This is a genomic window from Corynebacterium sp., assembly GCF_043426755.1.
Classification (GTDB): domain Bacteria; phylum Actinomycetota; class Actinomycetes; order Mycobacteriales; family Mycobacteriaceae; genus Corynebacterium.
The window spans coordinates 1-100,206 of record NZ_JBHWRP010000039.1 but is presented as its reverse complement, the minus strand read 5'-3'; the positions used below and the strand labels follow the sequence as shown (position 1 = coordinate 100,206).

The 100,206-nt window shown below is 59.9% G+C and carries 86 protein-coding genes, 1 pseudogene and 1 riboswitch; of the genes and pseudogenes, 62 read left to right on the top strand and 25 right to left on the bottom strand.

The features are described from left to right. A pseudogene (locus tag ACHFGA_RS03740) lies at positions 1–1,581 on the bottom strand (biotin/lipoyl-containing protein); the annotation flags it as partial. A gap of 138 nt (positions 1,582–1,719) precedes the next feature. On the opposite strand from ACHFGA_RS03740, the gene ACHFGA_RS03735 reads away from it, so the two are divergent. Then, positions 1,720–2,112: an oxidoreductase gene (locus tag ACHFGA_RS03735; RefSeq protein WP_394281082.1), complete on the top strand. Its 393-nt coding sequence runs from the start codon at positions 1,720–1,722 to the stop codon at positions 2,110–2,112. A 4-nt stretch (positions 2,113–2,116) separates the two neighbouring features. On the opposite strand, the gene ACHFGA_RS03730 is transcribed toward ACHFGA_RS03735, so the two are convergent. Continuing rightward, positions 2,117–3,586, bottom strand: coding sequence for a leucyl aminopeptidase (locus ACHFGA_RS03730; protein ID WP_394281081.1), 1,470 nt, complete (start codon positions 3,584–3,586; stop codon positions 2,117–2,119). A 94-nt stretch (positions 3,587–3,680) separates the two neighbouring features. Between ACHFGA_RS03730 and ACHFGA_RS03725 the strand changes: the two genes are divergently transcribed. After that, positions 3,681–4,784: a branched-chain amino acid aminotransferase gene (locus ACHFGA_RS03725; protein ID WP_394281080.1), complete on the top strand. Its 1,104-nt coding sequence runs from the start codon at positions 3,681–3,683 to the stop codon at positions 4,782–4,784. A gap of 78 nt (positions 4,785–4,862) precedes the next feature. Here ACHFGA_RS03725 and ACHFGA_RS03720 read toward each other — a convergent pair whose 3' ends face one another. Beyond that, complete coding sequence (locus ACHFGA_RS03720; RefSeq protein ID WP_394281079.1) at positions 4,863–5,867, bottom strand: nicotinate-nucleotide--dimethylbenzimidazole phosphoribosyltransferase; 1,005 nt, start codon at positions 5,865–5,867, stop codon at positions 4,863–4,865. Between the two features lie 51 nt (positions 5,868–5,918). Beyond that, a complete protein-coding gene (locus ACHFGA_RS03715) occupies positions 5,919–6,644 on the bottom strand; it encodes a DUF3043 domain-containing protein (protein ID WP_394281078.1) in 726 nt (241 codons plus the stop codon). Between the two features lie 174 nt (positions 6,645–6,818). On the opposite strand from ACHFGA_RS03715, the gene ACHFGA_RS03710 reads away from it, so the two are divergent. After that, entirely contained in the window at positions 6,819–7,163 is a 345-nt protein-coding gene (locus ACHFGA_RS03710) for an iron-sulfur cluster assembly accessory protein (protein WP_018580645.1), read from the top strand. A gap of 101 nt (positions 7,164–7,264) precedes the next feature. Further along, the gene (locus ACHFGA_RS03705; protein ID WP_394281077.1) at positions 7,265–7,966 is read left to right on the top strand and encodes a DUF1266 domain-containing protein; all 702 of its coding nucleotides are present in this window, start codon (positions 7,265–7,267) and stop codon (positions 7,964–7,966) included. Here the strand turns inward: ACHFGA_RS03705 and asnB are convergent. Continuing rightward, on the bottom strand, positions 7,963–9,891 hold the full coding sequence (asnB, locus tag ACHFGA_RS03700) for an asparagine synthase (glutamine-hydrolyzing) (RefSeq protein WP_394281076.1): 1,929 nt from the start codon (positions 9,889–9,891) through the stop codon (positions 7,963–7,965). The two genes, ACHFGA_RS03705 and asnB, sit on opposite strands and share 4 nt — an antisense overlap. Before the next feature lie 528 nt (positions 9,892–10,419). Here asnB and ACHFGA_RS03695 point away from each other — a divergent pair. From ACHFGA_RS03695 to ACHFGA_RS03670, 6 genes are all read left to right on the top strand, one after another. Then, the gene (locus ACHFGA_RS03695; protein ID WP_394281075.1) at positions 10,420–11,514 is read left to right on the top strand and encodes a cytochrome c oxidase subunit II; all 1,095 of its coding nucleotides are present in this window, start codon (positions 10,420–10,422) and stop codon (positions 11,512–11,514) included. A gap of 20 nt (positions 11,515–11,534) precedes the next feature. Further along, positions 11,535–11,966 (top strand): cytochrome c oxidase subunit 4, encoded by a 432-nt coding sequence (locus ACHFGA_RS03690; protein WP_394281074.1) that lies wholly within the window; start codon positions 11,535–11,537, stop codon positions 11,964–11,966. 470 nt (positions 11,967–12,436) lie between these two features. Continuing rightward, complete coding sequence (locus ACHFGA_RS03685; protein WP_018580640.1) at positions 12,437–13,057, top strand: heme-copper oxidase subunit III; 621 nt, start codon at positions 12,437–12,439, stop codon at positions 13,055–13,057. A 48-nt stretch (positions 13,058–13,105) separates the two neighbouring features. Next, positions 13,106–13,954 (top strand): c-type cytochrome, encoded by an 849-nt coding sequence (locus ACHFGA_RS03680; protein WP_394281073.1) that lies wholly within the window; start codon positions 13,106–13,108, stop codon positions 13,952–13,954. Then, positions 13,951–15,174, top strand: a complete 1,224-nt coding sequence (locus ACHFGA_RS03675; protein ID WP_018580638.1) for a ubiquinol-cytochrome c reductase iron-sulfur subunit — start codon at positions 13,951–13,953, stop codon at positions 15,172–15,174. Before ACHFGA_RS03680 ends, ACHFGA_RS03675 begins: the two co-directional genes overlap by 4 nt. Beyond that, the gene (locus tag ACHFGA_RS03670) at positions 15,174–16,793 is read left to right on the top strand and encodes a cytochrome bc complex cytochrome b subunit (protein WP_394281072.1); all 1,620 of its coding nucleotides are present in this window, start codon (positions 15,174–15,176) and stop codon (positions 16,791–16,793) included. The genes ACHFGA_RS03675 and ACHFGA_RS03670 overlap by 1 nt, the downstream gene beginning before the upstream one ends. A 124-nt stretch (positions 16,794–16,917) precedes the next feature. Here ACHFGA_RS03670 and ACHFGA_RS03665 read toward each other — a convergent pair whose 3' ends face one another. The 3 genes from ACHFGA_RS03665 to ACHFGA_RS03655 are packed head-to-tail and all read right to left on the bottom strand — an operon-like array spanning position 16,918 to position 20,784. Beyond that, positions 16,918–17,868, bottom strand: coding sequence for a LacI family DNA-binding transcriptional regulator (locus tag ACHFGA_RS03665; protein ID WP_394281071.1), 951 nt, complete (start codon positions 17,866–17,868; stop codon positions 16,918–16,920). A 46-nt stretch (positions 17,869–17,914) separates the two neighbouring features. After that, positions 17,915–19,405: a DASS family sodium-coupled anion symporter gene (locus ACHFGA_RS03660; protein ID WP_394281070.1), complete on the bottom strand. Its 1,491-nt coding sequence runs from the start codon at positions 19,403–19,405 to the stop codon at positions 17,915–17,917. A 20-nt stretch (positions 19,406–19,425) separates the two neighbouring features. Then, positions 19,426–20,784 (bottom strand): adenylosuccinate lyase family protein, encoded by a 1,359-nt coding sequence (locus ACHFGA_RS03655; RefSeq protein WP_394281069.1) that lies wholly within the window; start codon positions 20,782–20,784, stop codon positions 19,426–19,428. 537 nt (positions 20,785–21,321) lie between these two features. Then, positions 21,322–21,500: riboswitch (cyclic di-AMP (ydaO/yuaA leader) on the top strand. Positions 21,501–21,510: 10 nt separating this feature from the next. Here ACHFGA_RS03655 and ACHFGA_RS03650 point away from each other — a divergent pair. The 9 genes from ACHFGA_RS03650 (at position 21,511) to ACHFGA_RS03610 (ending at position 30,007) form a co-directional block, all read left to right on the top strand. Further along, the gene (locus tag ACHFGA_RS03650; RefSeq protein WP_394281068.1) at positions 21,511–22,254 is read left to right on the top strand and encodes an NlpC/P60 family protein; all 744 of its coding nucleotides are present in this window, start codon (positions 21,511–21,513) and stop codon (positions 22,252–22,254) included. A gap of 308 nt (positions 22,255–22,562) precedes the next feature. Next, on the top strand, positions 22,563–23,609 hold the full coding sequence (locus ACHFGA_RS03645) for an NlpC/P60 family protein (protein WP_394281067.1): 1,047 nt from the start codon (positions 22,563–22,565) through the stop codon (positions 23,607–23,609). 12 nt (positions 23,610–23,621) lie between these two features. Next, a complete protein-coding gene (locus tag ACHFGA_RS03640; protein WP_394281066.1) occupies positions 23,622–24,737 on the top strand; it encodes a glycosyltransferase family 4 protein in 1,116 nt (371 codons plus the stop codon). Between the two features lie 43 nt (positions 24,738–24,780). Further along, positions 24,781–25,752, top strand: coding sequence for an ROK family protein (locus tag ACHFGA_RS03635; protein WP_394281065.1), 972 nt, complete (start codon positions 24,781–24,783; stop codon positions 25,750–25,752). A gap of 11 nt (positions 25,753–25,763) precedes the next feature. Continuing rightward, positions 25,764–26,498: a lysophospholipid acyltransferase family protein gene (locus ACHFGA_RS03630; protein WP_394281064.1), complete on the top strand. Its 735-nt coding sequence runs from the start codon at positions 25,764–25,766 to the stop codon at positions 26,496–26,498. A gap of 138 nt (positions 26,499–26,636) precedes the next feature. Next, the gene (locus tag ACHFGA_RS03625) at positions 26,637–27,788 is read left to right on the top strand and encodes an acyltransferase family protein (RefSeq protein ID WP_394281063.1); all 1,152 of its coding nucleotides are present in this window, start codon (positions 26,637–26,639) and stop codon (positions 27,786–27,788) included. Positions 27,789–27,809: 21 nt separating this feature from the next. Continuing rightward, the gene (locus ACHFGA_RS03620) at positions 27,810–28,004 is read left to right on the top strand and encodes a hypothetical protein (RefSeq protein ID WP_394281062.1); all 195 of its coding nucleotides are present in this window, start codon (positions 27,810–27,812) and stop codon (positions 28,002–28,004) included. A gap of 36 nt (positions 28,005–28,040) precedes the next feature. Continuing rightward, on the top strand, positions 28,041–28,553 hold the full coding sequence (locus tag ACHFGA_RS03615; RefSeq protein WP_394281088.1) for a polyadenylate-specific 3'-exoribonuclease AS: 513 nt from the start codon (positions 28,041–28,043) through the stop codon (positions 28,551–28,553). A 65-nt stretch (positions 28,554–28,618) separates the two neighbouring features. Next, positions 28,619–30,007, top strand: a complete 1,389-nt coding sequence (locus tag ACHFGA_RS03610; protein WP_394281061.1) for a class II 3-deoxy-7-phosphoheptulonate synthase — start codon at positions 28,619–28,621, stop codon at positions 30,005–30,007. A gap of 43 nt (positions 30,008–30,050) precedes the next feature. Here ACHFGA_RS03610 and pknB read toward each other — a convergent pair whose 3' ends face one another. Further along, positions 30,051–32,306: a Stk1 family PASTA domain-containing Ser/Thr kinase gene (gene pknB / locus ACHFGA_RS03605; protein ID WP_394281060.1), complete on the bottom strand. Its 2,256-nt coding sequence runs from the start codon at positions 32,304–32,306 to the stop codon at positions 30,051–30,053. A gap of 80 nt (positions 32,307–32,386) precedes the next feature. Here pknB and ACHFGA_RS03600 point away from each other — a divergent pair, with 80 nt between their 5' ends. Further along, positions 32,387–32,746 (top strand): Rv2175c family DNA-binding protein, encoded by a 360-nt coding sequence (locus ACHFGA_RS03600; RefSeq protein WP_394281059.1) that lies wholly within the window; start codon positions 32,387–32,389, stop codon positions 32,744–32,746. On the opposite strand, the gene ACHFGA_RS03595 is transcribed toward ACHFGA_RS03600, so the two are convergent. Genes ACHFGA_RS03595 through ACHFGA_RS03585 form a run of 3 tightly spaced genes read right to left on the bottom strand, consistent with a single transcriptional unit; the run spans position 32,718 to position 35,959 of the window. After that, on the bottom strand, positions 32,718–34,229 hold the full coding sequence (locus tag ACHFGA_RS03595; protein WP_394281058.1) for an alpha-(1->6)-mannopyranosyltransferase A: 1,512 nt from the start codon (positions 34,227–34,229) through the stop codon (positions 32,718–32,720). The two genes, ACHFGA_RS03600 and ACHFGA_RS03595, sit on opposite strands and share 29 nt — an antisense overlap. A 2-nt stretch (positions 34,230–34,231) precedes the next feature. Continuing rightward, positions 34,232–35,335: a polyprenyl synthetase family protein gene (locus ACHFGA_RS03590; protein WP_394281057.1), complete on the bottom strand. Its 1,104-nt coding sequence runs from the start codon at positions 35,333–35,335 to the stop codon at positions 34,232–34,234. 57 nt (positions 35,336–35,392) lie between these two features. Then, on the bottom strand, positions 35,393–35,959 hold the full coding sequence (locus tag ACHFGA_RS03585; RefSeq protein WP_394281056.1) for a GNAT family N-acetyltransferase: 567 nt from the start codon (positions 35,957–35,959) through the stop codon (positions 35,393–35,395). A gap of 171 nt (positions 35,960–36,130) precedes the next feature. Here ACHFGA_RS03585 and ACHFGA_RS03580 point away from each other — a divergent pair, with 171 nt between their 5' ends. The 23 genes from ACHFGA_RS03580 (at position 36,131) to ACHFGA_RS03470 (ending at position 63,471) form a co-directional block, all read left to right on the top strand. Beyond that, positions 36,131–36,580: an SAV_6107 family HEPN domain-containing protein gene (locus ACHFGA_RS03580; RefSeq protein WP_394281055.1), complete on the top strand. Its 450-nt coding sequence runs from the start codon at positions 36,131–36,133 to the stop codon at positions 36,578–36,580. A 149-nt stretch (positions 36,581–36,729) separates the two neighbouring features. Beyond that, complete coding sequence (locus tag ACHFGA_RS03575) at positions 36,730–37,128, top strand: DUF3040 domain-containing protein (protein WP_394281054.1); 399 nt, start codon at positions 36,730–36,732, stop codon at positions 37,126–37,128. Positions 37,129–37,693: 565 nt separating this feature from the next. After that, positions 37,694–38,128, top strand: coding sequence for a division/cell wall cluster transcriptional repressor MraZ (gene mraZ / locus ACHFGA_RS03570; RefSeq protein ID WP_018580617.1), 435 nt, complete (start codon positions 37,694–37,696; stop codon positions 38,126–38,128). Positions 38,129–38,296: 168 nt separating this feature from the next. Continuing rightward, positions 38,297–39,292, top strand: coding sequence for a 16S rRNA (cytosine(1402)-N(4))-methyltransferase RsmH (rsmH, locus tag ACHFGA_RS03565; protein WP_394281087.1), 996 nt, complete (start codon positions 38,297–38,299; stop codon positions 39,290–39,292). Between the two features lie 13 nt (positions 39,293–39,305). Next, positions 39,306–40,130, top strand: a complete 825-nt coding sequence (locus ACHFGA_RS03560; RefSeq protein ID WP_394281053.1) for a hypothetical protein — start codon at positions 39,306–39,308, stop codon at positions 40,128–40,130. Between the two features lie 94 nt (positions 40,131–40,224). After that, positions 40,225–42,159 (top strand): peptidoglycan D,D-transpeptidase FtsI family protein, encoded by a 1,935-nt coding sequence (locus ACHFGA_RS03555; protein WP_394281052.1) that lies wholly within the window; start codon positions 40,225–40,227, stop codon positions 42,157–42,159. A 21-nt stretch (positions 42,160–42,180) separates the two neighbouring features. Next, the gene (locus ACHFGA_RS03550; protein ID WP_394281051.1) at positions 42,181–43,725 is read left to right on the top strand and encodes a UDP-N-acetylmuramoyl-L-alanyl-D-glutamate--2,6-diaminopimelate ligase; all 1,545 of its coding nucleotides are present in this window, start codon (positions 42,181–42,183) and stop codon (positions 43,723–43,725) included. Positions 43,726–43,781: 56 nt separating this feature from the next. Continuing rightward, positions 43,782–45,344: a UDP-N-acetylmuramoyl-tripeptide--D-alanyl-D-alanine ligase gene (gene murF / locus ACHFGA_RS03545; protein WP_394281050.1), complete on the top strand. Its 1,563-nt coding sequence runs from the start codon at positions 43,782–43,784 to the stop codon at positions 45,342–45,344. A gap of 6 nt (positions 45,345–45,350) precedes the next feature. After that, positions 45,351–46,457, top strand: a complete 1,107-nt coding sequence (mraY, locus tag ACHFGA_RS03540) for a phospho-N-acetylmuramoyl-pentapeptide-transferase (RefSeq protein WP_394281049.1) — start codon at positions 45,351–45,353, stop codon at positions 46,455–46,457. Next, entirely contained in the window at positions 46,458–47,879 is a 1,422-nt protein-coding gene (gene murD, locus ACHFGA_RS03535) for a UDP-N-acetylmuramoyl-L-alanine--D-glutamate ligase (RefSeq protein WP_394281048.1), read from the top strand. A gap of 2 nt (positions 47,880–47,881) precedes the next feature. Continuing rightward, positions 47,882–49,345: an FtsW/RodA/SpoVE family cell cycle protein gene (locus tag ACHFGA_RS03530; RefSeq protein WP_394281047.1), complete on the top strand. Its 1,464-nt coding sequence runs from the start codon at positions 47,882–47,884 to the stop codon at positions 49,343–49,345. A 19-nt stretch (positions 49,346–49,364) separates the two neighbouring features. After that, positions 49,365–50,438: an undecaprenyldiphospho-muramoylpentapeptide beta-N-acetylglucosaminyltransferase gene (gene murG / locus ACHFGA_RS03525; RefSeq protein WP_394281046.1), complete on the top strand. Its 1,074-nt coding sequence runs from the start codon at positions 49,365–49,367 to the stop codon at positions 50,436–50,438. Positions 50,439–50,521: 83 nt separating this feature from the next. Then, entirely contained in the window at positions 50,522–51,928 is a 1,407-nt protein-coding gene (murC, locus tag ACHFGA_RS03520; protein ID WP_394281086.1) for a UDP-N-acetylmuramate--L-alanine ligase, read from the top strand. 10 nt (positions 51,929–51,938) lie between these two features. Further along, positions 51,939–52,628 carry a cell division protein FtsQ/DivIB gene (locus ACHFGA_RS03515; RefSeq protein ID WP_394281045.1) on the top strand — a complete coding sequence of 230 codons (690 nt, stop codon included), beginning with the start codon at positions 51,939–51,941 and terminating at the stop codon, positions 52,626–52,628. Positions 52,629–52,793: 165 nt separating this feature from the next. After that, positions 52,794–54,032: a cell division protein FtsZ gene (gene ftsZ / locus ACHFGA_RS03510; protein WP_394281044.1), complete on the top strand. Its 1,239-nt coding sequence runs from the start codon at positions 52,794–52,796 to the stop codon at positions 54,030–54,032. A 48-nt stretch (positions 54,033–54,080) separates the two neighbouring features. Further along, positions 54,081–54,812 (top strand): peptidoglycan editing factor PgeF, encoded by a 732-nt coding sequence (pgeF, locus tag ACHFGA_RS03505; RefSeq protein ID WP_394281043.1) that lies wholly within the window; start codon positions 54,081–54,083, stop codon positions 54,810–54,812. Next, positions 54,813–55,535, top strand: a complete 723-nt coding sequence (locus tag ACHFGA_RS03500; RefSeq protein WP_394281042.1) for a YggS family pyridoxal phosphate-dependent enzyme — start codon at positions 54,813–54,815, stop codon at positions 55,533–55,535. A 72-nt stretch (positions 55,536–55,607) separates the two neighbouring features. Then, positions 55,608–56,093, top strand: a complete 486-nt coding sequence (locus tag ACHFGA_RS03495; protein ID WP_394281041.1) for a cell division protein SepF — start codon at positions 55,608–55,610, stop codon at positions 56,091–56,093. A gap of 139 nt (positions 56,094–56,232) precedes the next feature. Further along, complete coding sequence (locus tag ACHFGA_RS03490) at positions 56,233–56,514, top strand: YggT family protein (protein WP_394281085.1); 282 nt, start codon at positions 56,233–56,235, stop codon at positions 56,512–56,514. Between the two features lie 207 nt (positions 56,515–56,721). Further along, positions 56,722–57,744 (top strand): DivIVA domain-containing protein, encoded by a 1,023-nt coding sequence (locus ACHFGA_RS03485; RefSeq protein WP_394281040.1) that lies wholly within the window; start codon positions 56,722–56,724, stop codon positions 57,742–57,744. A 302-nt stretch (positions 57,745–58,046) separates the two neighbouring features. Continuing rightward, a complete protein-coding gene (gene ileS, locus ACHFGA_RS03480) occupies positions 58,047–61,235 on the top strand; it encodes an isoleucine--tRNA ligase (protein ID WP_394281039.1) in 3,189 nt (1,062 codons plus the stop codon). Beyond that, positions 61,235–62,065, top strand: a complete 831-nt coding sequence (locus tag ACHFGA_RS03475; RefSeq protein ID WP_394281038.1) for a DMT family transporter — start codon at positions 61,235–61,237, stop codon at positions 62,063–62,065. The genes ileS and ACHFGA_RS03475 overlap by 1 nt, the downstream gene beginning before the upstream one ends. A 17-nt stretch (positions 62,066–62,082) precedes the next feature. Further along, entirely contained in the window at positions 62,083–63,471 is a 1,389-nt protein-coding gene (locus ACHFGA_RS03470) for a DNA polymerase IV (RefSeq protein WP_394281037.1), read from the top strand. Positions 63,472–63,500: 29 nt separating this feature from the next. Here ACHFGA_RS03470 and ACHFGA_RS03465 read toward each other — a convergent pair whose 3' ends face one another. Then, entirely contained in the window at positions 63,501–64,448 is a 948-nt protein-coding gene (locus tag ACHFGA_RS03465) for an asparaginase (protein WP_394281036.1), read from the bottom strand. Between the two features lie 85 nt (positions 64,449–64,533). On the opposite strand from ACHFGA_RS03465, the gene ACHFGA_RS03460 reads away from it, so the two are divergent. Continuing rightward, positions 64,534–65,205, top strand: coding sequence for a hypothetical protein (locus tag ACHFGA_RS03460; protein WP_394281035.1), 672 nt, complete (start codon positions 64,534–64,536; stop codon positions 65,203–65,205). Here the strand turns inward: ACHFGA_RS03460 and ACHFGA_RS03455 are convergent, their stop codons facing one another. Continuing rightward, positions 65,206–66,900 carry an ABC-F family ATP-binding cassette domain-containing protein gene (locus ACHFGA_RS03455; protein ID WP_394281034.1) on the bottom strand — a complete coding sequence of 565 codons (1,695 nt, stop codon included), beginning with the start codon at positions 66,898–66,900 and terminating at the stop codon, positions 65,206–65,208. It lies immediately after the preceding gene. Positions 66,901–66,960: 60 nt separating this feature from the next. Continuing rightward, on the bottom strand, positions 66,961–67,899 hold the full coding sequence (locus tag ACHFGA_RS03450; RefSeq protein ID WP_394281033.1) for a DUF6263 family protein: 939 nt from the start codon (positions 67,897–67,899) through the stop codon (positions 66,961–66,963). 55 nt (positions 67,900–67,954) lie between these two features. On the opposite strand from ACHFGA_RS03450, the gene lspA reads away from it, so the two are divergent. Genes lspA through ACHFGA_RS03435 form a run of 3 tightly spaced genes read left to right on the top strand, consistent with a single transcriptional unit; the run spans position 67,955 to position 69,986 of the window. Beyond that, positions 67,955–68,497: a signal peptidase II gene (lspA, locus tag ACHFGA_RS03445; protein WP_394281032.1), complete on the top strand. Its 543-nt coding sequence runs from the start codon at positions 67,955–67,957 to the stop codon at positions 68,495–68,497. Positions 68,498–68,541: 44 nt separating this feature from the next. Continuing rightward, positions 68,542–69,420 (top strand): RluA family pseudouridine synthase, encoded by an 879-nt coding sequence (locus ACHFGA_RS03440; protein WP_394281084.1) that lies wholly within the window; start codon positions 68,542–68,544, stop codon positions 69,418–69,420. Between the two features lie 26 nt (positions 69,421–69,446). After that, a complete protein-coding gene (locus ACHFGA_RS03435) occupies positions 69,447–69,986 on the top strand; it encodes a hypothetical protein (protein ID WP_394281031.1) in 540 nt (179 codons plus the stop codon). On the opposite strand, the gene rarD is transcribed toward ACHFGA_RS03435, so the two are convergent. Then, positions 69,970–70,842, bottom strand: a complete 873-nt coding sequence (rarD, locus tag ACHFGA_RS03430; RefSeq protein WP_394281083.1) for an EamA family transporter RarD — start codon at positions 70,840–70,842, stop codon at positions 69,970–69,972. The two genes, ACHFGA_RS03435 and rarD, sit on opposite strands and share 17 nt — an antisense overlap. Before the next feature lie 47 nt (positions 70,843–70,889). Between rarD and ACHFGA_RS03425 the strand changes: the two genes are divergently transcribed. The 4 genes from ACHFGA_RS03425 (at position 70,890) to ACHFGA_RS03410 (ending at position 78,493) form a co-directional block, all read left to right on the top strand. Next, entirely contained in the window at positions 70,890–72,203 is a 1,314-nt protein-coding gene (locus tag ACHFGA_RS03425; protein ID WP_394281030.1) for a hypothetical protein, read from the top strand. A gap of 22 nt (positions 72,204–72,225) precedes the next feature. Further along, positions 72,226–75,786 (top strand): DNA polymerase III subunit alpha, encoded by a 3,561-nt coding sequence (gene dnaE, locus ACHFGA_RS03420; protein WP_394281029.1) that lies wholly within the window; start codon positions 72,226–72,228, stop codon positions 75,784–75,786. Between the two features lie 150 nt (positions 75,787–75,936). Then, positions 75,937–77,145, top strand: coding sequence for a cobalamin-independent methionine synthase II family protein (locus tag ACHFGA_RS03415; RefSeq protein WP_394281028.1), 1,209 nt, complete (start codon positions 75,937–75,939; stop codon positions 77,143–77,145). A 139-nt stretch (positions 77,146–77,284) separates the two neighbouring features. Continuing rightward, the gene (locus tag ACHFGA_RS03410; protein ID WP_394281027.1) at positions 77,285–78,493 is read left to right on the top strand and encodes a cobalamin-independent methionine synthase II family protein; all 1,209 of its coding nucleotides are present in this window, start codon (positions 77,285–77,287) and stop codon (positions 78,491–78,493) included. A gap of 84 nt (positions 78,494–78,577) precedes the next feature. Here ACHFGA_RS03410 and ACHFGA_RS03405 read toward each other — a convergent pair whose 3' ends face one another. Together ACHFGA_RS03405 and ACHFGA_RS03400 are read right to left on the bottom strand one after the other, a co-directional pair. Beyond that, a complete protein-coding gene (locus tag ACHFGA_RS03405; protein WP_394281026.1) occupies positions 78,578–79,012 on the bottom strand; it encodes a hypothetical protein in 435 nt (144 codons plus the stop codon). A 150-nt stretch (positions 79,013–79,162) separates the two neighbouring features. Beyond that, on the bottom strand, positions 79,163–81,064 hold the full coding sequence (locus ACHFGA_RS03400) for a choice-of-anchor I family protein (RefSeq protein WP_394281025.1): 1,902 nt from the start codon (positions 81,062–81,064) through the stop codon (positions 79,163–79,165). Positions 81,065–81,212: 148 nt separating this feature from the next. Between ACHFGA_RS03400 and ilvA the strand changes: the two genes are divergently transcribed. Continuing rightward, entirely contained in the window at positions 81,213–82,484 is a 1,272-nt protein-coding gene (gene ilvA, locus ACHFGA_RS03395; protein ID WP_394281024.1) for a threonine ammonia-lyase IlvA, read from the top strand. On the opposite strand, the gene treZ is transcribed toward ilvA, so the two are convergent. After that, positions 82,481–84,220, bottom strand: a complete 1,740-nt coding sequence (gene treZ / locus ACHFGA_RS03390; protein WP_394281023.1) for a malto-oligosyltrehalose trehalohydrolase — start codon at positions 84,218–84,220, stop codon at positions 82,481–82,483. The two genes, ilvA and treZ, sit on opposite strands and share 4 nt — an antisense overlap. Before the next feature lie 30 nt (positions 84,221–84,250). Between treZ and ACHFGA_RS03385 the strand changes: the two genes are divergently transcribed. From ACHFGA_RS03385 to ACHFGA_RS03375, 3 genes are read left to right on the top strand one after another with little or no spacing between them, the layout of a single operon-like run. Beyond that, positions 84,251–84,901 (top strand): IMPACT family protein, encoded by a 651-nt coding sequence (locus ACHFGA_RS03385; protein ID WP_394281022.1) that lies wholly within the window; start codon positions 84,251–84,253, stop codon positions 84,899–84,901. A 5-nt stretch (positions 84,902–84,906) separates the two neighbouring features. Next, a complete protein-coding gene (locus tag ACHFGA_RS03380; protein ID WP_394281021.1) occupies positions 84,907–85,140 on the top strand; it encodes a hypothetical protein in 234 nt (77 codons plus the stop codon). Positions 85,141–85,143: 3 nt separating this feature from the next. Further along, complete coding sequence (locus tag ACHFGA_RS03375) at positions 85,144–85,527, top strand: RNA-binding S4 domain-containing protein (RefSeq protein ID WP_394281020.1); 384 nt, start codon at positions 85,144–85,146, stop codon at positions 85,525–85,527. Here the strand turns inward: ACHFGA_RS03375 and ACHFGA_RS03370 are convergent. The 5 genes from ACHFGA_RS03370 to glgX all read right to left on the bottom strand — a co-directional run bounded on the left by ACHFGA_RS03370 (position 85,524) and on the right by glgX (position 93,523). Next, entirely contained in the window at positions 85,524–86,537 is a 1,014-nt protein-coding gene (locus ACHFGA_RS03370; protein ID WP_394281019.1) for a GTP pyrophosphokinase family protein, read from the bottom strand. The genes ACHFGA_RS03375 and ACHFGA_RS03370 overlap by 4 nt on opposite strands. A 6-nt stretch (positions 86,538–86,543) precedes the next feature. Further along, positions 86,544–89,072 carry a malto-oligosyltrehalose synthase gene (gene treY / locus ACHFGA_RS03365; RefSeq protein ID WP_394281018.1) on the bottom strand — a complete coding sequence of 843 codons (2,529 nt, stop codon included), beginning with the start codon at positions 89,070–89,072 and terminating at the stop codon, positions 86,544–86,546. A 70-nt stretch (positions 89,073–89,142) separates the two neighbouring features. After that, entirely contained in the window at positions 89,143–89,697 is a 555-nt protein-coding gene (locus ACHFGA_RS03360) for a hypothetical protein (protein ID WP_394281017.1), read from the bottom strand. 87 nt (positions 89,698–89,784) lie between these two features. Next, the gene (locus ACHFGA_RS03355) at positions 89,785–91,155 is read right to left on the bottom strand and encodes an exonuclease domain-containing protein (RefSeq protein WP_394281016.1); all 1,371 of its coding nucleotides are present in this window, start codon (positions 91,153–91,155) and stop codon (positions 89,785–89,787) included. An 85-nt stretch (positions 91,156–91,240) separates the two neighbouring features. Next, positions 91,241–93,523 carry a glycogen debranching protein GlgX gene (gene glgX / locus ACHFGA_RS03350; protein WP_394281015.1) on the bottom strand — a complete coding sequence of 761 codons (2,283 nt, stop codon included), beginning with the start codon at positions 93,521–93,523 and terminating at the stop codon, positions 91,241–91,243. A 353-nt stretch (positions 93,524–93,876) separates the two neighbouring features. On the opposite strand from glgX, the gene ACHFGA_RS03345 reads away from it, so the two are divergent. Together ACHFGA_RS03345 and ACHFGA_RS03340 are read left to right on the top strand one after the other, a co-directional pair. Beyond that, complete coding sequence (locus ACHFGA_RS03345; protein ID WP_394281014.1) at positions 93,877–94,575, top strand: hypothetical protein; 699 nt, start codon at positions 93,877–93,879, stop codon at positions 94,573–94,575. A gap of 75 nt (positions 94,576–94,650) precedes the next feature. Next, positions 94,651–95,157 carry a hypothetical protein gene (locus ACHFGA_RS03340; RefSeq protein ID WP_394281013.1) on the top strand — a complete coding sequence of 169 codons (507 nt, stop codon included), beginning with the start codon at positions 94,651–94,653 and terminating at the stop codon, positions 95,155–95,157. Here the strand turns inward: ACHFGA_RS03340 and ACHFGA_RS03335 are convergent. After that, positions 95,135–96,166 carry a YbjN domain-containing protein gene (locus ACHFGA_RS03335; RefSeq protein WP_394281012.1) on the bottom strand — a complete coding sequence of 344 codons (1,032 nt, stop codon included), beginning with the start codon at positions 96,164–96,166 and terminating at the stop codon, positions 95,135–95,137. The two genes, ACHFGA_RS03340 and ACHFGA_RS03335, sit on opposite strands and share 23 nt — an antisense overlap. 92 nt (positions 96,167–96,258) lie before the next feature. On the opposite strand from ACHFGA_RS03335, the gene hisD reads away from it, so the two are divergent. The 5 genes from hisD to ACHFGA_RS03310 all read left to right on the top strand — a co-directional run. After that, positions 96,259–97,569, top strand: coding sequence for a histidinol dehydrogenase (hisD, locus tag ACHFGA_RS03330; RefSeq protein WP_394281011.1), 1,311 nt, complete (start codon positions 96,259–96,261; stop codon positions 97,567–97,569). After that, positions 97,569–98,666, top strand: a complete 1,098-nt coding sequence (locus ACHFGA_RS03325; protein ID WP_394281010.1) for a histidinol-phosphate transaminase — start codon at positions 97,569–97,571, stop codon at positions 98,664–98,666. The genes hisD and ACHFGA_RS03325 overlap by 1 nt, the downstream gene beginning before the upstream one ends. Before the next feature lie 2 nt (positions 98,667–98,668). After that, a complete protein-coding gene (gene hisB, locus ACHFGA_RS03320; RefSeq protein ID WP_394281009.1) occupies positions 98,669–99,271 on the top strand; it encodes an imidazoleglycerol-phosphate dehydratase HisB in 603 nt (200 codons plus the stop codon). After that, the gene (locus ACHFGA_RS03315) at positions 99,272–99,478 is read left to right on the top strand and encodes a hypothetical protein (RefSeq protein WP_018580567.1); all 207 of its coding nucleotides are present in this window, start codon (positions 99,272–99,274) and stop codon (positions 99,476–99,478) included. Positions 99,479–99,574: 96 nt separating this feature from the next. Further along, a partial coding sequence (locus tag ACHFGA_RS03310) for an MFS transporter (protein WP_394281008.1) occupies positions 99,575–100,206 on the top strand: 632 nt, incomplete at its 3' end.

Sequence of the window (100,206 nt, the reverse complement as noted above, 5' to 3'; positions counted from 1 at the left end):
GAACGCTGGCTTGACCTTCTTGCGTAGGTCAGCAACGCGAGTGACGTCGACTTCCTGGACGTGGGTGAGCTGGGCCGTGGTCTGCAGCGACTCCACCATCTTGGTCGCGGTGATCTCGCGGATGCGGTTGACCTTCTAAATGATGCCGATGAGCTCTGCCTTCTCCGGATCCACGGACTTGGTGGACCAGTTGGAGCGTGCGCCCTTCGGTGCAGCCTTCTGCTCAGACTTCGGAGCGTCTGCGGATTCTGCAGCTGCAGAATCGCCCTTGGCCGCAGCCAGAACATCCTGCTTGCGGATGCGGCCACCGACACCGGTGCCCTCGACGGAGTTCAGGTCTACGCCATGCTTGTCAGCCAGCTTGCGGACCAGCGGGGTGACATAAGGAACGTTGCCGGAGTTGTTGACCTTCTCAGAGGAAGCAGCCTGCTTTGGCTCCTCCTTCTTCTCAGCCTTCTTGTCGGACGCGTCAGCGTCCTCTTCCTTGGCAGGTGCCTCAGCCTTTTCTTCGGCCTTCTCCTTCTTGTTGGACTTGTCCTTCTTTTCGTCCTTTTCGTCCTTTTGATCGGACGCGCCAGCGTCCGCCGCGTCTGCGTCACCGATGCGTGCGATGACTTCGCCAACTTCGACGGTGTCGTCTTCCTCGGCGAGGATTTCTACGAGGGTGCCTGCGACTGGGGAGGGGATTTCGGTGTCAACCTTGTCGGTGGAGACCTCAAGCAGTGGCTCGTCAACCTCGACTTCGTCGCCGACTTCCTTCAGCCACGTGGTGATGGTGCCCTCGGTGACGGATTCGCCAAGTTCTGGCATCTCAACATCAGTTGCAGAACCGGAACCGCCGGACTTCTTTGGCTCGTGCTTGGCAGCCTCGTCGACGGTGTCGTTCTCGTCCTTGGACTCGGCTTCCTCAATGGCTTCCTCGGAAGGAACGTCGCGGTCCTCTTCCTTCTCGTCCTTTTGATCGGACGCGCCAGCGTCCGCGTCGCCGATGCGGGCGATGACTTCGCCAACCTCGACGGTGTCGTCTTCCTCGGCGAGGATTTCTACGAGGGTGCCTGCGACTGGGGATGGGATTTCGGTGTCGACCTTGTCGGTGGAGACCTCAAGCAGTGGCTCGTCAACCTCGACTTCGTCGCCGACTTCCTTCAGCCAGGTGGTGATGGTGCCCTCGGTGACGGATTCGCCGAGTTCAGGCATCTCAACATCGGTAGCGGAACCGGAGCCGCCCGACTTCTTCTTAGGCTCCTCGTCCTTCTTTTCTTCGGACTCTTCGGACTCGTCAGCATCGTCAGAAGCATCTTCCTCCGCAGCCTTGTCATCCTTGCCGGAGTCGGCGTCTTCGCCCTCTTCGCCAACAATTGCGATGACCTCGCCGACCTCGACGGTGTCATCTTCTTCTGCCTTGATTTCCAACAGCACGCCCGCGACAGGGGACGGAATCTCGGTGTCGACCTTGTCGGTAGAGACCTCGAGCAAAGGTTCGTCGACCTCGACCGTATCGCCGACTTCCTTCAGCCACGTGGTGATTGTGCCTTCGGTGACGGATTCGCCCAGCTCGGGCATCTCAACAGAGTGCGCCATGTTTTGAGTCTCCTCGAAAATTAGTTAAACGGAAGCTTTATGTGTCCAGCGTACCTGTTGGCAAAACTTTGTGGGCATAAACCGGGGATAGTTGGGGCGGATTAAAACTACCCCCATACCTAAGTATGATGGTTAACTGTGTTTAACCTTTTCGGACGAAAAAAGAACTCGTCACCCCTGCGCCCACCCCGTGCCCCGGGCGAAACAATCCGCCCCGAGGACAGTAGGTACCTCGCCGAGTGGGTTAAGGGCCGCGGCTTCGTCGAGGGCTTCATTGAACCAGAAACTGTGGTTAACGAAATGTCCATCGTGCTTGTCGACGAAAACGGTGACCACACCAGGCGGCGCATCGGTGGGCCCAAAGGTATCGACGCCGTAGCGAAACTGTTAAACATTCCGATCTATGACGTGGAAGAAACCGGCTACCCGGACCGGATGCGCCGCAAAATGGAGCAAGAACGTATCTTGCGCAAGCGTGCAGAACAGCGGGAACGCCGCGCAAAATTCGAGCGCGGCGAAAATCCAAACTAACTAGCTACACAAGGCTGCGCAGCACGTTGACGACGGAACGCACACCGTAACCGGTAGCGCGCTTTGGCGTGTAGCCGTGCGCGCTGCCACCGTTGAATGCTGGGCCAGCAATGTCAACGTGGGCCCACTCGATGCCCTCGCCGACGAAGGCCTCAATGTAGCGGCCAGCTACCAACATCCCCGCGAAACGAGAGTTGTGGGAGTTGCGCACGTCCGCGATCGGGGACTTCAGGTCTTCCGCAGTCTCCTCAGGAAGTGGCATCGCCCATGCTGGCTCGCCGGCGTCACGAGCAGTCTGAGCCACGCGGTCGCGGAATTCATCAGAGCCCATCACACCTGCAGTGCGCGCGCCCAAAGCCACCAGCTGGGCGCCGGTGAGGGTAGATGCTTCGATCAGGAAGTCCGGCTTTTCTTCGGAAGCGCGTGCCAGGGCATCGGCAAGCACAACACGGCCCTCCGCATCGGTGTTGATGATCTCGGAAGTCTTTCCACCGTAGTGGGTGATCACATCACCTGGGCGGGTGGCCCCACCGGAAGGCATGTTCTCTGCCATGGACAACCACGTGTCCACTTGTACCGGAAGATCCAGGCGTGCCGCTGCGATCGTGGCCCCCAGCATCATGGCGGAGCCACCCATATCGGAGATCATGTCTTCCATCTTCGAGCCCGGCTTCAGCGAGATGCCGCCGGTATCAAAGGTGATGCCCTTTCCGACGAGCGCGACCTTCTTCTTCGCACGGCGTGGCGCCCAAGACAGGTGTACAAGGCGTGGCGGGCGGACAGAGCCCTTGCCCACAGCGATCAAGCCGCCGAAGCCGCCCTTCTCCAGAGCCTTCTCATCCAAGACATCGACCTTCAGCCCGGCTTCCTTGCCGACGGACTGAACCAGTTCGGCGTAGACCTCAGGGTAGAGGTGGTTGGCAGGCGTGTTCACTAGGTCGCGGGCCAGATTCACCGACTCGCACACGATCTGTGCAGCCACGAACTCGTCCTTGGCCGACTTCTCAGCCACCACCGTGATGGTGACCGGCTTGTCATCCTTGGCCTTCTTATCCTTCTTGCTATCAACAGACTTAAAGCCGCCGTAGGAGTAACCGCCCAGCAGCAGGCCCTCGACGATGGGAGTCACACCGAACTCGGTGGAAATGACAGCCTCGCGAACGCCCTTGAGGGAACGGCCAAGAACGCCAGCACCGCGGCGCACGGCGTCGTCGTCAAGCTCCTCTGCATCTCCCAGACCGAAAGCAATCACCAGTTGATCGTCGTGAAGCACGCGCGTGACTTCGCCGTGCTTACCGGTAGCGCCGACGCGCTCCAGCGCCTCAAGCAGGCCTTTCGGAACCAACGCGGTAACCGGTACCTCTAAAGTATCGCCCTTGGTGACGGGGATGAGGAGGGCCTCCGGCTTCTTCGGTGCCTTCGTGGCGAACCCGAGGGTAAGGGTGGTTCCGGTGACAGGGAGAGTAAAGCTCATGGAAAATCCTTTCTTTTTCGCTTCAGACGGAAAAACTCGTCGTACCTACGAGCATATCGACAACCGCTGAACAGGCGCGAGTATGTTGGAGGGCATGACGTCTCTTGAATTTAAGGTCACGAAGACCGACAATCCCACGACCGGCAAGGAACTCGAAGAGATCCTTGCGAACCCGCAATTCGGTAAAAAATTCACCGATCACATGATCACCATCGACTGGACCGAGGAGAAGGGCTGGCATGACGCCCAGCTGCGTCCTTATGAATCCATCCCGATGGATCCGGCGACCACCGTGTTCCACTACGGTCAGGCCATCTTCGAAGGGCTGAAGGCCTACCGGCAGCCGGACGGAACCATCGCCACCTTCCGCCCTGAATCAAACGCGGAGCGCATGCAGGATTCCGCGCGCCGGATGGCTATGCCGGAGCTGCCCACCGAGGTCTTCCTAGAAGCGCTGCGTTTGCTTGTCGACGCCGACCAGGCCTGGGTGCCCGCAGCCGGGGGAGAGGCCAGCCTCTACCTGCGCCCCTTCATGATCTCCACGGAGGTTTCCCTTGGAGTAGCGCCAGCGGATTCCTACCGTTTCTTCGTCATCGCATCGCCGTCGGGGGCTTATTTCAAGGGCGGGCTGAAGCCGGTCAGCGTGTGGCTGTCGGAGGACTACACCCGCGCCGCCCCAGGTGGTACCGGTGCCGCGAAGTTTGCCGGCAACTATGCTGCCTCCCTGCTGGCGCAGGCACAGGCGGAGGAGAAGGGCTGCGACCAAGTGGTGTGGCTCGACGGTATCGAGCATAACTACATCGAAGAGATGGGCGGCATGAATCTCATGTTCGTCTACGGCTCCGGCGATGACGCCAAGGTAGTCACCCCGGCTTTGTCGGGCTCTCTGCTCCCAGGCATCACCCGCGACTCTTTGCTGCAGGTGGCACGTGACTTGGGTTACGAGACGGAGGAGCGCCGCATCCACAAGCAGGAATGGGCTGACGATGCCCGCTCCGGCGCGATGAGCGAAGCCATGGCCTGCGGTACCGCAGCAGTGATCACTCCGGTCGGCCGCGTCCTGAGCAACCACGGCGAATTCCAGGTAAATAACAATGAGCCTGGAGAAATCACCATGGCGATGCGCGAGCGACTGACCGGCATTCAGCACGGTGAAATCGAGGACACCCACGGTTGGGTGTACCCGCTGGTCAAATAGCACGCTTTCCGACGACCCCCCGAGGACACCCCCTCAAGAGACTTTCACACCAACCCCGCGGCCACCCATACCGCGGGGTTAGTCGTCGTGCACGCCTAGTTCGTCAGAGATGAGTTGAGCAGCCGAGTTCAGCAGGGGCAGCGCAGCGAGTGCGCCCGCACCTTGACCCGTCGACATATCTAACGCGATCAGGGGAGTCAGGTCGAGGGCCTGCAGGCTGATCAGGTGGCACGGTTCAGGGGAGAGTTGGCCAGCGATGAGCCAGTCCTTGCTTCCTGGGGCCATCCGTTCTGCCACGTATGCGGCAACGGCGGGGTACGCGCCGTCGATAAGCACTGGTGTGCGTCGGACCGCTGCCTGCGCAATCAACCCGACGAGGGCGACGAAGCACGGCGCGGAGATAGCAGTGAGAACGGCGGGGAGATCATCGCGGAACGCACGGACCCGGAACATGGCATCTCGGATCACAGCGACCTTGGTTTTCCACGCTTCGTCGTTAATGCCGGAACCTGGGCCGACTGCGACGACCGGCTCGGTGCGTGTAAGCGCCCCAAAGACGGCGGCGGCGACGGTGGTATTGCCCACCCCAAGGTCAGCCGGGATGAGCAAATCTGCGCCAGCATCAAGTTCCTGATCAGCTAGGCGCATGCCGATCTCGATTGCGCGCTGGAACTGCTCCGATGTCATCGCATCTTCCACATCAATCGCGCCACTAGAGCGAGTCACCCGCTCTTCACCCCATGCTTCACGATCAAGGGAGATATCGACCAGCCGGACCGCCGCACCAGCCGCGCGCGCCATCGTGTGGACCGGCCCACCGCCGGCTTGAATCTCCTCGGCCTGGGCCACAGAAGCTTCCTGCGGGTAGGCGGAAATACCTCGCGCGGCAATACCGTGGTCGCCTGCAACCACGATGGTGCGGGCCTGCTCGAAAGGGGAGGGGCTGTCATTGCCCTGGCATGCGGCAATCCAGGCCGCTGCGTCGCGCAGGCGCCCAAAGGATGCGCCGCGGGGAGTGGACGCAACAGCGGTAGAGACCTGGGACCGAATGGCCTCATTAGGGCTGGTGACAGCGTCAAACACCTGAGCTCACTCTCCAAAACGTGGTGGGGTTGATTGAACTACCATACAAGCTTAGACGGTCGCGCCGATTTCAACCTGAGGCTTCGGTGTACGCCACTTCCGCGGCTGGGATGCGCGCGAGTAGGCGTACATGCCGGTGCCGAACCCAATGTTCGTCGCGTTCGGGAACTTCTCCCGCGTGGCCTTGTTCGCAGACTTGCCGATGTAGAGGCCTTCACCAAACAGCGCCAGAATCAGCAGCATCGAACCGCCAGTGACAAAGACCGACAGGGCAGGGAACCAAGAGCTTAACACCATTACGATCAGCAGCGTGATCATCAACGGCATCGCCCAGTTGGTGAAGAAACGGCGTGAGTCCACCCAGTCTCGGATATAACGGCGTTCTTCGCCGCGGTCGCGTTCCAGCAAGAACCGCTCATCGCCCTCGTTCATGCGGCGCTGGATCTCGCGGTTCTGTTCCCGGTTCTCTTCGCGATTCTTCTTCTTATATTCGCGCCACTCTTCCTTCGTCATGGACTTCTTCAGTTCCTTATGACGCTGCGCGGCCTCCGCCGAGCTGAGCGCGTTAGGGTCGCGAACTACGCCGCGGGCAATTTCCTGATCGCGGCGCTTCGGCGTGGGCTTACCCTTCGGCGGGGTGTAGCCCTTTGGCAGGGGACGCTCGTCGCTTGTCGACGATGTTACCTCCGCCGAATTGTCTGGTTTTTCCGAGTCGCCCAAGCCCATCGCGGTGCTACCGGATCTCGAGTCATCTGATTTCTGCCAGGGAAGTTTCACGTCTTCTAGGCTACAAGGCGGGCGTGAATTTCGGGAATACGGGTCGTATCATAGGCGTTATGCTCGGTAAGGCCCTACCGCTTCTTCTCGAAGGGGTGTACTGTGTACTGCAAACATGGGGTTTAACCCGGGCCAGACCGACTTAAACCAAGGTTTATTTTTAAGGAGACCATAATGACCGCACCTACCTCCTCCACCGGTGTCATCCTCAGTGACGAAGCTGCTGCGAAGGCAAAAGCCCTGCTTGACCAGGAAGGTCGTGACGATCTCTCCCTCCGCATCGCTGTCCAGCCTGGTGGCTGCGCTGGCCTGCGCTACCAGCTCTACTTCGATGACCGCGAGCTGGATGGCGATAAGGAAGACTTCGTCGGCGGCGTCCGCCTGGTGGTCGATAAGATGAGCGTTCCTTACCTCGCCGGTGCAACCATCGATTTCTCGGACACCATTGAGGCACAGGGCTTTACCATCGATAACCCAAACGCTGGTGGCTCCTGCGCTTGCGGAGACTCCTTCAACTAAAGCCACCATTTTCTAATATCCCGCCCACGGTTTCCCATAGTGGAGACGTGAGGCGGGATGTTTTCGTTCATGCCCACTTAAAGGCCTAGCAGAGAAAAGTTATGCAGCAGGTTTATGATTTTGCCCGCGAGCGCGGGATCAGCAATTTCGACGAGTTCATGGATATCGACACCACACGCATCCGCAGCTACCGCACCATCATGCCCGATAAGCTGCTCTACTCCGAGGTCTATGATCCCGCAGTTGGATTCGGCTTCGCCCTGAGTTTCCCGCAGGCTACTCAAAGTTTCACTCGCACCGTCGACGGCCCGGAGGATCTCACCGGGCTTTGGGGCAGGAAGCAACGCTCCCAGCTGACGGGATTGCTACGCGATTCCTGGGAAGTGCATAATGCGGAAGATTTTTACTCCGCCTTCGACCACATCTCATCTGGTGCAGACCCATCTGCCGCGGAGCTCGGCGAGAGGGCACAAGCCGGCGTCGACACGCTTCCCGACGGGCAATTATTACTGCCACCACGCGTACCGAACTCGCTAGTCGCGTGGGATCTGCGCCGCCTGGCCACTCTGGCCTACATCGGCTGCTCGCTTGAGTGGGTCAGCGTGGAACAAATGTCGAAAGTGTTGGCCGATATCGCGCGGTCTGCCCGCCGCGAATACGCGAACTGGCGCGAGTTCAATGAGGCCTACCACGTGGCGTTGGCCCTGCACTCGCAGGGCTCGCACGCCGCGTGGATGGACTTGCTCTACATGAACTACTTCGAGCGCGTGCCAGAATCGCCCTGGCTACGCCTCGAGTTTTAGAGGTCGACCGGGTAATCCTTGTGCTCGATCTGTGGGTCGATCCGCTTTTCGACGAAGATCCCGTGCCACACCATGAAGGCCAGGACAGTCCAGAGGCGACGGGAGTGATCGGAGACCCCATCTCGGTGTTCCTTGAGCATCTCCAAAACCTCAGGCTTGTTGAAGATGTCGTCAGTGCCGGACTCCTTAATGGTGTCCTGCGCCCAACCGAATAGTTCATCGCCGGCTAACCAGTGGCGCATTGGCACTGGGAAACCGAGCTTCTTGCGGTTCAGTACGTGTGCTGGGACGATCTGCTCAAGTGCTCGTCGTAAAGCGTACTTCGTTGTACCGTTGGCAATCTTGAGCTCATGCGGGATAGTCTGGGCGACCTCGAAGACCTCCTTGTCCAGGAACGGCACGCGCAGTTCGAGAGAGTTGGCCATATTGATCTTGTCGGCCTTGACCAGGATGTCGCCGCGCATCCATGTGAACAGATCCAGGTGCTGCATGCGCGCCACAGGATCCATGCCGGCGGCCTCCGAAGCGGCATAAATGGGAGCCGTGACCTCGCGGTGGTCCCACTCGCGCTTCGCCCACGGCAGCACGCGCTGCAGCTGCTCCCAATTGAAGTTGCGGGCATTACCGTAGTAGCGGGTTTCCATCTTCTGGCTACCGCGCTCCAGCAAGGACTTGCCCTTCATGCCGTCAGGCAAGATTCGCGAGAGTTGGCTCAGGCCCTTCCGCAGCGGATCTGGCACCTTATCGAAAGGCGCGAGCGACAGTGGCTCCTTATAAATGGTGTAGCCGCCGAAGAGTTCGTCGGCGCCTTCACCGGACAGCACTACCTTGACGTGCTTGCGGGCCTCTTGGGCTACGAAGAAGAGGGGGACCAGTGAAGGATCAGCGACGGGATCATCGAGGTACCACATAATCTTCGGGATCGCGTCCGCGTATTCTTCCGGCGAGACAATCTTGACGATGTGCTCCGCCCCGATCGCCTCAGCAGATTCCGCCGCGACGTCGACCTCTGAGTAACCTTCCCGCTCAAATCCGGTTGTGAAAGTAAGCAGGTTTGGGTTGTGTTTCTTCGCCAGCGCGGCGATGGCAGTCGAGTCAATGCCGCCGGAGAGGAATGAGCCCACGGTGACATCAGCGCGCATGTGCTTCTCGACGGAATCATCGAGTACTCGAGCAATCCGGTCAAAGAGTGCTTGCTCCGAACTCTTCGGGACCGGGGTGGTCTGGAACTGAGGCTTGAAGTAGCGCACAGCGTTCACTTCTTCGCCAGCCTTCAATGTCACGTGGCAGCCAGACTCCACGCGGCGAATCTCCTTGTTAAGAGATTCTGGCTCTGGAACATACTGCAGGTCGACATAGTGCTCGATTGCGCGCTTATCAAGGTCCAGGCCTAGACCGATCGCGTCAGCCATCTCGAGGATCGACTTCTTCTCAGAGGCAAAGACCGTGCCAGCCTCGGTAGTGGCGTAGTAGAGCGGCTTGATGCCAAACTGGTCACGAGCCGCGAACAAAGTCTGGGTCTCCGTATCCCAAATCAGGAAGGCGAACATGCCGCGCAGGTGGTTGACTACGTCCGCGCCCCAGTGGTGATAGCCCACGACGATGGTTTCAGAGTCGCCGGAGGTCTTGAATTCGTAGCCCGCCGCCTGGAGCTGAGCGCGCAATTCGACGAAGTTATAGATTTCGCCGTTGAACACCAAAGTATAACGCTCAGGTGCGTCTACGGGACCCCATTGGAGTGGTTGATGGGAGTGGGCCAGGTCGATGATTGCAAGGCGATTGAAGCCAAATACAACGGCATCATCGTGCCACGTACCCGCGCCATCAGGGCCGCGGTGGCGCATGCAGGGCAACCCCTGCTCGACGGCGTCGACAAAGTCGGCTGCGTTACCGCGACTGGTCAGCATTCCTAGTAGACCGCACATAGTGTAAAGATCGCTCCTATATATAAGGCATAGAACGGCGGGGAAGCGCCCCGAGTTCCAAGTTCACTAGAGCAGTCTACGCGCATACGGGAAGGGAAGAGGTTACGAAGGGGTCGCGTCCTCAAGACTTATGGAAATACCTTCCTCCGCGCCTCGAATCGGTGGTCGGACACTGAGCGGAAACGTTGGTGCGGGGGCACATAAACAGGTGGGATCCGCGAGACCAAAAATTACAGCTTCCCACTTCCACCTTTAGCTGGTCCCCAATTGGGGGCCAACTTTAGGTGTAGGAAAAAACTGCCGAATATGTCGCAGATCACGCGAGACGGCAGGTGGTGATCACGTTTGCGGGGGTAGAGGTGCCACTGCCTGTAGTTTGATGCCGACAGCATAATCCCCGTTCAGGTATCGAAAGTTTGATCTTTCCCGACGAATTAAAGGCGGGCGCTCAGTGAACTATTCTATGTATGTAGTAATACTCGAATGCTGTTCGAGACTTTTGTTGTGTGGACAGGAAGGCAGACACACGTGGAAATGCGAAACAATCGTGGCTTCGCGCGCAAGTTCGGCGCCGTCAGTGCAATCGCGCTCAGCGGTCTTGCGCTGGCGGGTTGTGATGTGGCGGCCCCGGACGCCATCACTAATCTTGTGAGAATGGGCTGGCCAGACCCCATCACCCCTGAGGGGCAAAGCATGTTTAACTTCTGGATCTGGGTTTGGGTGACCGCCTGGGTTATCGGCATCATTATGTGGAGCATCTTCCTCGTGTCGATTTTCCGCTGGAACCGCAAGCGCCGTGAGAAGCAGGGCGCGGGTGAATTCCCGAAGCAGCTGCAGTACAACATTCCACTCGAGCTGGTGCTGACTATCGCGCCAATCGTCATTGTGATGGTGCTGTTCTTCTTCACCGTCCAGACTCAGCAAAAGGTCATCGCGAAGGATAAGAACCCTGAGGTTATCGTCGATGTCACCGCGTTCCAGTGGAACTGGAAGTTTGGCTACGCGAACGTTGCTGGCGAGCTCTCCGGAACTGGCCAGGATTACGTCGGCACCGATGAGGAGCGTCAGGCGGCAGCGGACGAGACTCGATTCGATGCAGATGGTGTTGCTAACCCGAACCCAATCCACGGGCAGTCCAAGGGTGACCAGTCTTACCTGAACTTCAACCAGATCGAGACCATCGGTTCAACCGAGGAAGTTCCAGTTCTGGTTCTGCCGGTTGATACTCCGATTGAGTTCCGTCTGGCTTCGGGTGACGTTTCCCACGCGTTCTGGGTTCCAGAGTTCCTGTTCAAGCGTGACGCTTATGCCCACCCTGAGGTTAACCAGCAGGAGCGTAGCTTCCAGGTTGAGTCGATTGATGAGACCGGCGCATTCGTTGGTCGTTGTGCAGAGATGTGCGGTACCTACCACGCCATGATGAACTTTGAGTTGCGTGTTGTTGAGCGTGACCAGTTCAACCAGTACATGCAGTTCCGTCAGGACAACCCTGAGGCACCGAACTCCGAGGCACTGGCAGCGATCGGTGAGGCACCATATGCAACGTCGACCCACCCATTCGTTTCCGAGCGCGACGGTACTCGCGACGAGAATAACTACGTCGACAACAACGCGCGAGTTTAAGAAGGGCTAGGTAATTACAAATGGGACCATCAGCAAAACTTTTCTACGGCCTCGCGGCCTTCCTGGGTGTCATGGCTGTAATCTACGCCTTCGGCACCAGCTGGATCAGTGACGATGCCTACCTGTTCGGGTACGAATGGGCTGGCGGCGTGGCACTAATCCTCGCTACCGTGATGTCTCTGATGATCGGTGCATATCTTCACTTCACCGAGCGTCGTGCAGACGTCCTTCCTGAAGACTGGGAAGAAGCGGAGATCGAAGATGGCGCGGGCGTGCTGGGCTTCTTCGCCCCACACTCCATCTGGCCGCTGGCTATGGCAGGCTCGATCTTCTTCCTCGGCCTCGGTATTGCCTTCTGGCAACTATGGCTCGTCGTTTTCGGCGCAGTCTGCCTCATCTGGTCGACCACCATGCTGAACCTTCAGTTCTCCATTCCGAGGGAAAAGCACTAGGTCTTCACTCGCTACGAGTACTGTGGCCGTTGCCTTCTGCGGCCGCCGCCCCGGGCATCATCACTTGAATGTGATGGTGCCCGGTTTTTGCATGAATGGGGGTAATTCCGGGACTCGATCTTTAGATACCAAAGCTTCGGGGTCAACCGAAAGTAGGGATCCTGCGAGAATATACCCCCTCTTTTTGTTAAGTCAGTCACAGGCTGGAACCAAATCGCGCTTCAAAATCGTTGATTCCGCCGCTGGGAACGGAAAGTGTCCTGAGGTTGAAAAGTTGGCGCGCTAAAACTTAAACGGTTGACCAGCAATAACGGCACGTCGTATGAAAGCATCAAAAAGTTCCCGGAATCTTAAAAATATTTTCTACAACTTTCGTTGGCTCTAAAAGCGCAGGTACTTGGGGTGTTCACAGAATTCCTTCGGGGGTGAACAAGGTGACTTTAGGCGTGAAACCGGCCATACTTACATGCGTGACGAGCGCAATTTCTAATGACAATACGGCTGCGCAGCAACAGCGTGTGCCCGTGCTGAACCGACCAAACATGGTCAGCGTGGGTACCATCCTGTTCCTTGCGCAGGAATTGATGTTCTTCGCTGGGCTCTTCGCGATGTACTTCACATCGCGTGCGAACGGCATGGCGACAGGCGACTGGGCGGTTCAGACCGCAAATCTGAACGTGACTTACGGTTTGATTATCACCGTAATCCTGGTCACCTCCTCCATCACCTCGCAGTTCGGCGTCTTCGCAGCGGAAAGGGGTGACGTTTACGGACTGAGGAAGTGGTTCACCATCACGATCATTCTCGGCGTAATCTTCCTGGGCTTGGTTGCCTTCGAGTGGTACGAGATGATCCACCATGGTGTAACTGTCCAAAGCAGTGTCTACGGCTCGGTGTTCTACATCATCACCGGCTTCCACATGGCTCACGTGACTGCAGGCATCATCGCATTCATCGTCGTGATGCTTCGTGTGTCGAAGTCGAAGTTCACACCGGCACAGGCTACTGCCGCAATGGTGACCTCCTACTACTGGCACTTCGTCGACGTGATCTGGGTCGGCGTGTTCATCACCTTGTACCTAGTCCAGTAATGACCATTGGGTCTGAAAACGAATCAACACATAGTCGCTAAAGGGAAAATGATGGAAAAGAACCCGAAGAAGGTGCGCAACCGCAAGGTTCGTCGCACAGTCGCCGGTGCCGCGGCCCTGACCGTTGGCCTGACCGGCGCAGGCATCTTGGCCTCGGCTCTGACCCCTGACGCGCAGGTTGCGACGGCTCAGCGTGATGAGCAAGCATTGATCCAAGAGGGCAAGGACCTCTACGACGTTGCTTGCATCACCTGCCATGGCGCGAACCTGCAAGGTGTCAAGGACCGTGGCCCTTCGCTGATCGGCGTCGGCGAGGGTGCCGTGTACTTCCAGGTGCACTCCGGCCGCATGCCGATGATGTCGAACGATGCTCAGGCAGAGCGTAAGCAGCCTCGCTACACCGAGCAGCAGTCGCTCGCTCTTGCCGCATATGTCGCCGCTAACGGCGGTGGCCCAGAGCTGGTGTACAACGAAGACGGCACCCTCGCAATGGAGGAGTTGCGCGGTAAGAACTACAACGGACAGATTCAGTCTGAAGACGTCGCCCGCGGCGGCGAGCTGTTCCGTACCAACTGCGCGTCCTGCCACAACTTCACTGGCCGTGGCGGCGCTTTGTCCTCCGGTAAGTACGCGCCTGTGCTTGACCCTGCCAACGAGCAGGAGATCTACCAGGCTATGCTGACCGGCCCGCAGAACATGCCGAAGTTCTCTGATCGCCAGCTGACCGCTGACGAGAAGAAGGACATCATTGCCTTTGTGAAGTCCTCGAAGGAGACTCCAAGCCCTTCGGGATACGCACTCGGCGGCCTTGGACCTGTCTCTGAGGGTCTTGCTATGTGGATGATTGGCGTCACTTTGATCGGCGCCGCTGCTATGTGGATTGGATCGCGCTCATGAGTAACGACGTAAACAAGAATTACACCGACCGCGAGCTCGACGCGATGTCCAATGCTGAGCTGGCAACGCTCGGCACCGAGATGGATGACGTAACCATTGCGTACCGCAAGGAACGTTTCCCCATCGAAAACGACCCAGCGGAGAAGCGTGCAGCTGCCGGAATCAACATCTGGCTAGCAGTCTCGATCATCTCTGGTATCGCCTTCTTGGCTGTATACCTCTTCTGGCCGTGGGAGCCTAAGTTCCACGGTGACGAAGGCCTGGGCGTGTTCTCTCTGTACACTCCTCTTCTGGGTCTCACTTCCGGTTTGGCTCTTCTCGGCCTGGGTGTCGCAATTATCCAGTACGTGAAGAAGTTCATTCCTGAAGAGGTAGCAGTGCAGCGCCGCCATGACGGTTACTCGTCGGAAGTCGACCGCCGCACCACTACCGCTTTGCTGACCGACGCGTGGGAGACTTCCACGCTTGGTCGTCGCAACGTGATGAAGGGTCTCCTCGGCGGTGCCGGTCTCCTCGCAGGCCTGGTCATCATCGCCCCACTGGGTGGTGCGATCAAGGATCCATGGCGTCCACGCCACGAGATGAACTACAACGGCGACGGAACCCTGTGGACCTCTGGTTGGGATCTTCACGACCAGGGTGTCAAGCTGTACCTCGCACGTGACACCGGCGCGATTGCCGAGAAGCACGAAGGCGAGTCCGGTAGCCATTACTCCACAACTGGTGTTTCCCGTCTGGTCCGTGTTCGTCCGGAGGAGATCGCAGCCGCAGGTATGGAAACCGTATACCCACTGGCTGCAGAAGACGTCAACGATGGCGATCTCTACGATCCGTCCCGTGATGTCTACGAGAACCACATGCACTCCATCCACGGTCCTCGTAACTCTGTCATGCTGATCCGTCTGCGTTCCGACGATGCAGCAAAGGTCATCGAACGTGAAGGTCAAGAAGACTTCCACTACGGCGACTACTACGCGTACTCCAAGATCTGTACGCACATCGGTTGCCCGACCTCGCTGTACGAAGCACAGACCAACCGTATTCTTTGCCCGTGCCACCAGTCGCAGTTCGACGCACTGCAGCACGGCAAGCCAGTCTTCGGCCCAGCAGCGCGTGCACTTCCACAGCTGCCACTGGAGGTTGACGAAGACGGTTACCTCATCGCCCGTGGCAACTTCATCGAGCCACTCGGCCCTGCTTTCTGGGAGCGTAAGTCGTAATGAGCACTAAATTAGGAAAAGCCGCGAACGCTGTTGATTCGCGCACGACAATCGCGGGCTTTCTGCGCCCGCAGCTGAACAAGGTATTCCCGACTCACTGGTCGTTCATGCTTGGTGAGGTAGCTCTCTATAGCTTCATCATCTTGCTGCTAACGGGTATCTACCTGGCGCTGTTCTTTGATCCTTCGATTACGAAGATCATCTACGACGGCGCATACCTACCACTGAATGGCGTGGAAATGTCCCGCGCCTACGCAACGGCCCTTGACATCTCCTTCGAGGTGCGAGGCGGCCTCTTTGTCCGCCAGATGCACCACTGGGCAGCTCTGCTGTTCATGATGTCCATGGTGGCGCACATGATGCGTATCTTCTTCACCGGTGCGTTCCGTCGTCCACGTGAAGCTAACTGGATCATCGGTTGCACCCTGATCCTGCTGGGCATGGTCGAAGGCTTCATGGGTTACTCCCTGCCAGACGACCTGCTCTCCGGCGTTGGTCTGCGTATTATGTCTGCGATCATCCTGGCTGTCCCAATTCTGGGCACCTGGGTCCACTGGGCTATCTTCGGTGGCGACTTCCCGTCCGATCTGATGCTGGACCGTTTCTACATCCTGCACGTGCTGGTCCTGCCTGGTCTGATCCTGGCGCTAATCGCAGCTCACGTCCTGCTGGTCTGGTACCAGAAGCACACCCAGTTCCCGGGACCTGGCCGCACCGAAAACAATGTTGTGGGCATCCGAATCATGCCGGTCTTCGCAACGAAGGCTATCGGTATGGGTCTGATCGTGTTCGCTGTGCTGGCGGCAATGGCTGGTCTCACCACCATTAACGCGATCTGGAATATCGGGCCTTATAATCCGTCCCAGGTCTCTGCAGGTTCTCAGCCTGATATCTACATGCTGTGGACTGACGGTGCAGCGCGTGTGATGCCGGCATGGGAGCTCTACATCGGTAACTACACGATCCCAGGCGCATTCTGGGTGGTCGTCATGGCACTGATCATGGTGGTCCTCCTGTTCGCTTACCCATGGATCGAAAAGAAGACTACTGGTGACAACGCTCACCACAACCTGCTGCAGCGTCCACGTGACGTTCCAGTTCGCACCGGCATCGGTGTAATGGGTATCGTGTTCTTCCTGCTGCTAACTCTGTCCGGCGGTAACGACCTGTTTGCATACCACTTCCAGATCTCGCTGAATGCGATGACCTGGGTCGGCCGTATCGGTCTGATTGTGCTGCCTCCGATCGCGTACTTCCTGACCTACCGCATTTGTGTTGGCTTGCAGCGCTCCGACCGTGAGGTTTTGGAACACGGCATTGAGACCGGTGTCATCAAGAAGCTGCCTAACGGTGCCTTCGTCGAGATCCACCAGCCGCTGGCAACCGACGCTGAGGGTAACGCTATCCCGCTCGAGTACACGGGCGCTCGCGTTCCGAAGCAGATGAACCAGCTTGGTTACTCTGACTCCGAAACCTCTGGCATGTTCAAGGCTGATGATCCTGAGCTCATGGCTCGGCGCGCCCAGATCAAGCGCGAGAACCACCATGAGGAAATGGAAGCCCTGAGTCGCCTCAACGAGCAGAACCGCATCGAAGACGAGCAAAAGGGCCTTAACTAGCCCTCGCTAAAGAATAAGCGCTCACAAAAACCGCCCTGCCCTCACAATGAGGGGCAGGGCGGTCGTCTTATCTATATGCGGTAATTAAGATCGCCCTGGGGAGACCATGTATGTTGTCGAGAGATTATGAGAGAGATCCACGAGAGATGAGTGCTCCCGGGAGGAAAAGCCGCTCGGGCTCTCCTGTCCCATCCATGAGGCCGCGTAAAATCCGAACGGCTTCTGTGCCCATCATGGCGCGAGGAGGAGTGAAACAGGTAATGCCGGGACCGATCAGGGAGTACCACTCCGGATCATCATATGCAGCTACTCCAACGTCATCTGGGATTCTTAAACCTCGGTCTTTTAACTCTGCCGCGACGCCGGCCATAAGCCTAGGGGAGCCGACGATAAAAGAATCTGCGCCGTCGTCAAGTGCTTGTGCCGTTAGCTGACGTCCGGAGGCCGCGGTGTAGTTCCCGTAATGTAAACGTGCCTCTGGTGCGGATGCGAGAATGCCACGGGCGCGGGTCGATGTCGTCGATAAGCGAGCATCACCAAGCAGCGCATGAACACGCTGGTATCCAGATGAGACCGCCATCGCACTGAGGTCACGGAAGCCCGCGAAGTCATCACAAGCCACGAGCGCGGCGTTGTCTCCCAGCTCATCGCGCGTCAGTTGGACCGAAGGAATATCGTGGATGGTGCTGAGGCCTGGGACTGGTACATGGATGAGTCCGGCGACCCTTTGCGCGTCCAGAGTCGCTAAAGCGCGCTCTTGTTGCTCGGCATCCGGTGCAGCATAAACGAGTAAATGGTAATTAGCTTTAGCCAACTCAGCATGGATAACCTCCGTGGCCTCGGAATAGAACTCGTTGATAAGGTCCGGAAGAATCACTCCCACCAAGTTGGTGCGCTTACTACGCAAGGCTTGGCCATAGGGGTCGGGGCGATAGCCCAACTGCCGTGCTGCAGTTGTCACCTTTTCGCGTGTGGCCTTGGAGACGGAACCGCGCCCCGACAATGCGCGGGACGCGGTTCCGTATCCAACCCCGGCGACCTCAGCAACATCACGGAGGTTGGGGCGGTTGGTCATAGTGGTGGCTCCTCTGGCTCGATTGAAGTAGCCATTAATTGTAGTCTCACCAGATGCCGATGAGGCTCATCCAGGCTCCGCCTACGACAATCCAAATACTCAGTGACACCACTCCAGCGATTGCTGCTGTGCGCCACCACTCGCCGACGGTGATGTAGTTCAGTCCGAATAGTGTCGGTGACGCGCCGCCAGCGTACTGGGTTAGCGATGTGAACAGGTTCGACGTGTAAGCCAGCAGAAGGGCTGCCAGTAGCGGGGGAGCGCCAAGCGTGATTGCGGCACCAAGGAATGCGATATACATCGCGGAAATATGCGCCGTCGCCGAGGCGAAAAGATAGTGGCTGAAGAAGTAGATGAGAACCAATAGGACAAGCGCGGGTATCCAGTGCATGTCGCCCAGACCTGAAGCGATGAGCTCGGAGATCCAGTCAATAAAGCCATAGGCCGACAGGGCTGTTGCCATCATGTAGAGCACCGCAAACCAGACCATGGTGTCCCATGCGTCGTGCTCATGGGTGATGTCTGACCAGGTTAGTACTCCGGTAATGAGCAATACGATGACCCCGACGAATGCCGTGGTGGTCGCTGATATTCCAAAGACAAGGTCTCCGACGGTCCACAGCAGTAGCAATAAGACGAACGTGGCGCTGAGGACCTTCTCCCCGTACGTCAGTGGTCCGAAATTGTGTACCTCTCGGGCTGCCATTGCTTTGACTTCTGGCGTATCTTTCAGCTCCGGAGGATAGACCTTGTAGACCACCCACGGTACGACGATGAGAGCAACCACCCCCGGAACTATCGCTCCGAGCGCCCAGTTTGTCCAGGTTAATTCGACACCGACTTCGCCGGCGAGGGAAGCCATCAATGGGTTGCCAGCCATGGCTGTTAAAAACATGGCGCACGTGATCGCGTTGACTTGCCCAACGTTGAGGGCAAGAAAAGCTCCGGCGCGTCGCCGAGTAGGCCCCGGCTGGGAGTCGTAAGTTAGAGCGACAGAACGCATTACCGGGGCCATGATTCCACCCCCACGGGCTGTCGCAGAGGGGATAGCGGGGGCGAGGACCAGATCGGCTAGGGCGAGGCCGTAGGAGACGCCTAGCATTTTGCCACCGACCTTGGACACGAACCAGTAAGCTAAACGGCGGCCTAGGCCAGTTTTAATAAAACCGCGGGAGATGAGAAACGCCATGACGATTAACCAGATCGTCCCATTGGCAAAGCCCATTAGCGCATAAGGCTCGCCAGGCTCGCCGGCAGTCAGGGGTAGAAGGCCCGTGAGTACCCCAATGATCATGCCGATGATCGTCACCGCTCCCATAGGCATTGGCTTGAGGATGATGGCGACGATGGTGGCAACAAAGAGGCCAAACATGCGCCAGGCCTCTTCAGAGAGTTCTGCAGGATGCGGGGAGAACCACAGCGCGAGGAAGATAGCGGTCGGCACTCCGAACCCCACGAGGAGCTTTTTCCAATGGCTGGGCGCCGGTGCTGAGACCGTCGTCGGGGCATCATCTGCGTTGGTTATTGTGGTACTCATGAGCGATATTTCCTTAGCTGCTAGTTGCGGGAATCGTTCCAGCGACCGACTGCGGTCTCCACGATGCCGATGGCTTCGCCGACGTAGTCTGCTGGTTCGACAAACTTCTCTGGCAAGAGGTCTGCTACACCGTGCTGCTCGGCGATGATAGGCAGCTCCTCATGCAGAGTCGTTTGAGTCTCGCGGGCCTTAGTCGCCGCTTCGTACACAAGATCGTGTGCCTTTTCCCGGCCCATTGCTGGAGACAGTTGCATCATCTGCGCTTCCGCCATGATGAGGCCACCGTCAAAATTCAAGTTGGAGCGCATGCGTTCCGCATTGACCCGCATTCCCTCCGCGACGATGATCGCCTCATCGAGAGATGCTCCGGCGAGGTTGCCGAGAGTAGGAATGATGAGCCACTCACCCTGCCACTCACCTGCGGCGCGTTCATGACCGGACTCTTGCAGGCGCGGAAGTGAGGAAGCTAGCGCCCCGGCGACCGTGGCGATACCGATCATGAGCTCGGACGAAATTGGGTTGACTTTCTGGGGCATTGTTGAAGAGGCACCGCGGTGGGAGTTGTAAGGTTCAAATACTTCACCGACCTCTGTGCGCGAAAGATCGACGATGTTGCGTCCCAACTTTGCAACGGTTCCGCTTATCGACGAGCACATCCAGCCGTAGTCACCGAGTACGTCACGTTCGACGTGCCAGGGGACAACTGGGTCTGATAGTCCTAGGATGTCGGCCATGTCGCGGCGCACTTGAGGTGCTGACTTGCCCTGTGCAGCGTTGTTGCCACCGGCACCGAAGAGGGAGATGACCTTCACCCGCTCAAGCGCTTGGAAGAGACGTTCACGCTGACGTCGAACTTGTTCGAGATAGGTGGCCAGCGTGGCACCGAATGTCGTCGGGATAGCTTGCTGCGCGTGCGTGCGTCCCGGCATGACTGTGGTCTTGTGTTCTTCGGCACGCGCGGCAAGAGCGTCTCCGAAACGTAGGAGTTGCTCGTCGATAGCCTCAAGGGAGGCGCTCATCTGCAGGGCTAGACCAGTGTCCATGATGTCTTGGGTAGTGGCGCCATAATGGACGCGCCCGTTCGGGCCCTCTGGTAGATGGGCGGAGATCTGACGAACCAATCCGAGGATGGGATAGCCGACATTTTTCGCGTCGGCCCAGAGCTTCTCGCGGTCGATATTTTCCAACACGGCGGCTTCATTGATCGCGGAGGCGTCGTCCTCGGTGATGACACCGTTGCGGGCTTGCGCGCTAGCAAGGGCGCGTTCTGCTGCAAGCCATGATTCGATGGTGGCGTCCGAGGAGAAGATTTCAAGCTGGCGGGAGTTTCCTGCATACTGCCAAAGCTGTGAGAAGGGGGCCTTGTCGGTGGGGTACATGGTGATGACTCCTAGAGTAGAAAAACTAATGGATACGATTCCAACTTACAATTGGAATCGTATCCAACATGTGCAATGAAAGGAAGGGAGGGTGGGCAAGGTCACGATTGGCAAGCGGGAAGTGGTTTTGGGTCAGCTCGGGTAAGGTGCCCCGTTTCGTGTCTTGGTAATAGGGCGGTAAAAACTGACACCAATGGACGGTCCATCGGGCTCTGCAGCTTCGTTTGGGGCGCCCCAAAAGCTGTTACAACTGGCGCTTGTGGTCAACATCACATAAGCTGCTAAATTTGCGAAAGTTAATGAAAATGAGTTCGCGGAAAGGTGAGTTGGTCGGAAAGCGCGGTAGAATGCGCAGGTCGCAGGCTTGTGGCGGCGCTGTACTTGAAGAATTAAGTGAAGGGACGATCGTCAAAAAAGCAGTGTTTTCCGCAAAAAGAAAAATAACAAGAAGATAACGGGCGAGTCACTGGACAAAGTTTGTTGCAGTTTCGTAACCTTATCGAGACATTGCGACCAACCGGACGCAAAGTACGAACTGAACATATATTGCCGAATCCCGTTCGGGCACTAACGCCAAGGCGGGAGCCGGGGACCCAAATGATATCCCTGGGGTGAATTCCTTAGTAGGGCAGGCTCCATCCGGAGCTGCAAATAAGGAAAGGTGATTTCCTCACCGAACCCGTCAGCTAACTCGGTAGGCATTGCAGGAAGATATGGAGATTATTCGTGGCTAAGCACCGTCGCCAGGACAAGAACACTACACGCAAGGTCGCTGCAGTTTCCGCAGCGGTCATGGGCTCGACGCTCCTGGTACCAGCTACCGCGTCCGCAGCTGAGGTTACCGTCCCAGGTACCCCTGTTTCCGTCGACGTTCCAGGTATTGAGAACGTTCCAGGTATTGAGAACATCCCAGGCATCCAGCAGTGGATTCCTTCCATCCAGACCAACAACGCGTACTACGGTGATGTGCGTTCCGCCATCTCCCAGGTCCGTGCCATCCCTGGCGCAACCCAGATCCCAGGCTTCGCGGCCTTCCTGGATCAGATTGAGGCACAGCACGCACCTGCACCAGCTACCTACGCAGCTGCTGCAGCGGCTCCTGCGCCAGCACCAGTGGCTCAGCAGTCCACTGGTCAGAAGATCGTGGATATTGCACGTTCGAAGATCGGATCCCCATACGTATACGGCGCAGCTGGCCCCAACGCCTTCGACTGCTCCGGCTTCACCTCGTGGGTATACGCTCAGGCGGGCAAGAATATCCCACGCACCTCCGGCGCACAGGCAGCCGGCGGCCAGAAGATTCCTCTGGACCAGATCCAGCCAGGCGACATCGTTGTTTACTACAGCGGCGCATCCCACGTTGCTATCTACGCGGGCAACGGCGTAATGATCGACGCGCTGAACTCCGGCTCCCCAGTGGCGGAACGTCCACTGCACTACATGCCAATTCACTCGGTCGTCCGTTACTAAGAGATTTTTTAGGCTACATCCTTAGGGTGTAGCGACGATCTGACAAACACCCCTTTACCCATAGCGCAGCATCACAAATATGCGCGTGGTAAAGGGGTGTTTGCATTTTGGGGAGATCTAATCGTCGACATCCTGGCACGTTGCCGGGGATTTTCCGGTCGTCGTAGTTAAGTGTGAGGCGGAAGTGAATGCACCGCAAATTTCGCTTTGAAACACTTTGCTGAACACGTTTTAACCGCTATAGTTACTTGGGTTAGCATCTCGTTTCACTTAGTGAAAATTAAGTTTCTTTTGCAAGAGAGGATACTGTGGCCAAGCATCGCGCACGGAAGAATTCTCGTTTCACCTCCCTGGTTCCGCCACTTGCGGCAGCCGTTGTCGTAACCAACGTTGCACTGCCGTCGTCGTACGCCCAAGACGTTGACGGTTTGATCTCGCAGATGGAAGACGTCTCTACTGAGGCTGGCGCCAAAAACGAAGAGGTCAAGCAACTTGAGGAAGATATCAAGCGTGCGCAGGAGAGTTTGGATCGACTGAGTGTCGAAGCAGACGCGGCGAACGCGGCGGTGGCGTCTGCCACGGGAACTCGCAACGGCTTCCAAAATGACGTAGATGGTGTTGCGGTGTCGAAATACCGCAACGTCCAAAATGATCCGCTAATCACCACTTTGGAATCGGGTAACCCGCAGACAGTCATTGACCGCGCGGCCTACCTCGGAGCGATTTCCCGTAACACGGAGCGCACCTTGGCTCAGCTTCAGGACGCGAACCTGACGGCGGTACAAAAGGCGAATGCCGCTAATATCGCCGTGGCGGAGGCGGAGTTCTACCGCAACCAGTTGGACGCGAAGCTCCGACAGCTCGATGAGGAACGCCAGGAACTTGAGGCTCAGGTCCGCGAGATCGAGAACCAAGTGAACTCCTTGGAAGGTGCTGAGCGTGATCAGTGGCTGAATAAGAATGATCCGATCACGGAGCCGCTGCCTGATCTTGCATCCTTGGACGGTAATCCGGTAGCAGGCGGAGTGGTCGCCGCGGCGATGAGCAAGCTCGGTTCGCCGTACGGCTGGGGAGCCGCAGGGCCGAACCAGTTCGATTGCTCGGGACTGATGTACTGGTCCTACGCGCAGAATGGAAAGTCCATTCCGCGCACGTCGCAGGCCCAGCTGGCCGGTGGCCAGTCAGTGCCACTGTCCCAGCTCCAGCCGGGCGACATCATTGGCTACTACCCAGGCGTGACCCACGTTGGCATGTATATCGGCAATGGCCAGGTTGTGCATGCATCGGACTATGGCATTCCTGTCCAAGTTGTGCCATATGACTCGATGCCGATTCAGGGCGCTTCCCGCTACTAAGCTGCGGTAGCAATGACAACGCTGCTTGTTACGAATGACTACCCACCAACCGTTGGTGGGATTCAGTCGTACTTGCGCGACTTTCTTTCCACAGTGGACCCAGGCGAGATCATTATTTTCGCCTCCACCCAAGACGCTGAAGCGGCTGCCGAGTATGACGCCGCCAGCGACTACCGCACAGTGCGGTGGCCACGGTCGGTCATGCTGCCTACACCCGCTACAATTGCGCGGATGCAGGAGCTCATCCGCATTCACAATATTGAAACAGTGTGGTTCGGTGCCGCTGCCCCTTTGGCTCTGATGGGCGCCGCAGCGAAGCGTGCTGGTGCAACGCGAGTGATCGCCACAACGCATGGTCATGAGGTTGGGTGGTCGATGCTTCCTTTCGCACGCCAAGCGTTGACGCTCATTGGGCGGCATGCGGATATTGTCACCTATATTTCGCAGTACACGTTAAATCGATTCCGCAGCGCATTCGGTCCCTCACCGCGATATGTGCATCTACCCAGCGGGGTTAATACTGACTTTTTCCGACCGGCCACTAAGAACGAGATCGCCAAGACGCGGCAGAAATGGGAGCTTGGCGCTGGCCCTGTCATTGTGTGTGCATCGCGCCTCGTTCCTCGCAAGGGGCAGGATCAACTGATCCGGTGTATGCCACAGATTCTTGAGCGTTTCCCGGATGCCCACCTTGTGATCGTCGGTAAGGGCCGGTACCGCGCCACACTTGAAACTTTAGCCGCGGATGTAGCGCAAGCGGTCACGTTTACTGGGGCAGTTTCTTCCGAGGACATGCGTGACCTGGTCGCAGCTGCAGATATCTTTTCGATGCCGGCTCGCACGCGTGGAGGCGGCCTCGATGTGGAAGGCCTTGGCATCGTGTACCTGGAAGCCCAAGCGTGTGGCGTTCCCGTCATCGCCGGTAAGTCGGGGGGTGCGCCGGAGACGGTCACTCCTGAGACCGGGCTTGTCGTCGATGGCGCCGATACACGCGAGATTGCTTCAGCCATTGTGTCGCTTCTCGACGATCCACTGCGCCGGGAGCGTCTAGGCAAAGCAGGGCGAGCCCATGTGCTTGAGCATTGGACGTGGGACCTGATGGGGCAACGGTTGAACAGCCTGCTCTAATGCGGGTTGTTCATACTCTCAATCACTGAGCAAGATATTGTAGATGGTTATGGAATCCTCACCTCCTTCCAGCGACGTGCTCACAGTAGGTTTTGACATCGGGGGCACAAACACCCGCGCCGGCGTTGTCACGGCGTCGGGCGAAATTATTGACCACGCGTCGACACGCACCCCCGAAACGGCTGCTGAGATGGAAGAAGCCATCGTCGAGTTGACCGAAAGGCTGCGCGCCCGCCACGAGATTGCCGCCGTCGGCGTAGCGGCAGCAGGCTTTCTCGATACCGCCGGCGAGATCATCCGCTTCGCGCCGCACTTGCCGTGGCGCAACGATGCTCCAGTGCGTGCGATCCTGCAGGAGGCAATCGGCCTTCCGGTGAAACTCGAGCACGACGCGAACGCTGCGGCCTGGGGTGAATACCGTTTTGGTGCGGCCAAAGATGTTGAGACGTGGGTGCTGTTTGCAGTAGGGACTGGCATCGGCACCACGTTGATGCACCGCGGCGAGATCTATCGCGGCGCGTACGGCACAGCGCCGGAGTTCGGGCATATCACCGTGGTCCCCGGGGGCCGCGTGTGTTCCTGCGGTAAACAAGGATGCTTGGAGCGTTACGCATCGGGGACTGCTCTGATTGATACAGCGGTGCAGATTGCCACTCAAGGCTGTTACGAGTACACCACGCTGTACCGCCGCGTCGTCGGAAAGCGTGCAACAGGCGACGACATCATGAAGGCGGCCCGCAACGGGGATGCGCTTGGGCAAGCTACAGTGGACAATTTCGCCGAGTGGTTGGGCCAAGGTCTATCCATCGTGTCTGATGTCTTGGATCCAGAGCTCATTGTGCTTGGGGGAGGGGTCAGCGAGGACGCGGACATGTTTTTGCCGAAGGCGAAAGAACACTTAGCGTCGAATATTGTTGGGTCGGGCTTCCGGCCGCTGCCCCGGGTTGTCGTCGCTGAGATGGGGCCTGAGGCGGGTATGATCGGAGTGTCTGATCTCGCCCGTAACAGCCTGTGAGGAGCAGCCCTGTGCAAAACAAGTGGTACTGGTTCTATAAGCATATTCTTCTTGGACCATTGGCATGGGTGTGGAGCCGGCCGGACATCGAAGGGCTGGAGAATATCCCGAGTGAGGGCCCAGCGATCATCGCCTCCAATCACCAGTCAGTCTATGACTCGTTTGTTTTCCCGCTTGTGTGTAATCGACAGCTCACCTTCCCAGCGAAGGGTGAGTATTTTACCAGCCCTGGCTTGAAGGGACGGTTGCAAAAATGGTTCTTTACCTCCGTCGGTCAAGTCCCCGTCCACCGAGGTGAGGAAGGCGCGGGTGACAATATGCTGAAGGCTGCCCACGAGGTCCTCGATCGCGGCGATCTATTCGGGATTTATCCTGAGGGAACACGCGCACCAGACAAGCGCATTTACAAGGGGAAGACGGGCATGGCCCGTGTGGCCATGAGCTCCGGGGCTCCCGTCGTGCCTTTGGGCATGATCAATTCGGCGGATGCGAACCCGATCGGTTCGTACATCGTCAGGCCGGTCAAGGTGAAAATGCGTGTGGGTGAGGCGATTGACCCACACGAGTGGGCGCGCGCCAATGGTTATGATCCTGACTCTAACGATGTCATGCGCCCCTTTACTGACTATGTGATGGAAAAGCTGACCGAGCTTACTGGATTCGACTACGTCGATATCTACGCGGGTGACGTGAAAAAGTCACTTGAGGAAGGCAAGGGTTATCCGCCAGAGGCGCGCCGACACTAGCCCTTCGCTCCTAATCCTGCGCGTGGTGTGCAGAAAGTGTTTGGTTTCCGCAGGTGAAAGCGGTAGCATTACACATGTTTTCGACACAGCGCTCACAGCGCTAACAGGGGTAGAGCAGGATAGGCGGGAGGCAGAACCATGACCAAGCGTTTAGCGTGGCCAGACGTAGCCAAAGGTTTATCCATCATCGGCGTCGTTGTGCTGCACGTGGGAACGTTCGTCCCAGGAGCAAGAGATTCCCTCTTGTGGCAGGCCAATACTCACCTTGATCCCCTGCGTATGCCACTATTTTTTATGGTGAGCGGGCTCTTTTCCAGCAAGGTGTTGAACTTTAGTCTTGGCGAGTTGTTCCGCCGGAGGCTCTGGTTTTTTATTGTCCCCTATGTGGTGTGGACAGCCGTCGTGGTTTTGCTTGACCAGAGGAATCAGATCGCAGATCCTTCAGAAGCATTTGGTGTCCAAGATTATTTAGTATCGAGTTTAAAATCGATCATCACCGGAGGGAATTGGGCCTGGTTCCTGTACGCGCTGGTGCTGTTTAATCTTGCGCTGTGGGCGACGAAGAAACTCCCGTGGTGGGGCACAGTGCTTGTGGCGCTAAGTCCAATCTTGTTTATACACTTCAAAGATGTTCCCATTGTGTGGAGGTCCATCGTATATCTTCCGATGTTTATCATCGGAACGTATATGCGCCACCCAATCAAGCGCTTTGCGGCGACCGCCCTGACACCAACGCGGCTCATGTTTGCACTGGCAGGCTACTTGTCTTCGGCGACATTGGTGAAATCGTGGAAAAGCTTTCTCAATGCGCACGAATCAATTGCTCTTCGGGTACCTCTGCTGGGTGACTTCGACCAAGGTGCGTTGCAACTACTCGTTAACCAGCTGCACTACTTGCTAGTGCTTCCTGCTGGTGTGGTCGTTGCGGTTGCATTGTCTCGGATTCCTGGCTTGTCGCGTGGTTTCCAGTTCCTGGGGCGAAATACACTGCCGATCTACATTGGTCACCCAATTGCTTTGAAGCTTTTGATTGCTCTCCCGATTGCGGTATATGGCCTCCCGGTGGGAGTCGAGGACGCTGGATTCTGGCTGTCTACCCAGGTGTGGATAGTCTTTGGTCTTGTCGTGTGCGCAATCGGCGGAGTGGGCATGTGGCTGCTCGGCAAGATCCCTGGACTACGCTGGACCCTGTATCCGCCGAAGCTTCCGGAACCGGCGCGGACACGCATCGCCGAACCGTCTGCTCAGTCAATCGCCTACAGTGACAATGACCAGGCATGGCGGGCATAAGCAGAAGGGAATTAACGACGAATGGGTCGCTCCATTGTCATCAAGGTCATCATCGCAGCTGTTCTTTTCGTGGCGTATATCGTCGCGGCGGGACTCGGGGTGCCTAATACCATCACCGGCCCCGTCTTTTGCATCGCCATCGCCCTGGTTTTGTTCTTTCCGACGAAACGCCAGAACCCTGACACGGCAGATGATGTAGCCGACTCCACCCCTTAAAAGCACAAGACTAGAAATGTGAGTGTGCCTAACTCCATGAGGTACTTCTACGACACCGAGTTCATCGAAGATGGGCGCACGATCGAATTGGTCAGTATCGGGATTGTGGCCGAGGACGGACGCGAGTACTACGCCGTGTCGACGGATTTTGATTCATCAGCCGCAAACACCTGGGTTCGTGACAATGTCTTGGACAAGCTGCCCAGCCCGAACGACGAGGTCTGGAAATCACGAGAGACCATCCGCCACGAGGTATACGAATTCCTCACGGCTGATTCCAAGCGCCCAGAGTTGTGGGCGTGGGTCGGTGCCTATGATCACGTGGTGTTGGCCCAGCTGTGGGGTGATATGGCAGGTTTACCACGCAATCTTCCGCGGTACACGCACGAATTGAAGCAGTACTGGGAGATGGCGGGCAAGCCGCGTTTGCCCCAAACACCCGATGGTAATCATGACGCACTTATCGACGCACGGCATAACCTCCAGAAATTTAAGGTGTGTGAAAAGTCTTTGCCGCTAAATGGCAAAGGCAAAGCGCAGCGGGACTAGTTCCACAGAACTAGTTCATTGGGGGAAAGTGGGTTTTCGCTGGGTGTCGTGCTACAACTAAGAGTGTGAGTTGGACAATTGATATTCCAGAGACAATGCTGCCCGATCTTCCACCATTGCCCGGTGATCTCAACGAGCAATTCCAGGACGTGATCGCGCGCGACGCGAAGCAGCAGCCAACCTGGGACGTGCGGAAAGCCGAGAACGTGCGAAAGATTCTCGAGTCTGTCCCGCCGGTCGTGGTCGCACCCGAAATTCATAAGCTCAAGGCGCAGATGGCTGACGTTGCCAATGGCAAAGCCTTTTTGCTGCAGGGCGGGGACTGCGCTGAGACCTTTGAGTCCAACACCGAGCCACATGTCCGCGCCAACATAAAGACGCTGCTGCAGATGGCAGTTGTGCTCACCTACGGTGCGTCGATGCCGGTGGTGAAGCTGGCGCGTATTGCAGGCCAGTACGCCAAGCCACGCTCCTCAGACCTTGACGGAAATGGGCTGCCTAACTACCGAGGCGATATCGTCAACGGGGTGGAACCGACGCCAGAGGCTCGTCGTCACGATCCCTCTCGTATGGTGCGTGCGTACGCGAACTCGGGCGCGGCGATGAACTTGGTGCGCGCCCTGACGTTGTCAGGCACCGCGGACCTGTACAACTTGGACGAATGGAACCGCGAGTTCGTCGCTAACTCTGCTGCGGGTGCGCGCTATGAAGCGCTGTCTCGCGAGATTTCCCGCTCGCTCGCATTCATGGATGCTTGTGGAGTGAATGATACTCATCTGCGGACGTCGAATATTTATGCCTCTCATGAGGCACTGCTGGTCGATTATGAGCGTGCGATGCTGCGTTTGGCGGAGGACGAGAACGGCGAGACGAAGCTTTACGATCTCTCTGCGCACCAGCTGTGGATCGGCGAGCGGACCCGTGGCATCGAGGATTTCCACGTGAACTTTGCTGCCCTGATCGATAACCCAATCGGCCTCAAGATTGGCCCGTCGGTGACCCCGGATGAGGCAGTTGAGTACGCGGAGCGCCTCGACCCGAACCGTGAGCCAGGGCGTCTGACGATGGTTGCCCGTATGGGCCACGAGAACATTCGCGAGGTTCTGCCTGGCGTGATCAAGGCCGTGGAGGAATCTGGCCACAAGGTTGTTTGGCAGTCGGACCCAATGCACGGCAACACTTTCACCGCGTCGAATGGTTACAAGACCCGCCACTTCGACAAGGTGATTGACGAAGTACAGGGCTTCTTCGAGGTACACCGTGCACTAGGGACCCACCCAGGTGGCATTCACATTGAGCTGACCGGTGAGAACGTCACGGAATGCCTCGGTGGTGCCCAGGACATCACCGATGTTGATCTGCCAGGTCGCTACGAGTCGGCGTGTGATCCACGCCTGAATACCGAGCAAGCGCTGGAACTGTCCTTCCTCGTCGCCGAGATGCTGCGCTACTAGGCGGGACATGAGCCGGCCGCAGCCGGCTCAGCCTCCTCGGCTGCTACTTTTTCGAATCGACGCGCACTGTCGCCCCTGGTCGGACCGTGTCGCCAGGGGTGGTGCGTTGTTCGGTGATCACTTCGTCGTTATAGCGGCTACCGCGGTTGATCTTCAACCCGATATCGTCGGCAAGCCTGCGGGCATCCTCCACGCGCATGCCGACGAAGTCTGGCACTGTAATTTGGCCAGGCAATGTGATGATTATTTCAGCATCGTCTGGGTGGAGGTTGGTCCATGGTGCAGGATCGGTGGACAACACGCGGTTTGCGTTGTCGGCGCTCAGGGCGCTGTCACGTGTGGTGCGGTCGACAGTGATGCCTGCTGCTTCAATGGCGTCGGTGGCCTCGTCGAGAGTCCTGCCCACAATGTCAGGTACTGTCTTGGCGTTGGATAAGACCAGATCGACTGTGTTCCCGCGTTCCAGTTCAGTAGATTGTGGGGGATCGGTGGATACCACGTTGCCGCCGTAGATCTCCTGGTCGAAGGTTTGGCTGGTCTCTCCTACGTTGAGGCCGGCTTCTTTCAGCGCGGCGACTGCTTGTTCCTCGGGTAGTCCGCGTAGGTCAGGTACCCCGATTGGCTCCGGGCCCTTGGAAACGGCCACGGTGACGGTCGAGCCGATCGGCAGCGGAGTGCCCGGTGGCGGATTGGTTTCCGCGATGGAGCCGACTGGCGCGTCCGCCGAATAGACTGATTCACCGGTGGACACTTCGAAAGTGCGTCCCTCGGCGAGCGCCCGGTAATCTTCCACGCCCATGCCTGCCGGGACCTCAGGCACCGTGGGTTTTCCCTGCGAAATCAACACCGTCACAGAGTCGCCGGGTAGTAGTTTGTCGCCGCCTGGTGGTTCAGTTCCCACCGGTTGATCTTTTGGGACATCATCGTGGTACACAATCTCTGTCGCAGGTTCGAAGCCGGCCTCGCTCACCGCCGCGATAGCCTGCTCACGGTCCATGCCCAGCACCTGCGGGATCTCTCCATAGCGGCCAGATCCGAACCACCATGCGCCAATGGCGACGGCTGCGGTGAGAATCCCGATGATTACCAGCCGCATAATCAGTGAGATGGAAGAGCGGTTGCTTTCGGGCGCGGGTGGTTCGGGCTCCCGCTGCACCTCCGGTTCAGAGGAGGGGGCCGGCACCGGTGGAGGTGCCATCTGTCTCGTCTGAGGTCCCGGCTGGGGCATCGGCCGTGGCTCCGGTTCCGGTGCGACCACCGGTTGCACACGTGTCTCGTCGTATGATTCGTCTAACTGGGCGGGGATGACTCGGGTAGACCCTGCGTCTTCAGGCTCGCGATCGACGAGGTGATCGTCGCCCTCACCGTCAGCGCCGTCGGGATTCGTCCCAGGGCCCATGTTGGTCGGCACAGCGGCCGCGCGGTGTGCCGCAGAATTGGTGGGCACAGGCACGGTGTAGGCGGGCAGGTTGAGCTCGGCAGCAACGTCGTCAAGCGCGGCAAGGAATTCGCCGGCATCGTGGAACCGGTCGCCGGGCTGCCGGGCAGTAGCGGTGGCTACTAGCTCGTCGAAAAGCTTCGGTACGCCCTCGATACGGCTGGAAGGGGGCGGCACGTCGTCGTTAAGCCGCGCAAAAGCGTGGGCCAGCTGGGAGTCTCCCGAAAATGGCGTGGAGCCGGTCAGCAGTTCGAATAAGACGATGCCGGCGGAGTACACGTCGGAGGCTTGCGTGATTTCGTTGCCGTCGACCTGCTCGGGGGAGAGGTAGGCAACCGTGCCGACGATCTGATCGGTGGAATGCTTCGCGTCGCTGGCGGCGCGCACCAGTCCGAAGTCCGCGAGCTTGACCCGGTTGTCGGAGTTGATCAGGACATTATCCGGCTTGATATCGCGGTGCACCATCCCCTTGGCGTGAGCTACGGAGAGGCCGGTGAGCACCGCGCGCATCACTGCGGTGGCGGCGTGTGGCGGCATCGGCCCGCGCTCGGCGAGCAGTTCGCGCAGGGTGCCGCCGGTGATCAATTCCATGATCAAGAAGGCGTGTTCGCCGTGCACTGAGAAGTCGTACACATTGACCAAGTTGGGGTGCGTCAGTTGAGCCATGGCGCGCGCTTCGCGACGAAAGCGATCGAGGAACAAGGAATCGTCTACGTAACGTTCATCCATGACCTTCGCAGCGACTTCGCGCCCGAGCCGCTCGTCGACGCAGCGATACACCATAGACATGCCTCCGCGCGCGATCGGGTGATCGATGCGGTAGCGGTCCTCCAGGTAATCTCCAACTGCGAGCTGATTCATAAAAACAAGTATCCCTCAACTTGGGTGCTAAGTGGTATCCGACAGCCGCATTGGTCCGTCGTGGACGTAGAGTAGCCCATGTGAGTACCAACGTAGATGCATTACTTTCCGACGAGGAACTGCTGACCTTCCCACAGGTGGCCGACCAACTGGCTGTGCCCGTGACGAAGGTCCATGACCTAGTCCAGAATTCGAAGCTGGTGAAGTACCGCAAGGATGGGAAAAACTACGTTCCCGCGGCACTTTTCGACGAGTACGGCGAGCTGACCAAGTTTGTCTCAGGCGTGATCACCGTGCTGGCGGACAACAAGTTCACCGACGACGAAATCCTAGAGTACCTATTTACCGAAGATGAATCCTTGCCAGGCCGGCCCGTGGACGGTCTCCACGGGCACTTGGCCCGCGAGGTGATTAGGCGCGCGCAGGCGATGGCGTTTTAGCCTCGCTTGCGGCCTTGTCTGCTTCGCGGACATAGCGGCTACGAAGCGGGAAAATATACGCTGTGGCTAGCCAACCCAGGAAGATGGCGAAGCCGAGGAACCAGAGGTCATAAAACCTGTGATTTCCGCCTCCGGTGAAGGCTAGCGCCAGGACCACGGTGGCACCGACGGTGAGGCGCTGGAGCCACAGTGGTGGGCGGAATGTGCCCACCAGAGAGACTACGGAGGCGTAGTACCAGGGGAGTACCACCGCGTTCACGGTGAACGCCCACTGGTACGCAAGGGTGGTTCCCATGATTGCGCGCCGGTCATTCTGGCGGAAGAACCACCAGATCACGACTAGCCCGATCAGCATGACAATCGACCCCACGGTACGGGTGACGTCCAGGATGAGGTTATAGGGGAAACGCTCCACAAACAGTTGGACGAATGGGGTGACCACGTCAGCGATCAGCGTTGGCAGCGACAGCGGGTTGACCACCTTGGAGTTGCCGGAAATCTCGGCCAGCCAGCCCCAAGAGGAGCCTGAAGCCCAGGTGACCAGCCCCACCACCGCAAGCGTTTCGATAACACCGACGATGCCGGTGATCACGAATGCCAACACGCGCCGGCCCAGCGCGGCACGTTGGCCGGCGAAGTGGTGCATGGCCATCCACACAACAAACGGCAAAGCGATGGCGGCCGTCGCCTTCAGGGACACCGCTACCGCAATAAGGGCGACACCAGCAATGAAACGCCGCCTCAGTGCCAGTACCAGGCCGATAGTCACTAGCCCGACCATGGTTGATTCATTGTGCATACCTCCAACCATGTGCAACATCATCACGGGGTTAGCCACACCAAGCCACAACGCCAGCGCCGGGTCGCCGCCCAGGGCTCGAGCGATGTGGGGCACGCCCCAAGCAATCATCGCAAAACCGAGCAGCGAAATGACCTTGTACGTGATCAACCCAAGGGTCACATTGTCCCCAACCAGCGTGGTCACGCCCTCACCGATCCATAGGTGCAGCGGCCCGTAGGGGGTTGTCGTATTGCGCCAGTCATGCGAGACCTCGAGGAGGTAGGGGCCGGGATTGACGGCAGCACCTTCGTTGTAAGGGTCGAAGCCGTCGCGCAGCATGGCGCCTTGCATCAGGTAGGAGTACACATCGCGCGACAAGATCGGTGCCGCAAAGACAAGAGGCACCAGCCACAACCACATGGAGCGTTGCACGGTGGTGAACCGGTCGTCGTCACGCTCGTGCTTATCGACGATCACCCGCCGCCCAATCAGTGCCCACGCACACAGAAGGAGAATGATGCCCACGGTGAGGATGACTTCCATGATCCCTTTGCCGTGGCCAAAGGTGAGAAAGTCAAGGCCAAGTGCACTGACCACTCCGCCGCGGTTGCGGGTAGCGCCAGCACCGAAGGAGCCGATGGCGATCAGTAGAGTTCCGATAATCCCCAACGTGGCGGGGTTGATACGGCGCAGCCAGTTCATTACTACTTCCGCCGCTCTGTGGCCTTAATCGCGAGGTCGCGCATCGCGTCGTGGACCGGCTTTGGCACGTCTGCGTTGGTGAGGTGATCAAGCCCAGACTCGGTGAGCCGAGTAATCTGCTGCTCAATCTGCTCGACAGCACCGGTGTCTTGAATGATGCTGGACAGTTTGGCGATCTCAGATGGGTCCGTCGCGGTGCCCACACCGGCACGCAACGCGGCAGCGGCAGCGGGGTCGGCCTCGTCGGCACGCGATAAGGCCAAGGACAGCAGCACCGTGCGCTTGCCCTCCCGCAAGTCATCCCCGGCGGGCTTGCCGGTTACCGAAGGATCACCGAATACGCCGAGAAGATCATCACGTAGCTGGAATGCGATGCCGATGTCGCGCCCGTAACCGCGGAACGCGTCGATCGTCTCCGCCGGTGCCCCGGCCAGCGCCGCACCGAGGTGAAGGGGACGTTCGATGGTGTAGGCGGCCGTCTTAAAGCGGTTCACGGCATTAGCCAGCTCGGGGCTTTCATCGCCGGTAGCTTCCAGAGTGATGTCCAGCAGCTGTCCGCCGATGACCTCAGTACGCATCCCGCGCCACGGCTCTGCGGCCCGGTCCAGGGCTTCGTGGCTCAAACCGGAGTAACGCCACATGTCCTCCGCCCACACCAAGGCCAAATCGCCGACCAAGATTGCGGTGGACTGCCCGAAGTGCAGCGAACTGCCTGCCCACTGAGCATCCGAGTGGACCTTCTCCACAGCACGGTGGACGGTGGGATTGCCGCGCCGGGTGTTGGAGGAGTCAATGATGTCGTCGTGAATCAGGGCGCATGCTTGGATGAACTCAAGTGAGGACACGGCGCGCAACACGGCGTGAGGGTCTTCGGAGGTGTTTTCCAGACCACCGCCACCGACGAAGCCGGCCCAACCGTAGAGCGGGCGGACGCGCTTGCCGCCGCCGAGCACGAATTTGTGCAGGTGTTCCACAGCGCGAGTGACCGGGGTACCAATCTTGGCGATGTCTGCATCACGTTCGCTCAAAAACAGGCGGAGTTCCTCCGCGACGGCCGTGGGGACTTCATCGAGGGTGAGATTTCGGAAATCCTGAGTTGCGCTCACGCGAGACACTCCTGAAACGTTGTAGTGAAGTATTTTGCTCTAACACTACCTATCGGCTTATTGCTGTTGGGGAAGTGGCAAAGGGCGCGCCAAAATGGCAAAGGGCCGAGCATCGCCGTGATAGAAGAAATCGCGCAGCACATCTTCGAAATCGAAGGACCGATACAGGCCGAATGCCGCATTTTTCTCATCGGGAACCTCCGGCGTGGAGAGCATGGCGTAGGACGCAGGGGCGTTCCACAGGAGCTCGGTGAGCAGGGCACGTCCGATACCACGCACTTGGAGCTTAGGTGTGACGTGAATTTCGGCGACTTCAAAATAGTCGCGCAACATCGCTTCTTGCTCGGGCGTGGCTCCTCCGCGCTCGCGGAAGCCGCGCCGCAGTTGCTGATCCCACCAGCGGTCGGGGTGCCCAATGAACCCATAGGCCACCCCGACAACGTGCTCGTTGAGCATCGCGACGATCGCGGTAAAGCCTGGTTGGTAGATTTCGGAGCGCCAGACACGGATTCTGTCGTTGCGGATGCCTGGGGCGTAGCCCATGGCATCGATGTAGATGTCGACAAGGCGGGGAACCAGGATCGAAAACTCTGGACCGCTGAGACGGCGCAACGTAACACTCACATGTTCTATCGAACCATGTTGACGCGTTTTTCGCGTAAAAATCCTCCTGATCGACTGCTTGGCCTGCCGAAATGTCAAAAAATACGAACGTATGTTCTATTGTTTGGAACGTATGTCCGAGGCGCGTTCTAGGGTGAAACCACATTAAATAAAGGAAAGGAAATTTAGGACATGAACAGCGTTATCTCGGCTACCACCGGCTCGGTGATGGGGGCTCCGACGGCCCATGGTCGAAGCTTGAAGCGAGTCGACGGCTTCTTAGTCTCCGCTGAATCCCTCTTGGCGTCAGCTTCGGAGCATTTAGCAGGTGGAAAGGGCGACCTTGCCCTGGAGGATGCTTACCGGGCGGCATTGCGGGTGGCCGGCGCGGTCAACGCGGCATCGCCCATTATTGCGAAGCGGAAGCGCTTGCCGACGAGCGCCTGGGACAAATTGGCCCTGACAGGGGAAGGCGCGAAGGCGTGGGCTGGCCAATTTAGGCGTTACTCCGCATTGCGTGGACGCGTTGCGTCAGGGATTGTCACGCAGCCGCCTCGAGAGGACGTGGTCGCGTTACTGGATCTTGCGTATGCGTTTTACGACGAGACCGTGTTTGGCCCGGGTGGTTCTGCTGTAGCTTAACGGTGGGGATGTGGGGCTAGTGAGGAGTGAGGTGTGGGGTAGAGCGGCGCATGAGAGATTCCCCCTCTGGGAACAAAACAGATACGCTATACGTTGAGAAGTTAGAGAGTTCGAATCGGACTTTTAACACCACTACAGCGGGAGGAATCGTGGCCCTTTCAGAGCAGGAACAGCGCGCGCTCCGTGAGATAGAGCAGTCGCTACTGGCAGACGATCCTAAATTTGGCGCGCAAGTTTCAGGTAGCTCGTCGTTTGGGGGTGGAACTGGCACCGGCAAAATTACACTGCGTGGTGTCTCCCTTGTCGTCGTGGGGCTCGTACTTCTCGTTGCCGGTGTCGCATTGGCGCAGGTGAATCTGTGGCTCATCGCGCTGAGCGTGTTGGGCTTTATCGTTATGTTTGGTGCTGGTGTGTGGATTCTGCGCACCCCGAACGATGATGAGCCTGCCGTGCGACGTTCATCTGGCAAGGTGAAGGCCCCGCGTAAAGATGGCGTCAGTTCTCGTATGGAGGAAAACTTCCGTCGCCGTTTCGAAGATAACCAGTAGTCAATTCTTTTCCGGCCTTCTTTGGCCGTAGCGGAATCCCCGTACCTCACTATCTGATGAGGTGCGGGGATTTTTCATGCCTTCGTCGTGCTGTGTACTACCTGGCGCTCCGACCACCCCCTACGCGGGGGTGGCTGGCCGGCCTTGGGGCGCGTCCCACAGTGAGTCAGCGATTAGCCAAAATTCGCGCGATTGCGCGCCTCCCACTTCGCCCCACCCGAGCGCCCCACTTCGCCCCACCTTCGATCCACTTCGCTAAAACCGCAGGTCGTGCGGAGGTCTAGTGGTGCCCAAAAGGTCGGTGAAGGTGTTCTTAAAACGGTTCATTGGTGCCTGTGGGGCGATTGTGACATGCTTTTTGGGGCCGCCACGGGAAAGCCTGCCACTTTAATTTCTTGCCGTTTACCTGCAATAATCGTGCCTAGAAAAAGAATTTCCCGGCCCAATGTGGCCAATGTGGGGCAAAGTGGGTTAAAGTGGGGCCTATCGGCGATCAAGTGGGTAACCACGCGGTAGCTGAAGAAGATTCACACCGGAGTAGTCGAACGAAGGAAGGTGACCCTGGTTGTTTCTGGGCACCTACACTCCCAAGCTCGATGACAAAGGCAGGTTGACCCTTCCGGCCAAGTTCCGCGAGGAGCTGGCAGATGGGTTGATGGTGACGAAGGGGCAAGACCACTCCTTAGCGGTCTATCCCCGGGAAGCATTTGCGGCTCGCGCACGCAAGGCAGCAGCTGTTTCCCGCACGAACCCGAAGGCACGTGCGTTCATTCGTAACCTCGCAGCGAGCGCGGATGAGCAAACTCCCGATGGGTCCGGGCGCATCACCTTGTCGCCGGCGCACCGTGAATACGCAAACCTGTCTAAGGAATGCGTTGTGATCGGTTCGGTGGATTTTCTAGAGATCTGGGATGCGCAGTCCTGGGCTCAATATCAAGAAGAGACGGAAGCTGCGTTTGCCGCAGCGGATGAGGACGACATTCTTTCCGGGCTGCTCTAGCAGTAGCCATCGACGGAGAGCGTGTACGGACTCTGCCCGAAGCGTGAGTCTTTCTGGTGTACTTCCCCGACATCAGAGTGACCGCTTCGGGTAGGGCCCTATACGTTCCCCGTAATGAGTTCAATACCGGCTGTTATTTCCGAAGGGGGTGTTTAGGCCGTGAATCAGATGGATTTCGATATCAATGCTAACCACGGCCATGTCCCCGTCATGCGTGATCGCATGGCCGAACTTCTCGCCCCCGCAGTCGAAGCTTTCGACGACAATGCTGTGATCGTTGATGGCACGTTGGGTGCCGGCGGGCACGCCGAGCACTTCCTCACTGTCTTTCCTCGCGTTCGAGTCATCGGGGTGGACCGCGATCCAGAAGCTTTGCGCGATGCATCGGACCGGCTAGCTAGGTTCGGGGACCGCTTTACGACGATTCAAGCGCGCTTCGATGAAATTGACGAAGCACTCGAAAGTGAAGCTGGTGAAATCTTCGCCACGGCCCGTGACCACGGTGTGGCAGGGGCCCTTTTTGATCTAGGAGTCTCTTCCATGCAGCTGGATCAGGAGGAACGCGGTTTCGCCTACTCGGTGGACGCACCCCTAGACATGCGCATGGACCCGACCACCGGGATCACCGCCGCGGAGATCCTCAACACCTACAACCACGGTGACTTGGCACGCGTTTTAAAGACCTACGGGGATGAGCGCTTCGCCGGCAAGATCGCATCTGCCGTGCTTAAAGAGCGTGAACAAGAGCCTTTTAGTCGCTCGGGGCGCCTCGTCGATCTGTTGTACCGCGTTATTCCGGCGGCGACTCGTCGCACTGGTGGTCACCCGGCGAAGCGCACATTCCAGGCGCTGCGGGTAGAGGTCAATGGCGAACTCGACGCGGTTCGCAACGTCATTCCCTTGATCACTGATTCCCTTGGTGTCGGTGGGCGAGTGGTGTTCATGAGCTATCAGTCGCTGGAAGACAAGATCGTCAAGCAAGCCTTCGCGGATCTGACCGCATCAAAGACCCCACCGGGGTTACCGGTGGACCTACCCGGAACTGAGCCACGATTCCGTGCCGTGACCAACGGTTCCGAAAAGGCAACCAAGGCAGAAATCGACGAGAACCCCCGTGCCGCCCCGGTCCGGGTCAGAGCAATCGAAAAACTAGCAGAGAATTAAGGACTGAAGGGACATGACCATGGGAGCCAGCCGAGACCTGACTGCCGGTTACGACACCGGGGCGAGCGCTACGCTGTTGGATGAGACCACCAGTACCGAGCCAATTTATGCCGACACCACCCGTGACGACACCGCACGGGCGGCGGGGCGATCGTCGGCACGCACCACTGTTCCTCATTCTCCCACGGGATACCGTCCGCGCGTGGCCCCCCACGTCCCCCGCACAAAGCCGGGGCGGTTGGGATCGAAGCAAGTTGTTTCTGTCCGCGGGCGCCGCGTCAATGAGCAACCGGCAGAGGCCAAAAACCGGTTTACGGCAGTCTCGCTCATCGTCTTGCCGCTGCTTGTCTTGGGTGTTGTAGGAGCCATGCTGTTCTCCGCGCTGTCCACCCAGCAAACGTTTGCGATTCAGCAACTTCAGGGTAACGAGACGCAGCTGAACAATGAGATTGAGACCTTGAACCGCGATCTGGAGAATCTGCAGTCCACAGCTGAGGTGGCTCGCCGCGCCAGCGAGGCGGGCATGGTCGTTCCTGTCACACCGGGAATTGTCGATGTAGAAAACGACGGCAGTCTCTCAGAGCGTCGTCCGGCTGATGCAGCAACGCAATCTATCATTGACGTGAACGGTGCTCCGGTCCGGCCAGGACGAGCTTCGAGTGACCCGGACGCCACCGCAGACGTATCAGATTCCCTTGAAGCCCGCCCCCAAAACAGTCAACCAGCACCTATCGACCGCCCTGATCAACAACGCAATGAGGCTCCAGCACCTGCGCCTGCTCCGGCACCAGAGCCGGCCGGGGTGCCATATGCTCCGAATGTGCCGGCACAGTTCTAGTCAGCCGGGTGTTCGTCGACAAGCGATCAGTAGGGGATGGGTACAAGCCAGACAACAAAGCAAAAGTAGGAAAGTAAGCAGGTGACAGACGGCCGTGACTAAGAAGACTTCGCGCGCCACGCGCGCACAAGCACCTGTCGCCAAGCAAAAGACCATCACCAACAACCGACTAAGCATTATCCTTATCGCGTTTGTGGCGGTGGCGGCCGTGCTGATTGCTCGCCTCGCATGGGTTCAGGTGGTCTGGGGGCCTGAACTTTCTGCAGCTGCAGAACAACAGCGCGCCCGCGTCTACGTCGATCCTGCTCGCCGCGGCACCATCACAGACCGCGAGGGCAATGAGCTGGCCTACACGATGCAAGCGCGTTCTCTGACAGTTTCCCCGATCCGCCTCCGCGATGAGATCACGGACCAGGAGCGCACCGCGCTGGAAATCGAAGAGTTGAGCGAGGCAGAAATTCAGGCCCAACTGCCGGCTAAGGTGGAAGACCGCCTGCGCACAATGGCCAATGAGATTCCAAAGATGATCGACGAGGCAGGCGAAACCGGTTCCGATAACGCTGAAGATGTTGATGCGAAAGAGATCTTGGACAAGCTCAAGGCCGATACGCACTATGAGGTGTTGGTCCGCAACGTGGATCCGGATGTTGCCGATGAGATCGCCGGAACCTTCCACGGCGTGGCCGCGGACCACCAGGATATTCGCCAGTACCCCAATGGTGCGATCGCCGAAAATATCGTCGGAAAGGTCTCCATGGACGGCCAAGGCCAGTTCGGCTTGGAGGCTTCCGGCGACGCACTGCTGACGGGCAATAATGGTCGACGAACGGAGGACGTATCGACGGATGGCCAGTCCATCCCGGGCACGCTTCGCGACGAAGTCCCCTCCATCGACGGCAGTGACGTAACGCTGACGGTCGATCTACATCTACAGACGTACGTGCAGCAGCTGTTAGAGCAAGCCAAGGCAAACTCTGGAGCTAAGTCAGCTGAAGCTGTGGTGCTCGATGCTGCCACCGGCGATGTTCTTGCCATGGCCAACACTGGAACCATTGACCCGAATGGTGATCTGGACAAGCAGCTGGAGCAGGGCCGTGACTTCGAAAATGAGTCCATTTCACACCCCTATGAGCCTGGCTCTGTCGCCAAGATCATTACCGCGGCGGCCGCCCTCGAAGAAGGCGTGACCACTCCGGACGAGGTACACCAGGTACCGGGGTCCATCGAAATGGCCGGGATCACCGTGTCTGATGCGTGGGAACACGGCGTTGTGCCGTACACCACCTCCGGCATCTTCGGTAAGTCCTCCAACGTGGGCACCCTGATGATCGCCGAGCGGCTGGGCGAGGAAAAGTTTGCAGAGTACCTCGACCGCTTTGGTGTGGGTCAAACGACTGGTGTTGAGCTGCCTAACGAGTCTTCGGGCCTGTACCCGCCGCTGGAGCAGTGGTCGGGTGGTACATTTGCGAACCTGCCTATTGGGCAAGGCATGAGCTGGACCACCCTGCAGATGGCCAGTATCTACCAAACGTTGGCCAACGGTGGCGAGCGCATTGAGCCGCGCATCATCGAATCTGTCAGGGATGCTCAGGGCAATCCCGTGGAACAGGAAGAGCCGGCCCGCACCCAAGTGGTCAGCCCGGAAACGGCGCGCACCACCGTCGATATGTTCCAGTCCGTATTCCAGGAAGATCCCACTGGGCTGAACTCTGGCACGGCACAGGGGCAGGGTATCGAGGGCTACCAGCTGTCGGGTAAGACCGGCACTGCGCAAAAGGTCGACCCGGATACTGGCGCCTACTCGCAGTCCCAGTTCTGGATCACGTTCGCGGGCATTGCGCCTGCCGACGATCCCCGCTTCGTCGTTGCGGTCATGATCGACGAGCCACAACGTGGACCCATGGAGGGCGGTGCTGGCGGCCAGTCCGCGGCGCCAGTTTTCCGTGAGATCGCCAACTGGCTGATTAACCGGGATAATATTCCACCTAACCCACCGGCTGAAGAGCCAATCATCTTGCAGACGCAATAAGCAGTAAGGAGACCACCCACAATGACAACCCCTGCACACAACGCGCCGTCGCTTGATGAGCTGGCACGCATCGCCTCGGCTCACGTGCACAATGCGCCGGCTCAGCCTGAGCAGCTAACTTTCGAGGCGATCAGCCTAAACTCCGCGGATGTTGAACACGGCGGAATTTTTGCAGCCCTGCCCGGTACCCGTGTCCACGGCGCCACCTTCGCGGGCGAGACCCCAGCTGCAGCAATCCTGACCGATGCGGCAGGTGTGAAGATCCTGCAGGAGGCAGGCGATCGTCGTCCCGTGCTTGTCGTAGACGAGATCCGCGCGGTCCTCGGCACGGTCGCGGCGGAAATCTACGGCCACCCCTCTGCAGACCTGACCGTCCTTGGCGTGACCGGTACTTCCGGAAAGACAACCACCACCTACCTGCTCGAAGCGGGACTGATGGCCGCGGGCCACACGGTAGGCATCATCGGCACCACCGGTACACGGATCGACGGTCGCGAGGTGGCGACGAAGCTGACGACCCCTGAGGCCCCCACGCTCCAAGCGCTGTTTGCGCGGATGCGCGACGAAGGGGTGACGCACGTTGTTATGGAGGTGTCCTCGCACGCTCTGAGCTTGGGCCGCGTCGACGGCACTACCTTCGCTGTGGCGGGCTTTACTAACTTGAGCCAGGATCACCTCGATTTCCATCCGACGATGGAAGATTACTTCCTGACCAAGGCACGCTTCTTCGATCCTGAGTCTGCCGTCCATGCGCAGCGCGCAGTGATCTGTGTTGATGATGCCTGGGGTGAACGCATGGCAGGGCTGGCCTTCAACCCAACCACCGTGGGGACCCGTGGCCAGGACGGTCTGAATGTCTCCGCTACACGCACGCAGCTGGATGCCTCCGGCGCCCAAACGATTGAGATCGATGTTGACGGCACCCGTTACACCACAACGCTGTCCCTCCCCGGCGATTTCAACGTGGCAAACGCAGCGTTGGCAACGGCGATGGCTGCCAACGCCGGTGTCAATGTCCCCGATTTCCTCACCGGGGTAGAGTCTGCGGGCGTACCGGGGCGCATGGAGCGTATCGACGAGGGACAAGACTTTGTCGTGGTCGTCGACTATGCCCACAAACCGGCGGCTGTCGCGGCTGTGTTGGACACGATGCGCGGTCAGGTTGATGGACGCGTGGGCGTGATTGTCGGAGCAGGCGGAGACAGGGATGCGTCGAAACGCCCCATCATGGGTGCGGAAGGGGTTAAGGGGGCAGATTTGGTCATCGTCACGGATGACAACCCGCGGTCGGAAGACCCAGCCACGATCCGCGCTGCCGTGATGGAGGGCGCTCGCGCAGAGTCTGAGACACAAGCCAAGGCCGGCCGTGACGTCGAGCTGCGTGAGGTGGGGCAACGCTCCGAAGCAATCGACCAACTCATTCAGTGGGCTCAGCCGGGCGATGCTGTCATCGTGACGGGCAAGGGCCACGAGGTTGGGCAGATTGTCGGTGATGAAGTGCATCACTTTGACGATCGGGAAGAAGTACGCCGTGCCTTGTCCCAATTCCGGGGCAGGACAGATTAGCTTTTGAAACAGAGACACAATTCCAGTGGCAGGCCACGAAAGAAAGGTAGCTGGGAATGATTCCACTTAGCCTGAACCAGATCGCCGAGATCACCGATGGTCGCGTTGCTGATGCCTCAGAAGGCCATGCTGCAGGACTCGAAGAGTCATCTCTGGTCACCGGGTTCGTGGAGTTCGATTCGCGGAAGGTCACCTCGGGTGGCCTGTTCGTGGCGTTGCCGGGCGCCAACGTGGACGGCCACGATTTCGCCGACACCGCGATGGAGAAGGGGGCCGCCGGCGTGCTTGCTGCCCGCGAGGTAGGTGTACCCGCCGTCGTCGTTCCGCCCGTTGAACGCCGCGCAGACGACAATTCCGACCTCGCTGCTAATGACCCCGATGGTTCAGCCGCGGCAGTCGTCGAAGGGATGAGTAAGCTTGCGCGCCACGTCGCACACGAGCTGGTGAACAATGGAACGCTGACAATTACCGGCGTGACTGGGTCAGCGGGCAAAACGTCGACGAAAGATTTGATCGCCGCTGTCCTCTCTCAGGCTGGTGAGACTGTCGCTCCTCCAGGATCTTTCAACAATGAGATTGGCCACCCCTACACGGTGTTGCGCTGTTCAGAGCGCACCAGTTTTCTCGTCGCTGAGATGTCTGCGCGCGGCATTGGGCACATTGCGCACTTAGCGACGATCGCTCCGCCACGTATTGGGGTGGTCCTCAACGTCGGTACTGCCCACCTTGGTGAGTTTGGCTCCCGAGAAAATATCGCCCAGGCGAAGGGAGAGCTGGTCGAGGCGCTGCCCTCCGCCGCCGATGGTGGCGTGGCCGTGTTGAATGCCGACGATCCCTTTGTCGCTGCGATGGCATCGCGCACCACCGCCCGAGTTGTGCGTTATTCGGCAGCGACGCCCGTAGCGGCGGACGCTGAGTACTACGCCACCAATATTGAACTAGATGACGTGGCGCGGGCCTCCTTCGACATGCACACGCCGGGCAATCCACCGCAGCGTGTCCGCCTCGGGGTGTTCGGTATGCACCAGGTGTCCAACGCGCTGGCTGCCGCAGCAGTGGGCATTGAGTCCGGTATGGATGCAGCAGACGTGGCCGCGGCGCTATCGTCGGCACGCTCTGCCTCTGCTAACCGCATGGACCTGCAAACGCGTGCGGACGGCGTGACCATCATCAACGATGCGTACAACGCCAACCCTGAATCCATGCGTGCGGGCATCGCCGCCCTCGGGTTTACAGCCGCGGCGCGTCCGGGCGCTCGTTCGATCGCTGTATTGGGCGAGATGGGGGAGCTGGGAAATGACTCTGTCGGGGAGCACAAAGCGCTTGCCGACGAGCTGGCACGCTACCGGGTGACCAACCTAGTGGCTGTGGGCGAGAACCCCGCGACGCAGGCGCTGGCGACTGCTGCTGCAGGTCAGGGAGTGCGCGTGAAGCTGGTGCGCGATGTAGATGAAGCAACCGCAGCCGTTAAAGGTATCATTTCCACGGCGCCGCCAGGAGAAGCGAACTGGCACGCGCGTGAAGACAAAGACGTTATTTTGGTCAAGGCCTCAAACGCATTGGGGCTTTGGCGAGTAGCGGAGACGCTACTGGAGAATGAGATAAGGAACTCGAGGTAGGCCATCGTGACACAGATTATTATCGCGGGGATTGTCAGCTTCCTGGTGGCCATTTTCACCACCCCTGTACTGATCAAAATGTTCTCGCGCCAGGGCATGGGCCAAGAAATCCGTGAAGACGGGCCGAAGTCCCATGCGCATAAGCGCGGCACGCCCACCATGGGTGGCGTTGCGATCTTGTTGGCGATCACCGTTGCCTACCTGGTTGCGGGAGCGTGGTCCATGACCACGGGCCGGGGTGGATACACCGCGTCCGGTTGGTTGGTGCTGGGCCTTACGCTGGCGCTTGGGGGAGTGGGTTTTGCCGACGACTTCATCAAGCTCTACATGGGGCGCAACTTGGGGCTGAACAAGACAGCCAAGTTGGTCTCTCAGCTCGTCATCGCGATCGCTTTCGGTCTGCTGGTTCTGCTGTTTCCGAATGCCGAAGGAATCACCCCGGGTTCGACCATGCTGTCGTTCGTCCGCGATATCGATACCGTCGACCTAGCTGTGGGCGGTGGGATCATCGGCACGATTTGCTTCCTTGTCTTTATGTACATCTTGATCGCCGCGTGGTCGAACGCGGTGAACCTGACCGACGGCCTCGACGGGCTGGCAGCGGGCAGCACCACTTTGGTGATGGGCGCCTACACCCTGATTACCTGGTGGCAGTTCCGTAACTCGTGCGCGGTTGCTGCCGAACCTGGCTGCTATAACGTGCGTGACCCGCTAGACCTTGCCGTGCTAGCCGCCGCCGGCATGGGCGCGTGCGCAGGCTTCCTGTGGTGGAATGCCTCCCCGGCGAAGATTTTCATGGGTGATACCGGCTCCCTGGCCCTTGGCGGCCTCGTGGCAGGACTGTCCGTGGCCAGCCACACGCACCTGCTGATGGTCATCATCGGCGCTCTCTTCGTGATTGAAGCCGCATCCGTGGTGATCCAAGTGATCTCCTTCCGCTCTACAGGAAAGCGCGTGTTCCGCATGGCGCCCTTCCACCACCACTTCGAGGCTGGAGGCTGGGCCGAAACCACGGTTGTTATTCGATTCTGGCTGATCACTGGCATCGCCGTGACTTTGGGTATCTCGATCTTCTACACCGAATGGCTCACTAGCTCAGGAGTTGGTTTGTAAATGTCTGTTGCGCGTCCAGACTTCCTCAACGGCCGAGTACTCGTCGCGGGTGCCGGCGTCTCTGGTCTGGGTGCAGCGCGCCTGCTGTGCGGACTAGAGGTAGACACCGTCGTCGCCGACGACAATGAGATCAATCGCCAGAACATCACCACTGTCACAGACGCGCATGCGGTGACGGTGGCAGAAGCGTTGGTGCGTCTCGACGAATACAGCTTGGTGGTCACCTCCCCGGGCTGGCGTCCTGACTCCCCATTGCTCGTCGCCGCTGCCGAGGCAGGCCTGGGCGTGATTGGTGACGTGGAGTTGTGTTTCCGCCTCGACCGCGCCGAGGTCTTCGGACCGCCGCGGACCTGGCTGGTGGTGACAGGCACCAACGGCAAAACAACGACTACGGGCATGCTCGCGGCCATGATGAGTAACGCCGGCCGCCACACCGGTTTGCGGGCAACCGCGTGCGGCAATATCGGGGTCGCCGTCGCCGATGCGCTCACCGACCCAGAACGGATTGATATTTTGGTCGCTGAGCTCTCGAGTTTCCAGCTGCACTGGTCCGAACAGCTCATTCCCGATGGTGGCGTTCTACTCAATCTTGCCGATGACCATATTGACTGGCACGGCTCCTTTGACGACTACGCCACAGCAAAAGCCAAGGTGCTCAAGGCGCCAGTAGCAGTTGCGGGGCGTGACGACGATCGCGTGCGCGAGTTTGCTGAGCGCACAGGGCGTGATGACATCATCGGTTTCACACTGCACCAACCGGAGGACAACCAGTACGGAGTCTCCGACGGCTACTTGGTGGAATCCTGGCAGGGCGCGCAAACCCGGCTCGCACCTGCAACGGGCATTGAACCCGCCGGCGCAGCCGGGCTCTACGATGCCCTCGCCGCAGCGGCTATAGCCCGCAGCTTTGGGGCCACCGCGGAGGACGTGGCAGATGCCCTTAGAAATTTCCAGGTGGATGGGCACCGTGGTGCCACGGTGCACAGCGCCGGTGGCGTCAGCTGGATCGACAATTCAAAAGCCACCAACCCGCACGCGGCGCACTCTGCGCTCGATGGTGCGGGAACCGTCGTGTGGATCGCCGGCGGGCAACTCAAAGGCGCGTCCGTTGACGCTTTGATCACGGCCCACGCCGATCAGTTCCGCGCCGTCGCGGTGCTGGGCGTCGACCGCGACGAGATCGCCCAGACGGTGCGCAACGTGGCCCCCGATGTCCCAATTTTTGTCACTGATTCGACCGACCCAGAACAGGCCATGAATGACGTGGTGAAATTCGCCGCGCAGCACGCGCACGCCGGCGATAGCGTCATGCTTGCCCCTGCGGCAGCAAGCCTTGATATGTACACCGGCATGGCACAGCGCGGCGATATGTTCGCCGCAGCCGCTCGCACGCACGCCAACATTCCGCAGGAGAGGGGATAGCCGTGACCACAACCCGCGAACATTCAACTAAGCCAACCCCACGCCGTTCCAGGCCCGGCCGACTCATTGACCGCGCCTCTGAATGGATGTCCAGCCAGCCCTTGATCGATTACAAAATGATCCGCACCATCGTGCTGGTCCTGGCCGGCCTGGGCGTGGTGATGGTGATGAGCTCCTCGATGACCTGGTCGGTCGTCGACGATGAAACCGTGTGGGTGCAACCAGTCAAGCAGGCTGTGATGGTTGTTGTCGGCCTCATTGTGTTTTACCTTGCGCTACGTATCTCACCTGACCGGGTGCGGCGCTGGTCGCCCTGGCTGATGCTGCTTTCAGTCATCCTGCTCATACTTGTGCTTACCCCGCTGGGGACGGGGCGTGAGTCGGTTGGCTCGCAATCCTGGATCGCCTTGCCTGGTTTCCAGCTGCAGCCCTCCGAGTTCGCCAAGGTCACTATCGCCATTTGGGGCGCCAGCCTGTTGGCCAACAAGGATCCACGCACGGATAACTGGAAGAACAGTTTCGTTCCCTTCGGTTTCGTCGCTGCGATTTGCGCCGTACTGATTGTCCTCCAAGGTGACGTGGGCATGGCAGTATCCTTTGCCATCGTCGTCGGCTTCGTCCTGATCTTCGCGGGCATTAACTGGCTCTGGGTCGGTGTGGTTGCCGCATTCGGTGCAGCACTCATGCTCCTAGTTCTGCTTGCTGGAGGCTTTCGTTCCAACCGCTTCCATGTCTTCTTTGACGCGCTGTTCGGGCGTTTCGACGATACCCGAGGCACAGCGTTTCAGTCCTACCAGGGTTTTCTCTCGCTTGCCGACGGCTCCCTCTTCGGCGTGGGGCTCGGCCAGTCGCGCGCGAAATGGTTCTACCTCCCAGAAGCGAAAAATGACTTCATCTTCGCCGTCATCGGTGAGGAGCTCGGCCTGTGGGGCGGCGCGCTTGTGATCCTCTTGTTCTTGGGTCTGGGCTTTTTCGGCCTGCGCGCCGCGCGCCGGGCAAGTAACCAATACCAGGCGTTGCTCGCAGCAAGCCTGACCGCAGGTGTGGTCTCTCAGGCATTCATCAATATCGGTTACGTGGTGGGGCTGCTGCCAGTTACTGGTATTCAGCTACCAATGATTTCCGCTGGCGGTACTTCCGCAGTGATCACGTTGGGCTCCATGGGGCTGCTCGCCTCGGTGGCACGCCACGAACCACCCGCTGTCTCCGCGATGCAGAATCACGGGCGTCCGGTCTTTGACCGTATCTTTGGAATTTCGGAGCCTGCGGCACCTGGGCAGCACACGGACTCTTCAGAGGAACCGCGCCGTAGAACCCGTTCTCAGTATGGCCAGCCGGTGACGGCACGTCGTCGTGAAGCGCCAGCTCGCGCACGCACGGCTGCGCCGGAAAGGACACGCCGGGCACGAAGCGCAACCAGCGTCGATAAGCGTGTTGCTCCGGAGCACCCGCGTGGTCCTCGATAATAAAGGAATGAATACAAGCATGGGAACAACTCCTACAGTCGTGTTGGCCGGTGGCGGAACCGCCGGGCATATTGAACCCGCGCTGGCTGTCGGCGAGGTGCTTCGCGACGAGCACGGCGTCACCGTTGTTGCGCTGGGAACGCTGAAAGGGCTGGAATCGTCGATCATTCCGGCGCGTGGTTTTGACCTGCGTCTGATTGATCCGGTGCCGGTGCCACGCAAGCAGCCACTGAAGCTGCTTGGGCTGCCGTGGAAGGTTGCCAAGTCCGTGGGCCAGGCCCGCAAGGTGCTCAAGGAGACGGGTGCGAACATCGTCTTCGGCACTGGCGGTTATGTGGCAGCCTCTGCGTACCTGGCGGCGGCGTCATTGCGCCTGCCGTTTTTCGTGCTGGAGACTAATGCTCTTGCGGGAATGGCGAACAAGCTGGGTGTGCGCCTCGGCGGCACTGGTTTCAACGCTGTGGAAGGCTCGGGGATGGATGGCGAGGTCATCGGGATTCCCGTGCGCCCGACCGTCGGCGCGGACGAAGACGGGGAGAAGGCCCGCCGCGGCCACGCCACGTGGAACCTGGATCCGGAGAAGAAGACCGTCCTGGTCACCGGTGGGTCACAGGGTGCAGTGAGCCTGAACAATGCGATGGTGGATGCAGTACCCGCGCTGGTGGAAGCCGGCTACCAGGTGCTCCACGCCTACGGGCAGAAAAACGATGCCCCGGCAGCCCACGACAACTATGTGGCGGTGCCGTATATCAAGGACATGGCGGCTGCACTGGCGGTCGCGGACATCGTGGTCTGTCGTTCCGGTGCCATGACGGTGGCGGAGAACTCGGCGGCGGGCCTGCCTGCGATTTATGTGCCTTTGCCCCACGGCAACGGCGAGCAGGGGCTGAATTCTGCGCACCTGGTCAAGGCCGGGGCGGCGCGCACAATCCGTGATGAGGACTTGGAAGGCACAACGCTTGCCGACGAAGTCATCGCCATCCTGGACAACCCGACTACTTATGAGACGATGCGTTCGGCACTGCGTGACAGCGGCGCCGGCGATGTGGCTGGTACTTTAGCTGAGAAGCTTGTCGCAGCTGCCAAACACTAGATAGGAGACTTACTGCCGTGACCCAAGTTCAAGAGGCAATCGATCTGTCCCGCGTCCACTTGATCGGGATTGGCGGATCCGGCATGTCGGGTGTGGCACGAATTCTGTTGGACCGCGGCAGTGTTGTCACCGGGTCCGATGTGAAAGATTCCCGCCCCGTCCGCGCCCTGTCCACCCAGGGTGCGACAATTGCCGTTGGGCATGCTGCTGACAACTTGGAGCTAGCGGGTGACCTGCCCACAGTGGTGGTGACCAGCTTCGCCGCTATTCCGAAAGACAATCCTGAGTTGGTTCGCGCGGTGGAGGAGAATATCCCGGTGATTCGCCGCTCCGACCTGCTTGCGGAGCTGATGAAGGGCTACACCCAAGTTTTGTTCGCAGGCACCCACGGCAAGACATCGACCACGTCGATGGCGGTCGTGGCTTTGCAGGCGGCGGGGGAGAACCCCTCCTTTGCCATTGGCGGGCAGCTCAATCGTGCCGGCACGAATGCTCACCACGGGACCGGTGATGCGTTTGTCGCGGAGGCTGACGAGTCCGACGCCTCGCTGCTGCGCTACCAGCCGGACGTTGCGGTGATCACCAATATTGAGCCTGATCACCTTGATTACTTCGGGACCAGGGAGGCCTACTTCCAGGTTTTTGATGAGTTCGCCGATCGCGTGACCCCCAGTGGCCATCTTGTGGTTTGTCTTGACGACGACCACGCCGCCGCCTGCGGTAAGCGCGCCATGGAGCGTGATATCGCGGTGCTGGGCTATGGCACCCGCTCGGCTGTGGAGGCACACCCAGAGATCACGCCAGGTGTCATCGTCGAAGACGAAATTGTCACCGGCGGTTCCACCGAGGTCACCGTCACCCTCGACGCGGGTGAGAGCGGCCAGGTCGAGCTGGAGTATTCACTGGCCATTCCGGGGCGCCACATGGTGCTCAATTCTGCCGCTGCACTGTTGGCCGGCACCCTGACTGGTGCTGATCCGCTGCGCCTGGCGAAGGGGCTGAGCGAGTTTACGGGTGTGCGCCGCCGATTCGAGTACCACGGAGAGGTCACGGGTGGGCCTTTCGTCGGCACGCGCGTGTACGACGACTATGCGCACCATCCCACGGAGGTCAATGCTGTCCTGACCGCGGCCCGCGAAAAGGTGGTGGCGGAGGGCAACGGCGCACGCGTCGTCGTGTGCTTCCAACCGCACCTGTACTCGCGGACCCAGGAGTTTGCCTTCGAGTTCGCGGAGGCACTGTCGCTTGCCGACGCCGCGGTGGTGCTGGACATCTTCGGTGCCCGCGAGGCGCCGGTGGAGGGGGTGGACTCGCGCATCATCACCGAGCGGATGACCAATGAGGTTGTGTACGAAAAGAACTTCTCCGCTGCCCCGGACACGGTGAAGGAACTGACCCAAGCGGGCGATATCGTCTTGACGATGGGTGCGGGTTCGGTCACGATGCTTGCCAGCGAGATCCTCACGGCCATGTCTGAAGCTGCCAAGTAGGGCGGGAAGAGTGACTACTGCCTTAAACACTGACGAAAGGCCGAACCGCAGACCGCTATGGATCGGACTGGCTACCGTGGTGCTCGTCGCGATCATCGCTGCCATCGTGGTCTTGGCCACTCCGCTTTTTTCGGTGCGCAACTACAACGTGGAGGGCAATTCCCACATCGCGCCTGAGCAGGTCATTGAGGCAGCGGGAGTGCCTGAGGGGTCCAACTTGGCGCGTGCCGACGTTGGATCCGCCGCACAGGGCGTGGCCGGTTTGCCGTGGGTGAAGTCGGTGACTGTGACGCGGGGCTGGCCCTCATCCCTAAATATCAGCATCACCGAGCACGAAGCCGTCGCATACGTCGAAGAAGGCGACGGCGTGCACCTGATCAACGCTGAAGGTGCTGCGTTTGCGATCGATCAGCCACCGGCGGAGGCCCTTGAGATCGTGGGCGATGCGCGTGACGACGAGGCGGCTCGGAAAAACGCAGTGGATATTGCGGCATCCATTCCCGAAGAACTTCGCCTAGAAGTCGAAGCGATCAACGCAAAAGATCCGTACAACTTTGAGCTGGAGCTCAATGATGATCGTCTGGTGGTGTGGGGCGCCGCTGAACACAACCACGATAAGTCACTTGCGCTGGACACTGTCCTGAAACGCGAAGGCCAGCGCTTTGATATTTCTAACCCGAGCCAAGTGGCCGTCAGCTAGCGCGAGTGTCGGCAAAACCCCAGGCCATAACCCTAAAGTAAAGGTTGAGGGTGCCGACACGCCGCGAAAATCAACCACCTTTTCGGCCTGATTTAACCCATGATGGATAGCAAGCACTTGAAGCGAACATATTCCCCATGATTAATTGAAAGGCGAGCCTCACCCATGACCTCTCCTAACAACTACCTCGCCATGATCCGCGTCGTCGGTGTCGGCGGCGGTGGCGTCAACGCGGTCAACCGCATGATCGAAGAAGGCCTGAAGGGCGTCGAATTCGTCGCCATCAACACGGATAGTCAGGCCCTGCTGTTTACTGATGCAGACACAAAGCTCGACATCGGCCGCGAAGCTACCCGTGGTCTTGGCGCCGGCGCGAATCCCGAGGTAGGTCGCACCTCTGCCGACGACCATAAGAGCGAGATCGAAGAGTCCCTCAAGGGCTCCGACATGGTCTTCGTCACCGCTGGCGAGGGTGGCGGCACCGGCACGGGTGCCGCCCCGGTTGTTGCCGGCATTGCTAAGAAGATGGGCGCGCTCACGATCGGCGTGGTGACTCGCCCATTCTCCTTCGAAGGCAAGCGACGCACCCGCCAGGCACTCGAGGGTATTGAGCGACTCAAGGAAGTCTGCGACACCGTCATCGTTATCCCGAATGACCGTCTGCTGCAGCTTGCCGACGGCGACCTGTCCATGATGGAAGCCTTCCGCGCAGCCGACGAAGTGCTCTACAACGGTGTGCAGGGCATTACCAACCTGATCACCATCCCGGGCATGATCAACGTTGACTTCGCCGACGTGCGTTCTGTCATGGCTGATGCAGGCTCCGCACTGATGGGTGTCGGTTCCGCCAACGGCGACGACCGCGTCATGGATGCCACCCTGCAGGCGATCAACTCGCCACTCCTGGAATCCTCCATGGAGGGTGCGAAGGGCGTGCTGATTTCTGTAGCCGGTGGCTCAGACCTTGGCTTGATGGAAGTCAACAACGCGGCTTCCGTGGTGGAGGAGAAGGCAGACGACGATGCCAACATCATCTTCGGTACGATCATCGACGACAACCTGGGCGACGAGGTTCGCGTGACCATCATCGCCACCGGCTTCGATGAGAAGGCCAATGCTCTCCCACAGGATTCGGAGCAGCCACAGGAGCAGCAGCCAGAGCAGGCACCCGTGTCGGAGGACGCCACCCCAGCACCCGCTGCTCGTGGCTCCCTGTTCGAGGATCGTGAGCGTGACGACGAGCGCAGCGGAGATAGCTATGCCGCCCGTCACCGCTATGAACCACAGCGTTCAGAGCCGCAGCGTTCGGAACCTCGCCGCACCGGCCTGTTTACTTCCAACGATGATCGTCGTGACAACCGCGACGACGATGATGACTTGGATGTGCCAAGTTTCATGCGCTAGGTTCTGCGCTTCGTCGCGCCACAGCGCGACTGCGCTAACCTATGGAGTATGTCGCAGCTAGAAGATCGCCCCGTCCGCTTCGTGTTCACCTCACGAGCTGGCGGGGTTTCGCAATCCCCCTATGCCTCTTTCAACCTGGGCGGCCACGTCGGCGACCGCCCCGAAGACGTCGCCCAGAACCGGTCCCGCCTCGCGGAGATTATCGGTGTTGATACGGGTAATTTCGTGTGGATGGAACAGCTCCACACCAATAATGTGGCCTTCGTCGATAATCCGCAATCTGCACCCGTTGAGGCCACCGATGCCGTGGTGACCACCACTCCGGGGCTCGCTCTGGGCGTACTGGTTGCCGACTGTGTTCCGGTCTTGCTCGCTGACCACACCAACGGCGTGATTGCGGCGGCACATGCAGGACGGATGGGTGCGCGCAACGGAATCATCCCGGCAACGGTGAAAGAGATGCTTGCCCGCGGTGCGCAGCCCCAGTCAATCCAGGTCCTACTTGGGCCTGCTGCGTCCGGTGAGTCCTACGAGGTGCCGGAGGAGATGGCAGCAGATGTGGAAAAGCATCTGCCTGGGTCGCGCACGAAAACGAAGAAGGGGACTCCGAGTCTAGACGTGCGCGCTGGCCTGGTTCGCCAGCTGATGAGCCTGGGGATTACCAATATCGATGCCGATCCCCGGGACACGATTACTGACGAAGACTTTTTCTCCTACCGCCGCGAGGGGACAACCGGGCGTCAAGCGGGCATTGTGTGGTTGACAGGAAAGGATGCATAAATGAGCCGTCGTGAAGAACTGGAGCACAATCTCAACCAGGTGCGTGAACAGATCTGGGCCGCCGAGCAGGCTGCGGGCCGTGAGAAAGGGTCTGTGTCGCTGCTGCCGGTCTCCAAATTCCATTCCGTGGAGGATATTCGGATCTTAGGCGAGCTTGGTGTCACCCTGGTGGGGGAAAACCGCGAGCAAGAGGCGCGTGGGAAGGCCGAAGAATTGGCGGGCGAATCGTCGACAAGTGGTATTGCCATCGCAATGATCGGCCAAATCCAGACCAAGAAGGCGAACGCGGTAGCGCGCTGGGCAGCCGAGGTACACTCCGTTGACACTCCGCGGCTGGCCGCGGGGCTCGATCGGGGAGTGGGACTTGCAATTGAACGCGGGGATCGTCCGGAAGGCCAGCTGCCGTGCCTGGTGCAGGTATCGATGGACAACGATCCCACACGTGGCGGTGTCGCCCTTGATGATGTCGACGCTCTTGCGGCCCAGGTCGAGGAAGCCGAGAACCTGACCTTCGGAGGAATCATGGTGGTGCCGCCACTCGAATCTGACGCGGAGGCGGTGTTTACGCAGGCCCGCGAGCTTGCTGATCGTCTCGGTGAGTCGGTGGGGCGCAGGCTTGTGTTGTCTGCTGGCATGAGTGGAGATTTTGAGCAGGCGATCGCGTGCGGAACGGATACCGTGCGTGTCGGAACCGCGGTGTTTGGCCAAAGACCCTTAGTGTAAATACACAAGAAGAACACCAGTGTTATTTGTTGAACCCGCCAGGTCAGCACGTCAGAATGAGGAGTACAACACATGTCTTTTGTGAAGAACGCCAAGGAATTTTTCGGCTTCGCGCCATACACCCCGGAAGAGGACGCCTACTACGACGAGCCACGCTACGGCGATGATGGCTCCTCCGCGTACTCGCCAGCACCAGCACCTGCACCGGAGCGCACCTACTCTTACGATCGCCCAGAGCGTGTGGAGCGTATCTCCACTCGCGAGCCACGTACTTATACGCCGGCGACCGTCGTCGTCACGCCTCGTTCTTATAACGACGCGAAGGATATCGGTGAGCCATTTCGCGACGGCGACGCAGTGGTGATGGACCTGACCGAGCTGGATCGCAAGTCCGTCACCCGCATGATCGACTTCGCCGCAGGCCTATGCTTCGGTCTGCGCGGCCAGATGCACAACCTGGCAAAGTACGCCGACACCGACCGCTACGTCTTCGCGATCGTGCCAGAGAACGCACAGATTTCGACCAGCGAGCTCGAGCGAGCAGCGGATCTTCGCTAGCGTTTGGGCGTGTGACCTGGCGGTCGCGCGAGAGACACCCCACCGTAGTTAGGCTTTGTCCGGGCTTTCCGACGAAGGCCCACGCGGCTGGGGTGTTAGTCGTTTAATGAGGAAATAGGTAGGGTAGAACACCGTGAGCATGCTCGGAGCCATTCTGTACGCCTTGGTGCGTCTATATACGTTGATCGTGATTGTGCGACTGATCATTGAGATGATCCAGTCCTTCTCGCGACAGTTCGATCCCCCACGGTGGTTCATGGTGGTCGCGGAATTCTTCTTCGTGGTCACCGATCCACCGATCAAGGCGTTGAGGCGCATCATTCCACCAATCCGCATGGGTGGGGTAGCCCTCGACGTGAGCGTGATTGTGCTGTTCCTCGTCCTGATGATTCTCAGTGTGGTCATTGTCGCCATCTTTTAATCCACCTAAGCCGGGGGTGATTCGGTGGAAAATCGGGCATAAATGGAGAGAAATATAGCCCTCCGGTAAAGATTGAGGGTGGTAGTTTCGCCATGAAGGACTATTCTTGACTAGAGTAGTAAAGCGTAACGAACATAAATTAACTACAATGCAATAAAATACCCACACTTTCGGTGGGTGCTTAGATTTGACTCGAAGGGAACGCTAATGCCGCTGACACCAGCAGACGTGCACAATGTCGCTTTCAGCAAGCCACCAATTGGCAAGCGCGGTTACAACGAGGACGAGGTTGACCAGTTCTTGGACTTGGTCGAAGAGGCCTTGGCTCAACTGCAGGATGAAAACGACGACCTGCGTGCCCGCGTTGAGGAACTGGACGGCCAAGCGAGGTCTGGCGGTGCCGCCGCCCCTGCAGCGCAGGCTGGTTCCACGGCGAATGACAACAAGGTCGACGAAAGGGCTCTACGCGAGCAAATCGAAGGCGACCTACGCGCGGAGTACGAGGCCAAGCTAAAGAAGGCACAGGATGCCCAAAACAAGGCGGAAACTGATGCCAAGAAGGCCCGCGTAGCTGCCGATCAGGCACGCCAGGACGCTGAGGCTGCAAATAAGCGCGCATCCGAAAGGCCTTCCGAACCCGAGAAGCAGGAACAACCAGTCGCCGCTGCCGCATCAAACGAGGCAACGGCTTCCGCCGATACCCACCTGCAGGCCGCAAAGGTCCTGGGCATGGCCCAGGAGATGGCAGACCGCCTGACCTCTGAGGCTCAGGAAGAGTCCAAGTCCATGCTGGACGAGGCACGCCAGGCAGCGGATACCCAGCTAAGGGACGCGGAAGATCGTTCCAAGAAGCAGCTGGCTGATGCTGACAGGCAGGCAAAGACCCGCACTCAGGAAGCAGAGACCAAGGCAAATACCCTGATCTCTGATGCTGAGAAGAAGGCAGAACAAACCACCAACGACGCCAACTCCCGCGCCGAGGCGCAGATCCGCCAGGCGGAGGAGAAGGCTGCACAGCTGCAGGCAGACGCAGAGAAGAAGCACACTGAGATCATGGCGACGGTGAAGAGCCAGCAGGCCGCACTGGAAAACCGGATCTCCGAGCTGCGCACCTTCGAGCGCGAGTACCGCACTCGCCTGAAGACCTTGCTGCAGTCCCAGCTGGAGGAGCTGGAGAGCCGCGGCTCCTCGGCACCTAACGGTGACGCTGGCCAGTCAGACAACAACTAAACTCACGTTGGACCGCCCGTGACCCCGAAAGGGAGCCCGGGCGGTTTCTTCGTGTATAGTAAACCTCTGTCGAAGCACCGCACGAGCAGTGCCGAAGCGCGCGATGATCCGCTATCAACGGGGAGTGCTTCCGGAAGAACAGCCATACCAGCCCAGTAGAACCGGACGGGAATAGAAGGCACCGCAACCTTCTTCACCACAAACGAAGTGGGGCAACCTAGGTTGCTCAAGCAGGGTGGTACCGCGTGACCCGTGTCGCGTCCCTGCAGACATCATTGTTGTGTGTGAAGAAAGGACGATCGATGAATACTCCCGTCGGTGGCGTGTACCCCAAGGTCGATATGACCGGGGGAAGCAATAAATTTCCAGAAATGGAAGAGAAGGTACTCCAGTACTGGGGCGAGGACAACACCTTCCAAGCCTCCTTGGACAACCGCAAGGACAATGAGGAATTCGTCTTCTACGACGGCCCTCCTTTTGCCAACGGTCTGCCTCACTATGGCCACCTGCTGACGGGCTACGTCAAGGACATCATCCCGCGCTACCGCACGATGAAGGGCTACCACGTCCCACGCGTCTTCGGCTGGGATACTCACGGCCTGCCCGCCGAGCTGGAGGCAGAGAAGCAGCTGGGCATCAAGGACAAGGGCGAGATCGAAGACATGGGTCTGGCCAAGTTCAATGAATACTGCGCTAAGTCCGTGCTGGAGTACACCGAGGAGTGGAAAGAGTATGTGACCCGTCAGGCCCGCTGGGTCGACTTCGACAACGGCTATAAGACGATGGACCTGACCTACATGGAGTCTGTCATCTGGGCGTTCAAGGAACTCTACGATAAGGGCCTGATCTACCAGGGTTTCCGCGTCCTACCGTACTCGTGGGCAGAGCACACCCCACTGTCGAACCAGGAGACGCGTCTCGACGATTCCTACCGCGAACGCCAGGACCCCACCCTCACGGTGACCATGCCGTTCACGGGTGCTGAGGAAGGCACTGCAGGTGCGGACACGTGGGCCAAGAACGAGGAACTACACGAAGCGGCAGCGCTAGCGTGGACGACCACCCCGTGGACCCTGCCATCCAACCTGGCACTAGCGGTGCACCCAGAGGTGGAGTACTCCCTGGTGGAGGTCGCCGAAGATGGGGCAGAGGACTTCGTCGGCAAGCGATTCCTTCTTGCAACCGCACTGGTGGGCGCATATGCCAAGGAATTCGGCACTGACGCGCAGACCGTGGCAACCTTCCAGGGCTCCGAGCTGGAGGGCCTGCAGTACGCCCCAATCTTTGATCACTTCGCGGATCAGCCCAACGCTTTCAAGGTGATCCTGGCAGACTATGTCACCACTGAAGACGGTACTGGTGTGGTGCATCAGGCGCCTGCGTTCGGTGAGGACGATATGCTGACCTGCCAGAAGTACGGCATTGACCTTGTAATCCCGGTGGATATGGACGGCCAGTTCACCTCCCAGGTGCCAGAGTATGAGGGCCAGCTGGTGTTCGATGCGAACAAGAACATCATCCGCGACCTCAAAGACAAGGGGCGTGTGCTGCGCCACCAGACCATCGTGCACTCTTACCCACACTCCTGGCGCTCCGGCGAGCCGCTGATCTACATGGCGCTGCCATCTTGGTTCGTGAAGGTCACGGAGTTCCGCGACCGCATGGTCGAGCTCAACCACGAGCAAATCGAGTGGGTCCCCGAGCACGTGCGCGACGGTCAGTTCGGCAAGTGGCTGGAAAATGCGCGTGACTGGAATATCTCGCGTACCCGCTACTGGGGCAGCCCGATCCCGGTGTGGCAGTCGGACAACCCGGAGTACCCACGCACCGACGTGTACGGTTCCCTCGACGAGCTGGAGCGCGACTTCGGCGTGCGCCCGGAATCGCTGCACCGCCCATATATCGACGAGTTGACCCGCCCGAACCCGGACGACCCCACGGGCAAGTCCACCATGCGCCGCGTGCCCGACGTTCTGGACGTGTGGTTCGACTCTGGTTCGATGCCCTTTGCGCAGTTCCACTACCCGTTCGAGAACAAGGAGTGGTTCGACGAGCACCACCCGGCGGACTTCATCGTGGAGTACATCGGCCAGTCCCGCGGCTGGTTCTACCTACTGCACGTTTTGTCCACGGCACTGTTTGACCGCCCGGCGTTCAAGCAGGTTGTCGCCCATGGCATTGTGCTTGGCGACGATGGCCAGAAGATGAGTAAGTCCAAGGGCAACTACCCGAACGTCAATGAGGTCTTCGACCGTGACGGTTCTGATGCGATGCGCTGGTTCCTCATGTCCTCACCGATCCTGCGCGGCGGCAACCTGATCGTCACCGAGCAGGGCATCCGCGAAGGCGTGCGGCAGGCACTGCTACCGATCTGGAACGCGTACACCTTCCTGCAGCTCTACAGCTCGCAGGAAGCGGAGTTCTCCACTGACTCTGAGGACATCCTGGACCGCTACATCCTGGCGAAGCTGCATGACCTCGTCGTCGACGTGGATCAGGCACTGGAGACCACCGATATCTCCGGGGCATGCGATAAGGTACGCCTGTTCGCCGACGCGTTGACCAACTGGTATGTGCGCCGCTCCCGCGACCGGTTCTGGGCTGGTCAAGAGGAACACCCAGAGGCATTCAACACCTTGTACACCGTGTTACACGTGCTCACTCGCGTGGCGGCGCCGCTGCTGCCTTATGTCACCGAGGTGATCTACCGCGGGCTCACTGGTGAGCGTTCGGTGCACCTGGCTGACTACCCGGATGCGGGCAACATCCCGGCGGATGCGGATCTGGTCGCTGCGATGGACGCAACCCGCGCGGTGTGCTCGTCGGCAAGCTCCGTGCGCAAGGCCAACAAGCTGCGTAACCGCCTGCCGCTGCCGAAGTTGACGGTGGCCCTGCCCGAGGCAGAGACGCTGGCCGGTTACACGGGCATCATCCGTGACGAGGTCAACGTCAAGGATGTTGAGCTGACCAACGATGTTGATGCGGTCGGGTCTTTCGACGTGGTGGTCAACGCGAAGGTAGCCGGACCGTCGCTGGGCAAGGATGTCCAGCGCGCGATCAAGAACGTGAAAGCCGGCAACTACACCCGCGACGGTGAGAACGTGATCGTCGACGGCGATATCACCCTGACCCCGGAGATGTACACCGAGCGCCTCGTGGCGGAGAACCCAGAGTCCACTGCGGCGATCGACGGCACCGAGGGCCTCGTCGTCCTGGACATGACTGTGTCCGAGGAGCTGGAGGCTGAAGGCTGGGCAGCCGACGTCATCCGTGGCCTTCAGGACGCACGTAAGGCATCTGGCTTCGAGGTATCGGATCGCATTACGACGACGCTGTCGGTGCCTGCAGCGAAGGAGGAGTGGGCCAACCGCCACGCTGATCACATCGCGGCGGAGACCCTGTCCACCTCCTTCACCGTGACCACTGATGCAGTGTCCGATGGGCACGACATTGTGGACGGTGTCACCGCGACAGTGCAGAAGAAGGGCTAATGCGTGACCGTCTGACAGCCCCGGCGCTGATGGTTGTCTCAGGTACGTCGATGTACCTGGGCGCGGCCATCGCGGTGGGGCTCTTCGACATTTTTCCGCCCACGGTGGTGGCGTGGATGCGCATGAGTGCTGCGGCCTTGATCCTCCTGGTGATTAATCGCCCGCAAATTCGGGACTTCGTGGGCCCGGTCGGCCGTGCCGCCGCGATCTATGGCGTGGTGACCATGGCGATGAACATGACGTTCTACGAAGCCATCGCGCGCATCCCACTGGGTACCGCCGTCGCCATCGAGTTCTTAGGCCCGATCGCAGTGGCGGCGCTGGGCTCGCGCAGCCTGCGCGACTGGGTGGCGCTGCTGCTCGCGGGTTCCGGCGTTCTGGTGATTTCTGGTGCGACCTGGGCAACCGATGCCGTCGGCATCATCCTGGCCCTGGCCGCCGGGCTACTGTGGGCTGGCTATATCGTTGCTGGCTCCCGCATTGCCGGCGACGCCGCAACTTCGCGTGCCTCCACTGCCATTGGTTTTAGCTGGGCGGCGGTGATCGGTCTGCCACTTGTGGTGTTGCTGTGGCCCGCGGATGTCACGCAGCACCCCGGGGTCACCTTTGGTTTGGCAATTGGGCTGGGCCTGTTGTCGGCCGCGGTGCCTTATTCGATCGACCAGATCGTTCTGCGCAAGGTCGGTCGCGCGTACTTCGCCGTGCTGCAGGCGATCTTGCCGGTGGTCGCGGCGGTCATTGGTGCGGTCGCGTTGGCCCAGTGGCTCAGCCTCGCGGAGCTGATCGGCATGGCGTTGATTGTGGTCGCGGTTGCTTTAAGACGACCTTAGCTGGGTACCGTAGAGGTATGCGCCGCTGGGTTTTACACATCGACATGGACGCGTTTTATGCGTCCTGCGAACAGTTGACCCGCCCCACTCTCAAGGGCCGCCCAGTACTCGTCGCCGGGGTGTCGGGCAGGGGAGTCGTTGCCGGTGCCAGCTATGAAGCCCGCAAATACGGGGCCCGCTCCGCCATACCCACCCACCGCGCAGCTCGCCTCGTCGGCCCGCGCGTTGTCCTCGTCGCGCCACGGCGCGCGGTCTACTCCACTGCGTCGCGCCGAGTGTTCGAGGTATTAGGCAGGCACGTGGACGTGGTCGAGCAGCTCAGTATCGACGAGGCCTTCATGGAGCCACCCGAGCTTGTCGACGCCACCGTCGACCAAGTCCGCGACTGGGCGGAAAAAGTCCGCGCCGACATCAAGAACGAGACCGGCCTGCCAGCCTCCATCGGCGCCGGGTCCGGGAAGCAATACGCCAAGATCGCCTCTGAACTAGCAAAGCCCGACGGGATCTTTGTGCTTGACCCGGACCACGAGTTGGAAACTTTGCACGCCCTGCCCGCCAAAGAGCTGTGGGGCGTAGGCCCTGTCACCCAGGGCAAACTATCCACGATGGGGATAGAAACCATCGGCGACCTGGCCGATCTGAGCGAAAAGGAAGTAGAGATCGCACTCGGCGGGGCAGTGGGCCGCCAATTGTGGACCTTGGCGCGCGGCCACGACGACAGGCCTGTCACACCACGTGCCGAAGCCAAGCAGATCTCTGCCGAGCACACCTACCCGCACGACCTAACCACCCCGCCCGAGGTCGATGCCGCGATGACTCGTGCAGCCCAGGACGCCCACCGGCGCCTCTTGAAGGATGGCCGCGGCGCCCGCACCGTCAGCGTGAAGCTGCGCATGGCTGACTTTCGCATTGAGTCCCGCTCTGCCACGCTGCCCTATGCCACCGACGACGCCGAAACTCTGCTGGCCACCGCCTTCCGGCTGGTGCGCTACCCCGACGAAGTCGGCCCCATCAGGCTGGTCGGGGTGAGCTACTCCGGCCTGGAAGATGGGCTGCAGCACGTGCTCTTCCCCGAATTGGACCAGCAGATCGTCCGCCCGCAGCCCGTCGACACGGACTATGAAACAGGTGTCAGTGACCATGCCGCTGCCGGCACAGATTCCATCGAAGTGGACATCACCCCCGCCGACCAGCCCGGTCAATGGCGCGCCACCCAGGATGTCTACCACCCCGAGTATGGGCACGGCTGGGTGCAAGGCTCCGGTCTGGGCTGGGTCACCATCCGCTTTGAAACACGCGCGACCGGCCCTGGGCGGATCAAAACATTGCGTGTCGACGACCCCGACCTGAAGCACGCCGACCCCGTGGACTCGCTCGCCTGGGAGGATTGGGTACCTGCGGAGTAACCCCGGCAGAATTCTGCAGCTGCAGAAAATCAACCCAAGAGGGTAGCCGGATCCGCGTCCGCCGCCAGCGCAACGATGAGCGCCATGCGTGCTTGACCAGCACGAAGCCACCCGGCTGGCAGGGCACCGCGGGCGCCAAGTGTGTTTCCTCCACCGGCACCACCATAGGAAAACTGCACAGCACCCCGCGGCACCTGCGTCGTAATCACCACAGCAATCCCTGCCTCTAGCGCACGCGTGAGGGCCGCGCCCATGCCGTCCGAAACATTTCCAGACCCAAGCGCCTCGACGACGATCCCGTCTGGGCGCGTATCGACGATGGCATCAATCACTTTTCCACTCGCGCCGGGCCACGCGGCGGCCACCACCACATCCGTGCCCTCAAGGGGAGAGACGCCGATGGGGGAGGGGCGGCGCAGCGGCTCATCAGAAGTCAGAGCAAAAGCAATGTGGTCAGAGGTGTGCTGTTTCAGCAATCCGCGGGCAGGTAAGGCGCGGCCGTTGAAGAAGACGTGCACGCCAACGCCGGTAGGTGATGGCACATGGTCGATCGCGCCGCGCAGGTTGGCCGGCCCATCCGCGTCGGGATGGTCAGCGGATTCTTGGGCGCCGGTGAGAACGACAGGGCGATCGTCGTCAAGCATCAGGTCGAGCGCGATGGCGGTATCGGCCATGGAGTCGGTGCCATGGGTGATCACGACGCCGCGGCAGTGCTCGTCGGAAAGTGCGCGCTGGGCCTCGTCGGCAAGCGTGTCGATATCGCGCAAGCCCATGGCGGAAGAATCCAGCGAAGCCGTGTCGATGACGCGGGTTGGTACCTTGGTACCGCACGCCCTGATGAGGTCTGCGCCGGACAGCGTGGGGACGCGGGCGCCCTCCGCACTGACGGTAGAGGCGATGGTGCCACCAGTGGCGATGACGGCAACATAAGGATCAGGCATAGAAATAGCCTGCCACAGTGCGTCGCTCTTTGGCATAGAAGTTACGAAACGGTAACGTGGGAAGGCGTATTGACGCGTGCGGAGTCCCACCCCCGTAGCCCGAAACGCACAAGGAGAAATTGTGAAACTCAACAAGATCACTGCAATCATCGCCACCGTTGGCGTGGCCGTGACAATGGCATCGTGCTCGAACGATGAAGCAGCCAACGACGGGTCGACGAACTCGGAAACCACCGCGACCGCGGACGCCAACGAAGACACCGCAGCTCAGGAAAGCCCAGCTCCGGAACTGCCGACGGCGGCCGATCTCAATGAGGTGCTGGCACGAGCCACCGACCCAAACCTGCCGATGGAAGAGCGCGTAAACACCGTCCAGAGCGGTGAGACCGCGCCCGAGCTCTTCGACACGATGACGATTTCCAAGCAGGAATCCGGTGCTGACTTCCAGGTCGTCGATCCGGTTCTGCCTGGCTACTCCGCAAACTCGGTGCTGGCCACGGTTAATTTCACTCAGCCTGATCAGCCGACCCAGCTGGCAGAAAACGTTGAGTTCGTGTACGAAGACGGCAACTGGAAGCTGTCCCAGTCGTGGGCGTGCACCCTGATCACCAATACGGTGGCCCCGGAGCAGGTCCCAGCGATGTGCCAGGCCGGCGCACCGGCAGCACCCGAGGAGGCACCTGCGCCAGCAGAGGCCCCAGCACCGGAGGCGCCAGTCGAGGCTCCTGCGCCTGAGGCTCCAGCACCAGCGCCAGCACCGGCCGAAGCCCCAGCGGAAGCACCTGCGCAGTAATTACTGTTTGTCGCGCCACACCTCATCGGACCACAAGGTCTCCAACGTGAGGATCGTGGCGCGATCTTCTTTTTTCTCGATCCGCTGGCGCCAACGACGACGAATCCACCGATCGTGGCTGGTCATGATCACAGTACCTGGAAAGTCCAGCAGCGCTCGCTCCAATTCCTCCGCCAAGGCAAGGGAGAGGTGGTTGGTGGGCTCGTCGAGAAGCAGCAGATCCGGCGGGCAGGCCAAGATGATGCCCAGGGAGACGCGGCGGCGCTGCCCCAAGGAGAGGTCGGCGATCGGTTTGGTCACCTGCTCTTCTTTCATGAGCCCCATCTCCACCAGGGACGGCGTGCCGGCGGGAACGCGCGCCTCGAAAGCCTGCTGGGCGGTGATGGACAGGTCCTGCCAATCGTCATCCTGCTCTAAGCGGGCGACGGTTACTTCTTCGGGGATGCGCAGCTCGCCCTCGTAGTCGGTGAGGTGGACGTCGAGGATTTTCAACAAGGTGGACTTGCCGGAACCGTTCGGGCCTTCCACCAGTAACTGGTCGCCGGGCTGGACCTTGATGGTCAGTGGAGCCAGCCGGTCCTCCACGGCCAACTCCTTAGCAGCGACCGCCGGCTCGCCCAGGCTAGCTGCGGTGTGCTCTGGGATGCCGTGGAAACGCAGCGGCTCTGGTGGTTTGGGCAGCTGGTTGCGCTCCAAATCCTCCAGCCGGTTCTTTGCCCCACGGGTGCGGTTGCCCAAAGTTTTCGCGGCACGGTCGGCATAATACTTGGCGGCCATGCGGACCTCGGTCTTGTTCTCGTGGGAATGGAACACGTCCTCTTCGGTTTGCTCGGCTGCCTTTTCCAACCGGGCACGCTCCTGCTCCTGGGCGTTATAGTCGCTGATCCACCGGTTGCGGCGGGCCTCGCGCGCCTTCAAATAGTCAGAGAAAGAGCCGGTGAAACGGTTGCCCTGGCGGGTCTCCTCACCAAATCCACCCTCGGGTCCCAAGCCTGGATCCAGATCGACGATCCCATCGCAGGCGGTATCCAAGAAATAGCGATCATGGCTGGCCACCAGCACTGGCCCCTGGAAGGCCTCCAGTTCAGCGACCAGAAAGTCCACCGCCTCATCGTCTAGATGGTTGGTTGGCTCGTCCAACACCATGCCATCCACCGGGCGCAGCAAAAGGGTGGCCAGCGCAAAACGACGACGCTGCCCACCGCTCATCTCACCAAGAGGCGTTGCAAGATCCACGTTCGCCAGACCCAGCCCGGCCAGCACGGTGCTGACACGCGCATCCAGTTCCCATACCCCGGAGGACTCAGCACGTGCCAGGGCAAGGTCAAACTTCTCTGCCACCGAAGTGTCTTCGGGCGTGTCCACCATCGCCTGGGAAAGGTCAGTGATGGCCTGTTCGACGGCGCGCAGCTCTGCCACGGCATCGTCGATAAGCGCCTGCGCGGGCGCGGTAAAAGGCAGTTCGGTCTCTTGGGCGATGAAGCCGGTGACCGGGGGAGTGATGATCTGGCCAACGTCCGGCTCCAAGTCGCCGGAAATCAGCGACAAAAGTGTCGACTTGCCCGCGCCATTTTCTCCGATCAAGCCGGTGACGGAACCGGAGGGGGCGGCGAAAGAGATATCCGTGAGTACGCGGTGGCCCCCAGGATAAGAAAATGAGACTCCATCGATATTGAAGTGCAGCGATGCGACCATGGGGGGCCTCCTAGCAGAATGAACAATAACTACATCCATTCTACTCTGCGCCGCAACTGGCTATGACCAGTTCACCGTCTCGGTGTGGTCCTGCACGATACGGAAATCCTCGTCGGCGCCTGCGTAGACAATGCGCGTTGAGGCCGACACCGCTCCGTCGACGGGGAGGGCCTCGGTGCGGTCGACGGTGATGGAGCCCTCCGCGACGGTATCGGAACTTTCCACCGTCAAGGATTGTCCTGCCAAGTCCGGGGCGCTCTCGGCATCAAAATTCAGTGTTTCCTGCGCGGGGCGCTGGTCGACGATCACGTCCAACATCACCTGGTCGTCCTGAATATCGGTGACCGTATATGTTGTGGTGCGCAACATCGTCGAGCCACCTGTCACGCGCGATTCCACGGTCCAGGAACCGCCGACCCCGACGGCGTCGCTGGGGAAGATCACCGTGCTGGACAGGACGGACATCAGTGCCGACTCCACGGTGGCACGCGCATCCTCCGTGGCCTCTTCGGGCGCCAAGAGCTTTACCGTGCTGACCCGTCCGTCATCCGCTGCGCGCCACACGGACAAGAAACCGGTGGCAGATGCCAAGTCCGCGGAGACATCGTCGGCAACACGCAGCTCTACGCGCCGGGACGCATCGAGCTCACCTTCTCCGGCCGCCGGCGCTTCGAGCGTGCGCACCTCAAGCGGCAGGGTCAGCGAATCCGTCTCGGAGAGGGGCTGGGCGGCAGGATCCACCGCGTCGGAAGCGACCACGTTCTGGTCGAACCCGGTCTCGGTGGTCACGCTGCGTGTCGACGATTCCTCCTCCTCGCCCACGTCATTGTAGGAAAGCACCTGCGGATCCGTGCCCGGTTCAACAACTTCCACCCGTGCCACGTCCACGGGGAAGGCGGGAACCTCGGCGACGGGGTCGGGTTCCCCGGAGCAGGCCGCCAGTGTGGAGGCGAGCGCGACCGGAAGGAGGAGGGCGGGTGCTTTAAGACGAATACTCACACCAACAAACTACCTCACGGGGCAAACTAGCTTTTGGGTACTAAGGTAGTGAACAATGGTGCAAGTGGACAGGACATCTCAAAGAAAGAAGCGGGAGCGCAATTACGTTGGCCTGATGGTGGCGATCATCGTCGTCGTGGCCCTGATCGACCAAGCCGTGAAGCAGTTCATGCTGAACTGGCTGGAACCCGGCGAAGCCGTCGCCGTGATTGGTGACTGGTTCCGTTTCTACCTCCTGTTTAATCCCGGTGCCGCCTTTTCTATGGGGCAGGACTCTACCTGGCTGTTCACCACGATTCAGCTGGTGTTCGTCGTTGGCGCGTTGATCGCTGCGTTCTTTATCCGCCAGCCGTGGTACGCGGTGGGAATCGCGCTGATCGCCGGCGGCGCGCTGGGTAACTTGTGCGACAGGCTTTTCCGCGAACCAGGCTTCTGGTTCGGGCATGTCGTCGATTACATCTCTGTGGGCAACTTCGCCGTGTTCAACTTGGCGGATGCCTCGATCACGGTGGGGGTGGTCGTCTTCGTCATCGCCGTCTTCCTGGACGATTCAGAGAAAACGGACAAGCAGGAAGTTAAGGAAGATGATGCCCAGTGACGGGGGATTTCCGAAGCCTTCCAGTACCTGAGGGATTGGCCGGCATGCGCGTGGACGCGGCCCTGGCCAAGTTGTTCGGCATTTCGCGCACGGTCGCCGCTGAGCTGGCGACGACCGGGGAGGCGCTTGTCGACGGCCACACCGTCTCCAAATCTGATCGCCTTGTGGAAGGTGCTCGTCTTGAGGTCACCTTGCCTGAGCCCCAGGGCCCACCCATGCCGAAGGAAGAGTTAGTCCCGGGCCTGGACATCTTGTATTCGGACCGCGATGTGATTGCCGTGAACAAGCCCGTCGGCGTCGCCGCGCACCCGACGGTGGGGTGGGAGGGGCCCACGGTGGTCGGCGGTCTAGCGGCCGCAGGTTTTCGCATCTCTACCTCTGGCCCGCCGGAGCGCAAAGGTATCGTTCAGCGTCTTGACGTGGGCACCTCGGGCGTGATGGTGGTAGCCGCCAGCGAGCCGGGCTACTCCGTGTTGAAGCGGGCGTTCAAGGAACGCCAGGTGAAAAAGACCTACCACGCGATGGTGCAGGGGCTGCCAGATCCGCTCGTCGGCACGATCGACGCACCGATTGGGCGCCACCCTTCCGCCGGGTGGAAGTTCGCCGTGACATCTGATGGCAAGCAGGCCATCACCCACTACGAAGTCATCGAAGCGTTCCGGGAGTGCAGCCTGGTCGAGGTCTCGCTGGAAACAGGCCGGACGCACCAGATCCGCGTGCACATGTCCGCGCTGGGCCACCCGTGTTGCGGCGACCCGATGTACGGCTCCGACCCGAACCTGGGCAAGCGCCTGGGGCTTAACCGCCAGTGGTTGCACGCGGTGCGTCTCGGTTTTCACCACCCGCGTACGGGCAAGTGGATGGAAGTTGAATCCCCATACCCGGATGACCTCCAATCCGCCCTTGACGTGATGCGCGGATGACACGTTTCGACAAAGGCCGTGCCGTCGTGGCAGCCATAAGCATCGTGGTGTTGGTGGGCCTCGTCGTGATCCTCGGCATGCGCTCTGACCCACCGCCTCCGATCAACGGCGACAGCCTCGGCATGGAGCAAGGGGAGAGCTTCACGGACTACGCCGCGCGTGCCGACGAATCACTGAGCGCGCTTAACGACGAGAGCGCGCACCATTTCGCACTAGTCACCTTCACCGAACCTCTCGAAGCTGAGCCAGCTGGCGAAGTGACCGAGCCGGTCGGCCGAGTCAACGCCATGATGATCGCTGGAGTCCAGCTGCGCCCACTTCCAGAACCCGTCGATGGTGAGGACCGCTCTGATGTCTACGCGCGTGAACTAGATCGCGTGGCCGCAGCACTTGAGGATGTCCCCATGCCTGGGCCCATCGACACCCTGAACGCTGTCGTGGTGTGGGATCACCCAGAGATCCTCCGTGCGCTTGACGACGATCCTCAGGTGGCCGCCGTCGAGGCGCTTCCAGCAGACGCGCAGTGGGGCAGGTTCGGCGTCTCGCCGGTCATTGTGCCTGAGTAGCCGCTCGTCGCTGTCTGCCGAAACGCAGAATATCCCACAGGTAGATGGCCACCGCGACCCAAATGATGATGAAACCCACCCACCTAGACGTAGACAGGTGCTCCTGGGTGACGAAGAGAGCCCACAGCATCTGCATCGTCGGCGTAATGTACTGCAGCATTCCCAGCGTGGTCAGGTTCAAGTGCTTCGCGCCCGCACCGTAGAGCAGCAGCGGGATCGCCGTGACCAGGCCAGAGGTGACAAGCAGCAAAGCGTGGACTGGACCCTCGGACATGGCAGTACCACGCCCGGTGGCCTCCAGCCAGATCAGAAAACCTGCCGCCAGCGGAAACATCGCCAGCGTCTCTCCGGCAAGCGAGGCCTGCGCCGAGATCTTCACGCGCTTCTTCGCCAGGCCATATAGGCCGAACGTGACCGTCATCCCCAACGCCATAATCGGCGGCTGCGCCGAAAAGACAAGGAGCCAAATCACTCCCAGTGCCGCAATACCTACCGCAAAAACTTGCCACTTGCGCAGGCGCTCCTTCAAGAAGATCACACCCAGCAACACGGAAAACAGTGGGTTGATGAAGTAGCCCAGCGCGGCATCGGCCACGTTGCCAGAATTGACCGCCAAGACATAGATCCCCCAGTTCGCCGTGATCAATGCGCCTGACAAGGCGATCAATAACCACTGCCGCCCACCCGCCTGGCGCAGCTCACCCCAACGGCGCGTGATGGTGAGAACCACGACCATCAACACCGCGGTCCAGACCACGCGGTGGGCCAAAATCTCCACCGGCCCGGCAGGTTTGAGAAGCGGGAAGAAAGCGGGGAACAGGCCCCACGTTAAATAGGCGAACAGTCCATAGATCACAAGGTCGGACAATACCTGGTTTGCTCGCCCCGCTACGATGATTCGGTGTGAATGAGCAGATTCCTACCCTCCCTGTCTGGCTAGCCATCCATATCGGGCGCACCCCCTGGGCTGAGTCTTATCCCATCAACCGCGCCGGGATGAACAAGATGCTAACCTCCGTGGGCCTGGATATTACGCTGGAACACACCACCATCATCGAGGCAGAGATGGTGGAAGCCGCAGGCGAGGCCGCGACCGACCCCGCCGCCGCAACCTTGCTGATGGTGCAGGTCATCGCGGCCAACTCGGGCTCGTCTTTGCGCGGTGCGAAGCAGCGCCTGCGCTCGATCGCCACCCCGGAGGCGCAGGAGAAACTGCGTGAGATCGCCGCGACCGCCAATGAGGACGTCGCCGCCGCCTACACCTTGTTCCGCACCGGCTCGCGCAATAATTTCTCCCACATTGGCCCGGCTATGTTCACCCGCTACCTCGCGGCGGTCACTCCAGAGGCTTTCGTGTTGGACAGCCAGGTGGCCACCAACCTCAACCGCGCGGGCGTGGACATTGATCCCGTCGGCCCGTGGAACACGGCCAGCTACTCCCACTACATTGAGGTGCTCTACACCTGGGCAGGTCAGCACCATGACCCCGCCGATTTAGAGCTGGCGCTGCTCAATTGCCCCACCTCCGCCACAGAGATGGAGTTCTCCGGCGATACCGGACGCATGCTGGCCCACCTGCTCGGGGTGGAGCGGCCCGCGCCCACCACGTGGGGGATGCACCGGATGGATAAGAAGTTTGGCCGGCTGCGCACCGGAACCGTCACCGTCGTGTACGGGGAGAAGGGCAGTGGTGTGACGTCGCTGCTGCGCACCATCGCTTTGGGGAATTCGGCCCGCGGATTAAACGTGGACTTCATCACAGAGATGGATTCAGGCGATGCCTGGTCGCTCATGCTTGCTGGCGCGACCGGCATGAGTGTGGAGGAGCTCACCGACCGCGATAATGCCAGCCGCAACCGGATGGTCGTCGATAAGGCGCCGCAGCTTCCGGGCACCATCCGCATCCTGGCAGCGCCAGACCCAGAAACCCGCGCAGAAGTGATCATTGATGACCGCACATTTCCCACAGACCGTCGTCGTAAAGCACCTCCCGTGCCTGAACCCCGCCACGGCATCGCCTACCTGATGTCCTATCCCTTGCCGGATCTGGCTGAAGAGGCGGACATCGACGCGTTCCTGCGCCTGGAACGTCCTGACCTGCACCAAGGCGACCATAAACGTGCAGGCGAGATCGATTGTTATGACACGGTGAACAATCGCGGCATCGTGTTGGCCAACGCCCTGCACTGCGGACGAGTAGCCGACAAGGGGCGTTGACAGCTGGGCTACACTAGCCAGCATGGCCAAAAAATCCTCGTTTGTTCACCTGCACAATCACACCGAATTTTCCATGCTGGACGGCATGTGCAAGGTGGATATGCTTGCCGACGAGGTCGTGCGCCAAGGCATGCCCGCGGTAGGCATGACGGACCACGGCAACATGTTCGGCTCTGATGCCTTTTATAAGGCGATGACGAAGGCCGGCGTGAAACCGATCATCGGTATCGAGGCCTACATGGCCCCGGAGTCCCGCTTCAACAAGAAGCGCGTGACCTGGGGTACGCCTGACCAGAAGCGTGATGACGTCTCCGCATCCGGCGCCTACCTACACCAGACGATGGTCGCGGAAAATGTGACGGGCCTGCGTAACCTGTTCAAGCTTTCGTCGTTGGCATCCTACGAAGGCCAGCTGGGTAAGTGGCCGCGCATGGACTATGAGCTGATCGCCGAGCACGCCGACGGCATCATCGCCACCACCGGGTGCCCGTCGGGGGACGTGCAGACCCGCCTGCGCCTCGGCCAGTTCGACGAAGCACTCGAGGCCGCCGCGATGTGGCAGGACATCTACGGTAAGGACAATTACTTCTTGGAAGTGATGGACCACGGTTTGTCCATCGAGAAGCGCGTGCGCGATGATCTACTGCGTATCGGCAAGATGCTGGAACTTCCCGCACTGGCCACCAATGACTGCCACTACGTGCTGGAATCCCAGGCCCCTTCACACGAGGCGATGCTGTGCGTGCAGACCGGCAAGACGCTGCTGGACCCAGACCGTTTCAAGTTCGACGGCACCGGCTACTACATCAAGTCTGCCGAGCAGATGCGCGATCTTTTCGACGACGACATCCCCGATGCCTGCGACAACACGCTGTGGATCGCCGAGCGCGTCCAGCCTTACGACGAGATCTGGGAAGAGCACCCGCTGGACCGCATGCCGGTGGCGGATGTGCCCGAGGGCCACACCCCAACCACCTGGCTGACCGAGGAAGTCATGCGTGGCCTGGAGGACCGTTTCGACGGTGCGGAGGTGCCGCAGGAATATATTGACCGCGCGAAATATGAGATCGAGGTCATCGATGTCAAGGGTTACCCGTCCTACTTCCTGATCGTCGCGGAAATTATCAAGCACGCCCGCTCCATCGGCATTCGCGTGGGTCCGGGCCGTGGTTCGGCGGCTGGTTCCTTGGTGGCGTACGCCCTGACCATTACGAATATCGACCCGATGGAACACGGTCTGCTGTTTGAGAGGTTCTTGAACCCGGAGCGTCCATCCGCACCGGATATTGATATTGACTTTGACGATCGCCGCCGCGGCGAGATGATCACCTACGCCGCCGAGCGTTGGGGTGAGGACAAGATCGCCCAGGTGATCACTTTCGGCACCGTGAAGACGAAGCAGGCCATTAAGGACGCCGCCAAGGTGAACTTCGGCCAGCCTGGTTTCTCCATGGCTGACCGGATTAATGGCGCGCTGCCACCTGCTGTGATGGCGAAGGATATTCCTCTTTCAGGTATCACTGACCCGGAGCACGAGCGCTACGGCGAGGCCACCGAGGTCCGCACCATGATTGAGACCGACCCTGACGTGGCTAAGATCTACGAGACTGCCCGCGGCCTCGAAGGCGTGGTCCGCCAGGCAGGCGTGCACGCGTGTGCGGTGATTATGGCATCGGTGCCGTTGATGGATTGCATCCCGATGTGGAAGCGGCCTGCTGACGGCGCGATCATCACCGGCTGGGACTACCCAGCATGTGAGGATATCGGTCTGCTGAAGATGGACTTCCTGGGCCTGCGCAACCTGACCGTGTTGGGCGACGCGGTGGAGAACGTGAAGAAGAACCGCGGCGAAACCATTGATCTGGAAGCTTTGGACACCGATGACCCGGCTGTCTATGAGCTGCTCAGTCGCGGCGAGACCTTGGGCGTGTTCCAGCTGGACGGCGGCGGCATGCAGGAGCTGCTCAAGCGGATGAGGCCGACCGGCTTCAACGATATTGTGGCCTCCTTGGCCCTGTACCGCCCAGGCCCCATGGGTGTGAACGCACACTGGAACTATGCCGACCGCAAGAATGGCCGGCAGCAGATCACCCCTATTCACCCGGAACTTGAGGAACCGCTGCGTGAAATCCTAGATGAGACCTATGGCCTGATCGTGTACCAGGAGCAGATCATGGAGATCTCCCGCAAGGTGGCCAACTACACCGCCGGTGAAGCAGACGGTTTCCGTAAGGCCATGGGTAAGAAGAAGCCTGAGGTGCTCGCGGCGCAGTACGAGAAGTTCTGGTCCGGCATGCAGGATAACGGCTACTCCAAGGATGCGATGGACGCGCTGTGGGGAACGATCGAGCCCTTTGCTTCCTACGCGTTTAACAAGTCCCACGCCGCCGGCTACGCGCTGGTCTCCTACTGGACCGCCTACATGAAAGCGAACTACACCGCGGAGTACATGGCCGCCCTGCTCACCTCTGTGGGTGACAAGAAGGATAAGTCCGCCATCTATCTGTCGGACTGCCGCCACCTAGGCATCCGCGTGCTGCAGCCGGACATCAATGAGTCCGAAGAGGACTTCATGGCTGTCGGCAAGGACATCCGCTACGGCCTAGCCGCGGTGCGCAACGTGGGTAGGGAAGTGGTGGATTCCATCAAGGAGTCGCGCCGCACGAAGGGAGATTTCACCTCCTTTTCCGATTACCTGGACAAGATCGATCTGCTGCCGTGCAACAAGCGCATCACGGAATCGCTGATCAAGGCCGGCGCTTTCGACTCTTTGGGCCATGCGCGCAAGGGCTTGATGTTGGTCCAAGAAGATGCGGTGGACTCGGTCTTAACGACGAAGAAGGCCGCCGACAAGGGCCAATTCGATCTCTTTGCGGGCCTGGGCGGAGAATCCGATGAGGCCGTCAACGCTTTTGCCATTGAGGTGCCTGAGGACGAGTGGGACCGTAAGCACAAGCTGGCGCTCGAGCGGGAGATGCTGGGCATGTATGTCTCGGGCCACCCGCTGGATGGTTTCGAAGAAGCGATTGATGCCCAGACGGATACCCCGCTGACGCAGATCCTGTCCGGGGAGATGCGCCACGGCACCGAGGTGGTCATCGGCGGCATCATCTCTGCGGTGGACCGGCGTTTTTCCAAGAAGGACGGTTCCCCGTGGGCGATTGTGACCCTTGAGGATCACCACGGTGCCCAGGTGGAGGTGTTGCTGTTCAACAAGGTCTACTCGATGGTTGCCCCTCAGATCGTGGAGGACAATATCATCCTGGTGTCCGCGCACATCTCTATCCGTGATGAGCGCATGAGCATTTTCGGCGACGATGTGCGAATCCCTGAGCTCGGGCCCGGCAACGGTGCCGGCCTGCCGTTGCGCCTGACGATGCGCACGGAACAGTGCACGATGGACAACATTACGAAGCTGAAGAACGTGCTGGTCAACAATCCAGGTGAGTCTGATGTTTACCTCAACTTGGTCAACGGCGATGAGAGCCAGCTGCTTGTGCTGGGTGACCATTTGCGTGTCGAACGTTCCGGCAACCTGATGGGTGACCTGAAGGCGACCATGGGTGCCGGCATCCTGGGTTAGTACCTGGCGGCGCGGTCGCGTGAATTTAATTCCGCGATTCGCCGCGCCGCCAGGCCTGTCTGTGTATCTTCAAAAACACAGTCGTTGTAAATCCGGAGCCCCGGTCTGACTGACATATCGCATTGTCAACACACAGAAAGGGGCACTATTATGTCTCGGATTTTAACTACCCACGTCGGCTCGCTTCCGCGCACCAAGGAACTGCTGGAGGCCAACGCCAAGCGCGCACAGGGCGCCATTGCTCACGACGAGTACCTGCGCATCCTCCAGGAGTCCGCGAACCAGGTGGTGGCGAAGCAGCTGGAGTTGGGCATCGACATTGTCAACGAGGGCGAGTACGGCCACGCAGTCAAGGAAGAAATTAATTACGGGCCGTGGTGGAATTACATCTTCCCCCGCTTGACCGGCCTAGAGAACATCGACCGTGAACGTCTCGACGCGGCTATTGCGAAACAGCCAACAGACAAGGTTGTCCTCAGCGAGTTCATGGAGCGCCGCGACTTCCAGAAGTTCGCCGATGTCTATGCCACCACAAGCGCCGGCGAGTCCACCCACAACGAAGAAACCGGGAGCGACAAATTCCCAGCCATCACGGGTGAGATCATCTACGTGGGCCAGGAGGAGGTCGCGCGCGATGTGGCATTGCTGCGCAACGCGTTGCAGGCAAATAACTCCACCAACCGTGGCTTCATGGCTGCCGTGTCTCCCGGCTCTGCTGTCCGTTTGACCAATGAGTACTACGACGATCAAGACGCGGCAGTCTTAGCAGCTGCTCCGGCCATGCGCGAAGAGTACAAGGCCATCACGGATGCCGGTTTTAGCGTCCAGATCGATGCCCCGGACTTGGCTGAGTCCTGGGACCAGATCAACCCGGAGCCAAGCCTGCAGGGCTACCAGGACTTCCTGAAAATTCGCGTCGACGCGATCAACAAGGCCATCGAAGGCCTGCCGAAAGAACAGACCGTGTTGCACGTGTGCTGGGGCTCCTGGCATGGTCCGCACTCCACGGACATTCCTTTCGCAGACATCATTGATGTGCTGATGGAAGCCAAGGTGGGCGCAATGTCGTTCGAATCCGCAGGCCCAAGCCATGCCCATGAGTGGCGCGTGTGGGAAAACCGCCAGCTGCCGGAAGGCTACAAGCTCTACCCAGGCGTGATTTCTCACAACGTGAACGCCATTGAGAATCCGCGGCTCGTGGCCGACCGGATCCGCACGTTCGCAGACCTGGTGGGCCCAGAGAACGTGGTGGCATCGGCAGATTGCGGTCTGGGCGGCCGCATTCACCGCGACCTCGCGTGGGCGAAGTTGGACGCACTGGTGAAAGGCGCTGAGATCGCTTCGAAGGAACTGTTTTAGTCGATCTGAATGTAAATGAACCGCATGGTACGGACGTTCCTTTGGTGTGCATTAAGATGGTGCTTCATATGCCTGTAAACCCGGAGCCCTGGTTTGGCTGACTATTTTGTACACCGCAATTTTTGGAGACTGAAAACATATGTCAGTGAACAAGATTCGTACCACGCACGTAGGCTCCCTGCCGCGTACCCCGGAGCTGCTGGAGGCGAACCAGCGCCGCGCTGAAGGAAATATCGAGGACGCAGAGTTCTTCGAGATCCTGCAGAAGGCTGCCGATGACGTCGTGAAGCGCCAGGTGGACCTGGGCATCGACATCGTCAACGAGGGCGAGTACGGCCACATCACCTCCGGTGCCGTGGACTACGGCGCTTGGTGGAACTACTCCTTCTCCCGCCTGGGTGGCCTCACCATGACGGATGAGGACCGCTGGGCGGCGCAGGAAGTGAAGCGTTCCACCCCGGGCAACATTCAGTTGACCAGCTTCTCTGATCGTCGTGATCGCCAGATTTTCGCCGAGGCATACAATGACCCGGATTCCGGTATCTTCACCGGCCGCGCGAAGGTGGGCAACCCGAAGTTCACCGGCGAGGTCACCTACATCGGCCAGGACGACATCGACGCCGACGTGAAGTTCCTCCGCGAGGCTATGAATAAGGCTGGTGCGAAGGATGGCTTCGTCGCAGCTCTCTCCCCAGGTTCGGCAGCGCGCCTGAAGAACGAGTTCTACGATTCCGAGGCTGAGCTGGTTCAGGCGTGTGCCGATGCGATGTCGCACGAGTACAAGGCCATCACCGATGCCGGCCTGACCGTTCAGCTGGACGCGCCTGATCTGGCTGAGTCTTGGGACCAGATCAACCCAGAGCCATCCATCGAGGATTACCGCGATTGGCTGCGCATCCGCGTTGACGCGATCAACTCTGCCATCAAGGATCTTCCGAAGGAGCAGGTCCGCCTGCACATCTGCTGGGGTTCCTGGCACGGCCCGCACACTACGGACGTGGAGTTCGCGGACATCATCGATGAAATCCTGCGTGCCGATGTCGGCGGCTACTCCTTCGAGGGCGCTTCCCCTCGTCACGGCCACGAGTGGCGCGTGTGGGAAAACGGGAAGCTGCCTGAGGGCAAGCTGATCTACCCGGGCGTTATCTCTCACTCCACGAATGCTGTTGAGCACCCACGTCTGGTCGCCGACCGCATCATCCAGTTCGCTGAGGCCGCTGGCCCAGAAAACGTGGTCGCTTCGACCGACTGTGGTCTGGGCGGTCGCCTGCACCACCAGATCGCGTGGGCGAAGCTGGAGTCCCTGGTGAAGGGCGCTGAGATCGCGTCGAAGGAACTCTTCGGCTAAACGGCTGTCGCTTATCGACGAAAGACCAGCGCCGCTCCCATCCACTAAAAAGTGGGGGAGCGGCGCCGGTGTCTTTGTGGTGCTTTACATGAAGTTCTGCAGGATTGGCACGATGATAAGCGCTGCCTGAGTGACCGCAGTAAGAATACCGATGATGAGCCCGAGCCACTCGAATGCTTCCTCAGCCTTCGGCGAAAGCTCATTCCAGTTCACCAGGGTGCTCGACAGATTTTGCGACGAGGTCTTCTCTGGATCGTTGCTGGAGTGCGGGAAGCCGGTGCCATCTTTGTTATCGGAGGAACCGGAGGAGCCACCCTTGTCGCCCTCATCGGAGGAACCGGACGAGTCGGAAGAGTCGTCGTTGTCCTTAGGCTTTTCCGGGGTCTGGTCTGGCTCCGCCGGCTGTTCGATGCCAGGGTTAGCACCTGGGTTGTCTTGAGTTTCGGCCTGAACGGGGGCGATACCGGCAAGAATGACTGCACCTGCTGTTGCCAGTGCGAGAGAGATACGACGGTTCACTGGGGGAACTCCTCTGTAGATGATGTGTTGAAGAACGAAAACGCCAGCGACAGTGTACCCCACCGCATTGCTGCTGGTGAAGGGGCCGCTGGAGCAGCCCAGTCTTATCCGGGCTCTCCTTGTCCTGTTGGCTCCAAGGAATCATACCCTTTACATGGGAAGTTTGGGCAAGTATGGGCGTACTTTATTCATTAGATCGGCGGTCAGGCCTGGGTTCATCGCGACGACCCCACCCACGGCAGCCAGAATGCCCAGGATTGCTGCGATCGCGGTGAGTGCTCCGGCGGAGGAACCACCGGTGCTGCTACCACTGCTTGGCGCAGCAGGGGTAGGGCTGGTCGGCTGGAGAAGATCGTCTACCTGGAAGATGGTCGTAGTTCCCGAAACTTCATTGCCGACCACCAGCAGGTTCTCGCCGTTGGGTGAGTCAGCAGCCGGGATGAACTTGAGACCCTCAGGGCCCAAGTCGCCAGCCTTCGGCAGATTCGCTGCAATCGCAGCGGGGTCCTTCTTGTAATCCTCCATGGAGATGCCGAAATCGCGATTGTTGATGTAGGTCACGTAGCGCGACTCAGCCGGGGCTGTGACGTCATAGACGATGACACCACCAACGCGTTCAAAACCGATGAAGGCATAAGTACGGTCGCCGATCTGGCCGAGTGCCAGGCCCTCTGGCTCGGGGCCCTTATCGTCGGAACGGCCCTCGAAGTCGGACTCAGAGTGGTTCGAGTTGAAGAACTCTGGGTGGACTTCTGCGGTGATCTGTTCGAAATCGGCACCAGAGTCGAAGACAAGGTCACCTTCGGCGGTGAAGATGGAGAAGTTGCGGCCACCATAGGCATAGACCTCGTCGTAGCAGGTGCCCTCGTCGTTAAGCCCGAAAGCGGTGGTGATCTTCAGGCGGCCGGCGCCCTCGTCGGACTGGAGGAACTTGATCTCCTCGGCGGTCATTCCGTGGAAACCTTCGCACAGGCCGGGCAGGCCCTCGTCGGGATCGCCCAGGTCCTTCAGGCGGACTTCCTCGGAGTAGGCGTCCCAGTCGCGGGCGTCGCCCTCGTTAGCGGTCACGATATACGTGGTACCGCCGGCTTCGTAGGCGCCGATTGCATCCGGCTGGCGAATGCCCTTCACCGGCCAGGTGCCGATCTTGATTTCGCCGTTTTTACCGTCAAGATCACGATCAGACGGGTCGAACGGGATGTCCCCGCGGTCGACGTAGCCCAGCGGCCAGACCTTTTCCACGGTGGCAGAAGCAATGTCGACCACAGCGATGGCGTTATTTTCCTGCAGAGAGACATAAGCCTTGCCGCCTACCTGTGCGATGTATTCCGGTTCCAGATTCTGCGCATCGGAGGTGGAAGCACCTACCTGGCCATACACGTGGACACCGTCGGGAAGCTCGCCCTCGAAAGCATCGAAGCCGGCGGTGCGCACATCGGCCTGCGTGGAGGCGGTCACATCGTCGTTCAGCGCGACAACCGAGACGGATCCCTCTGGGTCGACGGAGTAATCCTCTGCGGGCTCGCCTTCGTTGGCGACCAGCGCGTACGCGCCGTCGTCAGTGATCAGGACCATGTCTGGCAGGGAACCTACCTGCACAAAGCCGAGGGACTCGAGGTTCTCAGCGCCTGCGTCAAAGAACATCAGCTGGCCCGCGTCTGTCTTATTTGCCGGTTCGACGGTGGCCACCGCTAGCCCGTCGGCACGCACGGACACGGAATTGATGGTCGTGTCCGCACCGCCCGAAAGCGCGCTAATCTTAGTCGGGTTGGTGGGATCTGAAGCGTCGAGAACATCAATCTGGCCAGACTGCGCGTTGACCACCAGAAGGCGCTGAGATGCCGCGTGGTAGTCCACGATCTCAGCGGCGGACTGGTCGAAGACCCCGGAGTCATACGCGCCGATAGGAGCAAGAGCGACACGTGCGTCCGCTGCGGAATGGCTCCATGGCGTATCGACGATTGCAGCCTGCGCCTCAACAGCCAGGGAGAAAGTTAGCGCGGTGGTTGCTGCGATCGTGATACCGCGGCGGAAGAACGAAGACTGGGGCATGGGTGCCAAACCTTTCAAAGTCACAGGAAACTCACAGTGCTTCATTTCTAAACCAACAGAATGATGGTGGGGTGACGTAGACGTGAACTTCGCGTGAATCGGTAGGGAGAGCAAGTTGAAGAAACGCGGGGGTCTACACTAAGAAGCCATGAGCTTCGAACCGGTACACGCATCCGATATTCAGGTAGCCCAGGCAAATATCTCTGCCGTCATTGCTCCCACACCGCTGCAGTATTGCCCGCGCCTGTCGGACAAGCACGGCGTGGAGGTCTACCTCAAGCGCGAGGACCTTCAGGACGTGCGTTCGTACAAGATTCGCGGTGCGTACTACGGAATGTCGCAGCTATCGCCGGAGGAGCGTGACGCAGGTGTTGTCGCAGCGTCGGCAGGCAACCACGCCCAGGGCGTCGCCTACGCGTGCCGGACGATGGGGATTGAAGGTCGGATCTTCGTTCCCAGCACCACCCCGAAGCAGAAGCGGGACCGCATCCAGATCCACGGCGGCGACATGGTGGAGCTGGTGGTCACCGGCGCGAACTTCGACGAGGCCGCGGAGGCTGCTCGTCGTGACGCGGGGGAGCGCAGCGCAACCATCATCGAGCCTTTCGACTCGCGCGATACCGTCATCGGCCAGGGAACGGTGGCCGCGGAAATCGTCACGCAGCTGACCTCTCTGGGCAAGTCGATGGACACGATCATGGTGCCCGTGGGTGGCGCAGGCCTGCTGTCAGGTGTAACAAGTTACCTGGCGGACATGTCGCCACGCACTGCGATCGTGGGCGTGGAACCGGCCGGCGCGCCGTCGCTGCAGGCGGCCATCGCTAACAAAGGGCCTATCACCTTAAAGGACGTAGACAGTTTCGTTGACGGCGCGTCCGTCAAACGCACCGGGGATCTGAACTACCAGATCGTCGAGGAGAACCAGGGGCGCATCCACCTGCTGTCCGTTGACGAGGGCGCAGTGTCCACAGAAATGTTGGACCTCTACCAAAACGAAGGCCTGATCGCGGAGCCAGCCGGCGCTCTTTCGGTGGCGGGCCTGACCGAAATGTCGCTGACACCGGGTTCGGTGGTGGTGTGCATCATCTCTGGCGGCAACAATGATGTGCTGCGCTACGCAGAGATCATGGAACGCTCCCTGGTCCATCGCGGCCTGAAGCACTACTTCCTGGTCAACTTCCCGCAGGAACCCGGCCAGCTGCGCCGCTTCCTCACCGATGTCTTGGGGCCTGACGACGATATCGCGCTTTTTGAGTACCTGAAGAAAAATAACCGCGAAACCGGGGCGGCCCTAGTCGGCATCGAGCTAGCCGCGGCCCGCGACTTGGGCCCGCTGCTCAAACGCATGGATGAATCCGGCATGGACTGCGAACGCCTCATGCCGGGCACACCTGCCTACGAGTACATCGTGGGCAATTAACGACGAATAATTGCGAACTCCCACCCGCCAAGGTGGGTCTCGTCTTCACGCACATCTGGGCTGGTGAAGCTGTAGATCAGCTCGCCGCCCACCGGGGCAACCGCCGGTTCATCACCCAGGTTGACGGCTAGGACCACATCGTCATAGCCCATGGTCAACCATGTCTGGCCATGATCGACCTGCAACTCGCGCAGGTCAGAGCGGCTGAGCCCCAGCTCGCGGCGCAGCGCCAACAAACGCGTATAAGCAGCATGGATTGCTTGCTGCTCCGCCGCGAAATCCCAGTCCAGCTTCGCGGACTCGAAGGTTTCTTCCGCCGCCGGATCGGGCACCTCAGAAGAATCCCAGCCCGAGCGCGCAAACTCGCGGAAGCGGCCCTCGCGGGTCAGGCGGTTCAACTCGTCGTTGGTGTGGGAGCAGAAGAAGGGGAAGGGAGTCGTTGCGCCGAACTCCTCGCCCATAAACAGCATCGGGGTGAACGGGGAGAAGAAAATCACCGCGGCCTTGAGTACCTGCTGGTTGGCAGTGAGGTTCTGCGAAGGGCGATCGCCCTGGGCCCGGTTACCGGTCTGGTCATGCGTGGTGGTGTAGGTGACCAGGTGTGCGGGTGATGTCGTCGACAAGTCAATCGCGCGACCATGGGTGCGCCCACGGAACCCGGACCAGGAATTGCGGAAGCGGAACCCGTGCCGCAGGGTATCGGCTAGTAATTCGATGGTGCCGAAGTCCTCATAGTACGCATGCTGTTCGCCAGAGACGACGGTGTGCAGGGCGTGGTGAATATCGTCCACCCACTGGCCGGCCAGACCATAGCCGCCGTTGGCCTCCGGGGTGATCAGGCGCGGATCATTCAAGTCGCTTTCCGCGATGATGGAACGAGGGATGCCGGTACGTGCTTCCACCTGGTGGGCGATGTACTGGATCTGCTCCATGATGGAAAACGCGCCCCGGTCATCCAACGAGTGCACCGCGTCCAGCCGCAGGCCGTCGATGTGGAACTCATCCAGCCACTGCTTGACGGTATCCAGAATGTAGCGGCGGACTTCGTCGGAACCGTGCGTGGAGATATTCACCACCTCGCCCCAGCCGGTCGACCCACCTGCGGTGTACGGGCCGAAGAACCCGTTGTAGTTGCCGTCGGGCCCGAAGTGGTTGTACACCACGTCCAAGATCACGCCGATGCCCTTGTTGTGCGCCGCGTTGACCAATTCCTTCAGCCCACGCGCGCCACCATAGGATTCCTGCACGGCAAACCAGTCCACCCCGTCATAGCCCCAGTTACGCTCCCCGCCGAAGGGCTGCACCGGCATCAATTCGATCGTCGTCACTCCCGTGTCTATCAGGTAATCAAGCTTGTCGACGATCGCCGCAAACGTGCCCTCTGGGGTGAAGGTACCCACGTGCAGCTCGTAGATCACCTGGCCGGGGAGGACGCGGCCGGTCCATGCGTCATCGGTCCACTCGAACTGCGGATCAATGATCTCAGAGAGGCCATGAATGCCATCCGGCTGCGATTTCGTGCGCGGGTCCGGCAGGGTAATGGACCACTCGTCGCCATCGAAGACCTCATAGCCATAACGGTCGCCGGGGCGCACCACGGTATCGCAGGTCCACCAGCCCGCACGCTTCTTGTGCGGATCAGACTCCCGGCGCATACCCACAGTCGAGCCATTAAGCTTCAAACGGATGTCGTGGGCAAAGGGTGCCCACACGGAATACGGTTCAAAGGTAGTCATAGCACCAGGCTAGACTAAAATGAACACATCATGGTCACGAAATACGAGCTTCCCGCAGCTGGAGAGATCTTCACCAACGAATTTGAGATCAAACGCTCCCGCTTCATCACCTGGATCGCACGCGCCCAAAGTGACGACGAAGCCCGCGACCTCATTGCGCTTGCCCGCGAGACCTACCCGGACGCCCGCCACCACTGCTCGGCATATGTGGTCCACGTCGATGGCTCCAACCCCATCGAACGCTCCAGCGATGACGGCGAACCCTCAGGAACGGCCGGCAAACCCATGCTGGACGCTTTGAAAGGCTCCGGCATGCTCGACGCCGTGGCCATCGTCATCCGCTACTTCGGCGGGATCAAACTAGGTGCCGGCGGGCTGGTGGGCGCCTATTCTGATTCCGTTGTCGAAGCGCTGCCACACGTCAAACGCGTCCGCCGGGCGATGAAAGAACTCCTCACCGTCGACCTACCGCACGCCGAGGCAGGGCGCATCGAGGCCGACCTACGCAACCACGGCGTGGACATCGTCGACGTCGATTATGGGTCCGCCGCCACCTACACATTGGCCCACGATCCTGGCCAACGCGCACACCTCGACGCGCTGCTCGCCGCAGCCACCCAAGGTGCCGCCGAATCAGACGAAGCCGGACACGACTGGGTGGAGACTGACGTTGTAGACTAAGACCCATGTCAATGCAGCGACGAAACCCCAACCCCATTCAGGCACGCAAGGATGCCGTCCGCAAATACTCCCGCAACGCGGTTGCCTTCGCTGGCGGCGGCATCGTCGGTGGCGTGGCCCTCGGCTTCATATTCAGCTCGTGGACCCTACTGGTCCTGGGCCTTGTCGTTGCCGTCGTCGGTGGGGTTGTGAACTACAACAAGGTCCAAAAGATCGTCAACCACAAAGACAATTACTAAACGATGACCACCCCCGCTGGCACACCAGTACGAATCGACGCATGGACGTGGGCCGTTCGCATCTTCAAAACCCGCAGCGACGCCGCCCAAGCCGTGCGCGCCGGGCACGTCAAACTCAATGGGGAATCGGTCAAACCGGCCGCCCAGCTTGTGCCGGGGGACCGGGTGCACGTGTGGAAAGATCACCGCAATTACGAATTTGAAGTGACTGCGACGGTCCGCAAGCGGGTGGGAGCGCCCGTGGCCCGAACCTGCTACGTGGACCATTCCCCGCCGCCCCCGCCCAAGGAGATCATCGCCTCCATGCCGCGGCGCGACAGGGGAGCGGGACGGCCAACCAAGCGGGAACGCCGCCAACTAGACAAGCTGCGCGGCTACCGGAGCTAGTTATTCGTCGGGGTGCGCAACTGCTCTAAACGTCGCTCCAAGCGCTGCGGTCGCTGTGCTGCCTGCCGGCCCAAAGAACCGGTGCGGTGGATATGTTCACGGCCGAATCGGTTCAACAATAAATCGTCGATAATGCGCACCTGGCCGGGCTGGAACCGGTAGTTCATCGCCGTCTGCACCACTTCGAGGTCGGCGTCGTTGACCACGTCGGCAAGCTCTTGGATCGTCGTAATGCCATTCGCAAAAAGCAGGTCCTGCAGCCAGCGGTACGCGTCCGTGCGCGAACGCGGGAAGCGGCTGCCCAGCAGCATGGTCAAAATTCCGGGCAGGGTCTCTGCGGTCAGGTCCACCTCTTCTTCGGGGAGGCGGACGCCTTCTGGGTCGTAGAGCGCGGCGATCTGGTCAAACTGCTGATCTGCCAGCTCAATCAACCCGGCCGCCAGCGTGAACGCGCGGTCCACTTGGGGGTCGCTGGAGCTCTCGCCGCGCTTATAACGAACATCGTGCTCGAATTCCGCCCACGCGTGCTGCAACACGGTGCGCACTTGCACCTCGAGCTCCATCCCGCGGTATTCCTCCAACCCTTCGGAGTCCTCGGTGACTTGCAAGATGAGGTGGTGCGAGCCATACCCAAAGCCGCCGGAAATCTTTGTCTCCTGGGCCTTGTCTACGCTGCGCAGCACCTCAAAAGAGTGCGCGATAATGTCGAGCACCACGGGGATTTCTGTTGAGTGCAGCACCGTAATGCGGGCCCCGATCAGATCATGGATGTCATTCCACGGATCGGGGTACACCAGGCTGCCATCGTCGTGACGCTTCGCGGCTTTGCCACGCAGCGAGGTCCACGTTTTCACGCGTGCGACGATGCGGTCGAAGTTGATCCCGGCGTCGCTCAGGATATCTTCTAGCGCTCGCTCGACATCCTCCGCCGTGGTGGGGTGCTGCGCGATCCACTCATGGTAAGTAGCGCCCAACGATGCAATTGTGTGGGCGGGTTCGTTGTCACTCATGCGCTACTAGTTCCCGGATGCCATCTCTTCCAACCGTGCAGATACCAGCAGTGCTGTAGGGAGCAGCTCAAGAATCTCTGAGACAGGAACCGTGCCCGCGAACGTGCGGCCGGTCAGGCGATCACGCCACTGACCCTCTGGCAGCGTCACTGTCGTGCCGCGCCAGCCGCCATCCTGCTGGAGCAACAGCGGGCGGCGCACCGCCAACGCAATCACGGAAATTCCAGCAGCACCCGGTGTGTCGCCGTCGCCGCGTGCCGTGCCCACCAGGTGGGACTCCGCGGGACCGACACCGAAGACAGCCTGGTGCTCACCGCGCAGGAAGACCTCTGGGAACTGGCGGCGCAGCACCATACCCTGATGCACCACGGCCTGCTTGGCCCGGTCGGACCAGCGCGCCAAGTGCGGGTACGGGGTGGGGGTGTCACCGGCGTCACGCTGCTCGGCGCGGGCCTGGGTGGCGATCTCCTCGAGGTGGTCTGCCTCAGGGTCCTCGAGCACGTCGAGGGTCTGGCTGCGTGCCGTGTAGTCGACGAAGCGGCGGTTATCCGGATCCACCAGGGAATAGTCAAAGAACTCTTGGCCCTGATACGTATCGGGGATGCCGGAGCCCGCCATCTGGAGCATCTTCCGGCCCAGAGAAATCTGGACCGCACCACGGTGGATATCCTGCATAAACTCCGTGATTTGGGTAGTGGCCGGGCCGTCGAGCAGCGCCTCCACCCAGGTCAATATCGCATTCTCATAAGACTCGTCTTGATCCACCCACGTGGTGTGCAAGCTCGCTTCGCGCACAGCCTTTAACGCATAATCGCGCAGCCGGGTGCGCAGCGAATCGGTAATCTCGCCGTCTTCCGGCCACACGCCCAAAATATTCTGGATCAAAAAGTGCGCGGTTGCGGGGTCGGGTGCCGGCACCACAGCGTTGACCTGGGTGACCAGCTCTGCGAACTCGCTGTGGTATTCCGTTAACTCAATGATGCGGGCGCGCACGTCTTCGCTGCGCTTGGCATCGTGGGTGGATAACGTGGTCATCGCCAGCGGCCACAGGTTCTGGCGTTCCTGCTGCAGCAGGTGGAATTCAGCGGCGGACACACCGAAACGGCCCGGCGCGCCGCCGACTTCCTGCAGCGCGACCAAGCGCGATGCGCGGTAGAAGGTGGTGTCCTCGACACCCTTGGCCATGACAGCACCACAGACTTGGGCGAAGCGGACCTTGGCTTCACCGTTGGCCAAAAGCGCTGCGGAGATCAGGTCTAGTGCGTCACGACGCGACGGGAACCGGCGAGACATGTCGGCAACAACTGATGCGGTGATGCGTGAGAGGGAGACGTAGTCGGCGCGGTACACGGGCATGGCCGCCACCAGTTCCTCGATGGTGGAGATGAGGTCATCGTCCGATACCAGGGCACCAGCGGTGGAGAAGTTGTCACGGCGGATGGCGCGTGCGAGGCGGCGGACCTCGGCGGCGAGTTCGGTGCGGGCGACATCGCGCTTGAGGTGGTGTTCTGTCGCTTCGATAGCGTTTTCATCCCAGGTGGAGCCGCTTTGTTGCAGCGCGAGCATGCTCATGTGATTTTCGGCTTCACGTGAGATGAACACGCCGTCAAATTCACGTAGGGCGTCGTAGCCGGTGGTGCCGTCGACGGCCAGGCGGGGGTCGAGTGGCTCGTCGACACCCAGGATTTTTTCGATGACCAGCCAGCGGTCCTCGCCGACGACATCGCGCAGGCGGTTGAGGTAGCCGAAAGGATCGGACAGGCCGTCTGGGTGGTCGACGCGCACACCGTCGATCAAGTCTTCGGCAATCAGTTCGCGCAGGACGCGGTGGGAGTGTTCGAAGACCAGTGGGTCTTCTTGGCGGATGCCGGCAAGCCCGTTGACGGAGAAGAAGCGGCGGTAGGAGATGACACCGTCGCGCCAGTACATCAGGCGGTAGGACTGCTTCTCATAGACCTCTTGGGGATTGTCTTCAGGGCCGTCGCAGGTGCCTGGAGCGATGGGGAAGTAGTTATCGTAATAGGCCAACACCAGCTCGTTGAGTTCAGAGTGGTACTGGATTTCTAGTTTGTCTTCGTCGCCTTCCTGCCCCAAGATCGGCATACCCAGCTTGCCGTCGGCGCCGTTGTCCTCGTGCCAGTCGATATCAAAGTAGGGCTCATAGTTTGACTCTTTGCCGTGCTTGAGCACATCCCACCACCAGGCGTTCAAGGTGGGGTCGTCCACGCCTAAGTGGTTGGGGACGATATCGACGATCAGCCCCATGCTTTCGGCGTGGGCCGCCGCTGCAAGCGAGCGCAGCCCTTCGACCCCGCCTAGCTCTGGGTTGACGGTGGTGGGGTCCGTGACATCGTAGTTGTGGTTAGATTCTGGGACCGCGGTAAGGATGGGGGAGAGGTAGAGATGCGAGACCCCCAGCTTCTTCAGGTACGGGATTTGTGCCTCGGCCTCAGCGAAGCCGAAAGCGCGTCCCCCCGGATCGGCCTTGGGGCCGCGTAGCTGCAGGCGGTAGGTGGACGTGATCGGACGACGCACGAGACAACTCCTTCGTTTGTAGAATCTTTAGCCTCCACACTAATGATTTTTCGTCACACCCGGTTGTGGCTTACCGCACTACAGGAAAGCCCAATGAGTAGGCGACCACGTCCGCTGCCTCCCCATTCGCGCTCAACCCGGCGCGCAAAAGATCCGGCGCACAGTGATACACCGCGACCTCTTCGTCGGGACGCACCGCGTAGCTGAGCCCGGCCTTCGGCCCCACCAAGGTTTTGAGGTGCCGGTGCAGCACCGTAAAAGTGGAAGGATGGCCCATCCACTGCCGCGCATTGGCGATTTCCCACCCCTGCACCCCATCGGGCAGAAGAGGCGCGTCCCGAACCAGAAATTCCACGCCCTCACTGGAGCTATGCTTTGCCAGCAGCTCGCGGGCGGCCCTATCCCACGCCGCATGAATGCTCAGCCCCATCCGCCCCAGATCGTGGTACGTCAGCCCGCGGCCGGCTTCGTCGTAAAGCACGGCGCGGAAGTCACGCGAGAGCGGAACGTGGGCAATGTCGTCGCTTATCGACGACACACCCCACGGTGCCCGAACGCATTCAGAAGCGTGGACCGCCTTCATTCCAAGCGACCCAATTGCTGCGTGTGCAAGCGCGGCGGACATAGAGGGAATCCTTTCGGCAGAGGCGAATGCGATTACCCTTTAGACTGCGCAAACACCGAAACGGTTCCCTCGAACACGCAAAAAGTTTTAAAACGGGGGTTCTTCGTCCAACCCCAGCACCTGAAGCAGCTTGTCGGCCGGCCAAATCGCCAACTCTTGACCCTTCTCAATTAGCTCGCGGGCACGCTTTTCCTTCGACGTCATGGTGGCCCATTCACCGGTGACCAAGATCGTCGTCTTCTTCGTCACATTCTTGCCCACCTGGCCACCACACTCGGCGATACCGGCCCAGAGGGTGCCCTTATCGAAAGGCGCAAATTCGCCGGTCAGGGTGACGTTCTCACCGAAGAGCTCGTTGGTCGTGTCCGCATCCTTATTGGGTTCGGGGATCGTGTCAGGGGTTGCCACCGACTGCCAGGGTGCAGGCCCACGACGCGTCTGCTTCTCCGCGCCCGCAGGCTGATCCGTCCCCGCACCCGAGACCTCCGGCGCCGGCGACTCATTCTTCTCCACACGCTGTGCCTGCAAAGCACGCGACGCTCCCGAACGGTCACGCAGCGTAGGAATCACCCGCGACGGCTCCAACACGCCGAGCGTAAAACCAGTGCCATGCACATAGTCCATCAGTGATCCAGCGTGATCAGCCCGCCGCGCTAACTCCACCATAACCTCGGCGCACGCCACAGCATCAGCTTCCGCATCATGGTGCGCAGTCAGTTCCACCCCAAGATGCTCCGCGAGTGTTGGCAGCTTGTAGTTGTCCACGTTTAACGACGATGCACGCGACGCCGCCAAAGAACACCCAAACATTGCCTGGGGAACCTCCACACCTGCCGCATGGCAGGCCTCACGCAAGGCCGTCATATCGAACTGCGCATTGTGCGCGACAAGGGGAAGATCGCCAACAAAGGCCGTGAACTCGTCGACACGCTCCGCAAAAGTGGGCTGGCCTTCCACATCCTCGCTAGTGATGCCATGAATATTCACGTTGTAAGGATCGAACTCATCAATACCCGCAGGCGGGGTGCACAGCCAAGACGCGGTCTCAGTCACAACACCGTCAATAACTTTCGCCGCCCCAATCTGGCAGATGGAGCCCCACTGCCCATTGGCGGTCTCCACATCAAAACCCACGAAATCAAGACCTGTGACACCGGAGCGGGCCTCGCTGTCCTCCGGGGCCTCGCCGCGCCGGGCGGCGTCGATACGCGCAAGAAATTCCTCAACGGTGTCCTGGGAGCCTGGTGCGAAGCTCACGGTGATGGAGTCGCCCGCGGTGGGCAGCGTGACGGTGGAGTTGTCCCAAGCGTCGCCGTGGCTGACCTTGACCTGGCCAAGCTGTGCGATCTCTAGCGTGACATCCTCACTAGATCCACGCAGCGATGCCGCTAATTCCGTCGGCGAAATGCGGATGGTGGTGTTCGTGACAGTGATTGTGGCGCCGTGAGCTGCGATCACCTGAGCTGTCTCCTTAAAAGCGAAAGCGGGTAGGATGAGTATTCCTGCTCATCCTACCCGCGATGCCGACACCGCTATTCGCCGACTACTCGTCGTCGTTCTTGTTTTCCTCTACTTCCGCGGCGACCTTCTCGTTGCGCTTTTCGGCACGCTCAGCACCCGCAGTGTTTCCCGCAGATTCCTCTGCGTCATTCTCGGGGGTCTCCTCGTCGAACTCAGGGCCACTGACCTGCTTCAGCACCAGGGTAGAGCGTGGCTCGACCGTGACGGTATCACCCGTGGACACGATGGACTGCTCCAGCGGGTAGCCGGTCAGTTCAGTGGTGTCGATGAGTAGCTGCCATTCGGTACCGAAGTTCTTCGAAGGAATCGTAAACTCGATGGCCTCATAATGCGCGTTGAACATCATGATGAAGGAGTCATCCTCGATCTGACGTCCGCGGGAATCAGGCTCAGAGATCTTGTCGCCGTTGAGGTAGACCATCAAAGCCTTCCCGAATGCGAAATCCCAATCACCCTGGGTCATCAGCGTTGCTTCAGGTGTCAGCCACGCGATGTCACGATCCTGGGCATCGATACCCAGCGGGCCGCCCTCAAAGAAACGGTGACGGCGAAATACCGGGTGGTGGCGGCGGATCGTGAGCAGACGGCGGGTGAAATCATGCAGCTCCCTGTTTTCTTCAAGAAGCTCCCAGTCCATCCACGCAATCTCATTGTCCTGGCAGTACACGTTATTGTTACCGCCCTGGGTACGGGCGATCTCGTCGCCATGCGAAATCATCGGCGTGCCCTGAGACAGCAGCAGCGTGGTCAGGAAGTTACGGCGCTGACGGTCGCGCAGATCATTGATGATCGGGTCCTCAGTGGGGCCTTCCTCACCGTGGTTCCAGGAACGGTTGTGGGATTCGCCGTCGCGGTTGTCCTCGCCGTTGGCAGAGTTGTGCTTCTCGTTGTAGCTCACTAGGTCATTCAAGGTGAAGCCATCGTGAGCGGTGATGAAGTTGATCGATGCCGTCGGGCGGCGACCATTGTGCTGGTACAAGTCCGACGACCCGGTCAGGCGGGAGGCAAACTCACCCAGGGTGGAGGGCTCACCACGCCAGAAATCACGCATGGTGTCGCGGTACTTACCGTTCCACTCGTACCAGAGGGGTGGGAAGTTACCCACCTGGTAGCCATCGTGGCCAATATCCCATGGCTCGGCGATCAGCTTGGTCTGGGAGACCACTGGGTCCTGCTGGCACAGGTCAAAGAACGTGGCCAGGCGGTCCACGTCCGAGAACTCACGCGCCAAAGTAGACGCCAAGTCGAAGCGGAAGCCGTCGACATGCATCTCGGTAATCCAGTAGCGCAGCGAGTCCATGATCAGCTGCAGCGAGTGCGGGTCGCGCACGTTCAGTGAGTTACCGGTTCCGGTGTAGTCCATGTAGTGGAACTTGTCGCCTTCGACCAGGCGGTAGTACGCCTCATTGTCAATGCCGCGGAACGCGATGGTGGGGCCCAAGTGGTTGCCCTCGGCGGTGTGGTTGTAGACCACGTCGAGGATCACTTCCATGCCTGCCTCGTGGTAGGCGCGGACCATCCCCTTGAACTCAGTGACGGCATCTGCTGGGTCTGAGCCGGAAGCGTAGTCCTGCTGTGGGGCGAAGAAACCGAAGGTGTTGTAGCCCCAGTAATTGCGCAGCCCAAGTTCGCGCAGGCGGTCGTCCTGCAGGAACTGGTGGACTGGCATCAGCTCTACCGACGTGACCCCCAAGTCCTTCAAATATTCGATCACGGCCGGGTGCGCCATGCCCGCGTAGGTGCCGCGCAAGTTTTCGGGCACGTCGGGGTGGGTGGCCGTCATTCCTTTGACGTGGGTTTCATAAATCACCGTCTCATTTGGCAGGATCTTTGGCGCGCGGTCGTCGCCCCAGTCGAAGAAGGGGTTGACCACGACCGACAGCATGGTGTGCCCCAGGGAATCTTCCTCATTGCGGCCGGAGCCTGCTGGCTCGGCGTTGATGTCATAAGAAAATAGGGATGGGTGCACGCTAAATTCACCGTCGAAGGCCCGTGCGTAGGGGTCGACGAGTAGCTTGTTCGGATCGCAGCGCTTGCCGTTGTGCGGATCCCAGGGGCCGTGCACGCGGTAGCCGTAGCGCTGGCCCGGAGTGACGCCGGGCAGGTACGCGTGCCACACGTGGTTATCTACTTCGGTGAGTTCCACGCGGGTTTCGTTGGTGTCTTCGTCAATCAGGCAGAGCTCAACCTTTTCCGCCACGTTAGAAAAGATGGCGAAATTCGTGCCAGCGCCGTCATAGGTGGAACCTAGGGGGTATTGGTCGCCTGGCCATACTTGCAGGGATTCTGCGGTCATGTCAGTCATGTGCACTAATCGTAGTGGAATTTTCCCAGAATCCCTGTTGGGCACCCCGCGTTAGACGAGCAGATTCCGTAAAGGGAGTATGAAATTCTCTATTCTCCGAGGTTATCGTCCTATAGATGGATTTTCCTGACGTGAAATCAAGGTTCGCTTTTCGACGATCAATTTTCCTGCTCTTTCACAGGAAGCTATGCGGGACAGTTGCAGGAACAAGCAGGACTGGCTTGATAGGGTTTTGTGTGGTTGTCCACTTTCGCGAACATGGCGAAACGAGGCAGGATGAAATTTATACCCATCTGGACGGCCGTGCATGCCTGTCGTGCCGTCGCCGGTAACCCTCAATCAGGAGAAGTACTTTGAAGATTTCTTTCACGTCGAAAAAGACCCTCGCTGCTGTAGCGATGGTGATCCCGCTGACGTTGACCGCTTGCGGCTCGAAAGAGTCTGAAGAAAGCACAGAGGCGATGGCGTCGAGCTCCACGACGACCACGACCTCCTCGAAGTCCTCCGAGAAGGACAAGCCCGAGGAGGAGAAGGACAAGCCTGAGGGGGAGGAGCGCGAGGAGCCCGAGAATCCTGAGGCCAACCCAGACGAACAGGCCGCCCCGCAGGGCCGCGCAGCCGCCCAGGGTGCTGGTGGCCCCGCTGCTGGTGAGAACCCGCTCGAGGGGGGCCAACTGCCTACTGTCCAGGTTGAGCCGCTGCAGACCGGTCAATCCGGCACGGCAGAAGATGCCGCGCAAATCAAGGCGAACCTCAGCGAGATTTATAACCAGACCACCGTGCAGGGCATGACGAACGCCTTGGTGAATAACACCTGCGCCCGTGTTCTCGAGGAAAATGGTGGCGCGCAGGTCTTCGACCTCGGTGGCCAGGATGTCTCTCTTGCTGAACTTGGCGTTGACACGAGCCAGAACTATGTCCGAGACGTCCGTGATGTAAAGATCGACGGCAACCGGGCGTCGGCAACCGTCGAGGTGCAGACTCAGCAGGGTACCGATACTGCCACCCAGATTTTCCAGAATGAGGGCGGCCGCTGGAAGATGTGCAACTAGTTGCACGACTCTTTCGCTAGGCACTCCACCTCGCAGCCATCTCGCCGATACACGGTTGGATCGGCTGCGGGGCTTTTGTGCGTTGGCATCATCTCTGGGATTGTCCTCGGGGTGGTCTGGGCGTTCCTGCGTCCCGGATATACCGGAGATGTCGTCGACGGGATCTTCACCGCCGACCCATCAAACGCGGTAGAAAACGTGGAGTTCACCTCATTCATGTGGTTTGTGGTGTTCTCGGCGGCGATTGGTTCGTTGGTGGCCATCGTCGCTTACGCAGCGGCGGGGCATGTCCGAGGCCTGAAAACAATGCTCTGGCTCGGCATCGTCGCCACTGCGGGTTCCTTCACGTTACTGGTCGTGGGGCAGTGGATGACCTACGCGCTTCATCCCGCCCCGGATGAAGGCGCCGGCGAGACGCTCGAGGCGGTCACGTTAGTGCCTCCGATTGACCCCTTGCATGGGTGGGTGGCCGCGCCACTAATGGCGGTGTTGACCTATTGGATCTTCGCCGTAATCACACTGCCCGAACAGATTCGAGCCCAGGATCCGTCGCCGGCTGTCAGCGTGGCCACTGCACAATAGTGCTGCCCTGGGTCTGCTTACTCAGGCTATCCATCGCACCCAAGACGCTGACCAGCGCGGAAATCACAAAGTGGCTGCGCTGGTCTAACGCCATGCCGTCGGTGATGTTTACGGCGGCCTCCACGTGGAGCAGCATCACGCCTTCCTCCATGCGGGTATATGCGGTGGTGCCCACAGCAGACTCATTGTGCTCGTTACAGGCCAGCCACAAATCCAGAAAATCAGCTTGCGGATCAAACTCTGTGATCCATCCGCCAGTGACACGGAAGAATGCGCCGCCGTCGACACAGAGGGCAAACCCAACACCGTTGACGGCCGTGGACACGATCCCGTCCTCACCCTCCGCAAAGCTGAACTCTAATTGTGTCAGCGGCTCAGTGATGTGTTCAGTCATAAACTCGTCGATCGGCTCATGCTCAGCGATGACGGCCTCATCCGGCACCGCATACACACCAATCTCCTCGTCCGCGGGAAGATGACGGGAATGGGGATGACGGCCGTGCAGCGCCGCGTGATCCTGCTCAGTCACCAGGGTCTCCGGCACGGCCAGCGCGTCGTCGTCAAGCTCAAGCTCCTCGCGGAACTCATGTGCAAAAGTGCCCAGCGCGTTCATCGATGAGGCGAGGAAGGTGAGCAGTTGATCGTCGGAAAGCCCATGCTTGATCCACGTGGCGGTGCGGGCGCGGACCAAAATATTTCCAGCGGCGGTCAGGCGGTAGGACACCGTGGGGCCGATGCGTTCCTGGTTCCACCTGTCCAGGGCTTCGGCCAGTTGGCTGGCGTAGTCCAAATCGAGGGGGACGCGGCCCTCGCTGTCGATGACAAGGGCGTGGGGCGCGGAGTAGTCGATCCACACCGTGGCGATGTAGTCATAGGCACCGATCACGATGCGGTCGAATTCTGTCTCGAAGTCGTACCCTAAGCCCTGCAAAGCATGTTCGACACGGGGTAGATCGACCGCGCTGGCCTGTGCCTGCCCAATCTTGTCTGGTTTCCTGTGTCGTGCCATATGTGTCAGTGTAATGGCCCTGTCCGCGGCGCTGGTGAGCGCTGTGAATACAATGGTGGTGTTGAACACTGGTTTTACCCAAGGAGCCCTCCATGCTGAAAGTCACAGACCTGCGCGGACATACCCCAACCATCTCTGAGTTGAGGCGCGTTCTGCCGCGCGGTGGCACCGATGTCAACGCGGTGCTGAGCACTGTTACCCCCATCGTGGAGGACGTGCGCGAACACGGCGCCGCCAAGGCCCTGGAATACGGGCAGCAGTTTGATGGCATCACGCCTGAGTCTGTGCGCGTGCCACGTTCGCTTATCGACGATGCCCTGAACACTATCTCCGAAGAGGTACGCGAGGCCCTGGAAGAGGCCATCTCCCGCATCCGCAAAGTTCACGCGGACCAGAAGCCTGCACCGCACACCACGGAGCTGGGCAACGGTGCGACCGTGACGGAGAAGTTCATTCCGATTACGCGCGTCGGCCTGTACGTCCCGGGTGGAGAGGCGGTGTACCCGTCGAGCGTATTGATGAACGTGATCCCTGCGCAGGAGGCGGGCGCAGAGTCCATGGTTGTGTGCACCCCGCCGCAGGAGGCTTACGGCGGGTGGCCGCACCCGACCATCCTGGCTGCTTGCAAGTTGTTGGGCGTCGAGGAGATCTGGGCTGTCGGCGGTGCGCAGGCCGTGGCGCTGATGGCTTACGGCGACGATGAGCACGAGCTGGATCCCGTGGACATGATCACAGGCCCCGGCAACATCTTCGTCACTGCTGCCAAGCGCCTGGTCAACGGCGTTGTCGGAATTGATGCAGAGGCTGGGCCCTCGGAGATCGCGGTGCTTGCCGACGATTCCGCCGACCCTGTCTACCTCGCCTATGACCTGATCAGCCAGGCGGAGCACGACGTGATGGCTGCCAGCGTGCTGATCACTGACTCCGAAGAGCTAGCCGATACCGTCAACCACGAGATTGAGGCGCGCTACACCGTGACCCTCAACGCGGAGCGCGTCCGCGAGGCGCTGACGGGCGCGCAGTCCGGCATCGTGCTTGTCGACGATCTGGAAGCAGCCATCGCCGTGGCGGATGCCTATGCCGCAGAGCACCTGGAGATCTACACCCGCGACGCCCGCGAGGTCGCCGAACGCATCCAGCATGCCGGCGCAATCTTCGTCGGCCCGTACTCGCCTGTACCTTTGGGCGACTATGCCGCAGGCTCCAACCACGTGCTGCCCACATCTGGCACCGCACGCTTCTCGGCGGGCCTGTCCACCCACACCTTCCTGCGCCCCGTGAACCTGATTGAGTACGATCGCGTCGCGCTCAAGGAGATCGGCCGCCACATCATCGCGCTTGCCGACGACGAACAGCTGCCCGCCCACGGTGAGGCCATTCGCGCACGATTCGAGGAGAACTAATGGATATCACCCTGGACCAATTACCGCTTCGCGACGAACTGCGCGGCAAGTCCGCCTACGGTGCGCCTCAACTTCAGGTCCCCGTTCAACTCAACACGAATGAGAACCCGTACTCGCCCTCGCAGGCGCTGATCGACGATCTTGTCGCCGAAGTGTCCAAGCTGGCATCTACCCTGAACCGCTACCCAGAGCGTGACGCCGTGGAGCTGCGCACCGCGCTGGCAGACTACGTGACCAAGCAGACCGGCGTGGCCGTGACCAAGGACAACGTGTGGGCCGCCAACGGTTCCAACGAAGTGCTGCAACAGCTCTTGCAGGCATTCGGCGGGCCGGGCCGCAAGGCGATGGGTTTTGTTCCGAGCTACTCCATGCACCCCATCCTGTCGGCAGGCACCCAGACGGAGTTCATCGGAGTCGATCGGGGAGCGGATTTCCGCATCGACATGGACGCGGCGCTGCAGGCGATTGAGCAGCACGCACCAAGTGTCATCTTCATCACCACCCCGAACAACCCGACTGGCGATGTGACCAGCTTGGAGGACATCGAAAAGATTCTGGAGGTGGCGCCTGGCATCGTGATTATCGACGAAGCCTACGCCGAGTTTTCTCCTTCTCCATCCGCGACGACCCTGCTGGAGAAGTACCCGACCAAGCTGGTGGTCTCGCGCACGATGAGCAAGGCCTTCGATTTCGCAGGTGGGCGCTTGGGCTATTTTGTCGCAGCGCCCGCGTTCATCGAGGCGGTCATGCTCGTACGTCTCCCGTACCACCTGTCAGTGCTATCGCAGGCAGCGGCGACCGTGGCATTGCGCCACTCAGAGGACACGCTGGCCACCGTCGATAAGCTATCGAAGGAACGCGAGCGCGTCCAAGCCGCGTTGATCGAGCTGGGGTACGAGGTTGTGCCCAGCGAATCCAATTTCCTCTTCTTCGGTAATTTCGCTGATGCCGCCGAAGCCTGGCAGGCATTCTTGGACGAGGACGTCCTCATCCGCGATGTCGGCGTACCTGGCCACCTGCGGGTCACCATCGGACTGGATACCGAAAATGACATGTTCCTCCAGGCAGCTAAGATTGTGAAAAAGAAAGGGCTGTAACTATGAGCGAGCGCATCGGCACCGCCACACGAACCACCAGTGAGTCTGATATCACCGTGGACATCAACCTCGACGGCACAGGCACGTGCGATATTGACACGGGCCTACCATTTTTTGACCACATGCTCACCGCATTTGGCACCCACGGCTCCTTCGACCTGAAGGTACACGCCAAGGGCGACACGCATATCGACGCCCACCACACCGTCGAAGACACAGCCATCACCCTGGGCTGGGCGCTGTTGGATGCCGTCGGGGATAAGAAGGGGATCCGCCGCTTCGGCTCCATGGACTTGCCGATGGATGAAACATTGGTCAGCGCTGTGCTCGACATTTCCGGTCGGCCCTACTTCGTGATGAATGGCGAGCCCGAAAATATGGACTGGCAGATCATCGGCGGCCACTACGCCACCGTGATCAACCGCCACTTCTTCGAAACCCTAGCGTACAACTCGCGCATCACCCTGCACGTCAACGTGCAGTACGGCCGCGACCCGCACCACATCACCGAGGCGGAGTACAAGGCAGTGGCGCGCGCACTGCGCCAGGCAACCGAGATGGACCCACGAGTCGACGGCGTGCCATCGACCAAGGGCGCGCTGTAGATGATGGTGCTCGCACAAGGCTCATCGCCTGGGATCGGCGGGTCCCTGTTCATCTGGATCCTGTTTATCATCGCCGGAATCCTCGTTGGTGGCGCATGGTCCGCCTATCAGAACGGTTCGAAGAAGGCCACGCTGTTCATGGTGGTCTTCGCCGCCGTCGCCCTATTGATTGCGCTGGGGAGTTTGTTCACCGCGATGCCAATCTAGGACGGCAACGCGGGTGATCTGCTATCCTTTCTCGGTTGATTAGACCTTAAAGCACCTATAGAGCACAGTGGAAGGGGAGCAGTGGCACAGGAGCGCATGAGCCGGGACGAGTTCGAACAGCTCGATAGCATTTGGAAAGCGCCGGGGTTCCTTCCGACGATGATTGCGGTAGCTGCCGCATTTGGTGCCTGGGCCCTCTTGCTCCCGGTGCTGCCGGTGGCGGTCCTCGACAATGGGGGTAGCGCCACACTGGCCGGGCTCACCACCGGCATTTTCATGCTGGCCACCGTGATCACGCAGGTATTCACTCCTGCGATGCTGCGCTCCATCGGTTACCGCCCCGTCATGGTCACCTCCGCCTTATTGCTTGGAGTTCCGGCCTTGGGTCATATCATCAGCATGGAACCCTGGGCAGTGTTGCTGTTTTGCGCCATGCGTGGTGTTGGCTTCGGCGCGATCACCGTGGCTGAGTCTGCGTTGGTCGCTGAGCTGATTCCGGCGCGCTTCTTGGGCAAGGGCACCGGGCTGCTGGGCGTGTTCGTCGGCGTGGCGCAGATGCTCTTCCTGCCGGTGGGTCTGGCCATCGCCCCGCAGTTCGGATATAACACCGTCTACATGGTGGGCGCGGTTATTGCGCTGATTGCGGGTGTGATGGCGCTGCGGATCCCGTCGCTCAAGGCAGACCCGGTAGAGCCACGCAGAACTGACACGACGCAGGTCCGCACACC

Coding starts and splice junctions, on each gene's coding strand:
- ACHFGA_RS03730 (WP_394281081.1), bottom strand. CDS start 3,586: ATGAGCTTTACTCTCCCTGTCACCGGAACCACCCTTACCCTCGGGTTC.
- ACHFGA_RS03725 (WP_394281080.1), top strand. CDS start 3,681: ATGACGTCTCTTGAATTTAAGGTCACGAAGACCGACAATCCCACGACC.
- ACHFGA_RS03710 (WP_018580645.1), top strand. CDS start 6,819: ATGACCGCACCTACCTCCTCCACCGGTGTCATCCTCAGTGACGAAGCT.
- ACHFGA_RS03705 (WP_394281077.1), top strand. CDS start 7,265: ATGCAGCAGGTTTATGATTTTGCCCGCGAGCGCGGGATCAGCAATTTC.
- asnB (WP_394281076.1), bottom strand. CDS start 9,891: ATGTGCGGTCTACTAGGAATGCTGACCAGTCGCGGTAACGCAGCCGAC.
- ACHFGA_RS03690 (WP_394281074.1), top strand. CDS start 11,535: ATGGGACCATCAGCAAAACTTTTCTACGGCCTCGCGGCCTTCCTGGGT.
- ACHFGA_RS03680 (WP_394281073.1), top strand. CDS start 13,106: ATGATGGAAAAGAACCCGAAGAAGGTGCGCAACCGCAAGGTTCGTCGC.
- ACHFGA_RS03675 (WP_018580638.1), top strand. CDS start 13,951: ATGAGTAACGACGTAAACAAGAATTACACCGACCGCGAGCTCGACGCG.
- ACHFGA_RS03670 (WP_394281072.1), top strand. CDS start 15,174: ATGAGCACTAAATTAGGAAAAGCCGCGAACGCTGTTGATTCGCGCACG.
- ACHFGA_RS03665 (WP_394281071.1), bottom strand. CDS start 17,868: ATGACCAACCGCCCCAACCTCCGTGATGTTGCTGAGGTCGCCGGGGTT.
- ACHFGA_RS03660 (WP_394281070.1), bottom strand. CDS start 19,405: ATGAGTACCACAATAACCAACGCAGATGATGCCCCGACGACGGTCTCA.
- ACHFGA_RS03655 (WP_394281069.1), bottom strand. CDS start 20,784: ATGTACCCCACCGACAAGGCCCCCTTCTCACAGCTTTGGCAGTATGCA.
- ACHFGA_RS03640 (WP_394281066.1), top strand. CDS start 23,622: ATGACAACGCTGCTTGTTACGAATGACTACCCACCAACCGTTGGTGGG.
- ACHFGA_RS03635 (WP_394281065.1), top strand. CDS start 24,781: ATGGTTATGGAATCCTCACCTCCTTCCAGCGACGTGCTCACAGTAGGT.
- ACHFGA_RS03625 (WP_394281063.1), top strand. CDS start 26,637: ATGACCAAGCGTTTAGCGTGGCCAGACGTAGCCAAAGGTTTATCCATC.
- ACHFGA_RS03620 (WP_394281062.1), top strand. CDS start 27,810: ATGGGTCGCTCCATTGTCATCAAGGTCATCATCGCAGCTGTTCTTTTC.
- ACHFGA_RS03615 (WP_394281088.1), top strand. CDS start 28,041: ATGAGGTACTTCTACGACACCGAGTTCATCGAAGATGGGCGCACGATC.
- pknB (WP_394281060.1), bottom strand. CDS start 32,306: ATGAATCAGCTCGCAGTTGGAGATTACCTGGAGGACCGCTACCGCATC.
- ACHFGA_RS03595 (WP_394281058.1), bottom strand. CDS start 34,229: ATGAACTGGCTGCGCCGTATCAACCCCGCCACGTTGGGGATTATCGGA.
- ACHFGA_RS03580 (WP_394281055.1), top strand. CDS start 36,131: ATGAACAGCGTTATCTCGGCTACCACCGGCTCGGTGATGGGGGCTCCG.
- rsmH (WP_394281087.1), top strand. CDS start 38,297: ATGGATTTCGATATCAATGCTAACCACGGCCATGTCCCCGTCATGCGT.
- ACHFGA_RS03560 (WP_394281053.1), top strand. CDS start 39,306: ATGACCATGGGAGCCAGCCGAGACCTGACTGCCGGTTACGACACCGGG.
- ACHFGA_RS03550 (WP_394281051.1), top strand. CDS start 42,181: ATGACAACCCCTGCACACAACGCGCCGTCGCTTGATGAGCTGGCACGC.
- murF (WP_394281050.1), top strand. CDS start 43,782: ATGATTCCACTTAGCCTGAACCAGATCGCCGAGATCACCGATGGTCGC.
- murD (WP_394281048.1), top strand. CDS start 46,458: ATGTCTGTTGCGCGTCCAGACTTCCTCAACGGCCGAGTACTCGTCGCG.
- murG (WP_394281046.1), top strand. CDS start 49,365: ATGGGAACAACTCCTACAGTCGTGTTGGCCGGTGGCGGAACCGCCGGG.
- murC (WP_394281086.1), top strand. CDS start 50,522: ATGTCGGGTGTGGCACGAATTCTGTTGGACCGCGGCAGTGTTGTCACC.
- ftsZ (WP_394281044.1), top strand. CDS start 52,794: ATGACCTCTCCTAACAACTACCTCGCCATGATCCGCGTCGTCGGTGTC.
- pgeF (WP_394281043.1), top strand. CDS start 54,081: ATGTCGCAGCTAGAAGATCGCCCCGTCCGCTTCGTGTTCACCTCACGA.
- ACHFGA_RS03500 (WP_394281042.1), top strand. CDS start 54,813: ATGAGCCGTCGTGAAGAACTGGAGCACAATCTCAACCAGGTGCGTGAA.
- ACHFGA_RS03495 (WP_394281041.1), top strand. CDS start 55,608: ATGTCTTTTGTGAAGAACGCCAAGGAATTTTTCGGCTTCGCGCCATAC.
- ACHFGA_RS03490 (WP_394281085.1), top strand. CDS start 56,233: ATGCTCGGAGCCATTCTGTACGCCTTGGTGCGTCTATATACGTTGATC.
- ACHFGA_RS03485 (WP_394281040.1), top strand. CDS start 56,722: ATGCCGCTGACACCAGCAGACGTGCACAATGTCGCTTTCAGCAAGCCA.
- ileS (WP_394281039.1), top strand. CDS start 58,047: ATGAATACTCCCGTCGGTGGCGTGTACCCCAAGGTCGATATGACCGGG.
- ACHFGA_RS03475 (WP_394281038.1), top strand. CDS start 61,235: ATGCGTGACCGTCTGACAGCCCCGGCGCTGATGGTTGTCTCAGGTACG.
- ACHFGA_RS03470 (WP_394281037.1), top strand. CDS start 62,083: ATGCGCCGCTGGGTTTTACACATCGACATGGACGCGTTTTATGCGTCC.
- ACHFGA_RS03465 (WP_394281036.1), bottom strand. CDS start 64,448: ATGCCAAAGAGCGACGCACTGTGGCAGGCTATTTCTATGCCTGATCCT.
- ACHFGA_RS03455 (WP_394281034.1), bottom strand. CDS start 66,900: ATGGTCGCATCGCTGCACTTCAATATCGATGGAGTCTCATTTTCTTAT.
- lspA (WP_394281032.1), top strand. CDS start 67,955: ATGGTGCAAGTGGACAGGACATCTCAAAGAAAGAAGCGGGAGCGCAAT.
- ACHFGA_RS03440 (WP_394281084.1), top strand. CDS start 68,542: ATGCGCGTGGACGCGGCCCTGGCCAAGTTGTTCGGCATTTCGCGCACG.
- dnaE (WP_394281029.1), top strand. CDS start 72,226: ATGGCCAAAAAATCCTCGTTTGTTCACCTGCACAATCACACCGAATTT.
- ACHFGA_RS03415 (WP_394281028.1), top strand. CDS start 75,937: ATGTCTCGGATTTTAACTACCCACGTCGGCTCGCTTCCGCGCACCAAG.
- ACHFGA_RS03410 (WP_394281027.1), top strand. CDS start 77,285: ATGTCAGTGAACAAGATTCGTACCACGCACGTAGGCTCCCTGCCGCGT.
- ACHFGA_RS03400 (WP_394281025.1), bottom strand. CDS start 81,064: ATGCCCCAGTCTTCGTTCTTCCGCCGCGGTATCACGATCGCAGCAACC.
- ilvA (WP_394281024.1), top strand. CDS start 81,213: ATGAGCTTCGAACCGGTACACGCATCCGATATTCAGGTAGCCCAGGCA.
- treZ (WP_394281023.1), bottom strand. CDS start 84,220: ATGACTACCTTTGAACCGTATTCCGTGTGGGCACCCTTTGCCCACGAC.
- ACHFGA_RS03385 (WP_394281022.1), top strand. CDS start 84,251: ATGGTCACGAAATACGAGCTTCCCGCAGCTGGAGAGATCTTCACCAAC.
- ACHFGA_RS03380 (WP_394281021.1), top strand. CDS start 84,907: ATGTCAATGCAGCGACGAAACCCCAACCCCATTCAGGCACGCAAGGAT.
- ACHFGA_RS03375 (WP_394281020.1), top strand. CDS start 85,144: ATGACCACCCCCGCTGGCACACCAGTACGAATCGACGCATGGACGTGG.
- ACHFGA_RS03370 (WP_394281019.1), bottom strand. CDS start 86,537: ATGAGTGACAACGAACCCGCCCACACAATTGCATCGTTGGGCGCTACT.
- ACHFGA_RS03360 (WP_394281017.1), bottom strand. CDS start 89,697: ATGTCCGCCGCGCTTGCACACGCAGCAATTGGGTCGCTTGGAATGAAG.
- glgX (WP_394281015.1), bottom strand. CDS start 93,523: ATGACTGACATGACCGCAGAATCCCTGCAAGTATGGCCAGGCGACCAA.
- ACHFGA_RS03335 (WP_394281012.1), bottom strand. CDS start 96,166: ATGGCACGACACAGGAAACCAGACAAGATTGGGCAGGCACAGGCCAGC.
- hisD (WP_394281011.1), top strand. CDS start 96,259: ATGCTGAAAGTCACAGACCTGCGCGGACATACCCCAACCATCTCTGAG.
- ACHFGA_RS03325 (WP_394281010.1), top strand. CDS start 97,569: ATGGATATCACCCTGGACCAATTACCGCTTCGCGACGAACTGCGCGGC.
- hisB (WP_394281009.1), top strand. CDS start 98,669: ATGAGCGAGCGCATCGGCACCGCCACACGAACCACCAGTGAGTCTGAT.
- ACHFGA_RS03315 (WP_018580567.1), top strand. CDS start 99,272: ATGATGGTGCTCGCACAAGGCTCATCGCCTGGGATCGGCGGGTCCCTG.